The sequence below is a fragment of the Ancylobacter sp. Lp-2 genome (assembly GCF_020523795.1).
Lineage (GTDB): Bacteria > Pseudomonadota > Alphaproteobacteria > Rhizobiales > Xanthobacteraceae > Ancylobacter.
The window spans coordinates 1-111,567 of record NZ_JAJALI010000009.1 but is presented as its reverse complement, the minus strand read 5'-3'; the positions used below and the strand labels follow the sequence as shown (position 1 = coordinate 111,567).

Sequence of the window (111,567 nt, the reverse complement as noted above, 5' to 3'; positions counted from 1 at the left end):
CAGAGGCGGCAGCACGGGCGGGCGCATCCAACTCGGCGCGGCGGGCCAAGGCGGCGGCGCGGAGCGAGGGTTTGTCGAGGTGTGTCGAAGCAGCGGTCATGATGATCAGCGCGGAGCCGCGATGGCCGTTGGAAATCGATCCCGGGAACCTACAGCGTAGGTGGGCGCCGTGTGTCCAGACCCAGGGGTCTGGTCAGGGACAGCTCCCTTTGAGATCGATAAGGCCCCGGGGAATATGTTCTCCTGACGAACCTCGCAGCCCCGCATGACAAATCTAGGACGATGCCGCCCGGATTTAAAGAGGGGGGCGCCGGTTATCCGCCGATGACGGTGAGATGGCGGGCGGCGGGCAGGTTTTGAAGGGGACAGGCAAAGGGGTCCATCCCGGATCGGCGCTTCGGCTTCGCCTCGGCCGGTCCGGGAAACGGGGAAGGCACGTGGCGGGCGAGCGGCACGGAGGCAGGAGGTGCGGCGGAACGCGGCTGCTTTCTTCCCTCTTCCCACCCGCACCCCGCTGTCGCCGAGTTCGGGTCCGGCAAAGCCGAAGCCGGAAACATCCGGCTTCGACGGAAACGCGGCGCACGCAGCGGGTCGGTGCGGGTGCGCGGCTGTGGAGCCCTGAAGCGTCGTCCCCCTCACCCCACCTCTCCGTCGACATCGAATGGATCCGACGTCGACCGCTCCCTGCAGGTAACTCGGCAACAGCCGAGTTACCTGCAGGGAGACGGGCCCGAACGGCTCCGGTGATGCCGGTCATTCCAGCTCGGCAAGCCACCCTTCCGGAATACAGCACGCTCGCACCTTCTCCCGGGTCGCTCCTCCGCCGTCTCCCGCCCTCACACCTCCAGCATGATCTTGCCGATGTGCAGGCTGGTCTCCATGCGGGCATGGGCGGCGGCGGCGTTTTCCAACGGGAAGGTCTGGTCGAGCACCGGCTTCACCTTGCCGGCCTCGATCAGCGGCCACACCTTGGCGCGCAGCGAGGCGGCGATGGCGGCCTTCTCGGCATTGGGGCGCGAGCGCAGCGTCGAGCCCATATGCGACAGCCGCTTCAGCATCAGCCGCATATAGTCGATCTGCACCTTCGAGCCTTCCATGAAGGCGATCTGCACGATGCGCCCGAGCGGCGCCGCCACCTCGTAATTGCGGGCAATGTAGGAGCCGCCCACCATGTCGAGGATGACGTTGATGCCCTTGCCCCCGGTCTTCTCCTTGATGACGGCGACGAAGTCCTCGGTCTTGTAGTCGATGGCGACATCGGCGCCGAGATCGAGGCAGACCTTGCACTTCTCGGCGCTTCCGGCGGTGGCGAACACCGTGGCGCCATGGGCCTTGGCGAGCTGGATCGCCGTGGTGCCGATGCCCGAGGTGCCGCCATGCACCAGGAAGGTCTCGCCCGCCTTCAGCCCGGCGAGGTCGAACACATTGGTCCAGACGGTGAAGAAGGTCTCGGGCAGCGCCGCCGCCTCGACCATCGACAGGCCGGCCGGCACCGGGAGCGCCGCATCCGCCTGCGCGAGGCAGTACTGGGCGTAGCCGCCGCCGGAGACGAGGGCGCAGGCCTTGTCGCCGAGCTTCCAGCCGGTCACGCCCTCGCCGAGCGCCACCACTTCGCCGGCGATCTCGAGGCCCGGAATGTCCGGCGCGCCGGGCGGCGGCGGATAGAGCCCCTTGCGCTGCATGACGTCCGGCCGGTTGACGCCGGCGGCCGCCACCTTGACCAGGATCTCGCCGGCGCGCGGCACCGGAACCGGCCGCGTCTCCGGCACCAGGGCTTCGGGGCCGCCGGGCGTCGGCAGGCCGATGGCGGTCATGGTGGCGGGAAGCTCGGTCACGGGGATATCCTCGCAGTTTCAGGGCCGGAAGCGCGGCAGCGGGCAGGCAAACGGTTGAACCGTCAGGTCAAGGCGATTGGTTAAGTCATGGCGCCCACACTGGCAACCGACCCCGGCGCGCAATAGATAGCCCTGGGAGAGATGGCCGCCGAAGAGATGGTTCTGCCATCGCCAGCAAGGAGACCGAGATGATCGAGGACGATCCGTTCAGCATCCGCCCGGCTAAGCTGCCGGCGGCCCATGAGATCGGCGCCGACCTCTCCACCCTGTCGGAGGCCGAGCTGGAGGAACGCATCACGCTGCTGGAAGCCGAGATCGCGCGGCTGCGCGCCACGCTCAGCGGCAAGCGTTCCTCGCGGGCGGCGGCGGACGCTTTCTTCAAGCGATGAGACCGGCACCCGCCTCCCCCCGCCCGCCCGCCGCGCCGTCCAATGGGTTAACGGCGCGTTAAGCTTTCCGAAGCATTATCGGGGACAGTCCAGCATCTGGACGCGAGTGGCGCCTGTCACTCTGTTTGACGCCTCCCTGTCTTCACCTATCGAGCCGCCTGCGGGCGGCTCTTTTTTGGCCCTGCACCCGGATGGTGGGTTGCGGGGACATTGGCGCCGTCCGTCGCGTGCGACTGGACAGCCGGCCCGGCGCGCGCGACATCATGCTCGGGATTGCGGGCGGGGCGGGCGAATCGGGCGTGGCGAAGCCGCCGTGCCGGCGCGGAGTGACGGAGATGGCGAAGCGGACACCCGACAGGCGGGGTTTCGGCGGATCGAGCTCGGACGGGGCGGGTCTCGGCGGGCACGGGCCGACCGCGCCGGCGGACGCCGCTGACGGGCGACTGGTGAACCTTGCCGCGCGGCGGGTCGCCTCCCCGGCCTTCGCGGCGCTGTACGCCGAGGGCATCGCGCTGATCGACGCCAGCGCCGACTATCTCGACGGGCCCGGTCGGGCCGATTGCGCCGCGCTGGAGCGCCGCGCGCAGGCCGCCTATGCCGAGGAGAGCCGCCTTCTGTCGACGCGGCTGATGAACCTCACCTCCTGGCTGCTGCTGCAGAAGGCGGTGAGCGAGGGCGACATGAGCGCCGAGACCGCCCGCCGCGAGGCCGACAAGGTCGATCTCGGCGCCGAGGCGCCCACGCCCGAGCCGGATCCGCGGCTGCCGGCACCGCTGGCGGCGCTGATCCTGCGCAGCCTCGACCTCGAACGGCGGGTGCGGCAGCTCGACGCGGCGCTACGGGCGCGCCGGCCCGGCGAGCGCCCGGTCAATGCGGTGGCCGGCCAGATCGGTCGGCTGCGTTCCGCCTTCGAACGCCCGTGAGGCGACGCGCGGCCGGCACGGGAAAACCCCGCGCGGACGCGGCGGGGCGCCGGGCGCGAGGCCAATTGCCTGAAGCCCCATTGTCTAAAGCCATGACGACAAACGAAAACCCCCGCGCGCGGCACGGGGGTTTCGGGTAGTCGTCGTCGCGAAGCGCGACGGCTTCGAGGCCCGATCAGGCCTTGAGGAAGCCGGCGAACTTCTTCTGGAAGCGGGACACGCGGCCGCCGCGGTCGAGCAGCTGCGTCGAACCGCCGGTCCAGGCCGGGTGAACCTTGGGGTCGATGTCGAGCTGAAGGGTGTCGCCCTCCTTGCCGTAGGTCGACCGGGTCGTGTACTCGGTGCCGTCCGTCATCACCACTTTCACAAAGTGGTAGTCGGGATGGATGTTGCTCTTCATGGGTTGCATCCTCGCCGCCGCGGGGCCGGCCCCTTCCGAGGGAGCCACGCGGCGATCTTCAAAAACGATCCTGCCGGAAATCCGTGCGGGTCTATAACCGAGACCTGAGCGTGACACAAGTCGAGCCGACGATTGCCGAGACCGCCTCCCGCCGGCGCCGCGCCGACCTCACGCCGCTGAAGGCGCTGTGGCCGCATGTGAGGCGCTACAAGGGTCGCGCCCTCGCCGCCGTCGCCGCCCTGGTCGCCGCCGCGCTGGCGACGCTGGTGGTGCCGGTGGCGGTGCGCCGGATGATCGATCTCGGCTTCGACACCAGCCATGCCGGCTATGTCCAGCAGTATTTCCTGGTGATGATCGGCGTGGTCGCGGTGCTCGCCGGTGCCTCGGCGCTGCGCTACTACCTCGTCATGACGCTCGGCGAGCGCATCGTCGCCGATTTGCGCGCGCAGGTGTTCGCGCATCTGCTCAAGCTCGACGGCGCCTTCTACGACCAGGCGCGCGCCGGCGAGATCGTCTCGCGGCTGACCGCCGACACCACCCAGATCAAGTCGGCGGTCGGCGCCTCCGCCTCGATCGCCCTGCGCAACATCGTCTTGTTCATCGGCGCGGCGATCATGATGGCGATCACCAGCCCGTGGCTGTCGGTGATCCTCCTGGTGGCGATCCCGCTGATCGTGGTGGTGCTGCTCGGCTCCGGGCGCGGAGTGCGCAAGCGCTCGCGCGAGGCGCAGGACGTGCTCGCCGAGGCCTCCGCCTACGCCACCGAGGCGGTCGGCGCCATGCGCGCCTTGCAGGCCAACACCGCCGAGACGGCGGCGAAGGACCGCTTCGACGGCGCGGTCGAGCACGCCTTCGGCGCCGCCCGCGACGCCATCCGCGCCCGCTCCCTGCTGACCGGGGTGGCGATCTTCCTGATCTTCGCCTCGGTGGTCGGCATCCTCTGGGCCGGCGCCAATGCGGTGCTGGCCGGCACGATGAGCGCCGGCACGCTCGGCCAGTTCGTACTCTATGCGGTACTGGCGGCGAGCGGGCTCGGCCAGCTCGGCGAGGTGTGGGGCGAGGTCTCGCAGGCCGCCGGCGCCACCGGGCGCATCGCCGAGCTGCTCGACGAACAGCCCAGGGTCGCCCCGCCGGCCGCGCCGCGCGCGCTGCCGCAGCCCCCGGCGGGAGCGGTGCGCTTCGCCGAGGTCGGCTTCGCCTACCCGACCCGGCCCGAGCTGCCGGCGCTTGCCGGCGTCTCCTTCACGGTGCGGCCCGGCGAGCGGGTCGCCATCGTCGGCCCCTCGGGCGGCGGCAAGAGCACGCTGTTCCAGCTGCTGCTGCGCTTCTACGACCCGCAATCCGGCCATATCGAGATCGACGGCATCGACATCGCCACGGCGGACCCGCGCGCGGTGCGCGCTCGCCTCGCGCTGGTGCCGCAGGACGTCGCCATCTTCGCCGCCTCGATCCGCGAGAATATCCGCCTCGGCCGGCCCGAGGCCAGCGACGCCGAGGTGGAAGAGGCCGGCCGCCTCGCCAGCGCCGACGAATTCATCGAGCGGCTGCCCGAGCGCTGGAACACCCCGGTCGGCGAGCGCGGCGTGACGCTGTCCGGCGGCCAGCGCCAGCGCATCGCCATCGCCCGCGCCATCTTGCGCCAGGCGCCGGTGCTGCTGCTCGACGAGGCGACCTCGGCGCTCGACGCCGAGAGCGAGACGCTGGTGCAGGCGGCGCTCGACCGCTCCATGCAGGGGCGCACCACGCTGGTGATCGCCCACCGGCTCGCCACCGTGCTCTCCGCCGACCGCATCCTCGTCATGGAGCACGGTCGCATCGTCGAGGAAGGCCGCCATGCCGAGCTGGTGGCGAAGGGCGGGCTCTATGCCCGGCTGGCGGCGCTGCAATTCGGCGACAACGCGCCGGCGGCGCGGGCGGAGACGGCTTCGCCGATCTGAACGGTCGCCCCGGTTCCGCCAGCGCGGCGACGGCTCAGCCGGCGGACGGCGCCGGCGCGGCGCGCCGCTCCATCCTGAGCGTCGGGCGGCCGGAGGTCGGGTTGGTGCCGTGCGCCGTCACCACGAAGCCCAGCGTCGCGTAGAAGCGCACCGCACGGTCGTTCTCCTCGTTGACGTCCAGCGTCAGGCTGGTCGGCGAGGCCGTCGCGGCCGCCTCGATCAGCGCCCGCGCGATGCCGCGCCCCCAATGGTCGGGATGCACCACCAGCTGGTCGACATAGCCGGTCGACGGATCCACGGTGACGAAGCCCAGCGCCCGGCCGGCGTCGTCCACCGCCGTCTCCACCCGCGTGCCGGCGTCGATCAGCACGCCGATGCGCCGGCACAGCCAGCCGCGTCGCGCCTCGAAATCGATCTCCGGCATGGCTTCCTGCCAGCTCTCGACCCACAGATCGGCCAGAGCCGGCATCTGCTCCCAGCCGAAGCCGCGCAGCAGGGGCGAACCGGGAGGGATCATCTCAGCGTCCGCCTTTCGTCGCCGGCCGCTCCATCGCCCGCTCCTAGCGCTCGGTGAGCTTCAGCTCGATACGGCGGTTGCGGTTGCGCGCCTCGTCGCTGTCGCTGCCGTCGAGCGGCTGGTACTCGCCGAAGCCGGCGGCGACCAGATGCTGCGGCGACACGCCCTTGCCCGCCAGATACTGCACCACCGCGATGGCGCGCGCCGCCGACAGTTCCCAGTTGGAGGGGAATTGCGGCGTCTGGATCGGCCGGTCGTCGGTATGGCCGTCGACGCGCAGCACCCAGGCGAGGTCGGAGGGGATCTCCTTCTCCAGCTGGATCAGCGCCGCGGCGATCTGGTCCAGCGCCGGCATCGATTCCGGGCGCAGATTGGAAGAGGCGCGGTCGAAGAAGATCTCCGACTGGAACACGAAGCGGTCGCCGACCACGCGGATGCCCGGCCGGTTGCCGAGAATGGCGTTCAGCCGGCCGAAGAACTCCGAGCGGTAGCGGGTGAGCTCCTGCACACGCTGCGCCAGCGCGACATTGAGCCGGCGGCCGAGATCGGTGAGGCGGGCCTGACTCTCGCTGTCCTTCTTCTCGGCGATGTTCAGCGCCTCGTCCAGCGCCGCCACCTGCTTGCGCAGCGCGGCGATCTGCTGGTTGAGCAGCGCGATCTGCTGGGCGGCGTCGGTGGTGGCGTCCTTCTGCTGCGCCAGCTGGCGGCCGAGCTCGGCGTTCTGGCCCTGCGCGGCCGACAGGTCGGCCGGCACCGAGGCGGCGGCCTCGGCGGCGTCGAGCAGATCGGTGCGCTCCTTCTCCAGCGCCAGCAGGCTGGCGCGCAGATTGCCGATCTCGGAGGAGCTCTCGTCCTGGCCGGCGCGCTCCAGCGCCAGCTGGTCGGTGAGCGCGCGGATCTGCGCCTGCAGCCGCGACATTGCGTCGTCCTTGCCGGTCATCTCCTGGGTCAGGAAGAACTGCGCCAGCACGAACACCGACAACAGGAAGATGAAGACCATCAGCAGCGTCGACAGCGCGTCGACGAAGCCGGGCCAGTAATCGATCGTACGTTCGCGACCGCGGGAGCGTCCCAGCGCCATGGACCCGCCCTCCTCAGGCCCGCTCGCGGTCGCTCTCGCGGGCGAGCCGCTCGAGCAGCTTCTTGATGTCCTTCTGCTGCTCGGCCTGCGCCTCCACCCAGTCGCGCACCATCTGCTGCTCCGAGCGCATATGCTGCACCAGGCCCTGCAGGCTTTCGGCGAGATGCGCCATCGCGGTGGTGACACGCTGCGAGCCGGCCTCGGTCATGGTGCGGTCGAGCCGGGCGACGGCGTCGGTGAGGTGGTTGAGGTCGAGCTGGCTGAGGCCGGGCGGCGGCAGGAAGGCCGAGGGCGACGGCAGCGGCGCCGGGCCGGCCGGGGTGACCGGCGTCGCCGGCAGGGCGACCGGCAGCGGCGCCGGCACCGGCTTCGTCACCTTCTCGACGCCGAGATCCTCCACCGTGGTGGCGAGCCAGTCCTCAAGATCGGTGTAGAAGCGGTTCTGCGCCTGCCCGGCCTGCAAATCGAGGAAGCCGAGGATCAGCGAGCCGGCGAGGCCGAACAGCGAGGACGAGAACGAGATGCCCATGCCCGACAGCGGCGCGGCGAGGCCGGTCTTCATGGCGTCGAACACCGAGCCGGAATTCGGCCCGACATCGAGCGAGGCGATCACCCCGCCAATGGAGCCGACGGTCTCGATCAGGCCCCAGAACGTGCCGAGCAGGCCGAGGAACACCAGCAGGCCGGTGAGGTAGCGCAGCAGGTCCCGGCCCTCGTCGAGGCGGGTGCCGATCGACTCCATGATGCTGCGCATGGTCATCTGCGAGATGGTCATGCGACCGACGCGGTCGCCGAGCAGCGCCGCCATCGGCGCCAGCAGCACCGGGTTGCGCCGCACCTCGATGCCGGGATCGACCAGGCGGAACGCGTTCACCCACTCGACTTCCGGCAGCAGGCGGAACACCTGGCGGAAGGCGAACAGGATGCCGATGGCGAGCACGCCGAAGATGACGCCGTTCAGCCCGGGATTGTAGAGGAACGCCCGCCAGATCTGCTCGTGCAGCACGGAGCCGAGCGCCGCGCACAGCAGAAGGAACACGAACATCCGCACCAGGAAGATGCGGGGCGAAGACAGCTTGTGAAAGGGGTCGTTCGCGTCCATTGCCGGTGGCCGTCTCCTGCACGCGGCAACCGCGTTAGGACAGCGGCCACCGAAATCAAGGCCGGACTATGCCACAGCGCGTTCGAAATGAAACGCGCACCAGCGGAATTCCGCGGAATATGCGCGGAATTCTCAGGCCTTGCGCAGCAGGTTGAGAAGGTCGCGGCGGATGCCTTCATTGCCGGCGATGATCTCGCCCTTGGCCAGCATCTTGTCGCCATCGGCGAGATCGGAGACGTAGCCGCCGGCCTCGCGCACCAGGATGATGCCGGCCGCCATGTCCCAGGACGACAGGTTGCGCTCCCAGAAGCCGTCGAAACGCCCGGCCGCCACCCAGGCGAGGTCGAGCGCCGCGGTGCCGGTGCGGCGCAGGCCGGCGACGCGCGGGGCGAGCGCGGCATATTCGCGCCCGAAGCCGGCGAGGTCGCCGCGCCCCATATGCGGCAGGCCGCAGCAGATGACGCTGTCGGCCAGCGCCGAGCGGGCGGCGACGCGGATGCGCCGGTCGTTCATGAAGGCGCCGGCGCCCTTCTCGGCGATGAACATCTCGTCGGTCACGGGATTGAAGATCACCCCGGCGACCGGCACCCCGTCGCGCACCAGCGCCACCGAGATGCAGAACAGCGGGATGCCGTGCAGGAAATTGGTAGTGCCGTCGAGCGGATCGACGATCCAGCGATGCGATTCATCGCTGCCCTCGCGCTCGCCGCTCTCCTCCATGATGAAGCCGAAATTCGGCCGCGCCTTGGAGAGTTCCTCATGCAGGATGCGCTCGGCCTTGCGGTCGGCGTTGGAGACGAAATTGGCCGGCCCCTTGAGCGAGACCTGCAGGTTCTCGACCTCGCCGAAGTCGCGGACGAGGGAGCGGCCGGCCTTGCGCACGGCAGCGACCATGACGGTCATCAGGGGGGAGCGGATCATGGGGACGGTTCCGGCGAGCTGAACGGACAAGTGCGATGGAGACCCTGTGCCGCCCGCGGCGCTCACCGTCAAGGGCTCAGTCGGCCATTCCAGGCGCTCAGCGCGCGCCGAGGGGCGTGAACGGCACGTCGTCGAAGATCTTCACGGTGGCGCCCTGGCGGGCGATCGACAGCAGCCGCTGCTGGTCGCGCTGGTCGTCGACCCTCACCGTCACCACGGTCGGCTGCGAATAGGAGGCGCGCAGAAACCCCTCGAGCTTCGGCTCCAATTGCCGGACGCGCGTGAAAAAATTGCTTCTCTCATTCTGAGTTTCAAAACGAAGCAGCACCTGTATCCTCCGACGGCCGGGGCGACCCCGCGCCCACGCTCTCAAGGATAACGAGGCAGGCAGCACCTGCGGTTGTGCCAAACCCGCCCAGCTAAACCACGCCCCACTCGTGGCGGGCCCTCTCGACCGCGGCCTCGCAGTCGATCAGTCCCCTGCCCACGCAGTGTGGTCCCTCCTCCAGCAAAGAGCAAGTTTTGCGGATGATGTCGGCAACCTGCGCGGGTGTGGCCGCGGGCGCGAGCGACAGGATGAGGGCGGCGAGGCCGGCGACCTGCGGACAGGCCCCCGACGTGCCCCACCATCGTCCACGCCGATAGCTCGCCCCCCACGACACTTCGCCATAGGTGGGCGCCACGCAGTCCGGCTTGGGATGCAGGGCCGCCCATTCGCCCGGCCCGCGGCTGGAATTGCAGTGCGGGGTCGACCTGTCGCAATTGCTGAGCTCCCGGTTCACCGTGCCGACGCTCATGACCAGATCGTGCGAATTCGGCCCCAGATGGAATTGGGGCCACAGTCGTCCGGCTGGAACTGGCACAGGGCGCCCGCATGATAGTTGCCGGCGGCGAAGCAGACGAAGATACCGCGCGCTACCGCCGCCTCGATGGCCCTCATGAAAGGGTGGTCGCCCGGCATGTAGCCCGGCGACTGGCAGATCCGGACGCCATAGGAATTCGTCGCGACGACCGGCCCCTCGATGAGGCCGGCGTCCCGCGCCTCGATAAGATTGTCGTAGACGGCGAGAACGTCGTCGGAACACAGGTTGCAGCGCGCCGCGATCACCGTGGCCTCCGGCGCGACGCCGTCATAGCGGCCGGTGAGCGACGAGCCGGCGGCGATCGCCGCGCACATCGAGCCGTGCCCCATCGTGTCCTCCCACGGCGTCGCGCGATGCGCCAAGGCGAGATTGACCGGGGAGCGACGGCGCCGGCCGATCTCCAGCAACCCGTCCGAGATGCCGGTGTCGACGACCGCGATGGTGACGCCCCGGCCCCGGCTATGACGCCAGGCCTGCGGTGCGCGGATCTGCTGCATCACCTGGCCGAGATCGCCGTCGGCCGCGTCGCCGAGCAGGCCCTGCCAGGCCTGCAGGCGCGACTCCTGCGGGCGGTCGAAATCGCCATGGTCGTCGTCGGCATCCGGCAGCACCGTGAAGGTGACGTTCTCGAAAATGGTGGCGCCCAGCGACTCGAGGCGGCAGCGCTCCTCGTCCCCGACCTGCATCACCAGCGTATCGGGATTTGAAACCGAGGTGCGCGGCACATGCCCCTTCAGATCGAGCGCCACCCCCTGCAGCAGATCGAGCTTCAGCTGCTTCGTCGGCAGACGAACGAACACGCGATCCATGATTCCCCCCGGAATTCATCCCCGGTGCGGAAACTAGATCACACAACCATTGCGAGCAAGTTAAGAAGTGCGCAACCCTAGCCCATTCCCACGTCGGAAGACGGGCTGGTGCCGAGCTCGCGGGCGAGGCGCTCCATGCGTTCGGCGGCCTTGGTGAAGGCGTCGGAGACGGTGCGCTCGGCGAGCTCGGAGCGCTGGGTGGCGACGGCGAGGCGCACACGCTCGGATTGCAATTCCTGCTCCAGCACGCGGTGGCGACGGCGCAGCTCGCTGAGTTCGTCGGCCAGCGTGATCGCCGCCATCACGCTGAGCCGCTGGTCGCCGATCTCGCCGAACGCCTTGCGCAAATCGTCGATGCGGGCGTCGACCTCCTGGCCGAGGCGGGAGAGGTGCTCCTCCTGGCCGTCGTCGCAGGCCATGCGGTAGGCGCGCCCGGCAATGGTGACGGTGACATGGGCCATATCAGGATCTCACCGCTCGTGCGCGGCGAGGACCGCGCGGATGGTTTCCATGGCGCCGCCGAGCCGGCGGGCGACCTCGTCGCTCGCCCCCATCAGCCGCTCGGCCTGCGCCTGCGCGCCGTCGAGCTGGGCGGCGAGACGGGAGCGATCGGCGCCGAGCACATGGACCTGCTCGGCGAGCGCCGCCTCCTGCCGCTCGACGTCGAGCCGGCGCTCCACCGCCGCCTCCAGCGCCTCCATGGCGGCGTTGAAGCGCCGCGCGGCGGCGTCCACCGGGGCCGTATCGGTCATGCGGGCGCGCTCCATGGGTAACGTAAGGCGTGATTCGACTAGATTGGGCTCGCCCGGCGCCGGGCGTCAACCGGCGCAAACCGCCCCTCGCCGGCCGTCGCGCCCTTTGACAGGCCGACCCGTGATGCTATCACTCGCGCCCGTCGATGCCGCACTGCGGCAGGCCCCGATGACGTCGGGGCGGCCACATGCGGCGCGCCGACGGCCGCCCCGACGCGGCACGCCCGTAAGCCCGCCGATTCTACGCCCGCCTTTGCCCCCGAACGCACACGCGCCGAACACGCGCCCCTGGGAGTCACCAGACCTCATGTCGACCCGCGAAAAGCACGATCGCATGGCCAACGCCATCCGGTTCCTCTCGATGGACGCCGTCGAGGCCGCCAAATCCGGTCATCCCGGCATGCCGATGGGCATGGCCGACGCCGCGACCGTGCTGTTCGGCAAGGTGCTGAAATACGATCCCACCGACCCGCACTGGCCGGATCGCGACCGTTTCATCCTCTCGGCCGGCCACGGCTCGATGCTGATCTACTCGCTGCTCTACCTCACCGGCTATGAGGGCATGAGCATCGAGGACATCAAGAATTTCCGCCAGCTCGGCTCCAAGACCCCCGGCCACCCGGAATACGGCCACACCGTCGGGGTGGAGACCACCACCGGCCCGCTCGGCCAGGGCCTCGCCAACGCGGTGGGCTTCGCGCTCGCCGAGCGCATGCTGGCCGCCCAGTTCGGCTCCGACCTCGTCGACCACCACACCTATGTCATCGCCGGCGACGGCTGCCTGATGGAAGGCATCTCGGAGGAGGCGATCGAGATCGCCGGCCGCCAGAAGCTCGGCAAGCTGATCGTGCTGTGGGACGACAACCACATCACCATCGACGGCCCGACCTCGCTCTCGGTGGCGACCGACCAGCTCGCCCGCTTCGAAGCCTCCGGCTGGGAAGCCACCCGCGTCGACGGCCACGACCCCGAGGCCATCCTCGCCGCCCTCGAGCGCGCCAAGACCACCGAGAAGCCCTCGCTGATCGCCTGCCGCACCACCATCGGCTTCGGCGCGCCCACCAAGGCCGGCTCGAACGGCGTGCACGGCGCCCCGCTCGGCGCCGAGGAGATCGCGGGCACCCGCGCCGCGCTCGGCTGGGAAGCCCCGCCCTTCGTGGTGCCGACCGACGTGCTCGACGCCTGGCGCCTCGCCGGGCTGCGTTCGCGCCAGGCGCACAAGAGCTGGAACGAGCGGCTGAAGGGCACCGACCACGACAAGCGCGGCGAGTTCGAGCGCCGGGTGCGCGGCGAGCTGCCGTCCAAGTTCGCCGAGGTCACCGCCGGCATCGTCGCCAAGGCGCAGGCCGACAAGACCCCGGTCGCCACCCGCAAGTCCTCCGAGATCGTGCTGGAAGCGCTGACCGCGGCGCTGCCGGAGATGGTGGGCGGCTCGGCCGACCTCACCCACTCCAACAACACCAAGACCAAGGCCACCTCGGTCTATGTCGAGCCGCCGAAATATGACGGCCGCTACATCAACTGGGGCATCCGCGAGCACGGCATGGCCGCCGCGCTGAACGGCATCGCCCTGCATGGCGGCTTCATCCCCTATGCCGGCACCTTCCTGGTGTTCTCCGACTATTGCCGCCCCTCGATCCGCCTCGCGGCGCTGATGGGCGTGCGCGTCGTCTACGTGTTCACCCACGATTCGATCGGCGTCGGCGAGGACGGCCCGACCCACCAGCCGGTGGAGCAGATCGCCGCCCTGCGCGCCATCCCGAACCTCCTGGTGTTCCGCCCCTGCGACACGGTGGAGACCGCCGAGGCGTGGAAGATCGCCCTCGAGCGCAAGAACGGCCCGAGCGTGCTGGCGCTGACCCGGCAGAACCTGCCGCTAATGCGCACCGACGCCAATGAGCGCTGCCTCACCGCGCGCGGCGCCTATGAGATCGTCGCCGCCTCCGACGACGCCGAGGTGTCGCTGTTCGCCACCGGCTCGGAAGTGTCGCTCGCCGCCGCCGCCCGCGACCTGCTCGAGGCCGAGGGCATCCCGACCCGTGTGGTCTCGGTGCCGAGCTTCGAGCTGTTCCTCAACCAGCCGGAAGAGACCCGCAAGCAGGTCATCGGCACCGCGCCGGTGAAGGTCGCCATCGAGGCGGCGATCCGCCAGGGCTGGGACGCCATCGTCGGCTCCGACGCCGCCTTCGTGGGCATGCACGGCTTCGGCGCCTCCGGCCCGGCGCCCAAGGTGTTCGCGCAGTTCGGCATCACCGCCGAGAACGTCGCCGCCACCGCCAAGGCCCGCCTCAAGAAGGGCTGATGCGGGGGCCAAACGCCCCGTCTCGACGATTAGCCGCACGTCAAAGTCATGAGTGAAGTCATGACTTTGACGCATGCGGCGGTCGCGAGCCCTGCGCTCAAGCCATATCGACGGCGGAGGCGTCTGGTGTCGTAAGGTTGGGCGCGCTATGAGCCTTCCTGCTCGTATTGAATAGGAAGCAATTACCCGGGGGTAGACGCATGACGCTCAAGGTAGCCATCAACGGCTTCGGACGTATCGGCCGCAACGTTCTGCGCGCCATCATCGAATCGGGCCGCACCGATATCGAGGTGGTCGCCATCAACGATCTCGGCCCGGTCGAGACCAACGCCCACCTGATGCGCTTCGACAGCGTGCATGGCCGCTTCCCCGGCACGGTGACGGTCGACGGCGACACCATCGATGTCGGCCGCGGCCCGATCAAGGTCACCGCCGTGCGCAACCCGGCCGAGCTGCCGCACGCCGCGCTCGGCGTCGACGTGGCACTGGAATGCACCGGCATCTTCACCGCCCGCGACAAGGCCGCCGCCCACCTGACCGCCGGCGCCAAGCGCGTGGTGGTCTCGGCTCCCGCCGACGGCGCCGACCTCACCGTGGTCTACGGCGTGAACCACGACAAGCTGACCAAGGACCACCTGGTCGTCTCCAACGCCTCGTGCACCACCAACTGCCTGGCGCCGGTCGCCAAGGTGCTCAACGACGCCGTCGGCATCGACCACGGCTTCATGACCACCATCCACTCCTATACCGGCGACCAGCCGACGCTGGACACCATGCACAAGGATCTCTACCGCGCCCGCGCCGCGGCGCTGTCGATGATCCCGACCACCACCGGCGCCGCCAAGGCGGTGGGCCTGGTGCTGCCCGACCTCGCCGGCAAGCTCGACGGCACCTCGATCCGCGTGCCGACCCCGAACGTCTCCGTGGTCGACTTCAAGTTCGTCGCCAAGAAGAAGGTGACCAAGGACGAGATCAACGCGGCGATCAAGGCGGCCGCCGATGGCCCACTGAAGGGGATCCTCGGCTACACCGACCAGCCGAACGTCTCCTCCGACTTCAACCACGACCCGCACTCCTCGATCTTCCACCTCGACCAGACCAAGGTGCTGGAAGGCAATTTCGTCCGGGTGCTGTCCTGGTACGACAATGAGTGGGGCTTCTCGAACCGCATGTCCGACACGGCGGTTGCCCTCGGCAAGCTGATCTGACGCCAAACCGGCCGGGCCGTCGCAAGACGCCCGGCCGTTTCGTTTCCGGGCGCGCGCGGGCGCCTCTCGATTGCCCTTGCGGCACCACAACCCGGCGCCCCGCCGGGAGCCAGCAACCAGGCCGAAGCGCCAGAGCCGGACAGAACGCCAATGACCGCTCCCTCCGCCTTCCGTACCCTCGACGATGCCGATGTCGCCAATAAGCGCGTGCTGGTGCGTGTCGACCTCAACGTGCCGACCGATGCCGGCCGCATCACCGACGACACCCGTATCCAGGCCGTGCTGCCCACCATCCGCGAAATCAGCGAGAAGGGCGGCAAGGTGATCCTGCTCGCCCATTTCGGCCGGCCGAAGGGCGTCGATCCCAAGCTCTCGCTGGCGCCGATCGCCGGCGAGGTGGCCTCGCGTCTCGGCAAGCCGGTCGCCTTCGCCCCCGCCACCATCGGCGAGGTCGCCGAGGCGGCGGTCGCCAAGCTCCAGCCCGGCGAGGTGCTGCTGCTGGAGAACACCCGCTTCGACCCGCGCGAGGAAAAGAACGACCCGGATTTCGTCGCGGCGCTGGCCAAGCTCGGCGACCTCTATGTCAACGACGCCTTCGCCACCGCGCACCGCGCCCATGCCTCGACCGAAGGGCTGGCGCATCACCTGCCGGCCTATGCGGGCCGTTGCATGCAGGTGGAGATCGAGGCGCTGGCCAAGGCGCTGGAAGCTCCCGAGCGCCCGGTGATGGCGGTGGTCGGCGGCGCCAAGGTGTCCTCCAAGCTGGAACTGCTCGGCAATCTCGTCGCCAAGGTCGACCTGCTGGTGATCGGCGGCGGCATGGCCAACACTTTCCTGGCCGCTGAGGGCAAGGATGTCGGCAAGTCGCTGTGCGAACACGACCTCGCCGACACCGCGCGCGAGATCGTCGGCAAGGCGGCCGCCGCCGGCTGCGAGATCGTGCTGCCGGTCGACGCGGTGGTGGCCAGGGAATTCAAGGCGCATGCCGACAACCGCACCGTCGGCGTGGACGGCGTGGCGGCCGACGAGATGATCCTCGATGCCGGCCCGGCCTCGGTGGCGAACGTCGTCGCCAAGCTGAAGACCGCCAAGACCGTGGTGTGGAACGGCCCGTTCGGCGCCTTCGAGCTCGCCCCCTTCGATGCCGCCACCGTGGCGGTGGCCAAGGCGGCGGCGGCGCTGACCGGCGAAGGCAAGCTGCTCTCGGTCGCCGGCGGCGGCGACACGGTGGCGGCGCTCAACCATGCCGGCGCGGCCGAGGGCTTCACCTATGTCTCGACCGCCGGCGGCGCCTTCCTCGAATGGCTGGAAGGCAAGCCGCTTCCCGGCGTCGAGGCGCTGCGCCGCTAGGGCGGCGGACCATCATTAACCACGCCGGCGCATTGTTTTGGCGTATGATTCAGGTCGGGTGGCGACACCCGGCCTGAAATTCTACTAGAGCCCCTGCGATCAAGACCGTTGATCGACAAGAAAGCGGCCTAGTTTCAAGATGCTGGGGCAGGTTCGCGTCGCAAGGTTCGTTCGACCCTGCGGAACTTGCCCCAACTGCCGCATCGGCAGTCGGTCGCGTGCGACAAGGCACGGACAGGCCGGAGGCCGATGCTATAAGGGTCGCCGATCGGCCGCGCGGGTTTCGGTCGGCGATATTTTCATCGGTTCGTTTTGCGGGAGACAGACGAATGACGACCAGCCTCGACGAGGTAGCGTATAAAATGTGTGCGGGCGGCAAGGGTATCCTCGCCGCGGACGAAAGCTCCAGCACCATCAAGAAGCGTTTCGACGCCATCGGTGTCGAATCCACCTTCGACAACCGTCGCGACTATCGCGAGATGCTGTTCCGCTCCGACGAAGCGATGACCAAGTACATCTCCGGCGTCATCCTGTTCGACGAGACCATCCGGCAGAAGGCCAAAGATGGCACGCCGCTGGTCGAGCTGATCCAGAAGGCCGGCTCCATCCCCGGCATCAAGGTCGATGCCGGCGCCAAGCCGCAGCCGGGCGCTCCCGGCGAGACTATCACCGAGGGCCTCGACGGCCTCGGCGGCCGGCTGAAGGAATATTACGACCTCGGCGCCCGCTTCGCGAAGTGGCGCGCGGTGATCGACATCGGCGCCGGCATTCCCAGCTATACCTCGCTGATCGCCAACGCCCAGGCGCTCGCCCGCTACGCGGCGCTGTGCCAGGAAGCCAACATCGTGCCGATCGTCGAGCCGGAAGTGCTGATGGACGGCGACCACGACATCGACCGCTGCTACGACGTCACCGAATGGGTGCTGAAGGAAGTCTTCCAGCAGCTGTTCTATGCCCGCATCCGCCTCGAAGGCATGGTGCTGAAGCCGAACATGGCCGTGCCGGGCATGAAGTCGCCCAAGCAGGTCTCCTATGAGGAAGTGGCGGAGAAGACCATCCGCTGCCTGAAGAACTGCGTGCCGCCGGCGGTGCCGGGCATCGCCTTCCTCTCCGGCGGCCAGTCGGACGAGGCGGCCACCGGCCATCTCGACGCGATGATCAAGATCGGCAACCTGCCGTGGAACCTCACCTTCTCCTATGGCCGCGCCCTGCAGGCGGCGCCGCAGAAGGCGTGGTCGGGCAAGGACGAGAACTGGGGCGCCGGCCAGGCCGCCTTCACCCACCGCGCCAAGATGAACTACCTCGCCGCGCTGGGTAAGTGGGCCGCCGACGAGGAAAAGAAGGCGGCCTGATCGCCGCCGGGCGCGAGAGGCAAGCCTCGGCGCCACGCCTCTCGTCGACACCATCGGACGCCGCCCCTCGGGGCGGCGTTTTCGTTTTGCCGGCTCATATCTTCCGCCAGCCCACCGCGCATGCCGCTTGATCTTGCGCGAGGTTCGCGCGACCATCGCGGCCTAGCTTCCCTTAGGATAACGGGGAGAGCGGGACCGTGCGGCAGGACCCCAAGGGCGTCGCCAGCAGCAGCCAGTCTTCCGACGCGCCGACCGGCCCGCCGCCGAGGCTGGATGTGAAGCTCGATGTGCTCCACGTCAGCTTCCGCTATGGCGCACATCTCGCCCTGAGCGACGTCTCGCTGCCGATCCACGCCAATCGGGTGACGGCGCTGATCGGGCCGTCCGGCTGCGGCAAGTCCACCTTGCTGCGCATCTTCAACCGCATGCCGGATCTTTATGCCGACCAGCGCGTCGAGGGAGAGGTATGCCTCGACGGCGTGAACATTCTCGCCCCCGGCATCGACGTACTGACGCTGCGCCAGCGCGTCGGCATGGTGACGCAGAAGCCCTCGCCCTTCCCGATGTCGATCTACGACAATGTCGCCTTTGGCCTGCGGCTCAACGAGACGCTCACCGCCGCTGAACTGCGCGAGCGCGTCGAGGAGGCGCTTATGCGCGCCGCGCTGTGGGGCGAGGTGCGCGACAATCTCGGCCGCAGCGCGCTCGGGCTCTCCGGCGGCCAGCAGCAACGGCTGTGCCTCGCCCGCACCATGGCGGTCCGGCCGGAGGTGATCCTGCTCGACGAGCCGTGCTCGGCGCTGGACCCGATCTCCACCGCCAAGATCGAGGCTACCCTCGAGGCGCTGAAACCCGACTGCACCATCATCATCGTCACCCATAATCTGCAGCAGGCCATGCGGATCGCCGACGACACCGCCTTCCTCTATCTCGGCGAGCTCGTCGAATTCGGCTCGACCGCCCGCCTGTTCGACAGCCCGCGCGACACCCGCACCACGCGCTACGTCACCGGCCAGATGGGATAGCAACGGGACGGCGGGTGTGCCGCCGCTCCCCTCATCACGAAAAAGGGCGCCGTCCCGGCGGACGGCGCCCCTCGATCATAGAGCGGGAAGCAGGCTCAGCGGCGGAAGCCGCCGCCGCCATGGAAGCCACCGAAGCCGCCGCCACCACCGAAGCCGCCCCGGTCGAAACCGCCCCCCCCGAAACCGCCGCGATCGAAGCCGCCACCGCCGCCGCTCCAGCCGCCGGAGCGGGCGAAGTCGTCGGCGCGCTGGTCGCCCCAGCCCTGGAACTGGCGCTGGGTGTTCAGGCGGTCGACCTGGCCGGCATCGGCGTCGCGCTGCCAGCTGCCGTCGTTTACCTGATGCTGCCAGCTGCCATCCGCATTGTACTGATGGATGGAGCCGTCATGGTCGGTGTAGACATTGCCGTTGTTCCACGCCACCGCATTGCCGGAATGGACATTGCCGGCGACGCCGCGGCTGTCGACGTTCACCTGGCCGTTGTCGCGGGTGACGCCGGTCTCCGAGGCATGGCCGAAGCCGGTCGACGGGTTGTAGTTCGCCGACTGGCGGCCGGCGGCGAAATTGCCGGTGTAGCTGTTGCCCACCGCGCCGGCGCGGGCGCCGCCCCAGGCGCCGGTCGAGGGATTGTAGTAGCCGCCCTCGCGGCCGCCGGCGAAATTGCCGTTCCACGGATTGAACCCGCCGGCGGAGCGGCCGGCGAATTCGGTACCGCGACCGGTGACGCCGTTGACCGAGTTCGCCGCCCACTCATTGCCGGTCCACGGGTTGTAGCCGAAGGCATGGTTGACGGTGGCGTTGCCGCCCCAGCGGCCATAGATGTTGGTCTGGTTGACGTTCACGCCCGCCCACGGCCCGCCCCACGGACCAACGCCCCAATAAGGTCCCCACCAGGGCGACATCGCGCCCCATGCATAGCCGGCGGCGAAGCCGAAGGCGAAGCCCTCGGTCCAGGCGAAGGCGGCGTTGTAGCCATAGGTGTCCGGGCAGCCATACCAGTAGGTGCCGACATAGCCGACGCAGGAATAGCCGGTGCCGTAGACCACCGTGCCGCCCGGCGCCACCACCACGCCGAGATAGCCCGGCGTGTAGCCGACCGTCACCGCGTCGGCGCTGGAGGCGTAGACATAAACATAGGTGACGTAGTGCAGCGGCGAGGACGGCGGGATGGTGTAGATCGCCGCCGGCACGGTGTCGGCGATCACCCACGGGCCGGTCGGGGTCGCCGACACGAACCAGGCGCCCTGGAACAGCGCGTAGTAGCGGCTGGCGTCGAGCTGGATCACCGGGGTGCGGGTGTTCTCGGCATAGTTCAGCAGCGTGCTCTTGATCGGCACGAATTTCGGCGAGCCGCCATCATACTGGATGGTGAGCTGGGTCGAGCGGGCGACGCTGGCGGTCTGCGGCACCAAAGTGGAGATCACCGCCTCCTTGGCCTGCGGCGTGCCGGGAACCGCGACGAGGGCATTGGCCACCGGATCGGTCGCCGAGATGCTCTTGAACTGCGCCGGCAGCTGGTCGCCGGCCACGTAGCTCCACGGTCCCGCGAGGGCGGCGGCGCGGAACCAGCGGCCGGACACCAGCACGTAATAGGCGTTGTTGGACGGGTCCATGATCACCGCATGGTCGGCATTCGACATGCGCAGCAGCGAGGTGCCACCCACCGGCTCCATCGTCGCGGCGCCGGCGGTGACGACGAGCTCGGCCGGCACGGTGGAGACGATGACGGCCGGGGCCTGCGCCGGCTTCTTGCCATCGGCCGGCAGCAGGGTTTCCGCCTGCTGGGCGTAGTTCGCCATCGAGCCGGCGGCTTCCACCGTGGGGTTGGACTGCGTCAGCAGGTTCCACGGCCCGTCGATCGCCTTGGCCTCGTACCAGTAGTCCGCCGCCTGGAGGTAGAAGGTGCCGGCGGAGGCGAGCACCAGCGGATGGGTGTTGACGACGCGCTGGAAGCCCTGGGCGCCGTCCACCGGCCGCAGCACCGGCGTGCCGGCGATCTGCACCAGCAGCGTCGGCTTGTCGACGAACAGCAGCTTGGGCGGCGTGTTCTCGACCGGCTGCTCCATGTCCTTGGTCAGCTGCTTGTTGGCGGCGTAGCTGGTGAGCAGGTGGTCGAGCGCCACCGTGAAGCCCTCGGCCGGAATGCGCGCCTGCAGCGTCGAGAGGATCTTGGTGTCGAGATCCGGCTTGGTGGGCACGTCGACGCTGGTGATCGCGATGTTGGACAGCTGCGCCAGCCGCGCCGGCTTGTCGACCGCGACGCGGGCGGTGAAATGCGCGATGCCGTAGGTCGGCTGCCCCTTCGCGGGGCCATAGGCGACGGCGGCGCGGCCGGCGATGCGGTCGCCGTCCCAGCTCTCGACGAGCGGCTGGTAGATCGACAGCGCGTCGTCGCCGATCGTCACGCTGCGCGGCCAGGACAGGCCGGCGGCGGCGGTGGGCGACGAGGTCGGGGCGGCCGGGGTGGACGCGGCCTGCGCCCACACGGCGGGCGGCAGGGCGACGAGGCTGCCGGCGAGCGCCAGGAGCGCGGCCGGACGGACGCCAAAGGCACGGATCGAACGGGCGGACATGTTTCCTCCACCGGCATTTTGGCCGAGACCACGGACCTCCCCGGAAGCGGGCACCCGTGCGGCGAGCTGCGGCTCTATCCTGCTTAGCACCGCGCGCGCGGACCGGCGATTGAAAAGCACCACATGACAAGTCTGTGTACGCATTGGGGAATCCCCCATTGTCCCGACCCGCCGGCGCCTCCCGGCAGCGGGGGGCCGGCGAAATCGTTTCAAATTGCCGGAAACTTGTTCTAGGAGTTGGATCCGGTCGGCGCATGCGCTTCGGCCGTGCTTTCGCCGCCATCCTGCGACATGGCTCGAACATGGCCAAATCCGACACGATTCCCGCCCCGCCCGCCCCGCGCCTCTATCTGCTGCTGCCGCCGCCCGATGGCGATGCCGGCCGGCTGGTGACACTCCTGCGCGACATCGTCGCCGCGAGCGACCTCGCCGCCGTGCTGGTACGCCCCGGCGAAGCCAGCGCCGCCGCGCTGCGCGAGCTCGTCGCCGCCTGCCAGCAGGCCGGCGCCGCCTGCCTGATCGACGGCAACGCCGCCTTCGCCGCCGCCACCCAGGCCGACGGCGTGCATGCCGCCGGCCTCGCGGCACTGAAGGCCGCGCTCACCGCCGTGCGGCCGGACGGCATCGCCGGCGTCGGCGACCTGCGCACCAAGCACGACGCGATGACCGCCGGCGAGAGCGGCACCGACTATGTGATGTTCGGCGAGCCGGACGCGCAGGGACGCCGCCCGCCCTTCGAGGCCACGCGCGAACGCGTGCAGTGGTGGTCGGACATCTTCGAGATCCCCTGCGTCGCCTATGCCCGCACGCTGGAAGAGGTAGATATCCTCGTCGCCGCCGGCGCGGATTTCATCGCCGTCGACAACCTGCTCATCGAGGCGCCGGCGGAAGGCGGGCGGGCCCTTGCCAGCCGGCTGGTGCCGGCGGGAGCGGCCTGATGCGGGCGCGGCCTGCCGCCCTCGCCGTCGCGGCGACCGTGCTGTTCGCCGCCGCCACCGGCTCGTCGCGGGCGCAGAACGCGCCCGACGCCACCGCGCCTGCTGCTACCACGCCTGCCACCGCGACGCCTGCCGCCCCGGACAAGGACCACGCGGCGCTCGACGCCGCCTATGGCGCCTTTCAGCGCGGCGACTATGCCACCGCGCTGAAGCTGGCGGTCGAGCGGGCGAACAGTGCCCATGATCCCGTCGCCATGGTGCTGGCGGGGGAAATCCTCTCGCAGGGCTACGGCGTGTTCGAGGACAAGGCCGCCGCCCGCCAGTGGTACGAGGCCGCCGCCGCCAAGGGCAATGCCGACGCGCTGTTCGCCCTCGCCTCGCTGAAGCTCAAGGAAGCCGGCAACAACGCCCAGATCAAGGGCGAGGCGGTGCCGCTGCTGCGCGATGCCGCCGCCAAGGGCAACACGCTCGCGGCCTATAATCTCGGCCTGCTCTATCTCGAGGGCGAGGCGGCGCCGAAGGACCCGGCGACCGCCGCCGACTGGTTCCGCAAGGCGGCCGACCAGGACGAGCCGGATGCGCTCTACGCGCTCGCCATCCTCTACAAGGAAGGACGCGGCGTGCCGCGCGACCCGATCGAGGCGGCGCGGCTGCTGCAACGTGCCGCCGAGGTCGGCCATGTCGTCGCCACCACCGAATATGCCATTGCGGTGTTCAACGGCGTCGGCATGCCCAGGGACGAGGAGCGCGCCGCCGGGCTGTTCCGCAAGGCGGCGCTGGCCGGCAACGCCATCGCCCAGAACCGCTATGCCAAGATCCTCTCGTCCGGGCGCGGCGTGCCGCAGGACAAGCCGCTGGCCGCCGCCTGGTACAAGGTGGCGCAGTCGCAGGGCGGCGCGAAGGATGCCGAACTCGACAAGATGGTTACCACCCTCACGCCCCCCGAGCGGGCGAAGGCGGAGGCGATCCTGCGCAAATGGGCGGGCGGTACCGCAGGCTGACCCGGCGCTCCGCGGAACGCCAGCCAGCGCGGTTTCCCCAGCACGCCCGGCCGGGCGTGCCTTGCTCCCGCCGCCGCACGCCGCTACTCATCGTGGCGCATCGCGCTTCTGGGCGCGGCGCGCAGCCTCAGGAGACCCTGTTTTTGGCCATAGCCCGTCGACTGGTGCCCCGCGCCCTCCTCCACACGCTCGTCGCGTTCGCCCTGGCGCTGGCCTCGGCGATGACGCTGGCGCCGGCACCGGCGCGGGCGCTCGATGCGGTGGCGATCCGGCTCGACGCGCCGGTGATCGACCTCGCTCCGGCGATCGAGCGGCACGATACCGAGGGCGACAGCATCCCGGTCTCCACCGTGCCGGGCGCCGACGGCATCGTGCGCCGCTTCGAGGTGCGCGCCGTCGCCCCGACGCCGAAGGGCAGCAAATGGGCGGTGTTCGCGCTGGCCAACAACACCGACGAACAGGTCGACCGGCTGATCGTCGCGCCACATTACCGCATGGTGGGCTCCGGCGTGTTCTGGCCGGACCTCGGCAACCGACGCATCCTCAACCTGACGCCCAGCCAGGGTTTTCGCCCGGAACTGCAGAGCGCCTCGGACGCCGATGTCTATCTCGTCACGCTCGACCCCGGCACCACGGTGACGCTGGTGGCCGAGCTCGCCGACGGCAACCTGCCGCAGTTGCAGCTGTGGGAGCCGGAGACCTTCAAGGACAAGGTCAACTCCTTCACCCTCTATAACGGCATCGTGATCGGCATTGCCGGCCTGCTGGCGCTGTTCCTCACCATCCTGTTCGTGGTGAAGGGCAGCGCGATGTTCCCGGCTGCGGCGCTGCTGGCCTGGGCGGTGCTCGGCTATATCGGCCTCGATTTCGGCTTCTGGTCGAAGGTGTTCGGCATCTCGCCACTCGCCCAGCAATTCTGGCGCGCCGCCGGCGAGGCCATCCTCGCCGCCACGCTGGTGGTGTTCCTGTTCGCCTATCTCAACCTGAACCGCTGGCATGTGCGCTACATGCACATCACCGCCGGCTGGCTGGTGTTCCTGGTCGCGCTGGTCGGCCTCGCCTTGCTCGACCCCTCGGCGGCGGCCGGCATCGCCCGTCCCTCGCTGCTGGTGGTCTCGGTGATGGGCTTCGCCGTGGTGATGTGGCTGTCGCTGCACCGCTACGACCGCGCGGTGCTGATCATCCCGACGCTGTTCCTGCTGCTGGTGTGGGTGATCACCGCCGGCCTGGCGGTCTCCGGCCGCATCGGCAACGACCTCGTCGCCCCGGCGTTGCTCGGCGGGCTGGTGCTGATCGTCATGCTGATCGGCTTTACCGTGATGCAGCACGCCTTCGCCGGCATCGGCTCGGTCGCCGGCAGCGCGCAGGAGCTGGAGCGCCGCGCGCTGGCGGTCGCCGGCTCGGGCGACATCGTGTGGGACTGGGACGTCGACGCCGACCGCATCCATGTCAGCCCGGAGGCCGAGCAGCTGCTGGGGCTCAAGGCCGGCGCGCTCGACACCGAGGCGACCGGCTGGCTGGAGATCATCCACCCCGCCGACCGCGACCGCTTCCGCGCCACCCTCGACGGGCTGCTCGACCAGCGGCGCGGCCGCATCGACCAGGATTTCCGCCTGCGCACCAAGGACGGCCATTATCTGTGGTTCAACCTGCGCGCCCGGCCGGTGGTGGGCACCGACGGCGAGGTGGTGCGCTGCATCGGCACGCTCTCCGACGTCACCGACAGCCGCACCGCCGAGGAGCGCATGCTGCACGACGCGGTGCACGACAACCTCACCGGCCTTCCCAACCGCGAACTGTTCCTCGATCGGCTGGCCTCGGCGAACGGCTTCGCCCACAGCGACGACACGCTGAAGCCGACCATCATGCTGGTCGACCTCGACCGCTTCAAACAGGTGAACGCCAGCCTCGGCATGCCCGCGGGCGATTCCATCCTGCTCACCGTGGCGCGCCGGCTGATGCGCCTCGCCAAGCAGCAGGACACGCTCGCCCGGCTCGGCGGCGACCATTTCGCGCTGATCCTGATGTCCGAGCGCGACCCCGAGCGCATCACCGCCTTCGCCGACACCCTACGCCGCACCCTGCGCGCGCCGATCACCTTCGGCGACCGCGAGATCTTCATCACCGCCTCGATCGGCCTGCTGCTCGCCGACGGCCAGAAGCGCACGCCGCAGGAGATGCTGAAGGACGCCGAGCTGGCCATGTACTTCGCCAAACGGGTCGGCGGCGACCGCATCGAGGTGTTCCGCCCCTCGATGCGCACCCAGAAGCTCGACCGGCTGACGCTGGAGCAGGACCTGCGCACCGCGCTGGAAAAGGGCGAGATCGGCGTCGTCTACCGGCCGATCATGGACCTCTCCACCCGAGCGATCGCCGGCTTCGAGGCCTCGACGCGCTGGCAGCACCCCACCTTGGGCACGCTGGCGCCGGACGACTTCATGACGCTGGCGGAGGATTCCGGCCTCGTCGTCGATATCGGCCTGTTCGTGCTCGATGCGAGCGCCCGCCAGCTCGGCGCCTGGCAGCGGGCGATGCGCGGCGAGCCGATCTTCGTCACCGTCGACATCTCCTCGCGACAGATGCTGCGGCACGACTTGTTGCAGGACCTCAAGGCCATCCTCGCCCGCAACGTGGTGGCGCCCGGCACGCTGAAGCTGGAGCTCTCCGAGACGCTGGCGATGGAGAACCCGGAATACGCCGCGCAGATCCTGCTGCGCATGCGCGAACTCGGCGCCGGGCTGACGCTGGACGATTTCGGCACCGGCTATTCCTCGCTGGCCTATCTCCAGCGTTTCCCCTTCGACACCATCAAGGTCGACCGCACCTTCGTCAAAGCGCTGGGCCGCAACGGCAACAAGGCGCAACGGCCGGTCATCCTGCGCACCATCGTCACCATGGCGCACGATCTCGGCATGGAGATCGTCGCCGAGGGCGTCGAATCCGAGCCGTCCGCCGCCGCGCTCGCCAAGCTCGGCTGCCGCTACGGCCAGGGGCCGCTGTTCGGCGAGACCATGACGGCGGAAGAGGCGCGCCGGCTGCTGCAGCCCGACGCCTCGCCGACCTCGCTGCTGGAACGCGGCCGGCTGCTGCGCCGCGGCGGCAGGTCCGAGCCGAAGCCGGAGGCCAAGTCCGAGGCGAAACCCGCCGGCACTGGCGACGCCGCCAACCGTCCCGCTCCCCTGCCCCGCCCGGCGCCCACTCGCCCGGCGGCGGCCCCCGCCGCCCCGGCGCGCCCGGCCGATCCCTCCGGCGAGGCTCCTGCCAAGGCGTCCTGAACCGGGACGCGGCCACCGCGACGCCCGGCGGCCGCGCGGTCTCGCGACCGCAGGCGATCAACCATCAATGACGCGGATGCAGCAGCGGCCGACGCTTCAGGCGTGGCCGGCCTCGGTGGAGAGCATGCCGGGATCGATGCCGAGCTTGCGCAGCGCCCGGTCATATTTGCCGGCGGCGTCGGCGCCGAACACCAGCGAGGCGTCGGCCGGGCAATTGAGCCAGCCATTCTGCTGGATCTCGTTTTCCAGCTGCCCCGGCGCCCAGCCGGCATAGCCGAGCGCCAGCACCGCGCTGTGCGGCCCGCCACCGGCGGCGATCGCCTTCAGTATATCGAGCGTCGCGGTGAGGCAGATGCCGCTGTCGATGGGCAGCGTCGAATCCTGGATGAAGAAATCCGACGAATGCAGCACGAAGCCTCGCCCGGTCTCCACCGGCCCGCCCTTCAGCACCGCCACCTCGCCGGCGACGCGCGGCAGGTGAATGCGCTCCTCCTCCGGCACCACGTCGAGCTGCACCAGCAGGTCGCGGAAGCTGACATGGCTGGCGGGCTGGTTGACGATGATGCCCATCGCGCCCTCCGGCGAATGGGCGCACATATAGATCACCGCGCGGGCGAAACGCTCGTCGCGCATGCCGGGCATGGCCACCAGCAGCTGCCCGTCGAGGAAGCTGGAGCCCGGAAGGCGGTCGTCGCCGCCTGTGTCCTTCTGTCCGATCCACATGGGGGAAAGCGTAAACCCCACTCGCACTTTTTCAAGTCCGCTGCGCCAGCCGCCGGCCTGCGTCCCCGGCCCCCTCACACGAAATTGCGGCCCCGCCGGCTTTCCGCCGGCCGCACAACCGGCTATCGGCTGGACATGATCGCCAATGTCCGTTTCGTCGCCCCGCTTCTTGCCGCCCCCTTCGTGGTGGCGCTGTCGCTGTCGCCCGCCGAAGCGGGGATCGAATCGCCCTGGTCGGCCCCCGACGGCACAGCGGTGCGGCTGATCGCCGGCGCCCGCGAGGGCGATGCCCACCGCGCCGGCGTCGAGATCCGGCTGTCGCCGGGCTGGAAGACCTATTGGCGCTATCCCGGCGATGCCGGCATCCCGCCGCATTTCGACTGGAGCGGCTCCGACAATGTCGAGCGGGTGGAGATCGCCTGGCCGGCGCCGATCCGCTTCGACGAAGGCGGCTCGACCTCCATCGGCTACAAGCACGACGTCACGCTGCCGTTGAAGGTGGTGCCCAAGGACCCGGCCCAGCCGGTGCGGCTCGACCTCACGCTCGATTTCGCGGTGTGCTCGACCATCTGCCAGCCGGCGAGCGCCAGCGTCGGGCTCGCCATCCCCGCCGAGGGCGCCGGCCCCACCCCGCCGATGCTGGAGACAGCAGCGACGCGGGTGCCGCAACCCGCCGCGCTGGGAGCGCCCGGCACGCCGGGCATCGAGGAGGTGCGGCTCGAAGGGACCGGCGACAAGGCCCGCATCCGGGTGGTCGCCCGCCTCGCCACCCCCGATGCCGGCGACCTGTTCGTCGAGGGCCCCAACGAGGACTGGGCGCTGCCCCTGCCCGCGCGCCAGCCGGCTGCCGACGGGCGCACCGTCTTCGTGCTGCCGGTCGACGGCGTGCCGAAGGGCGCCAGCCTCGCCGACAACCCGCTGCGCTTCACCCTGGTCGACGGCAAGGGGAATGGCACCGGCACGAATGGCGACGCGGCGCGGGCGGTCGAAGTGACGGCGCGGCTTTCCACGCCCTGAAAACCCTTTCCGTCGGACGGGAACCGATTATGCTACCGGCGTCGCGCCGGGGCCGCGCCAGAATGGCTCCGCGCGGCGCAGCCAATGTCATTTGATGCCCGTTGAAAGGAATTTCCCATGACGATCAAGGTCGGCGACACCCTGCCGAGCGCCACCTTCCGCGTCGCGACCGCGGACGGCCCCGTGCCGAAGTCCACCGAGGAAATCTTCAAGAACAAGAAGGTCGTGCTGTTCGCCGTGCCGGGCGCCTTCACCCCGACCTGCCACAAGAACCACCTGCCGAGCTTCATCGCCCGCGCCGACGAGATCTTCGCCAAGGGCGTGAGCACCATCGCCGTGACGGCGGTGAACGATCCCTTCGTGCTGGAAGCCTGGGAAAAGGCCTCCAACGCCGGCGGCAAGATCCTGTTCCTCTCCGACGGCAATGGCGATTTCGCCAAGGCGCTCGGCCTCGACTTCGACGCCTCCGCCGCCGGCCTCGGCCTGCGCTCCAAGCGCTATTCGATGCTGGTCGACGACGGCGAGGTGCTGATCCTCAATGTCGAGCCGGTGCCGAGCAAGGCCGACACCACCAATGCCGACGTGCTGCTCACGCAGTTCTGATCCGGCCGCTCACGGCCCCGGCGGCGACGCTGCCGGGGACCCGCCTCGGGTAATGAAGCGATTCAAGCGCTGGCGGTTCAGGCGATGATGTCGGGGAGGATTTGGTCCTCGACGAAGCCGATGCGGTCCTTGAGCGACAGCTTGCGTTTCTTCAATCGGGCGAGCTGAAGCTGGTCGCAGCCGGGAATCGCCTGCAACGCCTCGATCGCACTGTCCAGATCGCGATGTTCCTGCCGCAGACGCTCGAGGAGCGCCTTCAGCTCGCGTTCCTCATCCGCCGTCATCTCTGCCAAAACGCCGACCCGCAACTCGATTCGCCGCACACCGCACTATGGCGTGCGATGCGATTATCACTGCCCGCGAGGCTCGCCGCAATATGCCAGCGGTCTTCCTCCCCGGCGCCGGCGGCACTTTTGCAGCGCACGAGGATGCTGCGGCGCAGCGTATCGTTTCGTCGACAGCCGCGTTCTTCGGTGACAGACTGATGACGTTCCTATCCAGACAGGGAGATCACAGTCCATGTCCATGCAGGCGCATGTCGCGGAACTCGAAAGGCGCCACCAGGCGCTCGACAAGGAACTGAAGGCCGAAATGGCCCATCCGGCATCCAGCGAAATGAGAATAGCGGAACTGAAGCGGCGAAAGCTGCACCTGAAGGACGAAATCAACCGGTTGAAGACGGTGCATTAGCGGGATTCGAGCACTCCAGGCCAGGCAGCGCGGGATCCGCGCAAGGACCCAGCTACCGCAGGCCTAAGCGCTGTGGATCGATACGTGGAAGGTACAGCGTCTTTCGCCGCCGGCCCTCGGGCCGGCGGTTCGCGTTTCCCGGCCTCGTCGCAGGCCGGCGGGCACGACCAAGGTCGTAAGCATTTCAGCGTTCTTGCAGGCGAAACCCGCCATTGGTTTCCTTGAAGAAAAATATCATCGGGTTCAGGGAGACGCCAAAACATGACCACCTCCGGCTACAGCGCCGTCCAGGCTGCCGCGACCGACGACCCCGAGCGGTTCTGGAGCAACGCGGCCAAGGCGATCGACTGGATCGCCCCGCCGCGGCAGGTGTTCGATCCCGCCCTCGGCGCCTATGGGCGCTGGTTCGTCGGCGGCCTCACCAATGTCTGCCACAATGCGGTGGACCGGCATGTCGACGCCGGGCGCGGGCTGCAGCCGGCCATCCTCTATGACAGCCCGGTCAGCGGCTCCCAGCGCGCCATGACCTATGCCGAGCTGAAGGCGGAAACCCGCACGCTCGGCGCCATGCTGCGCGACCTCGGCGTCGAGAAGGGCGACCGCGTCGTCATCTACATGCCGATGGTGCCGGAAGCGGTGGTCGCGATGCTCGCCTGCGCCCGCATCGGCGCGGTGCATTCCGTGGTGTTCGGCGGCTTCGCGGCGGCGGAACTGGCCGGCCGCATCGACGATGCCCGGCCGAAAGTGGTGCTGTCCGCCTCCTGCGGCATCGAGCCGACCCGCTTCGTGGCCTACAAGCCGCTGCTCGACCTCGCCCTCACCATGGCGACCCACAAGCCGGACGCCTGCATCATCCTGCAGCGCCCACAGCTGGAAGCCCAGATGCTCGCCGGCCGCGACCATGACTGGGCGCGCCTGCGCGAGAAGGCCGCGGCCGGCGGGCGCGGCGTCGACTGCGTGCCGATGGGCGCCACCGATCCGCTCTATATCCTCTACACCTCCGGCACCACGGGAAAGCCCAAGGGCGTGGTGCGCGACACCGGCGGCTACATGGTGGCGCTGCGCTGGTCGATGGAGGGCCTCTACGGGGTGAAGCCCGGCGAGGTGTTCTGGTCGGCCTCCGACATCGGCTGGGTAGTCGGCCATTCCTACATCGTCTACGCGCCGCTGCTCACCGGCTGCACCACCGTTCTCTATGAAGGCAAGCCGGTCGGCACCCCCGATGCCGGCGCCTTCTGGCGGGTGGTCGAGGACTACAAGGTCTCGGTGCTGTTCACCGCGCCGACCGCGCTGCGCGCCATCAAGAAGGAAGACCCGAACGGCCGGCTGATGGGCGACTACGACCTCCGCAGCCTCAGGGCGCTGTTCCTCGCCGGCGAGCGCGCCGATCCCGACACCGTGCTGTGGGCAGCGAACAAGCTCCGCGTACCGGTCATCGACCATTGGTGGCAGACCGAGACCGGTTGGGCCATCGCCGGCAACCCGCTCGGCCTCGGCCTGATGCCGGTGAAGCCGGGCTCGACCGGCGTGCCGATGCCAGGCTATCGGATCGACATACTCGACGAGGGCGGCCACCCGGTCGCCGACGGCAAGATGGGTTCGATCGCCATCAAGCTGCCGCTGCCGCCTGGCTGCCTGCCGACGCTATGGCGGCAGGACCAGCGCTTCATCGAGAGCTACCTCTCGGAATTCCCCGGCTACTACAAGACGGCGGATGCCGGCTTCCGCGACAGCGACGGCTATCTGTTCATCATGGGGCGCACCGACGACATCATCAATGTCGCCGGCCATCGCCTGTCGACCGGCGGCATGGAGGAGGTGCTGGCCTCGCATCCCGATGTCGCCGAATGCGCGGTGATCGGCATGCATGACGAGTTGAAGGGCGAGGTGCCCTGCGGCTTCGTGGTGCTGAAATCCGGAGTCGACCGCGCGCCCAACGTCATCGAAGGCGAAATCGTCACGCTGGTGCGCGAGCGCATCGGCCCGGTGGCGGCGTTCCGCATCGCCATCACCGTGGCGCGACTGCCCAAGACCCGCTCCGGCAAGATCCTGCGCGGCACCATGAAGAAGATCGCCGATGCCGAAGCGTGGAACATGCCGGCCACCATCGACGATCCGGCGGTGCTGGACGAGATCGCCACCGTGCTGAAGCAGCGCGGCTACGCCAAGCCGAGCGCCGCCTGAGGCGACACGGCCAGAATGGCCCACCAAAAAGCAAAGGGGCGCCAAGGCGCCCCTTTTTCGTATCGGCCCGCTGGGACCGGCCGGATGCGGAGGATCACTCCTCCTCGCCGGCCTCGCTCTTGCGCGAGCCGCCGAGCTTGGCGAACACCGTCTCGAGGTCGAGCGTCTCTTCCTTCGGCTTGCGCGACGCGACGAAGGGCTCGTCGAGCGACGCGTGCGAGGTGGTGACCTCGGCCGGCAGCAGCGTCGCGCCGCCGCCCTCGGCCAGCGCGGCCGGGCGGTCCTTGGACGAGCGCTGCACCTCGATGTCGAGGTCGATCTGCGAGCACAGGCCGAGCGTCACCGGGTCCATCGGCGTCAGGTTCTGCGCATTCCAGTGGGTGCGCTCCTTGATCGACTCGATGGTGGTCTTGGTGGTGCCGACCAGGCGCATCACCTGGCTGTCCTTCAGCTCCGGGTGGTTGCGCAGCAGCCAGAGGATGGCGTTCGGCCGGTCCTGGCGCTTCGACACCGGGGTGTAGCGCGGGCCGCGGCGGCGCTTGGGCTCCGGCAGGCGCACCTTGGATTCGAGCAGCCGCAGGCGGTAGTTCGGGTTCTTCTCGGCGCGCTCGATCTCCTCGCGCGACAGCTGGCCCGAGGAGACCGGGTCGAGGCCCTTGATGCCCTGCGCGACTTCGCCGTCGGCGATGCCCTTCACCTCAAGCACGTGCAGCTTGCAGAAGTCGGCGATCTGATCGAACGTCAGCGCGGTGTTCTCCACCAGCCACACGGCGGTGGCCTTCGGCATAAGAGGGGCGTTCGCCATGGGGCGCGTCTCCTGTGAATGGCTTTCGGCCAGTAAACCTTGCGGTCCGTAAACGTCGCATACGCGGGTTCGTTCGCTCCGCCACCCCCTCGGGGGCGGAGCCTCGGACCGTCTCGCGATGACCGGGATGGCGCGAATATAGGCCCGCCGGCCCGCGCGTGCAAACCCAAAGACGTCGCAGCGTCGCCGGCGCTCAGGCACGACCGACGCATGCCCGCCCGTCACTGCTGCCCGATTGCCGGCCCAATGCGCGGATAGCCTCGCGGCGCCGCGCTTGACACTGCGGATCGCTCCACCCATGAGGTGGGAAGGTCGGGATTTTCCGACGATCGTTTCAGACATTCGCGGCCGCCCCGCTCCGGCGCCGGGCGCCGCGACGGGACCCGCGATGAGCGCCACCGACACCCAGAAGCCTGCCCTCCGCGTCCTGCTCTGCGCGCCGCGCGGCTTCTGCGCCGGCGTGGTACGGGCGATCGACGCGGTGGAGCGGGCGCTGGCGCTGTACGGGCCGCCGGTCTATGTGCGCCACGAGATCGTGCACAACAAATATGTCGTCGAGGGGCTGAAGGCGAAGGGCGCCATCTTCGTCGAGGAACTCGCCGAGATCCCCGCCGGCACCACCGCTCCGGTGATCTTCTCCGCCCATGGCGTGGCCAAATCGGTGCCGGAGGACGCCGCGGCGCGCAATTTCTACGCCATCGACGCCACCTGCCCGCTGGTGACCAAGGTGCATCGCGAGGCGACAGTTCATTTCAAGAGGGGCCGCGAGGTGGTGCTGATCGGCCATGCCGGCCACCCCGAGGTGATCGGCACCATGGGCCAGCTGCCCGAGGGCGCGGTGACGCTGGTCGAGACCGCCGAGCAGGCGCGTGTCTTTGTGCCGCGCGATCCGGACAATCTCGCCTATACGACGCAGACCACCCTCTCCATCGACGACACCGCCGCGATCGTCGACATATTGCGCGCCCGCTTCCCCTCGATGACGGCGCCGCACAAGGAAGACATCTGCTACGCCACCACCAACCGCCAGGAGGCGGTGAAGAAGGTGGCGCCGCATGTCGACGCCATGATCGTGGTCGGCGCGCCGAACTCGTCGAACTCGCAGCGCCTGCGCGAGGCCGCCGAGCGCGCCGGCTGTCGCACCGCCGCGCTGGTGCAGCGGGCGAGCGAGATCGACTGGACGGTGTTCGGCGCCATCGCATCGCTGGCGGTGACCGCCGGCGCCTCGGCGCCGGAAATCCTCGTCGAGGAGATCATCGACGCCTTCGCCGAGCGCTTCGACGTCAAGGTCGAGACGGTGCACACGGTGGAGGAGGACGTGTTCTTCCCGCTGCCCCGCCAGCTCCGGCCGGACGCCCCCAACGCCGCCGCCGAATAGTCCCGGCCCTCCGTTCCCTTCCGTTCCGCCAGTTCCGCCCGCACGCTCCGCCCGCCGAGGTCCACCTTCTCATGGCCGTCTATACCGATGTCTCGCCGGAAGAGCTCGAAGCCTTCCTCTCCACCTATGAGCTCGGCCGGCTGCGCGCCTTCAAGGGCATCGCCGAGGGGGTGGAGAACTCCAACTTCCTGCTGCAGACCGAGGCCGGCAGCTTCATCCTCACCCTGTATGAGAAGCGGGTGAACCCGGCCGACCTGCCGTTCTTCATCGGGCTCATGCAGCACCTCGCCGCGCGTGGCATCGACTGCCCGCAGCCGGTGAAGAATCGCGACGGCGTGGCGCTCGGCACGCTGGCCGGCCGGCCGGCGCTGATCGCCACCTTCCTCTATGGCACCTCGGTGCGCCGCCCCAGCGTCGCCAACTGCGCCGCGCTCGGCACCGCGCTCGCCGGGCTGCACCGGGCGGGCGCCGACTTCACCGCCTTCTCCCGCGTCAACGCCCTCTCCGTCCCCGGCTGGCGGCCGCTCTACGAGCAGGCCGAGGCGCGGGCGGATAGCGTGGCCCCGAACCTCGCAGCACTGATCGCCGACGAATTGTCGGTGCTGGAGCCGAACTGGCCGCAGGACCTGCCGGCCGGGGTGATCCATGCCGATCTCTTCCCCGACAACGTGTTCTTCACCGACGACACGCTGACCGGGCTGATCGACTTCTATTTCGCCTGCAACGACCTGCTCGCCTATGACGTCGCCATCTGCCTCAACGCCTGGTGCTTCGAGACGGACGGCGCCTACAACCAGACCAAGGGCCGGGCGCTCATCGCCGCCTATCAGGCGGTGCGCCCGCTGTCGGAGGCGGAGATCGCCAGCCTGCCGATACTGTGCCGCGGCGCGGCGCTGCGCTTCCTGCTCACCCGCCTCGTCGACTGGCTGAACGTGCCCCCGGGCGCGCTGGTGCGCCCGCACGACCCGAAGGAATATCTGCGCAAGCTGCGCTTCCACCGCTCGGCGCAGAGCGTGCGCGACTATGGGGTGGACGCGTGAAGACCGCGCCGGGGACCGCCCGCATCTTCGCCGATGACGAGACCAGCGAAGCGACGAAGCCGGCCGGCGGCGTCGCCGTGTGGACCGATGGCGCCTGCTCGGGCAATCCCGGTCCCGGCGGCTGGGGCGCGATCCTGCGCTATGGCGAGCACGAGCGCGAATTGTCCGGCGGCGATTCGCCGACCACCAATAACCGCATGGAGCTGATGGCGGCGATCTCCGCGCTGGAGGCGCTGAAGCGCCCCTGCACCGTCGACCTGCACACCGACAGCGAATATCTGCGCAACGGCATCACCAAATGGATCGCCGGCTGGAAGAAGAACGGCTGGCGTACCGCCGACAAGAAGCCGGTGAAGAATGTCGACCTGTGGGAGCGGCTGGAAGCGGCGCTCGGCCGCCACCAGATTCGCTGGCACTGGGTGAAGGGCCATGCCGGCGACCCGATGAACGAGCGCGCCGACGAACTCGCCCGCGCCGGCATGGCGCCCTACAAGGGTGGACGCGGCGCCACGCCCTGATATCCGTGACGGCGCAGCAGGGGCAACGCCAAGAGGCCACGGCAAGGGGCAGCGTCATGAGCTATGAAGAGGGCCGCGCCATGGCGCGGGAGCTGGAAGCCGGAACGTCCGGAATGGCGACCGGCGTGCCGCTGCTTCTACTGCGGCTGGAAGGAGCCGGCGTGTTCCTCGCCGCGCTGGCGCTCTATGCCGCGCTGGATGCCAGCTGGTGGCTGTTCGCCCTGCTCATCCTGGCGCCCGATCTCGGCATGCTCTTCTACCTCGCCGGTCGGCGGGCGGGAGCGAGCGGCTACAATGCCACCCACACCTATCTCGCGCCGCTGGCGCTCGGCGCGGCGGCCTTCCATTTCGCCGCACCGCTCGGCGAGGCGGTGGCGGTGATCTGGGCGGCCCATATCGGCGTCGACCGTGCGCTCGGCTACGGGCTGAAATATCCGGAGAGTTTCGGGCGCACCCATCTCGGCTTTTCCGCCCGCGCCCGCCGCCTCATCCGGATGGAGCACGCCGAACCGGGGATGGACCGCGCGGCGGATTGACAAAGCCCCCATGGCTCCGCTATCAGCCGGGCCTCGAATTCAAGCTGGCGGACGGGGCGCGGCCAAGGAGGCGCCGTCTCATGCGCAGGCGCACTCGATCCGAAGGTGAAGTATTATGAAGATCCGCAACTCGCTCAAGTCGCTGCTCGGCCGTCACCGCGACAACCGTCTGGTGCGCCGCAAGGGCCGCGTCTACATCATCAACAAGACCCAGAAGCGCTTCAAGGCCCGCCAGGGCTGAGGCCTTCCCGCCGGACGGATGCCCGGCGACGATGCCGCCGCGATCACGTTTTCGCGGCGCCGCATCCCCAGCGATTGACGAAGGCGCCTTGTTTCCCGACACTCGGGGCATGCGCGCCTTTTTTGCTGTCCTGACCCTGTCTCTCCTGCCGCTCGCCGCCCTGGCGCAGACCGCGCCGCCGGGCGCGACGCCGCCGGCCGCCAAGGGCGACGCGGTGCCGGGAGAACCCAAGCTCGTCGAGCCCAAGATCAACGATCCCAAGGCGGGCGAGACGAAGCCGGCGGATTCGCAGGCCGCTGCCGAGCATGCCGAACCCGACCGCGCCAAGCGGCTCGACGCGCTGTTCGCGGCACTGAAAGCTGCGCCGACGCAGGAATCGGCCAAGAGCATCGCCGACCGCATCGACATCGCCCTGACCCCTTCCGGCAGCGACACCGTCGATCTGCTGATGAGCCGGGCGGCGACCGCCACCCAGGCCAAGGACTACGATCTCGCCATTACGCTGCTCGACGGCATCCTGACCGTCGACCCCGACCATCTCGACGCCTGGAATCGCCGGGCGACGGTGTTCTACCTGCAAGAAGACTATGCCGACGCCTTCGCCGACCTCCGGCAGGTGGTCACCCGCGAGCCGCGGCACTATGCGGCGTGGATGGGCATCGCGCTGATCGCCAAGGATATCGGCGACGAGAAGCGCGCACTGGAGGCGGTGCGCAAGGCGCGCGAGATCTACCCGCAATTCGAGCAGGCCGAGGAGATGGAGAAGACGCTGTCGCTCTCGGTCGAGGGCCGGCCGATCTGATCCGTCGCCGCTCCGCTCCCGCCGATGCGGGCCGTGCTCAGGCCCGCTCGTAATCCACGAAGCTGAAGGCGAATTCGTCCTTCTCGGTCTGGAAGGGGCCTTCCCGGCCGATCTCGCGCCACGCCACGCGGTCGAAATCCGGGAAGAACACGTCGCCCGCCGGTTCGCCATGCACCTCGGTGAGCCGCAGCCGCACCGCCAGCGGCAGCGCCTGCGCATAGATCTGCGCGCCGCCGATCACCGCCATCTCGCCGACGCCCATCCGCTCCGCCTCGCGCGCACCCATGTCGAGGGCCGCTTCCAGCGAGGGCACCACCCGCACCATCTCCGAGGCCGGCAGGAACGCGGTGTCGCGGCTGATGACGATGCTGGTGCGGCCGGGCAGCGGCTTGCCGATGGAATCGAAGGTGCGCCGGCCCATCAGGATCGGCTTGCCCCAGGTGATGGCGCGAAAACGCTTCAGGTCGCCGGACAGCCGCCATGGCAGGTCCGGGCCGCGCCCGATCACCCCATTGGCGGCCAGCGCCGCGATCAGCACCAGATCGACGCTCACGCGCTCACTCCCTGCAGCTGGGCGAGCGCCGCGTCGGCGGCGGCGAGCCCGGTCAGATGCGCGCCATGCGCGGTCGAATAGGCGTGGGTGGACACCGCCTCGCCGGCGATCAGCACGCGCCCGCCGAGCAGCGGGCCGGCATGCTCCGGCGCCAGCCGGGCGCGCATATGGGCGAGGCCCGGCAGCGCGCAGCTATAGGCGCCGCCGATCAGCGGGTCGGCAAGCCAAGCGGTGGTGGCGGCGGTTTTCACCCGCGCGCGGATGTCGGCCCCGAAGGCGTCGACAAGGGCAGCGAGGCCGAAATCCGCCATCGCCTGCGGCCCGGCGGCGACCAGATCGGCGGCATTGCTCCCACCGAGCAGCCCCACCGCCATCGGCTCCCCGAACGGGTTGATGACGAAATTGACTGGCCGGCGCGCGGGATTGCCGAGATCGAGCGTGTCGACATGGCTGCTCGACGGCAGGCCGAACACCTCCCGGTCGAACCGGAACGCCACCTTTTCCGCCGCCCCGAGCGGCAGGGCGGCGAACGCCTCCTCCAGCTCGACCGGCAGGCCGGGGGTGAAGCGGATGGCGCCGCGGGCGATCACGCTGGTCGGCACGGCGAGGATGAGCTGCCGGGCGGTCAGCGTGCCACGCGGCGTCGTCACAGTGACACCGGCGCCCGACCAGTCGACCGTCTCGACCGGGCAGGCGGTGACGATGTCGAGATCCGGCGCCGCGCGCGCCGCGACCGCCTGCACCAGCGCGCCGTAGCCGCGCTCGACCGGGCAGTTCTCCGCCGTGTCGGAATAGGCGGCGAGGTCGCGCGTCGACACGTGCTCGGGATCGGCGGCCGACATCACGCCGAACCAGTGACGCGACAGCCGCAGCCAGGGCGAAGCGGTATCGAGGCAGAGCGAGGCCGCGACATCGCGGCCAGCATCGCCCGCCGCCTTCACCGCCGAAAAACCGGCGTCGATGGCGCGCCAGATATCGCGGCGCTCGGCCTCATCAGCCCAGCGACTACCGAGATGGGTGGGGCGGGCCTGCCGCGAGCCGGGGCCGAGATAGGCGAAGCCAAGCTCGTCGGCGGCGGCGTGCAGCGGATTGACCGAGGCCGAATGCAGCCAGTGGCAACCGCGATCCCAGGCGACGCCGAAGGTCGCGGTGTCGGTGAAGGCGCGTCCGCCGGTGCGGGCCGCCGCCTCCAGCACCCGCACCCGGGCGCCGGCCTGATGCAGTCGCGCGCCGGCCGCGAGTCCGGCAGCACCGGCACCGACCACCAGCACGTCGTAATCGTCACTCATGGAATCGCCGCTCCCCGGCCGGGTGGCGCCCGGCGGGATGACCGCCGGTGGCGCGCATGCTCACTTCTTGCGGAAAGCGTCGAGCCGGACGACCTGCGCCCCGCCTTCCTTGGCCTCGTCGGACTTGGTCTCGCCCGACTTGCTCTCTTCCGGCTTGGCCTTGTCCGCCTTGGCGCCCGCGGCCGACTTGGCGGCCTCGGGTTTGGCGGCCTCAGACTTGGCGGCCTCGGATTTGGCGTCGCTCTTCGAGACCATCGCGGCCGGCTCGTCCTTGGCGGGCTTCGTCGTGGCGGGCTTGGGCGCGGCGGATTTCGGCGCCGGCTCGCCAGCAGCGGCAGCCGGCTGGGGCCGCGCCGCCGGAGCGGTGGGAACGGAGGTCGGGGCTTTCGACGGCTCACGCGCCGCCGGGCGCGCATCGGCGAGGCTCGCCACCTCGGCGCCACCGGTACCGTTGCCGGCAACGCCGGGCGCGTCCGTCTCGGGCTCCGCTTCCTCGGCCGAGGGCGGCTCGAACTGTAGGCCGAATTTCACCGACGGGTCGAAGAAGCCCTTCAGCGCGTCGAACGGCACATGCAGCCGCTCGGGAATGCCGTTGAACGACAGCCCGACCTCGAAGAACAGCTCGGTGACCACCAAATCCCAGAACTGGTGCTGGAGGACGATGGTCATCTCCTCCGGGTACCGCTCCTTGAGCCGGTTGGACAGCCGCACACCCGGCGCCCGCGTATCGAAGGAGACATAGAGATGGTGATCGCCCGGCAACCCGTCGCGGGCGACATCGGTCAGCACGCGGCGGACCACGGCGCGCAGGGCATCCTGCACCAGGAGATCGTAGCGGATAAGGTCGACGCTCATGAAGGCAATGAACCCGATTCCGGCCGTCGTTGCCAGCCTGCGCCGGACACGGAGGCGAGAAAATACATCGGCGAGAGTTTAAGTGGAGGCTTCTGTTGCCAGGTGCCTCCGAACCCCGCCTTACAGTGCTACCCGCAAGGACTTATTTCCCAGAGATCAAACCGCTCACGCGGCCTGAGCAACCGGAGCATAGTTGTCGTTGGCAACTATATGTTTGGTCCGATGACGGCGGTACCATGCCGAGCGAAAGTCCACCCTTTACGCCCTCGTCGATCCTGTTTCGCCCCCGCCGCAACCCAGCATTCATCTGGGCTCTGGTGGAGGCGCCGGGTACTGCCCCCGGGTCCGAAGGGTTTATTCCGATAGCCGTTTATCGCCATAGCCGGCTTGCGCCGGCAAAACGAATATAGGCGCCCCCGCGCCCCGTTGGAAGGGGGCCCGCCCGCTTTACCGAGCGCCATGCACCGGCAGCGCTGCACCGGCAGCGCTGCACCGGCGTCGCTGCACCGGCAGTGCGGCGCCGGCAGCGTGACCTCACGCCTCGGTCTGGTCGCCATATTGCAGCTTGTCGAGCGGCACGTCGCCCGCGCCGAGGCCGAGCCGTTCCGTGAGTTCGTCGATGCGTGCCTGCAACGCCGCCATCATCAGGTCGCGCATCAGCTCGTAGCTGAGCGTCGCGTCGGAATGGGCGCTGCGCAATTCCTCGTGGCTGCGCAGGATCAGCATCGGCGTCGAGCGCGCGCCCACTACCGACAGATCGAGGGGATGCGTCGCATCGGTCTCCAGCAGGCTCAGATGCACGCGTGCCCGATAGAGGGCGGTCTTCATGTCTTCCGGGCTCTGGATGGTCATCGCTCGTCTCCCCTTCTGTCGCGACACCGGCCCTCCCAGCCGGGCCGGGGGCGCTTTGCACAACAACGACTGGTCCGCCGCGAGGTTCCCCCGAATACCGCTGCACGACCGAAATCCGCCGGAGTGTCGGTACCGGGGGGCGGAAAGGCTCGACCGAGGGGAACGACCGGCGTCCTCGTCCGTTTGCTTGGCAGTCTTGGGGCCCCCTGGGGGACAGATCAGGAGTGACCATGATGAAGCTCACCCATCTCGCGGCCGGCGCGCTCGCCGCGGCTCTCGGCGTCGCCGCCCTCGCCGCCCCGGCGGCGGCGCAGACCTATATGCGCAATTACGGCTCGGCTTATCCGCAGCTTCCCGGCCCGAGCTACGACACCGGCTATTATGTCGAACCCGGTTATGTCGAACCCCGCTATGTCCAGCCAGGCTATGTCGACCCCCGCGAGCGCGTGATCGTGCGCACCCCGCAGCGCTACGTCACCACCACCCAGCGCTACATGGTGGTCGAGCCGGCCGACCCGTATGGGGCGGAGATCGTCCACGGCTATGGCAACAAGCCGCTGCGGGTGATGCCGAGCCTGACGCGCAGCGGCTACAACGGCCAGCCCTGCTACACGGTCGAGAAGACCAGCACCGGCGGCCTGCTGCGCAGCTACACCTATTGCCGCTGAGGCCCGGCTGTGACGCCGGCCGCCGGCACGGCGCACAGCTTTCCACATCCCGAGCCACGGGCGGCGCATGCGCCGCCCGTTTTAATGCGCTATATCTAGTAGGCACTCGACATCGACAGCCTATGGTGGCGCGACATGCGGCAATATCACGAGCTTCTGGAACGCCTCCTCGCGGAAGGCACGCGCAAGGACGACCGCACCGGCACCGGCACGCTCTCGGTGTTCGGTCACCAGATGCGCTTCGACCTGGCGGAGGGCTTTCCGCTCGTCACCACCAAGAAGCTGCACCTGAAGTCGATCGTCCACGAATTGCTGTGGTTCCTCGCCGGCGACACCAACATCGCCTATCTGAAGGCGAACGGCGTCTCGATCTGGGACGAGTGGGCGGACGAGAACGGCGATCTCGGCCCGGTCTATGGCCATCAGTGGCGCTCCTGGCCGGACGGCAAGGGCGGGGTGATCGACCAGATCGCCCAGGTGGTCGCCGATATCCGCCGCAATCCGGATTCGCGCCGCCTCATCGTCTCGGCCTGGAACCCCGCCGACGTGCCGCAAATGGCGCTGCCGCCCTGCCATTGCCTGTTCCAGTTCTACGTGCTGGACGGCAAACTGTCCTGCCAGCTCTACCAGCGCTCGGCCGACGCCTTTCTCGGCGTGCCGTTCAACATCGCCAGCTACGCGCTGCTCACCCACATGGTGGCGCAGGTGACCGGCCTGAAGCCGGGCGACTTCGTGCACTCCTTCGGTGACCTGCATCTCTATTCCAACCATGTCGAGCAGGCGCATCAGCAGCTGTCGCGCGCGCCGCGCCCGCTGCCGGTGCTAAAGCTCAACCCGGCGGTCACCGATCTGTTCGGCTTCCGCTTCGAGGACATCGCCATCGAGGGCTACGACCCCCATCCCGCCATCAAGGCGCCGGTGGCGGTCTGACGCGGCGAGGGTCGACGAAATGAGCCTCGTCCTGCGCCCGGCGCGGCCGGAAGATGCCGCGCTGGTGTTTTCCTTCGTGCGCGAGCTGGCCGAATATGAGCGGCTGCTGCACGAGGTGGCCGCGACCCAGGCCGACATCGCCGCCGCGCTGTTCGGCGACCATCCGCGCGCCTTCTGCGATATCGCGGAATGGGACGGCGAGCCGGCCGGCTTCGCGCTGTGGTTCTACAATTTCTCCAGCTTCGCCGGCCGGCACGGCATCTATCTGGAAGACCTGTTCGTGCGGCCGGCCTTTCGCGGGCGCGGCATCGCCACGGCGCTGATGCGGCACCTCGCCCGGCGTTGCCTCGACGAGGATCTCGGCCGCTTCGAATGGTCGGTGCTGAACTGGAACGAGCCGGCCATCCGCGTCTACCGCGCGCTCGGCGCCGAGCCGAAATCCGAATGGACACTGCAAAGCGTTAGCGGCGAGGCGTTGCGCAAGCTCGCCGGCTCCTAAGCCCGCACAAAAAAGCCGCCGGCGCGAAGCCGGCGGCAAAGTCGGTGGGGCATCGCCCCGGGTCCAATCGAGGAAGAACGCGCCGCGCCTACAGGCGCTGCGGGCCGGCATCCGGTCCGCCGGGAGGCGGCATGCCGGGCCCACCGGCGGGACCACCATGCGGCGGGCGACCGAAGTCCGGGCGACCGCCCCGCTCCGGGCCGTGGTGACGGTCGCGCCGCCCGTCGGCCATGCGCTCGCCCTGCGCCTCGCGGAACAGCAGGTTGAAGCGGTGCTTCTGGTTGGCATCGAGGCTCTGATAGAGCGGCGCCGCGGCCGCGGCGATCTGCTTGAGCGCGGTGCCACGCTCCACCATGCGGTCCGCCCGCTGCTCCAGCCGGGCGATCAGGTCACGGTCCGGCCCGCCGGGGCCAGCACCGGGACCGGCCGCATCGGGAGCCTGCGGAGGCGCACCGGCATCCGCCTGCGGCGCGGAAGCACCGGCGGGCGGCGGAGGCGGCGCGCCGGCGCCGGCCTGCGGGCCGGGGGCGCCAGGACGCGGGCCACGCTGGTCGCGCAGCGCCTCACGCTTCTCGCGCCATTCCTTGCGCTCTTCGATGCGGGCGGTGGCGGCGTCGTGCAGCGCCGTCTCCAGCGCCGGCCACAGCTTCTCCTGGTCGGCGGTGAGCTTCAGCCCGGCCTTCAGCCCGGCGATGCGGGCATCCGACAGGGCGGCGGCGTTCTCGGCCATCTGTTCGGGGGAAGGACGGCCGGGTCCTTCGGCGCGCCAGTTCGGCGCGGCGATGCCGAAAGTGGCGCTGGCAAGCAGCGCGGCGGCGGTAGCGGCGAGAATGGTGCGTTTCATCGGCCTCATCTCCATTTCGATGAGGCCGATGCTCGCGCCGAAACCCGAAAATCTCAAATGAAACTTCGGTAATGTGCCCTCAGAAACATTTGTTTACTTAGCTGAACGCTCGGTTCACCAAGATGAACGACAGATGAACGGATCAGCCCGGCGAAATCATCTTCTCCGGACGAACCACCGCGTCGAATTCCTCATTGGTGACGTAGCCGCCGCCCACCGCTTCCTCGCGCAGCGTCGTGCCGTTCTTGTGCGCGGTCTTGGCGATCTTGGCGGCGTTGTCGTAGCCGATCTTCGGGGCGAGCGCGGTGACCAGCATCAGCGAGCGTTCCAGCGCCGCCTTGATGTTGTCCTCGCGCGCCTCGATGCCGACGACGCAGTTCTCGGTGAAGCTCACCGCCGCATCCGCCATCAGCCGCACCGACTGCAGGAAATTGTAGGCCATCACCGGGTTGTAGACGTTGAGCTCGAAATGACCCTGGCTGCCGGCAAAGGTGAGCGCGGCATTGTTGCCGAAGATCTGCACGCAGACCTGGGTCATCGCCTCGCACTGGGTGGGGTTCACCTTGCCCGGCATGATCGAGGAGCCCGGCTCGTTCTCCGGCAGCGAGAGCTCGCCGAGGCCCGAGCGCGGGCCGGAACCGAGCAGGCGGATGTCGTTGGCGATCTTGAACAGCGAGGCCGCCACCGTGTTGATCGCCCCGTGCGAGAACACCATGGCGTCATGGGCGGCGAGCGCCTCGAACTTGTTCGGCGCCGAGGTGAAGGGCAGGCCGGTGATGGCGGCGATGTGCTCGGCCACCTTCTCGGCAAAGCCGATCGGCGCGTTGAGCCCGGTGCCGACCGCCGTGCCGCCCTGGGCGAGCTGCATCAGCGCCGGCAGGGTGGATTCGATGCGACCGATGCCGTTCTCAACCTGCGCGGTGTAGCCGGAGAATTCCTGGCCGAGGGTGAGCGGGGTGGCGTCCTGCGTGTGGGTACGGCCGATCTTGATGATGTTCGCCCACTGCTGCGCCTTGTCGTTCAGCGCGTTGCGCAGCTGCTGCAGTGCCGGGAGCAGCCGGTGCACGATCTCCTCCGCGCAGGCGATGTGCATCGCCGTCGGGTAGGTGTCGTTGGACGACTGGCTCATATTGACGTGGTCGTTGGGATGCACCGGCTTCTTCGAGCCCATCTCGCCGCCCAACATCTCGATAGCGCGGTTCGAGATCACCTCGTTGGCGTTCATGTTCGACTGGGTGCCGGAGCCGGTCTGCCAGACCGCGAGCGGGAAATGCGCGTCGAGCTTGCCCTCGATCACCTCCTGCGCCGCGGCGACGACCACCTTTGCCAGCGCCGGGTCGAGCCGGCCGAGCTCGAGATTGGTCTGCGCCGCCGCCCGCTTGACGATGCCGAGCGCGCGGACGACCGGCAGCGGCTGCTTCTCCCAGCCGATCTTGAAATTGCCCAGCGAGCGCTGCGCCTGCGCGCCCCAATACTTGTCGCTCTCGACCTCGATGGGGCCGAAGGTATCGGTTTCGATGCGGGTCGTGGTCATAGGGAAGCCTTTCGGATCGGGCGCGGACGGCGCGGGCCGGAGATTGCGGCGGTTTGGCGGCGCGGCGCCGGTTTAGCACGCGGGCGCCGGCCGGCAAATGCGACCCTCGGACGGGCGAGACCACGGCATCCGGGGCCGTCAGCGCATCATGCAAGCCATTCACGAAGACGTGATGACAAGAAAAGCCCTTGGCCGCCCCGGCCTGTTTCCGCGCCGGGCACGCAAGGGAAAATGGGCAGAGTTCCGCCACAGAACGGCGCTATCGACATCTCACCGTTTGTCCTTCGATATCTTTCCGGCACCTGATCGACCAAAAGTGATGGACGCCCGATTTTTGCATGCCAGCGTGGGCTACCGCGCTGGCAGGTCGGGGCGCCCGACCTGCCCTTCCCTTCCGCTTTCACGACCTTTGCCGAGCGACAGGAGGACCATTTGGCCGACCTCATCAACCTGAGGCGTTACCGGAAGAAAAAAGCACGCGAGACAGCGGAACAAACCGCTGCGGAGCGACGTTTGGCGTTTGGGGTGTCGAAGGCACAGAAAAACGTCGACGACGCCGCCAAGCGCAAGAGCGACGCGGCCTTGGATGGGCATAGGCGAATTCGAGAGGACGAAACATGAAGAGCCCCGTGGTCAAGCGGTCGATCGTCATTGCCGGACACAAGACGAGCGTCAGCCTCGAGGACCAATTTTGGGACGCGCTGAAGGAAATTGCCGCCGAGAAGCGTAGCACGCTGTCCGACATCGTCGCGTCGATCGATTCCGGCCGGAACCAAGGCAATTTGTCCTCGGCGATCCGTTTGTTCGTCCTCGCCCATTACCGCGCGACCCCCGCGCGGCGCGAGACGCCGGACGCCGCCGAGCGCAGCGCCATCTCCCGGCCTAACGTTGCGTAACAATCCCGCCATCCCATATCTGCGATCGCGACGGCGCGTTGTATCCGGGTGCAGCGTCACCTATAACCGCCGTCGTCGCGTCTTCTCCTGTCAGGGGCGCGGGTCTTTTTCAGCACGATAGCGTCTGACGGTTCTGCGTTTGCGAGCCTGGACCCATCGGGCACGCAAACGGGAGTTGGCACGTATGCCGTGGAAGAACCAGAGCGGCGGACCATGGGGTGGTGGTCCGCGTGGTCCCTGGGGCAATGGCCCGCAATCGCCGGGCCCTAACTCTCCCGATCTCGAAGACCTGATCCGGCGCGGCCAGGAAAAGCTGCGCACCGTGGTGCCCGGCGGCTTCGGCAGCGGCAAGGGCATCCTCGCCATCGTGGCGATCGCCGTCATCGTCTGGCTGCTCTCCGGTTTCTACCGGGTCGAGCCCGACGAGCAGGGCGTGGTGCTGCGCTTCGGCAAGTTCGTCTCCACCTCCAATCCCGGCCTGAACTACCATCTCCCCTACCCCATCGAGACGGTGCTGACCCCGCAGGTCACCCGCGTCAACCGCATCGACATCGGCATCCGCTCGGGTGACGACCCGCGCCGCGGCGTCGCCATGCGCGACGTGCCGGAAGAGAGCCTGATGCTCACCGGCGACGAGAACATCGTCGACGTCGATTTCGCGGTGTTCTGGATGGTGAAGCCCGCGGCTCCCGGTTCCACCGAGGACATCGGCGCCGCCAACTTCCTGTTCAACGTCCAGAACCCGGAAGGCACCATCAAGGCGGTGGCGGAAAGCGCCATGCGCGAGGTGGTCGGCCGCACCAACATCCAGCCGATCCTCACCGGCGCCCGCCAGACCATCGAGACGGCGGTGCACGAGCTGATGCAGCGGACGCTGGACGAGTACCAGTCCGGCATCCTGGTCACCCAGGTGCAGCTGCAGAAGGTCGACCCGCCGCAGCAGGTCATCGATGCCTTCCGCGACGTGCAGGCCGCCCGCGCCGACGCCGAGCGCCTGCAGAACGAGGCGCAGGCCTATGCCAACCGCGTCGTTCCCGAGGCGCGCGGCGATGCCTCCCGCATCACCCAGGGCGCGCAGGGCTACAAGGAGCGCGCCATCATCGAGGCACGCGGCCAGGCCTCGCGCTTCCTCAGCGTGCTCGCCGAATACCAGAAGGCGCCGGAGGTCACCCGCCAGCGTCTCTATCTCGAAACCATGGAACGCATCTTCGCCGGTATGGACAAGGTGATCCTCGATACGCAGGCCGGCGCCGCCGGCGGCCAGGGCGTGGTGCCCTATCTGCCGCTCAGCGCGCTCGAGCCGCGCCAGACGCCGCCCCGCCCGTCGACCCAGGCCACGCAGGGACAGACCGTGCAGGGAGCCGTGAAATGAGAAACAGCCTCGGTCTCGTCCTCGCCGTCGTCGTCGCCCTTGCAGCCATCGTGCTGTTCTCGGCGCTGTTCACCGTCTACCAGACCCAGCAGGCGCTGGTGCTGCGCTTCGGCGAACCCATCCGCGTCATCGAAACGCCCGGCCTCAACGCCAAGATCCCGCTGGTCGACAGCGTGATCCTCATCGACAAGCGCATCCTCGACCTCGAGAACCCCTCGCAGGAAGTGATCGCCGCCGACCAGAAGCGCCTCGTCGTCGACGCCTTCGCCCGCTACCGCATCACCAACCCGCTGCGCTTCTACCAGGCGGTGGGCACGGTGGAAGGCGCCAACTCCCGCCTCGCCACCTTCCTCAACTCGTCGCTGCGCCGCGTGCTCGGCGAGAGCACCTTCACCCAGGTGGTGCGCGACGAGCGCGAGACGCTGATGACCCGCATCCGCGACCAGGTGAACCGCGAGGCGGCGAATTTCGGCATCAACGTCATCGACGTGCGCATCCGCCGCGCCGACCTGCCGGAGGCCAACAGCCAGGCGGTGTTCCAGCGTATGCAGACCGAGCGCCAGCGCGAGGCCTCGGAGATCCGCGCCCAGGGCGGCGAGCAGGCGCAGACCATCCGCGCCCGCGCCGACCGCGACTCGACGATCATCACCGCCGAGGCCAACGCCGCCGGCGACAAGCTGCGCGGCGAGGGCGAGGCCCAGCGCAACGAGATCTTCGCGCAGGCCTATGGGCAGGATAAGGGCTTCTTCGACTTCTACCGCTCGATGCAGGCCTATGAGGAAGCCATGAAGAACAGCGACACCCGCATGGTCGTCTCCCCGACCTCGGACTTCTTCCGCTTCTTCAATGCGCCGAACCCGGCGGCGGCCCCCGCCCCGGCGCCCGCGCAGCCGGCGAACTGAGTTCGGGCGACGATGTCCGACCTCATCGTCGCGCTCGGCCTCGTGCTGGTCATCGAGGGCCTGATGCTGGCAGCGGCTCCCGGCGCTATGCGCCGGGCCATGGAGGCGATGGAAAAGCTGCCGGACATGCCCTTGCGCATCGCCGGCCTCATCGGCGCCCTCATCGGCCTGCTGGTGGTCTGGCTCATCCGCCACTGACCCTGTCCGCCGGGTGCCCCGCGCATCCGGCGGAACGTGTCTTCCGCCAGCGCTCCGCGCTGCGCGGTATCTCGCGACGGTGCCGCACCCCGGCTCGCGCGCTTTTGGCTTGCATCGCGCCCGCCCCCGGTTAAGCGTTCGCCGGTGGAGCCCCGTTCCGCACCGCTGCGGAAAGGGGCGACCCCGTCGGGACGCGAAGGAGGCACCATGTCCGCACCCCATCGAGGCGCCGCTCTCTCCAGCCTGTCGCTCGCCGCGATGCTCGGCCTCTCCCTGCTGTTCGGCGCGCCTGCCATGGCCGCCGCCACCAAGGGTCCGGACACCGTCGCCGACACCGCCGCACGGGTGATGGACGCGGTGGTCAACATCTCCACTTCGCAGACGGTCGCGCCCTCGCGCAGCGTGCCGACCCCGGAACTGCCGCCGGGCTCGCCTTTCGAGGAATTCTTCGAGGAGTTCTTCAAGCGGCGCCAGCAGCAGGGCGACGATAATAGTGGCGGACGCCCGCGCCGTGTGTCCTCGCTCGGTTCGGGCTTCGTCATCGACCCGACCGGCTTCATCGTCACCAACAACCACGTCATCGCCGACGCCGACGAGATCTATGCCAACTTCGCCGACGGCTCGAAGCTGAAGGCCGAGTTGGTCGGGCGCGACACCAAGGTCGACCTCGCGCTGCTCAAGGTCACCCCGCCGGAAGGCAAGACGCTGACCTCGGTGAAGTTCGGCGATTCCGACGTGCTGCGGGTCGGTGACTGGGTGATGGCGATCGGCAACCCGTTCGGCCTCGGCGGCACGCTGACCGTCGGCGTCATCTCGGCGCGCAACCGCGACATCAATTCCGGCCCCTACGACAATTTCCTGCAGACCGACGCCGCCATCAACCGCGGCAATTCCGGCGGCCCGCTGTTCGACATGGACGGCAACGTCATCGGCATCAACACCGCCATCATCTCGCCCTCGGGCGGCTCGATCGGCATCGGCTTCGCCGTGCCGGCCAACACCGCGGTGCCGGTGATCGCGCAGCTGAAGGAGTTCGGCGAGACGCGGCGCGGCTGGGTCGGCGTGCGCATCCAGCAGGTGACAGACGAGATCGCCGAGAGCCTGTCGCTCGGCAAGACGCGCGGCGCCCTCGTCGGCTCGGTGACCGATGACGGCCCCGCCGCCAAGGGCGGCATCAAGGCCGGCGACGTCATCGTCAAGTTCGACGGCAAGGACGTGAAGGACATGCGTGCCCTGCCGATCATCGTCGCCGATACCCCGGTCGACAAGCAGGTCGACGTCGTGGTGATCCGCAAGGGCAAGGAAGAGACGCTGAAGCTCACCGTCGGCCGCCTCGAAGAGGACGACAAGACCGCCGACAGCGAGGCTCCGGCGACTCCCGACAAGCCGGCGCCCGCGCCGACGGCCACCACCAAGCTGATGGGGCTGGAGATCGCCGCGCTCACCCCCGAGCTACGCACCAAGTACAAGCTGAAGGACGACGCCAAGGGCGTGGTGATCGTGGCTGTGGAACCCAACACCCCCGCCGCCGATCGCGGCCTCGTCGCCGGCAACCTCATCGTCGAGGTGAACCAGGAGGCGACAGGCACGCCGAAGGACGTGGAGAACCGCATCGCGACGCTGAAGAAGGACGGCCGCCGCTCGGCGCTGCTGATGATCTCCGACGCCGACGGCCAGGTGCGCTTCACCGCGCTGCCGGTGGACTGAGACGCCCACGGCCCGGCCCTTTCCACCGGAAGGGGTCGGGGGCCGCCCCGCTGGCGGCACGCTCGCCGGCCCAGCCCAGGGCGGATACCGCCAGTTCCCCTGTGACCGGATTTGCAGCGCGGCCACGGGAGATCACGCGGGCATCGGGAACGACCGGATCGGCAGACGAATTTTATGACGGCGGCCAAGCCACATGCTTCGCTACCCGATAGCCGGGGGAAGCGGTCATGTGGGTGGTGCAACCGGTTTTTGCCGAGCCAAGCAGGCCGGGAACTTCCCTTGCCTGTCGCGGCGGACGGCTTGCGGCCTCCAGCTCCCGGTCCCTTGCCGGCATCAAGGGCTTGGGGCGGCGTGACGCTCAAGCCCTTGATGCCGGCCGCCGGACATCTTCTCGGGCAGCGACGGGCCAGCGGCCGGATCCGACCGGCGAGCAGCAGATAAGCGGGAAACTCAGGGCGCCTTGGACGGCGGCAGCGGCGGCACGCCACCGGCCTGCGCGGTGGGCTTCTGGTCGCCGTCGGTCAGCTGCACCGTCCAGCTCTTCTGTTCCTGGGTGTCGACCTCGAAGAAGCCGGTGCGGTCGAAGCCGCGCGCCAGGCAGTTCTCGATACCGCGAATGGTGAATTCCTTGTCGCGGGTGCACATGAAGGCCTTGCCCGACCATTCCCCGCCCTGGTCGTAATCCACCGCGTAGACGTAGTAGAACCGCGCCACCAGATCGCCGCGCAGCAGCGTCTCGCAGCTCTTCGGGGCGAGATTCCACCACCCCTCGGTCGCCCAGGCCTCGCCATCCTTGTAGCCGAGCGCGATGCCGACCCGGCTGCCGGAGCGGTTGCACAGGCGGAAATCCGCCGCCGCCGGGGTCGGGGCCAGCGCGGCGACGACCGGCAGGGCGGCAAGCACGGCAAGGCCCAGCCGCGCCAGCCGGCGCGACTTCCACAGCTCAGGGATCGACGAGAACGGCACGGAAATCATTGACGTTGGTGCAGGTGGGGCCCGGCGCCAGCAGATCGCCGATCGCCTCGAAGAAGCTCGTCGAATCGTTATTGGCGAGAAAGGCGGCAGGATCGAGACCGGCGGCGGCCGCACGCTTCAGCGTGTCGGGCAGCACATAGGCGCCGGCCGGGTCGGTGGCGTCACCGCCGCCGCCATCGGTGCCGTCGGTATCGCCAGCCACCGCGTAGATATTGCTGGCGCCTTCCAGCGCCACCGCTAGCGCCAGCGCGAATTCCTGGTTCGGCCCGCCGCGACCATTGCCGCGCATGGTGACGGTGAGCTCGCCGCCGGACATCAGCACCGCCTTGCGGCCGGCCGCCTTCAATTCCCTGGCTTTCGCCGCCTGCGCCGCCGCCACCTCGCGGGCCTCGCCCTCGAGATTGTCGCCGAGCAGAACCGGCTCGTAGCCGGCCTCGCGCACCAGCTTCTCGGTGGCGACGAAGCTGTCGGCCGGCCGGGAGATCAGGTGATATTCGGCATTGGTAAAGGCCGCGTCGCCCGGCTTGGGCGATTCATTGGCGGTGTCGCGCAGCGCGACCGCGACCGACGGCGGCGGATCGATGCGGTAGCGCGCCAGCACGTCGCGCGCCTCGGCCAGCGTCGAGGGATCCGGCACGGTGGGGCCGGAGCCGATCACCGCCGGATCGTCGCCCGGAACATCGGAGATCGACAGCGTCACCACATGCGCCGGCTGGGCCAGCGCGGCGAGCCGGCCGCCCTTGATGCGCGAGAGGTGCTTACGCACGGTGTTGATCTCGGTGATGTTGGCGCCCGAGCGCAGCAGCGCCTTGGTCAGCGCCCGCTTGTCGTCGAGCTCGACGCCATAGGCCGGGGCGATCCAGTTCGCCGAGGCGCCGCCGGAAAGCAGCACCAGCACCAGGTCGTCGGCGGTCGCCGAGGCGGCGAGGTCGATTGCCTTCTGCGCACCGGCGAGACCCGCCGCGTCCGGCACCGGATGGCCGGCCTCCACCATTTCCAGCAGCCGCGTCGGCCGGCCATAGCCATGGCGGGCGACGCCGATGCCGGCGAGACGGGCAGGATCGAAGCCCAGCTGGTCGAGATAGTAGGATTCGGCGACTTCCAGCATCGAGCCGGCCGCCTTGCCGGCGGCGAGCAGGATCAGCCTTCCATTGGCGGGCGGCGGCGGCAGCGCCGGGGGCAGGCAAGTGGAGGGATGGGCGGCAGCCACCGCCGCCGAGAACAGCTTGTCGAGAAACGCGCGCGCCGAACCGTCCGTCATTGCAACCCCTGACCCCTGCCCTGCCGGGCTTTCATTCTTGCGCGCGGATCGGTCGAATCCGGTTCCCGCGCGACGCGAAACGGGCGTATTCCTATGGCACCTGAGCCCGCTCGTCACTATCTCTGCCGCCACTTTCGTAGCATAGGGGAATTATGCGCCGGCCCGATCCTTCCGATGCACAAGCCGTCGTGGACGCCGATGCGGCGGATGGCGACTTCCGTCCCTTCGAGCGCATCGAGGGCGATGCCGCGGCCAGTCTGCTGCTGATCTGCGACCATGCCTCGAACGCGCTTCCGGCGCGCTACGGCACGCTCGGCCTGCCGCCGGCGGAGCTGGAGCGCCATATCGGCTACGACATCGGCGGGGCGGGGGTGACACGGGCGCTGGCCAGCGCGCTCGGCTGCCCAGCGGTGCTGTCGCACTTCTCGCGGCTGCTGATCGACCCCAATCGCGGCGAGGACGACCCGACGCTGGTGATGCGGCTGTCGGACGGCGCCATCATCCCCGGCAACCGCCATGCCGACGCGGCCGAAATCGACTACCGGCTCGACCATTTCCACCGTCCCTATCACCACGCCATCGCCGCCGAGATCGCCCGCATGAACGCCACCGGCATGGCGCCTGCGATCTTCTCGGTGCATTCGTTCACACCGGTCTGGCGCGGCTCGCCGCGTCCCTGGCATGTCGCGCTGCTGTGGGACGCCGACCCGCGCTTCGCCCGCCCGCTGATCGCAGGGCTTGAGGCGGAGGGCGACCTCATCGTCGGCGACAACGAACCCTATGACGGCGCGCTGAAGAACGACTGCCTCTATCGCCACGGCACGGCTACAGGGCTCGCCCATGTGCTGATCGAGATCCGCCAGGACCTGATCGCCGACCTCGACGGCCAGATCGCCTGGGCCGACCGGCTGGCCCGGCTGCTGCCCGGCATCCTCGCGAACGAGGATCTGCATGAGCGGCAGTTCTTCGGCTCGCGCACCGGGCCGGTGACCCCGCTCGACCTTCCCGAACTGACCGCCGCCTGACGCGGCAGGAGGATCCGATGTCCACTCCCACCTCGTCCACTCCCACCTCTGATTCCACCCCCGTCGCCCTCGACGAGGCGACCCGCACCGAGCTGGAGGCCGCCGCCTTCCGCCGCCTCGTCGCGCATCTGCGCACGCGGACCGACGTGCAGAACATCGACCTGATGAATCTCGCCGGCTTCTGCCGCAACTGCCTGTCGAACTGGTATCTCGACGCGGCGCAGGAGCGCGGCCTGCCGCTGACCAGGGACGCGAGCCGCGAGATCGTCTACGGCATGCCCTATGAGGAATGGAAGGCAAAGCACCAGGCCGAGGCGAGCCCGCAGCAGAAGGCCGCCTTCAAGGGACCCGGTCACTAAGACCTTCCTTCCCTCGCCCAGCTGTGCATGGCGGTGGATAGCGGGCGCAGCCGCCCGTTCCTTCCACCGTCGAACTTGACGCCGGCGGACGCATCCGCTCCTGATCGCCCCCCCGATTTTCATCACCCGACGAGCCGGATCGCTCCGGCGGGAGAAACCATGTCCGATATTCCGAACGACCAGCCGCTTTCCGATGCCGCCGCCGGCTTTGCCAAGGAGCAGCTGAAATCCTTCATCGAGCGCATCGAGCGTCTCGAGGAGGAGAAGAAGACCATCTCCGAGGACATCAAGGACGTGTTCGCCGAGGCCAAGGGCACCGGCTTCGACGTCAAGGCGCTGCGCGAGATCCTCAAGATTCGCAAGCAGGACGCCGACCAGCGCGCCGAGCACGAGGCGATCGTCGACCTCTATCTCCAGGCGCTGGGCATGGTCGGCAACTGAGCGCGCCACCCGGCCGGCACCGCCGGCCGGTCCTCGCCGCCTCGACATGAAAACGGCCCCGGCTTGTTCGAGCCGGGGCCGTTTTTCATGAGCAAGGGCGTCGTCAGCCAGACGGCCCGGACAGCCGGCTAGAGCCGGCTCCTCCGTCAGAGCTTGCGGGCGAGCGGCGCCGGCCCGTCGATCACCGCGATCACCGGCACCGCCACCACGGCGGCGCCGCTGAAGCGGCTGGTCGTCAGGCCGTTGGAGCCATCGGCACCGAAGCCGGCCGCCACCACCTGGCGCGGCGGCGCGACGAAGGCGGCGAAGCGGCGCAGTTCCGGCGTACGCATCACCACATGCGTCGCGACCGTCGGGCTGAGGAACAGTCCGCGAATCTCCGCCTGCATTTCCGAGGTGTAGGAAGCGGCGGCCTTGGGCGCGGCGGCGGTGCGGGTCGCGGCATGCGGCGCGGGGGCGGCGGCCGGGGAATTGGCGACCGCCGGGGCGTTCACCCCCGGCACCTGCGCCGGCTGCGCCGCGCGTCCCGGCTGCAGCCGGTCGGAGGGGAACACGCCGGCGGTAGCCGAGGCATAGGCGAGCGCCGGCACCTGGCCGTTCGCGCCGTTGCCGACGAAGATCTCGGGCAGCGGACCCACCTCGCGCGGCCGGGCGGCCGGCAGCGGCACGGAGACCGGCGCGAGCGAGGCGACCACGGTGCCCGCCTTCGGCGCATCGCCGGGCCGGGAAACCGGCAGCGGCACGGCAAGTGCCGGGCTAGCCGGCGCCGAAGCGGCAGTCGCCACAGCGAAGGGAATGGTCGCCGGCGTCTCGGGCTGCTGGGCAGCAGCGTTGCGCGCCTGCGGTGCCGGCTGCGGCAGCGGAATGTCGGCTGGCTCGGCGGCGGCGACCGCCACCGGAGCGGGAGCCGGAGCGGCTTGCGCCGGCGCCACAGGAGCGGGGCGCGTCGGGGCGGCGGCGACCTTGGCCGGCGCCGCGCTCTCCTCGTCATCCTCGCTGTCGCCCTTGCCGAACAGCGACGCGAACAGGTTCTTCGGCTTGGGATTGTTGCCGCCGCCGAGGCCGGCAAAGGCGCCGCCGGCGCCGCCCGGCTCCTTGCCGCGCGATTCCACCTCGGCCAGCGCCAGCGCATAGCCCGCCATCGGCTTGCCGTCGGTGGGGATATGCACGGTCTTGCCATTGGGGAAGACGCGGGCGAGTTCCGGCCGGCTCATGCGCGGCCAGTGGCGGATGCCGCCGGTGTCGAGATGCACGAAGGGCGAGCCGGAGGTCGGGTAGAAGCCGACGCCGCCGCGCTGCAGCCGCAGGCCGGCCTCGCGAATCTTCGCCAGCGGCACGCCGGGAATGTAGAAGTCCATCGCCTTGCCCTGCATGTGCAGGCTGGTCTGGGCAACGCCGCGCGAGCGGGCGCGCAGCATGGCGTTGGTCTCGGGGGATCGGAAGCCGCCGATCACCTGGATCGGCTCGGTGGCGCCGGTCTCGCGATAGACCTCCCACACGATGTCGAACAGCTGCGGGTCCATGTTGGTCGGCTGCTTGCGGCGCCAATCCTGCAACAGGACGTTGAGCTGGCGGAGCGCGGCCGGATCGTAGCGGCCGTTCCGCTTGAAGGTGACGGTGGCGCTCTCGCCGGAATGGACGTGATGCAGCGTCAGCGTACGGGTGTCGCCATTCGCCACGGCGTCCTGCAGCATGTCGGTGCCGCATACCGTCACCATGGCGGCCAGCGCCGCCGCCTTGAGAAGGCGGGATGACGGAAGGCGCGGCAGTCGGATGCGATGGAAGCGTTGATGGATGCTCACGAACCCCAAACCCGATAAGCGAACGTTTCCTTGAGACGAGCCGGCGTCGTCGCCGGTTCGGACATGGTGAACATAGTCTTGTCAGGTTTGGTTAAGGGCGCGTTTACGGCCCAACCCCCGCACTCATTGGCTCTCTGGCTAGAAAGCGACTGTGGCGAAAGAGTGCCGCATCAACAAAAATGCGTCAAACCGGACCACGGGAGGCCATTTTTCTGCCCACCGTGTCCGCATGATCACAGTATTACCGTCACATCTGCCGGCAATCAGCGCTTCTTCGTGGGCGTACCGCCATCGGCCATCTGCGAGGCGCCGCCGATTCCCAGCATCGCCTTGGTGGCGGCATTGGTGCCGTAGAGATCCGGGCGGGTCACCAGCCGGCCGTCGCCGTCGACATAGGTGGTGAAATAGGCGAGGTGCACCGGGAAGCGCTGCTTCAGGTTGAGATACTTCTCCTTGCCGCCGATCAGCTTGCCGATCCGCTGCTCGTTCCACCCCTCGCCCGGCAAGCCGAGCGAGAACAGCACCTCGGCGAACTTCATCGGCTCGTGCACGCGCACGCAGCCATGGCTGAGGGCCCGCTGGTCGCGCGCGAACAGGGTGCGATTCGGCGTGTCGTGCAGATAGACCGAGTGCTTGTTCGGGAACATGAACTTCATGTTGCCGAGCGCGTTGCGCTCACCCGGCGGCTGGCGGAAGGAATAGCCCTGCGTCCCCCGGCTCCAGTCCACCGAACCGGGGTCGACGACCCGGCCATTGCGCACCACGTCGATGCCCTGGCGCGACAGCGCATAGGGATCGGAACGCAGCTTGGGCAGCATCTCGTTGCGCATGATGCCCGGCGGCACGTTCCAGGACGGGTTGAACACGGTGTACTGCATGTTCTCCGTCATCAGCGGCGTCTGGTTCTCCGGCTTGCCGACGATGACCCGCGTCTCATGGATCGCCTGCTCGTTGACGACGATGCGCACCATGTATTCGGGAATGTTGACGATCACATAGGTCGGCGCCACCTCGTGCGGCAGCCAGCGCCATCGCTCCATATTGGCGACGATGTCGGCGGTGCGGTCCTCGCTGGCGCCGTTCAGCGCCCCCAGCGTCATCGGGCCGATCGCGCCGTCGGGACGCTCGCCGACCGACTTCTGGAACGCACGCACCGCCTCGACCAGATCGGGCGAATACACCGTGTCGTCCGGTGCGCCGGGCACGCCGAGCCGCGCGCGCAGCGCCGGCACGCGCGGATCCTCGTCGCCGGGGCGCAGCGTCGGGCCGGCCGGCACATGCGCCGGCGGCGCCACGCCGTGGCGCTGGCCGTCCATGCTGGCGAGCTGTGCCTTGAGCAGACGGTATTCGTCATATTGCGGGGCGAAGGAGGCGAGCACCGCGCGCGGATCGCTCGCACCACTTACCCCGGCGAGCACGGCATTGGGATCGGGCACCGTCGGCGAGGGATCGACATTCGCCGAAAGCCGCTTGGGATCGAATCGCCCGCTCTGCACGTGACGGGCATAGAGCATCAGCGTCGCGGCGAGCCGAAGCTCGGCGGTGGCGAGCTCGGTGTCGCCCGGATGGGCGGCGAGCGCCGGCACCTCGTAATCGGCCGGCTGCAGGCCATCCTTCCAGGAGGCGGCGATCTGCTGCTGCACGGCGGTGCCGAGCGGCGACCACGTCGTCCCGGCCGTGAAGACCGGCTGGAACTGGCGCGCGGCATAGAAGGCGGCCAGCGCCTCCTGCTCATTGGTGCGCGCGGTGAAGCGCGGCAGCTGGTCGGCGATCAGTTCGCCGATTCGCGCGGCCACCGGCGTGGAAGCGCCCGGATCAGTCGCGGTGGCATTGGCCGCCGCCGCCGGCGTCGCCTCGGCGGGCTGGGCGGCACCGGGAGTGGCGGCGCCCGGGGCGGGCGCACCGGCGCCGATCGCCGGCGCAGGAGTGGTGGCGGGCGAGGTCGCCGCCGGCGTGGTCGGCGCAGCGGGAGCCGCCTCGCTCGGCGCCGGCTCGACCATCGGCGGCTGGCTGCGCACGCCGTTCATGTCGAAGGGGGCCGGCGTGCCGCCGAGCGCGGCGAGCAGCGATGCGCCCTGCCCGGCCTTGCGCATGCCGGCCGCGGCGGGATCGAAGGCATGCACCATGTCGCCGGTGCCGTTGCCGGCGCGAACGCCGGACGTGCGGGTGCCCGGCAGGGAATGCAGCCCCTGCTCGACGCCGGCGCCGGCGGGATTGGCCAGCCGCACGCTTTGCGCCAGCGCGCCGCCGCCGCCCGCGAGCAAGGCGCCGGGCACGCCCAGCGCCAGCCAGATCGCCGTGCCGGCCAGCCAGGAACGCGCCATCGCCGCCAGACGGGGTTCCACACCGCCACCCACATGCCCGGACATCATGCTCTCCGCTCCTCGCCGTCACCCGTTCAGGGGCGGGACCCTGTCCCTGTTGTCCCCCAATACCTCGGCCGTTCAACTCACAAAACCGACAAAAGATCGATGCCCCGAAGCCGTCGCTTCGGCGCAACATCGGGAAGGTGAGCGGAAGGGCCTTGTCGGCGACACTTTGGCGGCTACGGGTAAAGGCGGCGTTAAGCATAAAATTACCACCGCCCACCCCCACCCTTCGTGAGGACACCCTCGGTTTTCCCTTGCCGCAAGGAGGGGGATTCCTATAATCCGCGCCTTCTTTTCCGGGGGAAGGCCGTACATGTCTGCCGTCACGACCGCCGATACGCGGCCGATCGCCATCATCATGGGTAGCCAGTCCGACTGGGAGACCATGCGTCACGCCGCCCAGACGCTCGACGAGCTCGGCATCGCCCATGATTGCCGCATCGTCTCCGCCCACCGCACCCCGGAGCGGATGTTCGATTTCGCCAAGGGCGCCAAGACGGCCGGCTACAAAGCGATCATCGCCGGCGCCGGCGGCGCGGCCCACCTGCCCGGCATGGTCGCCTCGCTGACCACGCTGCCCGTGCTCGGCGTGCCGGTGGAATCCAAGGCGCTGTCGGGCCTCGACAGCCTGTATTCCATCGTGCAGATGCCGGCCGGTATTCCCGTCGGCACCCTCGCCATCGGCAAGGCCGGCGCGGTGAACGCCGCCCTGTTCGCCGCCGCCATACTGGCGCTGTCCGACGAGGCACTGTCGGTGCGCCTCGCCGCCTGGCGCGCCGCCCGCAGCGCCTCGGTCGCCTTCGAGCCCACCTCGAGCGAGCCGGTCTGATGCTGAAGCCCGGCTCGACCATCGGCATTCTCGGCGGCGGCCAGCTCGCCCGCATGATCGCCCTCGCCGCCGCCCCGCTGGGGCTGAAGGCGCATATCTACGCACCCGAAGAGGGCAGCCCCGCTTTCCAGGTGGCGGACGCCCACACGCAGGCCGCCTATGACGACCTCGCGGCACTGGAGCGTTTCGCCCGCGCTGTCGACGTCGTGACCTACGAGTTCGAGAACGTGCCGGTCGACACCGCCGGGCATCTGGCGACCTTCGTGCCGGTGCATCCCGGCGCCAAGGCGCTCGGCATCACCCAGGACCGGCTCGCCGAGAAGAGCTTCGTCGCCGGCCTCGGCATCGAGGTCGCGCCCTTTGCGGCGGTGGACGACGAGGCCGGACTTGAGGCAGCGCTCGCCCGCATCGGCCGGCCGGCGGTGCTGAAGACCCGCCGCTTCGGCTATGACGGCAAGGGCCAGGTGATGATCCGCCCCGGCGACGACGCGGCCGCCGCGTTCAAGGCCATCGGCCGGCATCCGGCGATCCTCGAAGGCTTCGTGCCGTTCGAGCGCGAGGTCTCGGTGGTCGCCGCCCGCGCACAGGACGGCACCGTGGCCGCCTATGAGGTGACCGAGAACGAGCACCGCCACCACATCCTGCACAAATCGACCGTCCCCGCCGCGCTCGGCACCTCCGCCGTCGCCGCGGCGGATGACATCGCCCGGCGGATCGGCACGGCACTCGACTATGTCGGCGTGTTCGCGGTCGAGCTGTTCGTGGTCGGCACGGGCGCCGACGAGCGCATCGTCGTCAACGAGATCGCCCCGCGCGTGCACAATTCCGGCCACTGGACGCTGGGCGGCGCCCGCACCAGCCAGTTCGAGCAGCATGTGCGCGCCATCGCCGGCTGGCCGCTCGGCGCGGTCGGGCGGCTCGGCGCCCGGGTCGAGATGACCAATCTCATCGGCGACGAGGCCGACACATGGCCCGCCGTGCTCGCCGAGCCCGGCGCCATGCTCAGCCTCTACGGCAAGGCGGAAGCCCGGCCGGGCCGCAAGATGGGCCACGTCACCCGCGTCTTCGCCGACTAGCGAAGACGACGCGGGCAGTCGCCTCACGAAGACGTGCGGCGCCGTGCCGAAATGAAGACGGATCGCTTGGCATATCTGTAGTGTGTTCCCGTTCACACGCAGCGAGCCGTCATGCCCTTTCTTCGCGAACGCTCCGGCGCCAAAGGCTCTCCCTACCGGTGGAGCCCGGAAAAGATCGCCGCCCTGCTCTTCGTGCTGCTGCCCTTCGCGCTGCTGGCGGCGCGCATCCTGCGCGGCGACCTCGCGGCGACCGATCCGCTCGGCCTCGGCGCGCCGGGATTGGGCGGGCCGGGCCTGAATGCCGGTCTGGGCCCCGGCGCGGCGGGAGGCCTCGGCGGTGGCGCCGCCGGCGGGCTGGGTGGCGGCCCGGCGCTCGGCGCCCGTCCACTGGTCGAAACGCTGCGCTTCCTCGGCGACTGGGCGGTGCGGCTGTTGCTGATCACCCTCGCCGTCACCCCGGCGCGTCGGCTGTTCAACTGGCCGAAGCTCCTGAACGCCCGCCGCACGCTCGGCCTTGGCGCCGCCGCGCTGGTGGCGGTGCATTTCGGCCTCTACTGCATCGACATGGGCTCGTTCTCGGTGGTGGTGCGGGAGATCGTGCTGCGCATCTACCTCACCATCGGCTTCGTGGCGCTGCTCGGCCTCCTCGCTCTGTCCTCGACCTCCTGGGACGGCGCCGTGGCCCGGCTCGGCGCCGAGCGCTGGCGGCGGCTGCATCTCCTCGCCTATCCCATCACCGCGCTCGCCATCCTGCACTTCTTCATGCAGCAGAAGCTCGACGTCACCGAGCCGACGCTGATGGCCGGCTTCTTCCTCTGGCTGATGGGCTGGCGGGTGCTGCAGCGCTACGGCCACGGCACCGGCCTGCTGGCGCTGGTGCTGCTCGCCGTCAGTGCCGGCCTCGCCACCGCGCTATTGGAAGCCGGCTGGTATCTTGCCGCCACCGGCATCGACCCCAAGCGGGTGCTCGCGGCTAACCTCGCCTTCTCCTATTCGATCCGCCCGGCCTGGTGGGTCGCCGGCCTCGGCATCGCGGTGGCGCTGGCGAGCGAGGCGGCGCTGCGGATCCGGCCGCTGCCGGCCCGGCGCGCGCGAGCCTCCAGCGCGGTTACATGATCGAGCGCACTGCGGCGCCGGGCGAACCCGGTACACGCGGGGACCACAGAGACGCATTGAAACGACGCGGCGGCCCGCAGGCGCCGCGCGACCGGAGGAAGACGCCATGACCGAGACGATCGAGCAGCGCCCGCCGCTACCGCCCTTCACCCGCGACAGCGCCATCAAGAAGGTGCGCGGCGCCGAGGATGGCTGGAATTCCTGCGACCCGCAGCGGGTCTCGCTGGTCTATTCGCCGGACAGCAAATGGCGCAACCGCGCCGAGTTCATCAGCGGCCGGGCGGAGATCGTCGCCTTCCTCACCCGCAAATGGGCGAAGGAGCTCGACTACCGGCTGATCAAGGAGCTCTGGGCCTTCACCGACAACCACATCGCCGTGCGCTTCGCCTATGAATGGCACGACGATTCCGGCAACTGGTTCCGCTCCTACGGCAACGAGAACTGGGAGTTCAACGAGAACGGCCTGATGGTGCGGCGCTATGCCTGCATCAACGACCTGCCGATCAAGGACGCCGACCGCAAGTTCCATTGGGACCGTTCCGGCCCGCGCCCGGCCGATCATCCCGGCCTGTCGGACCTCGACCTCTAGAACATGTTCCAGCTTATCGAATCGAGAGCACTTTCTTATCGATCAGGTGATTCCACCTGATCGGAAAGGGCTCTAGCCCGTGTCCTCAGCCAACCACCCGCTCGGCGAACGCCCGCGCCGCCTCGGGCGGGGTCAGCCAGGCGAAGCCCTCGATCTGGTGGCGGAACCAGGTCTCCTGCCGCTTGGCGTAGCGCCTGGTGTCGGCGATGCCGCCCTCGATCGCCGCCTCGCGCGTCACCTCCCCGGCGAGATGCCGCGCCAGCCAGGGCACGCCATGCGCCTTGAGGATGGTGCGATCCGCCGGCAGGCCGCGCGCCACCAGACGACGCACCTCCTCCAGCGCTCCGGCCTCCATCATCTGGCGAAAGCGGGCGGCGATGCGGGCGCGCAGTTCCGTGCGGTCGGTGGCGAGGAAGACGCCGAACACCTCCCCCGGCCGCAGCAGCGGCGGGCTCGTCGCCTCGTCCTGCCAGAGCGCCAGCGGCCGGCCTGTCGCCTCGAACACCTCGACGGCGCGGGTGAGGCGCTGGGTGTCGCTCGGCCGTAGCCGCGCGGCGGTGAGCGGGTCGATCCGGGAGAGCCGCGCATGGAGCGCCTCGGCGTCCTCGCCGCGCCCCCGCACGACGGCCTTCACCGCGTCCGGCACCGGCGGCATCGGCGACAGGCCCTGCACCAACGCCTTGAAATACAGCCCGGTGCCACCGATCAGGATCGGCAGCCGCCGCTCGCGCTCGGCTTGGGCCAGCACGGCGCGGGCATCCTCCACCCAATGGGCGACGGAATAATCCGCCGCGCCGTCGACATGGCCGTAGAGCCGGTGCGGTGCCCGCGCCTCCTCTTGCCGCGTCGGCCGGGCGGAGAGCACGGCGAGGTCGGCATAGACCTGCATGGAATCGGCGTTGATCACCAGCCCGCCGGTCCGCTCGGCAAGCTCGAGCGCCAGCGCCGACTTGCCGCTCGCCGTCGGCCCTGCGATAAGCACCGCGCGCGGCCGGATGGGGCTTTGCCCGCCGGTCTCCGTCACTCCGCGTCCTCCCGCGCATCATGTCCCTGCGCAGCCTTGTTGCCCGGCGCCGGCCCGCCGGCAACCCCATAGTCGAGCCGAACATGTCCAGCCATTCGCCGAGCCACTACGCCGTCCTGGTCGCCAACCCCGCCGCTCCCGCCGTCGAGGCGGCGCTGATGGGCCGGATCGCCGCCCTGCTGCCCGGCGCGCAGGCGCCGCGCGTGCTGGCCGAGGGCATCGCCACCGAGATCGGCTTCGCCGGCGGCACAGACTTGGATGCACTGCGCTCCGCCCTCGGCGCGGCGCCGGTCGACATCGCGGTGGTGGCGGCTGAAGGACGGCGCAAGAAGCTGTTCCTCGCCGACATGGACTCCACCATGATCGGCCAGGAATGCATCGACGAGCTCGCCGACTATGCCGGCATGAAGGCGCATGTCTCCGCCATCACCGAGCGGGCGATGCGCGGCGAGATCGCCTTCGAGCCGGCGCTGCGCGAGCGCGTGGCGCTGCTGAAGGGCCTGCCGGTCGCCGTCGTCGACGAGGTGATCGCCGAGCGCATCCGCCTCACCCCCGGCGGCACCGAGCTCGTGCGCACCATGAAGGCCAACGGCGCCCGCACCCTGCTGGTCTCCGGCGGCTTCACCTTGTTCACCCGCTCCATCGCCGCGACCATCGGCTTCGATGCCGACCGCGCCAATGAGCTGATCATCGAGGCGGAGGCGTTCGCCGGCACGGTCGCCGAACCGATCCTCGGCCGCGAGGCCAAGCTCGCCGCGCTGATCGAGAATCGCGAGGAACTCGGTCTCGCCGCGCATGAGACGCTAGCGGTCGGCGACGGCGCCAACGACCTCGCCATGCTGGGCGAGGCCGGGCTGGGCGTCGCCTATCACGCAAAGCCCGCAGTGGCGGCGGCGGCGCAGGTGCGCATCGACCATGCCGACCTCACCGCCCTGCTCTATCTACAGGGCTATGCCCGCGACGAGTTCGTCACCGGCTGAGTAGCCCCGAACGATCAGGGCGCCAGCGGCGGCTGCATGATCGGGTTGAGCAGCACGTCCGGCGCGATGTCGATCGGCGGCGCCAGCGGCGGGGCCGCCGAGCCGGGCGCCATCTCGAAGGGCGGCGCGGGTGAGGCCGCGCGCGGGACTTCGCGCTGTACCTGACGCTGCGGCGCCGGCAATACCGGCCGGGGTGCCGGCAGCGGGTTCGACTGCGGCAGTGGCGCCGGCGCGGCCGCCGGCGGCAGGCTGATCGGTGGCGGGGGCAGCGGCGACAACGGCACCGGCGGCAACAACGGCGCAGACACCGGCGCTTGCGGCGTATCGGTGGCATGGCCGGCATTGGTCAGCGGCGTGCGGCCATATTCCGCCTCCAGCCGCTTGGTCTCGCGCTCCAGCGCCCGCATGTTGATGGCGGCGGTGAGCGCGGTGACGTCGACACGCCGTTCCGGGGCGGCGAGCGGCCCGCCCCAGCGCAGGGCGGCGGCCGGCAGCGCCGCCGTGCCAGTGGCGCCAGCGCTCGCCTTGCCCGCATCCTCGATCTCCACCAGCGCGTCGATGCCGAAGCTCGCCAGATCGAAGCTGCCGGAGAGCGCGAAGCGCTGGTCGCCGACCGTCAGCCGCGCCACCCCGCTACGCGCCACCCCGGCCACGAGGCCGAGCGTCGTCTCGGCACGGGGAAGCCGCAGCGGCCCACGCGCCAGCCCCTCTTCCAGCAGTTCGCCCACCCGGCGCGGCTCCGGCGGCAGGCCACGCTCGGTGGCGAGCATCGCATATTGCAGGGCGGCGGGAGAGGTGGCCGCCACCGAGAGACCATCAATGGCCAGGCTGCCCTGCCCGGCCAGATTGGCGACCAGCCCGCGCGGCGAGGTGCCGGCGCCGGTGAAGTCGAGGGCCAGGTCGACCACGCCCTCCGCCATCGGCCGCGCCACACCGGCGGCGATCAGCAGCGGCGCCGACGGCACGCCCTTCACGGTCAGATTGCCATCGGCCCGTACCAGTGCGCCCACCCGCGTGAGGTCGAGCCGGCCGCCGAGTTCGCCTCCGGCCAGTCCGCCGGCGAACTCCTCCACCGTCACCCGCCCGCCGGCGAGCCGCGCGCGCAGCTTCGCCCGGTCGAGGGCGAGCCCGCCGGGCAGTTCCAGCCGGCCGATATCGAGCCGCACCCGTCCGGCCGCCTTGGCGAGCGGTGCCGGCGCGAAGCCGGCGCTGGACCAGCGGCCCTCGCCGGTGGAGCGGCCGACGACCAGCGCCAGCGCGGTGGTCAGCCGCCAGTCTGGCAGCGAGAGATCGGCGTCGATCGGCTCGGCCGCGCCCGGACGATAGACCAGGCTGCCGGAAAGCGGCGTGCCGGCGAGGCTGCCGGTCAGGCCGGCGAAGCGGTAGCCGTCCCCCTCGCGGGTCAGCCGCGCGCCGAACCGGGCCGGCAGGCTCGGCAGGCCGCCAGCGGCGAGGTCCGGCAGCAGCCGCGCGAGGTCGGCCTCGTCAAGCTGCAGCGCGAGGTCGGGCGCCAGCCCGCCATCCTCGGCCCGCGCCAGCGTTCCCTCGGCGGCGAGCCGGGCACCCGCCAGCGCGAATGTGGCCTTGAGCGCCGGCGTAGCGGTCAGCTCCAGCCGCGCCGGCCCCAGCTTCGGCCGGATGGCGGGCACGCCGAGCCGGGTCAGGAAAGTGCTGCCATCGGCGATGTCGAGCGCCAGCGATCCGGTGGCCGCCCGCGTGCCGCCGAAGCCGAGCGCGCCCTTGCCGGAATAGGCGCCGAGCCGGCCGGCGACGCTCAGGTCCATCCGCCCGGCGGCGGAGGCCAGCGTCACCTCGGCGTTCACCGGCGCGAGGTCCGGCCCGAGCTTGGCCAGCGCCTCCTGCACCGGCTCGAAGCCCGAGAGCCGCGCCAGCGCCATCAGCCCGTCCGCCCGCGCGCCGGTCAGCGTCGCGTGCAGCCCACCATCCGGATCGCCGGCCGCCGCCACCCGTCCCGCGCCCTTGAGGTCGATGCCGCCGAAATTGGCCAGCGCCAACCGCTCGATGTCGATACCCTGCGTCCCGGCGGTCAGCGCGAGGTCGATGCCGGATACGTCCACCCCGGCGAGCCGCACCGCGCGGCCGGAGAAGGTGAGGCCGATGTCCAGCGCCTCGCCGCCCGCCGCCATCAGCCGCCGCGCCGGGGCGATCAGCGGGTCGAGATCGACGCTCCGGCCGACCAGCGCCGTATCGACCCGCCCACGACGGTCGCCGGTAGCGAAGGCATAGGAGCCGGAGCCGGTCAGAGTCAGCCCACCGGCACCGAGGGTCATCGCCGACAATTCGATCTTGTCGGTACCGAGCGCGATGCCGGCATCGAGCTTCGCCGCCCCCGGAGGCAGACCGGTGGCGATGCCGCCGGCCTGCGGCATCGCCCAGGCAAGAAAGGCCGGCAGATCATCGGCGGTCGCCGCCACCGTACCGGCGAACAGCGCCGGCGCGTCACCGGCACCGGCCGACGGAGCCGCGCTGCTGCCGGTCACCTTGCCGGCCAGCCGGGCGCGCGCGCCGCCGGGCAGCCGCGCCTCCAGCCCCCGCACCGTCCAGTTGCCGCCCGACCAGTCGAGCCCGGCCTTCATCTCGCGCATCGTCGCCCCGGCGACCAGCACGGTGTCGGCGGCAAGGTCGAGCGTGCCGGCGCTGGTGACACCGGCCAGCGGCGCGATGGCGCGAGCCACGTCGTTGAGTGCCGCCAGCGGCGGCGCCCCGCCGGTAGCGGCATTGAGGTCGATCTGCCGCGCCGCGAGGCTCAGTTCCAGCCGCGAGGTACCGGGGCTGCTCTGGCTGGCCGGCGTCGTGGTCAGCCGGCCATTACCCGCGAGTTCCACCGGCCGCTCGGCCGAGCCCAGCGCCAGGGTGAGATCCTTCGCCTCCAGCGAAGCCGGCGTGGCGTTGACCGTGCCGCTGAGGCTCCAGCCGCCAGCGCCATTGGTGGCCGGACCGGCGGCGCCGGAGCGCGCGGCGGGCACCGTGGACAGGCTCGCCTTGCCGGCGAAGACCGGCCGGCCGCTGGCGAGGCTGAGCGCGCCGTCGGCATCGATCAGGAACGGTGAATCCACCTGCTGCAGCGACAGCCGCAGCCGCGACGTGCCGTCGGGCGCGAAGCCGCCAAGACCGATCTTCAGCTTGTGCCGCGCGCCGGCCGCCGTCACCTCGCCATCGAGCTTCAGCGGCCCCGCGAGGCTGGTGAGCGCCCCGGTGGCGGCGATGTCGTCGAGGCGCAGCATGCGCCCGCTGGCGCGATCGATCAGTTCCAGCCGGCCCTGGCGGATGGTGAAAGCGGCGATGCCGAGATCGGACGGGGTACCGGCGCCGGTCGGCCGCGCCACCCGGCCGGTGGCGTCCAGCACCAGCCGGCCGCTCGGCCCGTCGAGGGTGAGGTGCTGCACCTCCACCGCACCGCGGATCAGGTCGCCGAGCTTCAGGCTGGCGGAGAGCTCGCGCACCGCGAGACCGGTGCCGCCGGCATCGACGCCAACCGACACGTCGCGCAGCACCACGGAAGGCGTCGGCAGCAGCCGGGCGTCGATCGGGCCACGGATGACCACCGGCGCGCCGATCACCCGCGCCGCCTGCGCCTCGAAGCTCGCCCGCCACTGCGTCCAGTCGACCAGATAGGGAGCGGCGAAGGCGGCGGCGATCACAAGGATCACCGCACCCGCGAGCGTGAGCAGGAAATTCTGCACCCGGTTCCTCCGCGATCGGCCGCGCCGGCCTCCCGCCGCTTGCGCGGGAGCCGGCCGCCGACAGTCTTACATGCTTGACGTTATTTGCAGTCTCCACACCGATGCAACAGCACGATGGTGAGGCATTCCGGCGAAAACGGCCTTCAGGGCAGGATCTTGCCGGGATTCATAATGCCCTTGGGATCGAGCGCCTGCTTGATCGCCCGCATGGCGTCGAGCGTCGCCGCCCCGTGCTCGGCTTCCATGTATTTGCGCTTGCCCTGGCCGACGCCATGCTCGCCGGTGGCGGTGCCGCCCATGGCCAGCGCCCGCTTCACCATGCGCGAGATGAAGTCCTTCGCCTTGGCGACGTCCTGCGGGTCGTCCATGTCGACCAGCGTCACCGTGTGGAAATTGCCGTCGCCGACATGGCCGACGATGGGGGCGATCATGCCCATTTCCTCGATGTCGCGCTTGGTCTCGTCGACGCATTCGGCGAGGCGCGAAATCGGCACGCACACATCGGTGGCCAGCGCCTTGGCGCCCGGCTTCAGCGGCAGACAGGCCCAGTAGGCGTCATGCCGCGCCTGCCACAGCTTGGAACGGTCCTCCGGGCGCGTCGCCCAGGAGAAGGCGCCGCCGCCGAAATCGGTGGCGATCTCGCCGAAACGCTCGGCCTGCTCATGCACGCCGGCCTCGGTGCCGTGGAACTCGACGAACAGCGTCGGCTGCTCGGCGAGGTCGAGCTTGGAATAGGCGTTGCACGCCTTCACCTGCACCTCGTCGAGCAGTTCGATGCGCGCCACCGGCAGGCCGGACTGGATGGTGGCGATCACCGCGTCGCAGGCCGAGCGGATGGTGGGGAACGGGCAGACACCGGCGGAGATCGCCTCCGGCTGGCCGGACAGCTTCAGCGTCAGCTGGGTGATCACCCCGAGCGTGCCCTCGGCGCCGACCAGCAGACGGGTAAGGTCGTAGCCGGCCGAGGACTTGCGGGCGCGCCGCGCGGTGGTGATCAGCTCGCCATTGGCCAGCACCGCGTTCAGCGAGATAACATTGTCCTTCATCGTGCCGTAGCGCACCGCATTGGTGCCGGAGGCGCGGGTGGAGGCCATGCCGCCCAGCGAGGCGTCGGCGCCGGGATCGATGGGGAAGAACAGGCCGACGTCGCGCAGATGCTCGTTGAGCTGCTTGCGGGTGACGCCCGGCTCCACCACGCAGTCGAGGTCTTCCATATTTACGGCGAGGACGCGGTTCATCCGCGACAGGTCGATGGAGATGCCGCCCTGCGGCGCGTTGATCTGGCCTTCCAGCGACGAGCCGGTGCCGAACGGGATCACCGGCACGCCATTGGCGGCGCAGGTACGCACGATAATTTGAACGTCGTCCTCGCTCTCGGCGAACACCACGGCGTCGGGCGCCTGGTTGCCGAGCCAGGTGAGCGTGTTGGCGTGCTGCTCGCGGATCGCCCGGCCGGTGGCGAGGCGGTCGCCGAAGTGCTTGGCAAGGCTGGCAATCGCCACCGCGACTCCCGCCTCGGCCGCCCGTTCTTCCGTCGTCCCGTCCATCAGCTCGGCCATCTCCGCCTCCTCTTCGTCCTGCCCTACGGCGCCTCACGCGCGCGAGCCATATACCCTCCGCGCGCCCGGGGCGAGGTGTCCGTGACAGGTGATTCGCGAACCGCGCCGACAGATTCCGCGGAAACACACGAATTCCGCCCTTCTAACGCCATTTCGGCAGGTGACGGTTGCACCGAAAGTCGGCACAATGCTTGTCAATAAGGCAGCGCGCGGACGTGACGTTCCTCGTGAACGGCGGCGCTCCACAAAGTCGGGAATGGTGTCATGCTGGACGGGATCGATTTCGAACCCGTATTCTTCGCCCCATTCGTCTCGTCCGCGATGGCGGTCGAGCCCGGTTGGGTCGATTACGACGGGCAGCTGAATACAGCCTATTACAGCCTTCTGTTCGACCGCGCGGTCGACGAGGCGGTGTTCCTGGTCGGGCTCGGGCCGCATCTGACGGAAACCCGCAGCTCCTCCTTCTTCACCGTGGAGTCGCACCAGCGCTTCCTGCGCGAATTGCGCGCGGGCCATGAGGTGCGGGTGACTCTGCGTCTCGTCAATTACGACGAGAAGCGCATGCACCTGTTCCAGGAGATGCACCATGCCCGCGAGGGCTGGACCGCAGCCACCTGCGAGCTGGTGGCGCTGCATGTGGAAACCGGCACCCGCCGGCCCTCGCCCTTCCCGGACGAGGTGCTGGAGCGCCTCGCGCTGATGCGGGCGGCGCATGGCGCCCTGCCGCCGCCCGACGGGCTCGGCCGGCCGGTCAACATGCCGATCCGCCTCTCCTGAGGCAGCTTCGGGCGGTCGCCGGCCTGTCCGGCGCCCGCCATGCTCCGCATCGGTCCGCTTTGCGATAGTTGCAGGCCTGCCATGAGTTTGCGTCGCTTTTTGTGCGCCGCAAAAGGTTTATGCTGCGTGGCATAAACTCTTGCTCCGACGGAGACACCTCATGGCCACGTCTTTTGCCATTGCCGCGATCCACACCGATCCTGCCGCCCGCCAGCCGGAAGCCGACGCCCCCTCGCGCGGCGTCTTCGGCCGTCTGCTCGACCGGCTCATCGAGGCCCGTACCGCACAAGCCCGCCTCGAGCTCGCACGCCATGCCCATGTCGGCAAGTATGACGCCCACCAGGCCTCGGTGCTCGAACTCTTCGTGCGCGCCGATCGCGTCGGCTGACCCCGACATAATCGTCCGGCCTCCGGTGCCGGCGCAGGAACCTTCCGCGAGCGCCTAGCGCCGCGGCCGGCCTGCATCGGCCGCCAGCTCCAGCGTCGTCCATCCCTCGATGGTGCGGCGACGCTTGAGATACAGCCCCTGCGCGCGATAGGCGGCCAGTGCCGCATTGGCGTGCGAGGGCAGTAGCCCCGACAGCACCACCGTCCCGCCTTTGGCGAGCAGCGGCCGTAGCGGCCGGGCGATGCCCTTGAGCGGCGCCAGCAGAATATTGGCGAGGATCAGGTCGTAGGGCCCTTGGCCGCGAAATTCCTGCGCACCCAGCCCCGGCGCGTGCAGGAAGCGCACGAACGGCGCCGCATGATTGGCGCGGGCGTTCTCCTTCGCCGTCGCCACCGCCACCCGGTCGATGTCGCTCGCCAGCACCGGCGTGTGGAACAGCAGCGCCGCCCCCATGCCCAGCACACCCGTCCCGGTGCCGACATCGAGCGTCCGCGCCGGCCGCCGGCGCTTGCCATAGGCGTGGATCGCCGCGAGGCAGCCCTTGGTGGTGCCGTGATGGCCAGTGCCGAAGGCGAGCGCCGCCTCGATCTCGATGCCGATGCGGCTGCCGCCGCCGGCCCGGTCGCGATCATGCGAGCCGTGCACCACGAAGCGGCCGATCGCCACCGGCGCCAGCCCCTCCAGCGAGGCGGCCACCCAGTCCTTCTTGTCGAGGATGGAGAACACCGCCGCCTCTGCCGCCGCCGGCGAGACGAGGGCGATCAGCTCGCGCACGCTCTCCTCGTCCGGCTCCTCGGCGAAATAGACCTCCACCGCCCAGCCCGAGCCCTCGGCGCGGTCCTCGACCTCGAAGGCGGAGGTCGCCACCTCGGCAGGATCGAAACTCTCGCCGAGATATTCGGCGATCGCCCGCGCCTCGTGCTCGGGCGCGTCGACGCGCATCACATGCGACGCACCGTTGGGCGGAAGTCCTTCGAGCATGGCCGGCCTCGCGGGTGGAAAGGAATGCGCGCTGTTTACGAAAGCGCGCGCCGGAAGGCCAGAGGCGCCGACTATTCCGCCGCCTCGCGCGAGCCAGCGGGGAAAGAGACCAGCGCTACGAGATGCTGGCGCAGATCATCAGCTATAGCGGGATCGCGCCGTAGTTCCGAAAGCGAACGCGCGGCGGGCAACGCTTTGCCTTGAGCCTCCAGAGCCTCGGCAAACAGCCCAATCGCCTCCGGCGCGTGGCGAAGAGCCTCATCGACATCATCGCCCGCGGCAAAGCAACCTGGAAGGTCGGGAAACCAGATGCCGGCTGCGGTAGTCGGCCCAGCATCCTCAACGATGGCAACGTAGTGCGTCATGACTCTCCCGATCAGTCGAGTACCCATCCCGCCGCCTTGTAGATGGCGCGAACCAGACCCGAGCCGAGATCCTTCTTCGGATGCGGCAGCACGAGTATCGCCCCGCTTTCCCGATTACGGAAGATGTGATGCGATCCCTTCACGCGATCCACTACCCAGCCCTCGCGTTCGAGGCGCTTCTTGATGTCGCGGCTGCTCGTCAGCATGGTTCACCGGCGTGTTTGAAGTCACCGGCTCAGACTTAGACGGGAAATTCATACCAATAAAAACATGCCAGATTTGAACACCTGACCCGTAATCAGTCGTTCTTAACGTTAACCATCGGCCATCCCAGGCAGACGTTCCCGGCCAGCCGCGTCGACATTCCTAAGCCATCCACAGAAACCTCACACCCCCTCGACATAGGTATCGAGCACCCGCTTCTCGCCGGCCTTGTCGAACTGCACGGTGAGCTTGTTGCCCTCGGCCGCCGTCACCTCGCCATAGCCGAACTTCTGGTGGAACACCCGCGTCCCCACCGGAAAGCGCGACGGCGCCCCGGTCGAGCTCGCCACCAGCTGCCCCTCGATGATGCGCCCGCCGCCCCGCGACGCGCCCGGGCTGTAGCGCGAGGCGCCCTCCGAGAAGCCGCCAAACTGCCCTTCGCGCCGGGAGTTCTGCGTGCCCGCATTCGCGCTCGCATTGGCCTGCGCGTGGCTCTGCGCCCGCTGCCAGCCCGGCGTCGAATAGGTCGAGCCGAAGGTCTGCGCCTCGTCGAAGCGGCTCGGGCCGTATCCATAGCGCCCGGCGCTGGTCGCTCCGCCCCAGCCATGGCCGCCACGCGATTCCGTCACCTCGACATGCGCTTCCGGCAATTCGTCGAGGAAGCGGCTCGGCACGCTCGATTGCCACATGCCGTGGATGCGCCGGTTGGAGGCGAAGAACACCTTGGCGAACCGGCGGGCTCGGGTGATGCCCACATAGGCCAGGCGCCGCTCCTCCTCCAGCCCGGCGCGCCCCTGCTCGTCGAGCGCGCGCTGGTGCGGGAACAACCCCTCCTCCCAGCCGGGCAGGAACACTACGTCGAATTCCAGCCCCTTGGCGGAATGCAGCGTCATGATGCTGACCGCATCGCCGGCGCCGGAGCCCTCAGCGTCCATCACCAGCGAGATGTGCTCGAGGAAACCGACGAGGTTCTCGAACGGCTCCATCGAGCGCACGAGTTCCTTCAGGTTCTCCAGCCGCCCGGCGGCATCGGCCGAGCGGTCCTTCTGCCACATCTCGGTATAGCCGCTCTCGTCGAGCACGATCTCGGCGAGTTGGCTCTGCGGCAGATTGCCCATCTGCTCGCGCCAGCGGTCGAAGGAGCCGACGAGGTCACGTAAAGTGAGCCGCACCTTCGGCTTCAGCTCCTCCGAGCCGACCAGCTGCCGCGCCGCCTCGACCAGCGGCACGCCGACGGCGCGCGCATGGTCGTGGATCTGCCGGAGCGCCGCATCGCCGAGCCCGCGCTTGGGCACGTTGACGATGCGTTCGAAGGCGAGGTCGTCGGCCGGCGAGGCGATGACGCGCAGATAGGCCAGAGCGTCGCGGATTTCCGCCCGCTCGTAGAAGCGCGGGCCGCCGATGACGCGGTAGTTCAGCCCCAGCGTGACGAAGCGGTCTTCGAATTCGCGCATCTGGAACGAGGCGCGCACCAGGATCGCCATCTGCGACAGCGAGCGGCCCTGATGCTGCAGCGCCTCGATCTCCTCGCCGATGGCGCGCGCCTCCTCCTGGCTGTCCCAGGCGCCGGTCACCGTCACCTTCTCGCCGCTGTCACCCTCGGAGAACAGCGTCTTGCCGAGCCGCCCCTCATTATGGGCGATCAGATGTGCGGCGGCGCCGAGGATATGGCCCGTGGAGCGGTAATTGCGTTCCAGCCGCACCACCGTGGCGCCGGGAAAGTCGCTCTCGAAGCGCAGGATGTTGTCCACCTCGGCACCGCGCCAGCCATAGATCGACTGGTCGTCGTCGCCGACGCAGCACACATTGTGCGAGCCCTGCGCCAGTAGCCGCAGCCAGAGATACTGCGCGACGTTGGTGTCCTGATATTCGTCGACGAGCAGGTAGCGGAAGCGCTTGTGGTATTCCGCCAGCACATCGGGATTTTCGCGCAGGAGGCGGATGCTCTCCAGCAGCAGGTCGCCGAAATCCACCGCGTTCAGCGCCTTCAGCCGCGCCTGATAGTCGGCATAGAGCTTCTGCCCGCGGCCGTTCGCAAACGCTGCGCCTTCGCCGGCCGACACCATGTCCGGCGTCAGGCCGCGATTCTTCCAGCCGTCGATGGTGTTGGCGAGCAGCCGCGCCGGCCAGCGCTTCTCGTCGATCTGCTCGGCCTGCAGCAGCTGCTTGAGCAGCCTTATCTGGTCGTCGGTGTCGAGAATGGTGAAGCCCGACTTCAGCCCGACCAGCTCGGCGTGCCGGCGCAGCATCCGCACACCGATGGAGTGGAAGGTGCCCAGCCACGGCATGCCCTCCACCTGCTCGCCGACCATGGCGCCGATGCGGTCCTTCATCTCGCGCGCCGCCTTGTTGGTGAAGGTCACGGCGAGGATCTGCGAGGGCCAGGCGAGGCCGAGCGAGAGGATATGCGCGATGCGGGTGGTCAGCACCCGCGTCTTGCCGGTACCGGCGCCGGCGAGCACCAGCACCGGGCCTTCGGTCGCCTCCACCGCGGCGCGTTGCTCGGGATTCAGCCCGTCGAGATAGGCCGGCGCGCGGCCGACCGGGCCGGGCGGCTGGGCGCCCGCGCGGGCACGCGCGGCGATGCCGCCCGGGCGCGGCGTGTGCGCCGGCAGGTCGAAGGGAATGTCGTCGTCCGGTGTATTCCAGGGGTCGGCCAAGGGCCCGCTCGTTCTCGTCATCAGCGCGGCTTCCGGCCGGACGACATCGCCCGGACAACTTCAGGAAAGCGCGCGCGCCTCAATAAGCCGGCGCTGTTGCCGGGAAAGCCTCACTCGGCCTTCCCGGCAACAGCGCCGGCGATTCTTGCAGGAACAAAATGGCATCGGCAGGTCCGTTTGGCGAGGCCGGCCCGATGCGCACCGCTTTTTCAAGGGCGCGGCAGCACCGTCGTCACCGGTGAATCCGCCGGCGGGCGGGAGCCGAACCACTTGCGGTGGATCTCCGCCAGCGTGCCCTTGGCCTTGATCTGCGACAGGGCCGCGTCGACCCGCCCGGTCCAGGCGGAGCCGCGCCGCAGCATGAGGGCGTAGCGGTCCTCGGTCGGCAGCCGGGCGATGACGGCGAGGTCGCGGCTGTCCAGCAGCGCGTAGAGCAGCGCCGGCTCGTCGCCGAAATAGGCGGCCACCTCACCGCTCCGCAGCAGCGCCAGCGCCTGGTCGAGGCCGTCGACATAGCGGATGGCGCGGACGGCGTAGCGGCCCTTGCTCGCCTCCAGCCATTGCGCATTGGTCGAGGCGGGCGTCGTCGCCGCCGTCTTGCCGGCCAGCCCCGCCAGATCGCGGATGCCGGAGGTCTTCAGCACCGCCACCGCCTGCGAGGTGCGGTAATAGGGCTGGGTGAAATCGAAGAGGCCGAGCCGCTCCGGCGTCACGGTGATGCTGCTCGCCACCACGTCGACCCGCCCGGCGTCCAGCGCCTCGAACAGTTCGGCAAAGCCCATCGGCCGCAGGGCCACCTCGACGCCGAGCTCCTTGCCCAGCGCCTGCACCATGTCGATGTCGAAGCCGACATAGGCGCCTTTTTCGTCGCGAAACTCCCAGGGCCGGTTGTCGAGATGCACGCCGACGGTCAGTTGCGCCACCGCCGGCGACAGCGCCGGGAACAACGCCAGCATCAGGCCGATGGCGACGAACGCCAGTCGGCGGCAAGCCGTCCGGACCATGAGGGAAGCTCCATTTGCCGGGCGGTCAGATTGACGTTCCAAGGGATCGGGTCGATGCTGGCGCAATCGTCTCTCCTCGTCCAGCCGGTTCCCCCAACATGTCGTACGGACTCTTTACGATGACCGCGCTGGCCGGCGCGCTATACGTGCTGATGCCCGGTCCGGCCTTCCTGGCGTTGTTCTCGCTCGCCGCCGCGCAGGGGCGCGGCGCCGGGGTGCGGTTCGTCAGCGGCCATCTCGTCGGCGACCTGTTCTGGGGCACGCTGGCCTTCGCCGCCATCATCGGCGTCAACCAGCTCGGGCCGACTTTGTTCGATCTGCTCGGCATCGCCTGCGGACTTTACCTGTGCTGGCTCGGCGTCAAGGCGCTGACCTCGAAGGGCAGCACCGGCGCGCCGATCGGCGCCGGCCGGCCGCTGATCACCGGCATATTGTTCGGCCTCACCAACCCGAAGGCCTATCCGGTGTCGGTGGCGATGTACACGGCGCTCACCGCCAGCTACGCCACCTCGCTCGCCTGGAGCGACGCGCCCATCCTGATGGCGGCGGCCTTTATCGGCTTCATCGCCGCCGATATCATCCTGGTCTGGGCCGCCGGCCTCGCCCCGGTGCGGCGGGTGTTCATGCGCCACGGCACCCTCATCACCCGCCTCGTCGGGGTGATGTTCATCGCCTTCGGCGCCAAGTCGCTGTGGGATGCCGGCCGGGCCATGCATAGCCGTGCCTAGCCCGCAGCGACGCCCGGCCACAGCCGAGTGTCGCTCCATGCCGAGCGAGACGCGCCGCCGTCTCCGTTCCCTCCTTCGTGCCTGAGAGAGTGCCTGTCATGCCCGCTTCGACGCTGCAATCCTTCGCCGATTCCGCCGCCCCCGAGCACGGCGCCGCCCATCTCGCGCGGCTGCGCGCCGAGCTCGACCGCCGCGGGCTGGACGGCTTCGTCGTTCCCCGCGCCGACGCGCACCAGAACGAATATGTGCCGCCCTGCGACGAGCGCCTCGCCTGGCTCACCGGCTTCACCGGCTCGGCCGGCATCGCCCTGGTGCTACGCCAGGAAGCCGCCCTCGTGGTCGACGGGCGCTACACCATCCAGGCCGCCGCCCAGACCGATCCCGGCTCCTACACCGTGGTGCAGCTGGCGCAGCAGAGCCCGGAAGCCTGGCTCGCCGCCAAGGCGCCCGCCGGCGCCCGCATCGGCTACGACCCGTGGCTGACCACGCTCGACGCGCTCGACCGGCTGCGCAAGGCGGCGGCCAGCGCCGACGCCGTGCTGGTGGCGGTCGACGGCAATCCCATCGACGCCGCGTGGAACGACCGCCCGGCCGCCCCGGCGGCGCCGGTCACGCTGCGCGATCCGGCGCTGGCGGGCGAGACCACCGAATCGAAGCTCGCCCGCATCCGCGAGAAGCTCGCGGCGGAAAAGCTCGACGCCGTCGTGCTCTCCGATCCGCATGGCGTCGCCTGGACCTTCAACATCCGTGGCGGCGACGTCTCCTTCACCCCGCTGCCGCTCTCCTGGGCTATCGTGCCGCGCGAGGGACGCCCGACGCTGTTCGTCGACGCCCGCAAGCTCTCCAACGCCGTGCGCGACGCGCTGGCCACGCAGGCGGAGATCGCCGAACCGGTGATGCTGGAGCGCGCCCTCGATCTGGTGGCGGCCGGCGGCGCCACCATCCGCCTCGACCAGGCGACCGCCCCCGCCCAGCTCGCCTCCCGCATCGAGGCGGCGGGCGGCAAGGTCTCGCGCGGCGCCAGCCCGGTGGCGCTGATGCAGGCGGCCAAGAACGCCGCCGAGCTCGCCGGCATGCGCGCCGCGCATCGGCGCGACGGTGCCGCGCTCATCCGCTTCCTCGCCTGGTTCGACCGCGAGGCGCCCAAGGGCGCGCTCACCGAGATCGACTGCGTGGTGGCGCTGGAGACTTTCCGCCGTGACACCGGGCTGCTGAAGGACCTGTCCTTCCCCTCCATCGCCGGCGCCGGTCCAAACGGCGCGCTGCCGCATTACCGGGTCAGCGAGGCCAGCAACCGGCCTCTCAACCTCGGCGAGCTGTTCGTCATCGATTCCGGCGCGCAATATGAGGACGGCACCACCGACGTCACCCGCACCTTGCCGGTCGGCGAACCCAGCGACGAGATGCGCGACCGCTACACCCGCGTGCTCAAGGGCCACATCGCGGTAGCCCGCGCCATCTTCCCGAAAGGCACCTCCGGCGCGCAGCTCGATCCCTTCGCCCGCCAGTTCCTGTGGGCGGCCGGGCTCGATTTCGATCATGGCACCGGCCACGGCGTGGGGGCCTATCTCTCGGTCCACGAGGGGCCGGCGCGCATCTCCAAGCTCGGCACCGTGCCGCTGGAGGAAGGCATGGTTCTCTCCGACGAGCCCGGCTTCTACAAGGAAGGCGGCTTCGGCATCCGGCTGGAGAACCTGATCGTGGTGCAGGCCGAGCCCATCCCGCCCGGCGGCGAGCGCGAGCTGTTCAGCTTCGAGACCATCACCTTCGCCCCCTTCGACCGGCGGGTCATCGACCCGGTGATGCTCACCGACGAAGAGATCGCCTGGCTGGACGACTACCATGCCCGGGTGCGCGAGCTGATCGGCCCGCAGGTTGCCGGCGAAGCCGAGGTGGCCGGGTGGCTGATCGAGGCCACCGCCCCGCTGCAGGGCTGAGCGAGCGGGTAGCCGACGGGCTGCCCTCCACGCCCTTCTCGCTGGATCAACGAAGAAGAGCACGATGGTTCAATGGAACCATCGTGCAGGACAGGCGTTCTCCTCGCAACCCAAGTCTATGGGACCCGAAGGAGACGCCGTCATGGTCACTATTCTTCTGATCGTCCTGATCCTTATCCTGGTCGGCGCCCTGCCCAGCTGGGGATACAGCCGCAGCTGGGGTTATGGCCCGAGCGGAATCGTCACGATTCTTGTGGTTATTCTGATCGTGATGATGCTCACCGGACGGGTATAGTCACACCGCGCCATCAGCGACCGCGCCCACGCCCGCGGCACGGCCCCACCGGCACGGCACCGCAGCCCGCGCACGCAATCAGGGAAGCTGGAGGCCTCGCGTAGCGTCCAAGCCATATCCTGGCCGAACCCCTACGCACCTCCAAAGAAGGGCCGCCGCGTCTCCCCCCGCGGCGGCCCTTATCGTTTTGGTCGGCAGATAAGCCGGCGGGACGCCCCGTCAGCCCGTGATCGGATAGCGTCAGGCGCCCCATTCCTCGGCGATATCGGCGCCGGTCTTCATGCCCGCCCCGGCGAATTCCAGCGCCGCCATCAGCGCCGCCTGCACGCTCGCCGCCGGCACATCGGTGCCGCCGAAGCCGAGGTCGCGCGTCGCGGTGGCGTCATGCGCCACCGTCACCTGATAGCCGAGGTCGAGCGCGGCCCGCGTCGCCGCGTCGACGCACATATGGCTCATCGCCCCGACGATCACGAGCCGATTGGTCCCCTGCCCCTTCAGCGTCGCGTCGAGCGCGGTGTCGAGAAAGGCGTTGACGTTCTGCTTCACCACCACCGGCTCGCCCGCCTGCGGGCTCACGGCGGGGTTGATCTCAGCCCCGGTCGTGCCGTTGCCGAAGAAGCCGGCCTCCGGCGAGGGATCCTCGTGGCGGACATGCACGATGCCGTGCCCCTGCCGGCGCGCCGCCTCGAGCAGGCGGGCCGCCTCGACGGCCGCCTCCTCCATGCCGACTAGCGGGTATTTTCCACCGGGGAAATAGTCGTTCTGGATGTCGATCAGCAGCAGCGTGGTGTCGGCCATGGGAGGCTCCTCGACGGGATGATGAACGCAATAAACAGAGAAAACGCCGGCTCAGCCGTCGCCGGCCAGCGCCAGCCACTCGTCCTCGGTGAGCACGGCGACGCCGAGCTCGCGCGCCTTGGCGAGCTTGGAGCCGGCATCGGCGCCGGCGACGACGTAGTCGGTCTTCTTCGACACCGAGCCGGCGACCTTGGCGCCGAGCCGCTCGGCCATCGCCTTGGCGCCGTCACGGGTCATCTTTTCCAGCGCGCCGGTGAACACCACGGTCTTGCCGGCCACCGCGCCGGACGCCGCTGGCGCCGCCTCGGCGGGGATCACCCGGATCTCGGCCAGCAATTCGTCGAGCAGGCGGCGGTTGTGCTCCTCGGCGTGGAACTCGCACAGCGAGGTCGCCGCCACCTCGCCGACATCCGGCACGCCGGCGAGGTCGAGAAAACCCTTGCCCGGCCTCTGCCGGCGGGCGTCGGCGAGCGCGGCGAGGATGTCGCCGTCGGCGCCGTAGGCTTGCCGGATCGCCACCCGTTGCGGGGCGTTCGGCCGCGCACGGGCGAACACGTCGCGCAGCACCGCCTCGGCGCTCGCGCCCGGCTCGATCCCGCCCGGCTCGATCCCCGCCATCGCCTCGGCCAGCGCCTCGGCCTTGGTCTTGCCGACCGAACGCAAATCGAGCAGCCGCACCCACGCCTCGCCCGGACGGCCCGGCGCGGCGGCTTCCAGCGCGGCGCGCAGCGCCTCGATGCTGCGGTAGGTCCGCGCCAGCGCCTTTGCCGTCACCTCGCCGACATGGCGGATGCCGAGCCCATAGACGAAACGAGCCAGCGGCACCTCGCGGCGCTCGTCGATGGAGGCGAACAGCTTGTCGACGCCGAGGAACTGGCGTTCCTCCTCGGTCAGCACCTTCTTGCGTGCCTGTCCGGTCTCGATCTCGCGCTGGCGGGCGCGTTCCTCGCGCTGGGCATAGAACGCGGCCCGCACCTCCTCGCCGCGCGTGTGCAGCCGGAAGATGTCGGCCGGGGTGCGCAGCAGCCCGGCCTCGAACAGCGTCTGCACGTTCTCGTCGCCGAGCCCTTCGATGTCGAGGGCGTCGCGGGCGACGAAATGACGGATGCGCTCCACCGCCTGCGCCGGGCAGATCAAGCCGCCGGTGCAGCGGCGCACCGATTCGCCCTCCTCCCGCGCCGCGTGCGAGCCGCAGGCCGGACAGACATGCGGGAACACGTAGCGGGTCGCCTCCGCCGGGCGGCGCTCCAGCACCACGTCCACCACTTGCGGGATGACGTCGCCGGCCCGCTGGATGGTGACGAAATCGCCGATGCGAATGTCGACCGGCCGGCCGTCGACGATGCCGCGGATCGGCTCGCCGTCGCCGCCTATGCCGGCGATGTAGTCCTCATTGTGCAGCGAGGCGTTCGAGACGACCACGCCGCCCACCGTGATCGGCGCCAGCTTGGCGACCGGGGTCAGCGCACCGGTGCGCCCGACCTGAATGTCGATGCCGAGCAGCTGCGTCACCGCCTTCTGCGCCGGGAATTTGTGCGCGATCGCCCAGCGCGGTGAGCGCGCGATGAAGCCGAGCTCGTCCTGGTAGTCGAGCCGGTCCACCTTGTAGACGACACCGTCAATGTCGTAGCCGAGCTCGGCCCGCCGCTCGCCGATCATCCGGTAATGCGCCAGCAGCTCGGCGGACGAGTGACAGCGCACGGTGAGCGGATTGGTCGGCAATCCCCAGCGCTTGAACGCCGCGATGACGCCGGACTGGGTGTCTGCCGGCAGCCCGCCCGGGCTCACCTCGCCCCAGGCATAGGCGAAGAAGCGCAGCGGCCGGGCGGCGGTGATCTTCGGATCGAGCTGGCGCAGGCTGCCGGCCGCCGCGTTGCGCGGATTGGCGAACACCGGCTTGCCCGCCTCCTGCTGGCGCTCGTTGAGCGCCGCGAAGTCGGCATGGCCCATATAGACCTCGCCGCGCACCTCGAACACGTCGGGGATCTCGAACATGTCGCGGCCGGCGAGCTGCGCGGGGATCTCGGAGATCGTCCGCACATTATTGGTGACGTCCTCGCCCTCGAAGCCGTCGCCGCGGGTAGCGGCGCTGACCAGCGTGCCTTTCTGATAGCGCAGCGAGCAGCTCAGCCCGTCGATCTTCGGCTCGGCGGTGAGGACGAGGTCCGCGTCTGGCGCGAGGTCGAGGAAGCGGCGGATGCGTGCCACGAACTCCTCCACCTCCTCGTCGGAGAAGGCGTTGCCGAGCGACAGCATCGGCACCGCATGGCGGATCTTGGCGAATCTGGCTGACGGTGCCGCGCCAACCTTCTCGGAGAGGCTGTCGAGGCCCTTCAGCTCCGGGAACGCCGCCTCGATCGCCTCGTAGCGGCGGCGCAGCGCGTCATAGTCCGCGTCAGAGACGCTGGGCGCGTCGTCCTGGTAGTAGCGCCGGTCGTGCCCGGCGATCTCCTCGCCGAGCCGCGCATGTTCCTGGGCCGCCTCGTCGGCGGTGAGCTTCTCGACGGCGATATCGGCGGGGGATGCGGTCATGCGGTCGACTTCACGGTCTCGGCGCTCTTCAGCAGCCGCTCGGCGGCGGCACGGGCTTCGGTGGTGATCTCGGCGCCCGACAGCATGCGGGCGATCTCCTCGCGGCGATGGTCGGGGGCGAGCGGGGCGACATGGGTGGCGACGCGGTCGCGCTCGGCGGTCATCTCCTTGGCGATGCGGTAGTGCTGCACGGCCCGCGCCGCCACCTGCGGCGCATGAGTCACCGCGATCACCTGCGCCTTGGCGCCCAGCCGGGCGAGCCGCGCGCCGATGGCGTCCGCCACCGCGCCGCCCACCCCGGTGTCGATCTCGTCGAACACAAGCGTCGGCGCCGAGCCCTTGTCGGCCAGCACCACCTTCAGCGCCAGCAGGAAGCGGGCGAGCTCGCCGCCGGAGGCGACCTTCATCATCGGCCCCGGCCTTGTGCCGGGATTGGTGCGCACCCAGAACTCGACGCGGTCATAGCCGTCGGCGCCGCCGCCGGCCGCATCGGTCTGGATATCGGTGGTGAACTGCGCCCGCTCCAGCTTCAGCGGCGGCAATTCGGCGTTCACCGCCGCGTCGAGCGCGACGCCGGCGCGATGGCGGCGCTCGGAGAGAGTGCCGGCGGCGGCGCGATAGGCGCCCTCCGCCTCAGCGGCCCGCGCCTCCAGACCGGCCAGCGCCTGCGCGCCATTGTCCAGCGCCTCCAGCTTGCCGACGAAGCGCGCGATGGTCTGCGGCAGGTCGTCGACGCGGCAGCTATATTTGCGGCCGGCGGCGCGCAGCGCGAACAGCCGCTCCTCGAGCCGCTCCAGCTCGCGCGGGTCGAAATCCGCCGCGCGCAGCGCCGCCTCCAGCAGCGTGCGCGCCAGTTCGAGCGCGTTCAGCGCATGGTCGATCGCCTCCACCGCCGGGCGCACCAGCGCCTCGGCCTCGCCGGCGCGGCGCTCCAGCCGGCGCACGGCGGCGGCAAGCGCCGGCACCGGCGAGCCGTGCCCGCCGACCGCCTCATGCGCCTCGCCGAGATCGGTGGCGATCTTCTCGTAGCGCATCATCTCCGAGCGCCTTGTCGCCAGCCGCTCCTCCTCGCCAGCCTCGGCGCCCAGCGCCGCGAGTTCCTCGGCCGCGTGGCGCAGGAAATCCGCCTCGCGGGCGGCCTCGTCGAGCCGGGCCCGCTCGGCGTCGCGTTCCTCGGTCAACGCGCGCCAGCGCCGCCACAGGCCGGCCACCTCGGCGGCCGCGACGGTCAGGCCGCCGAAGGCATCGAGCAGAACGCGATGCGAGGAGGTATCCACCAGCGCCCGGTCGGCATGCTGGCCGTGGATCTCCACCAGCGCCGCCCCGAGCGCGCGCAGCATCTGCGCGCTCACCGACTGGTCGTTGACGAAGGCGCGGGTTCGCCCGTCGGCGTGCTGGATGCGGCGCAGCACCAGCGCGCCGTCATCGGCGATGCCGGCCTCCGCCAGCAGCGCCCGCACCGGATGGTCGAGGGCAAGGTCGAACTCCGCCGTCACCTGCCCCTGGCCGGCGCCGTGGCGCACCAGCGAGCCGTCGCCGCGCCCGCCCAGCGCCAGGGTGAAGGCGTCGAGCAGGATCGACTTGCCGGCACCGGTCTCGCCGGTCAGCACGGTCAGGCCGGGCTCGAAGGCGAGGTCGAGCCGTTCGATGAGGACGATGTCCCTGATCGCCAGGGCAGCGAGCATGCGTCAGCTCCGAAGCGAATCCCGCCGGCGAAGCAGGCGCCGGCGCAAGGCAGGTTCTAGAGCATTTTCGCGTTGTGTTCACGTCGGGCGGCGAGAAATCGCCGCGAGCCCGACCAGCGCGGTGCGCCCGTCAGGAGCCGAGCTTGAAGCCCTGGAAAGCCTTGGCGATCCACGACTGGTTGTTCATCTGCGGGTTGACGCCGCGCGACTGCACCAGCTTGTAGGCGTCCTTGTACCAGGTGCTTTCCGGGAAATTATAGCCGAGCACCGCCGCCGAGGTCTGCGCCTCGTTGACGACGCCGAGCGCCATATAGGCCTCGGTCAGGCGATACAGCGCCTCCTCGGCGTGGCGCGTGGTCTGGTAGCGGGTCACGACCACCTTGAAGCGGTTGATCGCCCCGGCATAGTTGCGCTGCTCGAGATAGTAGCGCCCGATCATCATCTCCTTGCCGGCGAGCTGGTCGCGGGCCATCTCCAGCTTCTTCTTGGCGCTGACCGCATATTCCGTGTCGGGATATTTGCGGACCACCTCGTCGAGCGAGTCCATCGCCCGCTGGGTGCGGGTCTGGTCGCGGGAGATGTCGGGGATGAGGTCGAAATTCGCCGCCGCGACCAGATACTGCGCATAGGCGGCATCGGCCGAGCCGGGGTGCAGGGCAAGGTAGCGCTTGGCGGCGCCGATGCACTCGTCATACTTGCCCTGGGAATAGTTCACATAGGCGATCATCAGCATCGCCTTGCGCGCCCATTCCGAATAGGGGTGCTGGCGGTCCACGTCCTCGAAGCGGGTCAGCGCGCCGGAATAGTCTTCCTTCTGCATGAGGGTCAGGCCCTCATTGTAGCGCTGCTCCGCCGGCACGTCGGGAACGACGAGCTCTTCTTCCTTGGTATCGAAGAGATTGGCGCAGCCGGCCATCGGGAGGGCGGCGAGGGCCAGCGCGAACAGGCCGGCGACACGAGTGGTTCGCGGCGCCGGCTGGTTGCGGCCGGCGAGATGGAGAAGACGCATCACAGCTTTCGATCCCGATCCGGGAGCCACCGCCCCCCGCCGCGGCCCCTGCCCGGCACACAAGTCCCTGTCTAGCCGCTAGCGCCGCTTTCCGACCGGATTATGGCGACTGGGATGCCACGAACAGGCAATGTACGCGGCAACGCGGCGGAGCCGGCAAATGCCGGCCCATGGCGTGGCGTTTTTCAGAGCTCCGGCGCGTGCGCCGGCATCGCCACCGCGACGCCAAGACCGGCGGTCCCGCGCAGGGCGCGACGGCTCGGCAGGCGCGCCTCGACGATCTCATAGGCCGAACGATCGGCGAGCAGGGCGTCGACCACGGCGAAGTTCAGCTTGTGGCCGCCGCGATAGGAACGGTAGCGCCCCAGCAGCGGCATGCCGCCAAGGGCGAGATCGCCGACAGCATCGAGCGCCTTGTGACGGACGAACTCGTCGGACCAGCGCAGCCCGCCCTCGTTCACCACACCGTCCTCGCTGACGCAGATGGTGTTCTCCAGCGAGGCGCCGAGCGCATAGCCGGCCTCCCAGAGGCGATTGACGTCGCTGAGGAAGCCGAAGGTGCGGGCCGGCGCCAGCTCGCGACGGAACACGTCCGGCGACAGAGTGGCGGCATAGCGCTGGCGGCCGATGGCGGCGTGGGCGAAGTCGATCTCGACCTCGAGCCGGAAGCCCATATCGTAGGGCGACAGCTCGCCATAGCCGCTCTCGGTCTCGACCCGAACGGTCTTCAGCACCTTGAGATAGCGGCGGGCGTGATCGGTCTCGACGATGCCGGCTTCGTCGATGGCGGTAACGAAGAGATCGGCGCTGCCGTCGAGGATCGGCACTTCCGGCCCGTCGATCTCGACATGGGCGTTGTCGATGCCGAGGCCGGCGAGGCAGGCGAGAAGATGCTCGACGGTGGAGACCGCCGGGCCTTCCGCGTCGCGCAGCACGGTGGCGAGGTCGCTGCCGCGCACGGCGTCGCGGCAGGCGCGCACCGAGCGGGAGGCGTCGGAACGATGGAAGACGATGCCGGTATCGGCCGCGGCGGGAGAGACGGTCATGCGCGCCGCCTTGCCGGAATGAACGCCAACGCCGCTGAAGGCGACGCTGTCGGCAAGGGTGGTTTGGCTTACTGCGTTCATTCCGTCATCCCAGGAACGCGCCGGAGCCGGCGACATTCCCCCTTAAGACCTCGATACAGTCACAATCGGCCACCAGGATTCCACGGAGATCCGAATCTCCCGACGGCACTTTCTGACTTCACGATAGTCAGCGCCCCCTCGCGTGCCAAATCACGCTTGCTTACCGTCTGTTACCGTCCTGCAATACACCTTGGACGGGAAATAAACCCTTAAGATCAAATGCAAACGCCCGGACCTCACGGTCCGGGCGCTGCACTGCGTTAAACATTTGGTAACGGTCCGTTACCAGGAGCGCGCTACCGTTTCCCTCAGCCCTGACGGCGCAGGAAGGCGGGGATGTCGAGATGGTCGTCCTCGGCCGGGCGGGCGGCCTGCTGCGGACGGCCATGCTGGTCCATCGGGCGCTGCTGCACCGGGCGCTTGGCGAACTCCGACGCTTCGGGGCGACGCTCGGCGAGCGGGCGCTCCTCGGCATAGGCCTGCTGCTGCGGCGCGCGGCGCACCACCGGACGCGCCTCCGCCGGCGGATCGACCTCTTCCTCTTCCTCACGGCGGCCGAGGCCGACATGGGCGAGGCGCTGCAGCAGCGTCATGCGCTTCTTCTCGGCATATTGCTGCTCGGTCGGCTCGCCGCGGGCGGCGCGGATCTGGTTCTGCGCCGGCACCGGCAGTTCCTCGACCCGCGGCATGCGGGGCGCGCGCTGCTCGGGGCGCTCGGCCTGCGGCGGGATGAACGGCTCGAGCGACTCGTCCTGGTAGTCGTAGGCGGCGGCCTGCGGCTGCTCCTGCTCGACATAGAGCTGCGGCTTGGGCGGCAGCGAGCGGATGGTGACGTCGTCGATGGCACCGGCCTGCGGCGCGTAGCCGGTGTCCGAGGCGTAGACGTGCTCATTGGCGCTCGGGGCGGCGAAGGCGGGCTCGTAGGCCTGGTGCTGCGCGACCGGCTCCTCGCTCAGCGCCGAGGCGACCGAGCGCAGCGCGGCGTCGCGGCGGGCCTCGACGGCGAAGCGGCCGGCATTGGAGACGCGGCGGCCGCCGATGTCGGCGAGGTTGGACAGGCTGTGCGGGATCTGCTCGGGGATCACCGCCGGGTCGATGCCCGTGGCGACGACCGACACGCGGATGATGCCTTCCAGCGTCTCGTCGAAGGTGGCGCCGAGGATGATGTTGGCGTCCGGGTCGACTTCCTCGCGGATGCGGGTCGCCGCCTCGTCCACCTCGAACAGGGTGAGGTCACGGCCGCCGGTGATCGAGATCAGGAGGCCGCGGGCGCCGCGCATCGACACCTCGTCGAGCAGCGGGTTGGCGATCGCCGCCTCGGCGGCGTGCAGAGCGCGCTTCTCGCCGGAGGCCTCGCCGGTGCCCATCATCGCCTTGCCCATCTCGCGCATCACGGCGCGGACGTCGGCGAAGTCGAGGTTGATCAGGCCTTCCTTCACCATCAGGTCGGTGATGCAGGCGACGCCGGAATACAGCACCTGGTCGGCCATCGCGAAGGCGTCGGCGAAGGTGGTCTTCTCGTTGGCCACCCGGAACAGGTTCTGGTTCGGGATGATGATGAGGGTGTCGACGCTCTTCTGCAGCTCGGCGATGCCCATCTCGCCGATGCGCATGCGGCGCTGGCCTTCGAAGTGGAACGGCTTGGTCACCACGCCGACGGTGAGGATGCCGAGCTCGCGGGCGGCGCGGGCGATGACGGGGGCCGCGCCGGTGCCGGTGCCGCCGCCCATGCCGGCGGTGATGAACGCCATGTGCGCGCCGGCGAGGTGATCGCGGATCTCGTCGAGCGCCTCTTCCGCCGCCGCGCGGCCGACTTCCGGCTGCGAGCCGGCGCCGAGGCCCTCGGTGACGGCGACGCCCATCTGCACGATGCGCTCGGCCTTGGAGAGCGCCAGCGCCTGCGCGTCGGTATTGGCCACCACGAAGTCCACGCCCGACAGGCCGGCCGTGATCATGTTGTTGACGGCGTTGCCGCCGGCGCCGCCGACGCCGAACACGGTGATCCGGGGGCGCAGCTCGCGAATATCAGGCACCTGGAGGTTGATGGTCATTGAATCTGTCCCCTAACGCCGGCGGGCACGCGTCCCGACTCGATTTCTGTGGTGCCGGTTCCGCCGGCGCGGATGTGATGAACCATGGTCAGAACGCCTCCCTCAGCCAGTGGCCGACGCGGGAGAAGTACCCGTCGGAGCCCGCCTGGGAGACGCGGCGGCGACCCGCCTCGAAATGTTCGAGGCCCGCCACCTGCGGATAGACGAGCAGGCCGGCGGCCACCGCGAAGGAGGCGCCGCGCACCGCCTCGGGCAGCCGGGAGATGCCGAGCGGGCGGCCGACCCGCACCAGCGAACCGACCTGCGGCCCGAGGATCTGGCCGACCAGTTCGGCATGGCCGGTGAGCTGGCTGGCGCCGCCGGTCAGCACGATGCGCCGGCCGGCATCGGCGGCGTGGCCGGAAGCGACCAGCCGGTCGCGAATCAGCTCGACGATCTCCTCCACCCGCGGGCGGATGATGTGCAGCAGCCGCGACTTCGGCACCGCGCGCGGCAGGTCGCGCTGGTCCTCGGAGATCGCCGGCACGGTGAGCATCTCGCGCTCGTCGGCACCGACCGCGATCACCCCGCCATGCAGGCTCTTCAGCCGCTCGGCGTCGGCGAGGCGGGTGGAGAGGCCGCGCGCGACGTCGTTGGTGATGTGCTGGCCGCCGACCGCGATGCCGTCGACATGCACGCAATGGCCGTTGACCACCACGGCGACGGTGGTGGTGCCGGCGCCGAAATCGATCAGCACGGTGCCGAGCTCGGACTCGTCGTCGGCGAGCGCGGAGAGCGCCGCCGCATAGGGCGCCGCCACCATGGCCTCGACGCCGAGATGGCAGCGCTCGACGCACAGCAGCAGGTTGCGTACCGCCGAGGCGTCGGCGGTGATCACGTGCAGGTCGACACCGAGGCGCCGGCCCAGCATGCCGCGCGGCTCGGCGACGCCGGGCACGCCGTCGATGGTGTAGCTCACCGGCAGCGCGTGCAGCACGACGCGGCCGTCGCCGACCGCGAAGGTCGAGGCGGCGTCGAGCACGCGGCGGATGTCGCCCTCGGCGACCGCCGGCTCGGGCAGGTCGATCTCGGCGTTGAAATGCTCGGAGCCCAGCCGCCCGCCCGCCATGGAGACGATGACCGAGGCGATCTGCGCCCCCGCCATGCGTTCGGCGGCGTCCACCGCCCGGCGGATGGCGTGCTCGGCGCGCTCCATGTCGGCGACGGTGCCGCCCTTGATGCCGTGGGCGCTGGTATGGCCGACGCCGAGCACCTCGATGGCGTGGGTGCGGCGGCGCAGGCTCATCGAGGCGTCGCGCGGCTTCAGCCGGGCGATCAGGCAAACGATCTTGGAGGTGCCGATCTCCAGCACGCCGACCACGCCGGAACGGCGCGGCGACAGCGGACGCATCTTGGGAACGATGTCATAGGGCGCGCGCACGCTCATGTGTTGGGCGCCTTCTTCTTGGCCTTGGGATCGGGCTGGCGCGCCTCATAGGCGGCGTCGGACAGGCGCACCGACACGCGGTCGGGCAGGCGCAGGTCGATGATGGTCACGTCGCGGGTCAGCAATTGCTTGTCGCGGTCGAGCACCGCGAGTTCCTGCAGGGCCTCGGGCATGCCGGTCTCGGGCAGGCGCACATCGACGCCGTTGCGCATCTTCAGCGTCCAGCGCCGGTCGGCGACGCGGATCGCCGCGCGCACCTTGTCGCGCACGCCCGGCACCAGGCCGAGCGCCTCGACGATCTCGGTGACGTGGTTCTGCGCCCCTTCGCCCACCACGATCGGCAGGCGGATGTAGCGCGGATCGTCGGAATAGGGGGCGATCACGGTGCCGTCGCGGGCGATGACGTTGATCTTGCCGTCCTTCTGCCAGAGCGCGAAGCCCTCCCGCTCCACCACCTGGACGTCGAGGCGGTCGGGATAGAGCTTCTGCACCGTGGCGCGCTTGATCCAGGGAAGCTGTTCGAGCCGCATGCGCGCCTCTTCGGCGTCCAGCGTCAGCAGCGAGGAGGTCGGCTTCACGCCGGCGGTGGCGAGGATGTCGCCGGGGCTGACATGGTTCTGCCCGGCAAGGTTCACGGTCTTGATCTTGAAGCCGGCGATGTTGGCGACGCTGTCGGCCATGTCGCGCACGGTCTCCACCGCCTGCGGCATGTGCCCGCCGACCTGCAGGCCGTAGGCGCCGGTCGCCGCGAACAGCGCCGCCACCAGCCAGGTGCCGGCACCGTGGGTCGCCGCCCGCGAGGCCGCGAAGCCGACCAGCAGACGCTTGCCGCCGATGATCATCCGATTCGCGAATCGCGTGCGACCGCCCCCCGCCGCCGCCGGGGGCGTCGTCGTGCGGGCCGGCCTGCTGCCGCGTCCCTGATCCGCTATGGCCGCATTCGCGCCGTATCCGGGCTTCCGACCCGGATTCAACGATCGAGCGACGCGTCCTCCACCATCCATCTCACAAGCTCGCCGAACGAATAACCCGCATGGGCTGCCAGTTCGGGCATCACCGACGTCTCGGTCGTTCCGGGCTGGGTGCGGATTTCCAGACAGACCAGGCCGGAGTGATCTCCGGTCCGGTCGGCCTATCGGAAGTCCGACCTGCTGATGCCCCGACAGCCGAGCGCGTGGTGCGCCTTGGGGGACAGCATCCGTACCTTTTGGTAAATATTCGGTAAAATTCTCGCCGCCCGAATGCGCGGCGCGCCGCCCGAAGCGGGTTTTGCCCCGCAATCGCAGAACCTTAGGGCGGGAGGAATTTCTCTAGCGTCCAGAAGCGCTTCCCCCGGCACCGCCGGGACGGATTTCCGGCGTTTAAGCGCGCATTAAGCCCGCCGGCTTTCCACGGCCGCCCACTGGAAATGCGTTAACTTTTGCCGCGCCGACCGGCATCGGGCGACGCGCCCGGGCGAAGGCGCCGCCGCCTTCCGCTACCGACCCACCCGGGACGACCGATCCGGCACACATCCGCCTCGCCGCGATTCGCGACGCGGCGGCCGGAGCGCTCCGTCCCCCACGAGCACGCCCCTCCCGGCCGCCGGGAGCACGCGTGGCAGGTTCTCCGCGCCTCCGGGCAGCGGACGCCAGTCTGGCAACACTCGGGCCGCAGGAGCAGTTGCGAGGGCCACCTACGCGGCAGCGACGCCGATCCGCTTGATCTCCCATTCCAGCTCGACGCCCGAGGCCGCCTTGACCCGCCGGCGCACCTCCTCGCCCAGCCCCTCGATATCGGCGGCGGTGGCGCCGCCGGTGTTGATGAGGAAGTTGCAGTGCATTTCGGACACCTGCGCCCCACCGAGGGTGAGGCCACGGCAACCGGCGGCATCGACCAGCTGCCAGGCCTTGCCTCCGGGCGGGTTCTTGAAGGTGGAGCCCCCGGTCTTCTCGCGGATCGGCTGCGAGGCCTCGCGGGCCTGGGTGATTCGATCCATCTCGGCGAGGATATCGGCGGTCTCCCCCGGCTCGCCCTGGAACAGCGCGTGGGTGAAGACGAGATCCGCCGCCGCGCCGGAATGCCGGTAGCTGAAGCCGAAATCGGCATTGGCCAGCACATGCACCCGCCCCTGCCGGTCGACGGCGCGGGCTTCGACAAGCCGGTCCTTCGTCTCGCCGTGATGGGCGCCGGCATTCATGCGCAAGGCGCCGCCTATGCCGCCGGGAATGCCGCGATAGAAGGCCAGCCCGGCGATGCCGGCATCCGCCGCCGCGCGGGCGAGCTTCACATCCGGCACGCCGGCACCGACCCGCAGGCGGTGTCCCTCCTCGACGACGACGTCGGAGAACCCCCGGGCGAGGCGGATGACGACGCCTGCGACGCCGCCGTCGCGCACGATGAGGTTGGAGCCGAGGCCGATCACCGTCACCGGGATCTCCGCCGGCAGGCGGGCGAGGAAATAGGCGAGGTCGTCCTCGTCGGCCGGGGTGAACAGCATCTGCGCCGGCCCGCCGACGCGAAACCAGGTGAGCGGCGCCAGCGGCTGGTTGGCAAGGAGCCGGCCGCGCAGCTCCGGCATGCGGGCGACGAAGTCGGCGGTCAGGTCGGGGAAGCTCAAGCGTCGATTTCCTTCGCTTCCAGCTGACCCGGCAGCGCATAGGCCCATTGGGTGATGTTGCCGGCGCCGAGGCAGATCACATAGTCGCCCGGCTTCGCCAGCCCCTTCACAATGCCCGCCAGCGCATCGGGCGTCGGCAGCGGCTGCACCGAGCGGTGCCCGCGCGCCCGCAGCGCCTCGACGAGGTGGTCGCGGTCCACCCCGGCGATCGGCGCCTCGCCGGCGGCATAGACATCGGCGACGATCACATGGTCGGCGTCGTTGAAGCAGGTGGCGAACTGGTCGAACAGTGAATGGAGGCGGCTGTAGCGGTGCGGCTGCACCACCGCGATCACCTGTCCGTCAGTCGACGCGCGGGCGGCGCGCAGCACGGCAGCAATCTCCACCGGATGATGGCCGTAATCGTCGAAAATGGTCACACCGTCCACCTCACCGGTCTTGGTGAAGCGGCGCTTGACGCCGCCGAAGCCGGCCAGCGCGGCGCGGATCTGCTCGTCGGAGGCCTTCAATTCCCGCGCCACCGCAATCGCGGCGGTGGCGTTCAGCGCGTTGTGCCGACCCGGCATCGGCAGGATGAGGTCGCGCAGCTCATGTACCACCCCGCCCTCGCGGTCGCGGAACAGCACCGTGAAGCGTGACTGGCCGCCCTTCAGGTCGATTTCGGTAATGCGAACATCGGCTTGCGGGTTCTCGCCATAGGTGATGACGCGCCGGTCTTCGACGCGCCCGACCATCGCCTGCACCACCGGATGGTCGATGCACATCACCGCGAAGCCATAGAACGGCACGTTCTCGACGAAGCTGCGGAACGCCTGCTGCACCGCCTCGAAGGTACCGAAATGGTCGAGATGCTCGGGATCGATATTGGTGACGATCGCCACCTCGGCCGGCAGCTTCAGGAAGGTGCCGTCGCTCTCGTCCGCCTCCACCACCATCCATTCGCCGTCGCCGAGGCGGGCATTGGTGCCGTAAGCATTTATGATTCCACCGTTAATTACGGTCGGATCGAGATTCGCCGCATCGAGCAGCGTCGCCACCAGCGAGGTGGTGGTGGTCTTGCCATGGGTGCCGGCGATGGCGACGCAGCTCTTCAGCCGCATCAGCTCGGCCAGCATCTCGGCCCGCCGCACCACCGGCAGGCGCTTGGCGCGGGCGGCGACCAGTTCGGGATTGTCGCGCTTGATGGCGGAGGACACCACCAGCACCTCGGCGCCGTCGAGGTTCTCGGCGGCATGGCCGACATGAACCTTGATGCCCTTCTCGGTCAGGCGCTTCACATTGGCGCTCTCGGAGACGTCGGAGCCCTGCACCGTGTAGCCGAGATTGTGCAGCACCTCGGCGATGCCGCTCATGCCGATGCCGCCGATACCGACAAAATGGATGGGACCGAGGGAGAGCGGAAGCTTCATGCGGCTATGTCCTTTTCAGCCGGACGGCGTGTGACCTTCCGGCAGGCGGGCAGGATTAGACGAGGCAATTAGACGAGACACACGGCCGCGTCATCCCCGCCGCCCCTAAACATCGATCTTGGCAATTCGCAGGACGAGTTCGGCGAGGCGCTCGTCGGCATCCGCCCGTCCCATGCCGTGCGCCGCCTGTGCCACCGCCTCCAGCGCGGCGGGATCGTCCATCAGCCGGGCGAGTTCGGCGGCGAAGGCCTCGGGGGTGAACCCGGCCTGCGGCATCAGCAGCGCCCCACCGGCCCGCGCCAGCGCGGTGGCGTTGACCAATTGGTCCTGGTCCAGCGCGCCGGGCAGCGGCACCAGCACCGAGGGCCGGCCGATCACGCTCAACTCCGCCACCGTCGAGGCGCCGGAACGCGCCACCACCAGATGCGCCAGCGCCAGGCGCGCCGGCAGATCGTCGAAGAACGGCGCAAGCTCGGCGCTGACGCCGAGCCGGTCATAGGTCGCGCGGGTCGCCGCCATGTCCTCGGTGCGGCATTGCTGGGTGATCCGCAGCCTCGCCCGCAGCGCCGGGGGCAGCTTCTCCACCGCCGGCGGCACGATCTCGCTCATGATGCGCGCGCCCTGGCTACCGCCGAACACCAGCAGCCGGAACTCGCCGCCCGGTGCCGGCGGCTCGAAGGGCACGCGGGCGGCGGCCTGCACGGCGGGACGCACCGGATTGCCGGTGTGATGCGCCTTGGCCTTCAGCGCGGCATCGCCCGCCACCGCATCGGGATAACCGAGGGCGATGGCAGTCACGCGGGGAGCCAACAGCCGATTCGCCCGCCCCATCACGCCATTGGCCTCGTGGATCAGCGTCGGCCGCCCGGCGAGCGTGCCGGCCAGCAGCGGCGGCACCGTCGGGTAGCCGCCGAAGCCGACGATCGCCGCCGGCTTCAGCCGGCGCACCAGCGCCAGCCCCTTCACCAGCCCGGTGCCGAGCGCCAGCGCGGTCTTCGCCAACGCCACCGGCGAGCGGCCGCGCATGGTGTCGGCCGGCAGCACGTGCAGCTGGCGGGCGGGGAAATGGCCGGCATAGCGCGCCGCGCGCTCGTCGGTCGCGAGATCGACAATGACGCCGCGCCGGGCGAGCGCATTCGCCAGCGCCTCGGCGGGGAACAAATGGCCGCCAGTACCACCGGCGGCGATGAGAACGAGGGGCGCGTCGCCCGATCCGCCGGCCATAGCCCGGACCTCACGCGGCCGCAGGGGCCGGCGGCGACGCCGGCGATCCCAAACGGGTGCCGAGCCGCTCCAGCTCGGCCAGCGTGGCGCTGCGCGGGCGGCGGCGGGTCAGCGCCAGCAGCATGCCCATGCCGAAGGCCAGCGACAGCAGCGAGGAGCCGCCATAGGAGACGAAGGGCAGCGTCATGCCCTTGGCGGGCATCATGTGCAGGTTGACCATCATGTTGATGCAGGACTGCAGGCCGAACAGCATGGCGAGCCCGGCGACCGCGAAGCGCACGAACGGGTCTTCGTCATGCATCGCCCGGCTCAGCGCCCGCAGCACGATGAAGGCGAACAGGCTGGCGATCATGATGCACAGCACCGCACCGAACTCCTCCGCCGCCACCGCGAAGATGAAGTCGGTGTGCCCGTCCGGCAGCATCTTCTTGAAGGTGCCCTCGCCCGGCCCCTGCCCCAGCCAGCCGCCATTGAGGAAGCTGTCGATGGCGAGGTCGATCTGGTAGGTGTCGCCGGATTCCGGGTCGAGGAAGCGGTCGATACGCTTGGTGACGTGCGGCACCAGGTGATAGGCGAGGAACAGGCCGGCGGCGCCGATGCCGCCGAGACCGACCACCCAGATCATCCGGAGGCCGGCGAGGAAGAACAGCCCGCCCCACACCAGCGAGACCAGCATGGTCTGGCCGAAGTCCGGCTGCAGCACCAGCGGGGTGATGACGCTGCCGAGCAGCGCCACCGCCATCATCTGGCCCGGCATTTCCGGCCGGCGCACGCTCTCGGAGAACAGCCAGGCGGCGATGATGACGAAGCTGGGCTTGATGAATTCCGACGGCTGGACGGCGATGGGACCGATATTGAGCCAGCGCCGCGCGCCCTTCACCTCCGGGCCGAACACCAGCGTCGCGAACAGCAACCCGAGACACACGAGGAACAGCACCAGCGACACCCGGCGGATATTCTTCGGCGACAGGAAGGAGGTGCCGATCAGCACGACCAGGGCCGGCAACAGGAACATCACCTGGCGGTTCACGAAATGGAACGGATCAGCGATGCCGAGGCGAGAGGCGACCGGCGGACTCGCCGCCAGCGACAGCACGATGCCGATGATCATCAGCGCCGCCAGCGCCCCGAGAAGCAGACGGTCCACCGTCCACCACCATTCGCCGACCACGGTCCTCTCGGCACGCGAAATCATGGAACGCCACTCTCCTGAAGCGGGCAGCCCCCGCCGCGTGGCAGTATCGTCCGGTTAAGGTTGACGGACGCTTAAAGGAGATCAGCCGCTGGGCAGCGATTGCACCAGCGTACGGAAGCGGTCGCCGCGCACCTCGAAATTCGGGAACTGGTCGAAGCTCGCGCAGGCCGGCGAAAGCAGCACCACCGGATGGCCGGCTTCCAAGCCCGACGCGTCGCGGGCGGCGGCGGGAATGGCGTTCTCCAGCGTGCCGGACATCTCGAACGGCACCTCGTCGCCGAGCGTCGCGGCGAACGCCTCCGCCGCCTCGCCGATGAGATAGGCCTTGCGCACGCGGCCGAAGAACGGGCGCAGCGGCTCAATGCCGCCCGCCTTCGGCTTGCCGCCGAGGATCCAGTAGATGTCCTCGAAGCTGGTCAGTGCCCGCTCCGCCGCATCGGCGTTGGTCGCCTTGGAATCGTTGACGAACAGCACCTTGCCGATGGTCCGCACCTGCTCCATGCGATGAGCGAGGCCGGGGAAGCTCTTCAGCCCCTCGACGATCACCTCCGGCGCGAGCCCGAGCGCCCGGGCGGCGGCGAAGGCGGCGGCGGCGTTCTGGGCGTTATGGGCGCCGCGCAGCGAGCCGGTGCCGGCGAGCGGCACGGTGAACACGGTACGCCCACCCTCGCGTACCTCGAGCGCATCGCCCGCGAGGCAGATGCCATCGGCGAGATCATGCAGCACCGAGATGCGCACCAGCCGGCGCCCGGCTTCTTGCAGCCGGTTGGCGATGGTGCGCGACCAGTCGTCATCGACGCCGACCACTGCCGTGCCGCCCGGCTCGACGCCGGCGACGAGCCGCTCCTTGATCGCGGCGTAATGCGTCATGTCGCCGTGGCGGTCGAGATGATCGGGCGACAGGTTGAGCAGGATGCCGACGCTGGCATCGAGGCTCGGCGCGAGGTCGATCTGGTAGGACGAGCACTCGATCACATGCACCCGCTCCGGCGCCGGCGGCGCGAGCGACAGGATGGCCGGCCCGAAATTGCCACCGATCGGCGCCTCGCGGCCGGCGAAGCTGAATAGATGCGCGATCAGCGCCGTGGTGGTCGATTTGCCGTTGGTGCCGGTGATCGCCACCATCGGCGCGCCCGGCGCATCCGCGCGACGTTCGCGCACGAAAAGTTCGATGTCGCCGATCACTTCGACGTCGGCAGCCTTCGCCAGCTCGACGCTCCAATGCGGCTTGGGATGGGTAAGCGGCACGCCCGGCGCCAGCACCAGCGCTGCGACACCGGTCCAGTCGAGCCCGCGCAGGTCGGCGGTCGGGATGCCCGCCGCCTCCGCCTTCGCCACCGAGGCCGCCGAATCGTCGAACGCCGTCACCTCCGCCCCACCGGCGATGAGCGCCTGCGCGGTGGCGAGGCCGGAGCCGCCGAGGCCGAACAGGGCGACGCGGCGGCCGCGGAAGCTGGTGACGGGAATCATGATGGGGAACCTCGGCAGGACGGCGCCCGGATCGGGCATATCTGGCTAGCGCATTTCGGCGCCGGATGGAAAGATCGCCGCACCGGCCAGCATTGCGAGACCAACATGACCCACCCGACCCTGCTTCCGCTCGGCTCCACCCTGCGGGTGCTGCGCCCGCATCCCAATATCCTCGCCTTCTACGACGGTCGCATCGAGGGTGCGCGGGCGCATTCGGCGGCACCCAACTGGCTCGACGACGGCGCCTATGCGCTCGGCGTCTGCGTCTATGCGATCGTCGACGGGTCGGAGGCTATTCTCTACGACACTCACATCTCGCTCACCCATGCGCGGATGATGCGTCGGGCGCTAGAAGAGGCCGGCGTCACCTCGATCCGCGTGGTGCTCAGCCACTGGCACGACGACCATGTCGCCGGCAACGAGGTGTTCGCCGATTGCGAGATCATCGCGCTGGACAAGACCGAGGCGGCCCTCGCCGCCCATCGCGAGGCGCTGGAGACCGGCGAGCCGCCGATCCACCCGCTCGTCATGCCGAACACCATCATCCGGGAGCCGACGAAACTGTTTGTCGGCGGCATCGCCGTCGAACTCCGGCCCGCCGAGATCCATAGCCATGACGGGCTGATTCTGTTGCTGCCCCAGTTCGGCATCATGCTCGCCGGCGACACGCTGGAGGAGCCGATCACCTATGTCGCCGAGCCGGACCGCCTCGCGGTGCATGTGGCGGAGCTCGAACGCATCAGGTCGTGGGGCTATGAGCGCATCCTGCCGAACCATGGCGCGCCGGAGATCATCGCCACCGGCGGCTATGGGCCGTCGCTGATCGACGCCACCATCCGCTATGTGAAGAAGCTGCTGCGGCTCGACATCGACATGGCGCTGGCCGACCAGGACCTGTCCACCTTCATCGCCGGCGATCTCGCCGACGGCGTGCTCACCTATTTCGCGCCCTATGAACAGGTGCACGCCGACAATGTGAAGAAGGTGCTGGCCGCCCGCTAGGGCGGGCCGTCGCTCACCGCAGCTTCAACGTCGACAGCCCGATCAACGCCAGTACCACCGCGATGATCCAGAAGCGGATCACGATCTGCGGCTCGGTCCAGCCCAGTTGCTCGAAGTGGTGATGGATCGGCGCCATCTTGAACACCCGCTTGCCGGTGAGCTTGAAGGAGATCACCTGCACGATCACCGACACCGCCTCCAGCACGAACAGCCCGCCGATCACCGCCAGCACGATCTCATGCTTGGTGGCGACCGCAATGGTGCCGAGCAGGCCGCCCAGCGCCAGCGAACCGGTGTCGCCCATGAAGATCTGCGCCGGTGGGGCGTTGAACCACAGGAAGCCGATGCCAGCGCCGATGAGGGCCCCGCAGATCACTGCCAGTTCGCCGACGCCGGCGACATAGTGGATCTGCAGGTAATCGGCGAACAGCACGTTGCCGGAGAGGTAGGAGATCAGCCCGAAGCTGCCGGCGGCGACCATCACCGGCACGATGGCGAGGCCGTCGAGCCCGTCGGTGAGGTTCACCGCATTGCCGGCGGCGACGACGACGAAGGCACCGAAAATGACGAAGAACCAGGAAAGGTCGATCAGCAGGTCCTTGAAGAAGGGAAAGGCCAGCGAGGAGGACAGCGGCTCGCGACCGACATGCATGATCACCACCGCCGCGATACCGCCGATCAGGAACTCGAGGGCAAGGCGCGTACGGCCGGAGAGGCCGGCATGGGTCTGCTTGGTCACCTTGAGATAGTCGTCATAGAAGCCGATCAGCCCGAAGCTGATGGTGACGAACAGCACCACCCACACATAGGGATTGGCGAGATTGGCCCAGAGCAGCGTCGCCACCATCAGCCCGGAGAAGATCATCAGCCCGCCCATGGTGGGCGTGCCCTTCTTGGTGAGCAGGTGCGACTGCGGGCCGTCGGTGCGGATCGGCTGGCCCTTGCCCTGCTTCAGCCGCAGGAGCGCGATGATCGCCGGGCCGAACATGAAGACGAACAGCAAGGCGGTGATGATCGCCCCGCCGGTACGGAAGGTGATGTAGCGGAATACGTTGAGCGCCGGGACGCTCTCCTGGAACTGGGCCAGCCATTGCAGCATCGGATCAACCTTCCGCCGAAGCGTCGTCTTTAACGGGAAATCGCTCGGCGAGCGCGCGGACCAACGGCCCCATGCGGCTGCCATTCGATCCCTTTACCACCAGCACGTCACCGCCGCGCAGCCGATCGGCGAGCAGCGGCAGCAGCGTCGCGGCATCGGGTGCCCAGGCGCCGCGGCGGTGCTCGGGCAGTGCCTCGTGCAGCGCCCGCATCAGCGGCCCGGCGGAGAAGACGAGGTCCGCCCGTCCCGCCTCGGGAGCGAGGCCGCGATGGAGCTCCTCGCCCATCGCGCCGAGTTCCAGCATGTCGCCGAGCACCGCGATGCGCCGGCCGCGTCCCTCGACCGGCGTGCCGGCGAGCACGGCGAGCGCCGCGCGCATCGAGGCCGGGTTGGCGTTGTAGCTCTCGTCGATCATCAGCGCCCTGCCGCCCTTGACGTCGAGCGGCGTGCGTACCCCGCGGCCGGGCGGGGGGCCGAGCGAGGCGAGCGCCAGCGCGGCGAGGCAGAGATCGGCACCGGCCAGCTTGGCCGCCGCCAGCACCGCGAGCGCGTTCTGCACGATGTGGCGGCCGGGCAGCCCGACCTTGAAGCTCACCGTCTCGCCGAGGATCTCGGCGAGCGCGGTCGAACCGTCCGGCTGCAGCGCGACGCTGAGCAGCCGCGCTTGCGCGGCCACCGACTGGCCGAAGCCGGCGACGTTGTCGATGCCGGCGGAGCGGGCAGCGGCAGCCAGCCGGTCGAAATGCGGGTTGTCGCGGTTGAGCACCGCCGCCCCGCCCGGCTCGACGCCGGTGAAGATCTCGGCCTTGGCGTCGGCGATGGCTTCGACATTGGGGAACTGGGCGATGTGCACCGGCTCGACGGTGGTGATGACAGCCACATGCGGGCGCACCATGGCGGAGAGCGGCGCGATCTCGCCGGCATGGTTCATGCCGAGCTCGAAGACACCATAGGCCGCATCGGCCGGCAGGCGTGCGAGCGACAGCGGCACGCCCCAATGATTGTTGTAGGAGGCGGCCGAGGCATGGGTAAGCCCGTCGGCGCCGAGCGCCAGCAGCAGCGCCTCCTTGGTGGTGGTCTTGCCCACCGAGCCGGTCACCGCGACGATGCGGCCACCGCAGCGGGTCCGCGCCGCCCGGCCGGCATCCTCCAGCGCCTTCAGCACATCCTCGACGATGAGCGCCGGCATGTCCGCCGGTAGCGTATCGAGCTTGGCCCGCGCCACCGCGCACAAGCCCGCGCCGCGCGCGGCGGCGCTCGCGGCGAAGTCGTGGCCGTCGCGATCACCGGTGATGGCGAAGAAGGCGTCGCCGGTCTTCAGCGTGCGCGAATCGATGGACACGCCGCCAATGGGAGCATCCGCGGCCACGCCGCGCAGCGTGCCCCCGGTCGCCTGTGCCAGTTCCGCCGGCGTCCACAACGGCGCGCGACGTGCGGCGTCAACGCCTTGCGACACACCGACCGGCTGCGAAACGCCTTTGCCCTGTCCATCCATGGCTATCCCCCAAAGCTGCCGAGCGCCGCCCGCGCGACGTCGCGATCGGAGAACGGCAGGGTCCGGTCGCCCACGATTTGGCCGGTTTCGTGACCCTTGCCGGCGATCAGCACCACATCCCCGGCTTCCGCCATGCCGATCGCCGCCGCGATCGCCTCGGCGCGGTCGCCGATCTCGCGTGCCCCCGGCGCCGCGTCGAGAACCGCCGCGCGGATGGTCGCCGGATCCTCGCTGCGCGGATTGTCATCGGTGACGATGACGACATCCGCCTTGTCGGCGGCGATGGCGCCCATCAGCGGACGCTTGCCCTTGTCGCGGTCGCCGCCGCAGCCGAAGACGACGATGAGACGACCGCTCGCATAGGGCCGCAGGGCGTCGAGCGCGTTGGCGAGCGCGTCCGGCTTGTGCGCGTAGTCGACGAAGACGCCGACGCTGCCCTTGGTGCCGACCAGTTCCAGCCGTCCCGGGACGCCCTCCAACCGCTCCAGCGGCGTCAGCGCATCCTTCATGGCCGTGCCGGTGGCAACGGCGAGGCCGGCGGCGACCAGGGCGTTCGCCACCTGGAAGGCCCCGACCAGCGGCAGACGGAGCGTGCGGCGCCGGCCGTCCGCCTCCACCTCGATGAGTTGCCCGAGCCCGTCGTCGCGGCGGGACAGCAGCGCGATGCCGGCGCCGGAGACGCCGATGCCGATCACCTCCAGCCCGCTATCGGCAGCCAGATCGGCGACATGACCGCCCTCGGAGCTGTCCACCCACACCGCCGCGCCGCCCCCGCGCGGAACGAGGTGGCGGAACAGCCGCAGCTTGGCCTCCAGATAGGCCTCCATGCTCGGGTGGTAGTCGAGATGGTCGCGCGAAAGATTGGTGAAGCCGCCAGCCGACAGCCGCACGCCGTCGAGCCGATGCTGGTCCAGCCCGTGCGAGGAGGCCTCCAGGCACAGATGCGTCACGCCCTCGCCGGCGAGGTGATCCAGAGTGCGGTGAAGCGCGATCGGATCGGGGGTGGTGAGCGCACCGTACACCGCACCGGACGGCGCCACGACGCCGAGCGTGCCGAGGCTGGCGCTGGCATGGCCGAGATGCTGCCAGATCTGCCGGGTAAAGGCCGCGACCGACGTCTTGCCGGAGGTACCGGTCACCGCGGCGATGGTTTCCGGCTGGCGCGGGAAGGCGTTGGCGGCGGCGAGCGCCACCGCCCGGCGGGCATTGCCGACCCGCACATAGGAGACATCGAGCGGCAGGTCGGCCGGGCGTTCCGCCTCGCCGACCACCGCCGCCGCCCCGCGCGAGACCGCTTCCCGGGCGAAGGCCATGCCGTCCGCCTTGACGCCGGCAAGGGCGAAGAACACGTCGCCGCAGCGCGCCTTGCGGCTGTCCAGCACCGGCTCGGCGACATCAAGGGCCGGATCGGCCGCGTCATAATCGGCGTCGTCGCCGATCAGCGCGCCGAGGGTGCGGATCGTGGAGGTCGGCTGAGAGGAATGCGGAATGTCAGTCATGCTCGCCGTTCCGAACGACCGCGCTGAACCCGCGGGAAGACGACCGCGCCCGCTGCGCAGCCGGCCGATTGCCCCCTGTTGCGGGCAATAGCCGATTCCGATGACCTTGCGCAGGGGAAATCGGCGCGCGCCGCATCATTGCACCTGCGCCACCTTGTTGGAGGACAGGATGCTCTCGACCGGCGGCACTTCCTTGCGCGGCATGAGGCCGAGCAGCGGCGCCACACGCTGGATGATGCGCGCCGAGGTCGGCGCGGCGTTCCAGCCGGCGGTGGCATAGCCATAGGTGCCTTCCACCGCCTGCGGCTCGTCGAGCATGATCAGCATCAGATATTGCGGGTCGTCCATCGGGAAGGCGGAGATGAAGGAGGTGAGCAGCCGGGTCTTGGAATAGCGCCCGTTGATGACCTTCTCCGCAGTACCGGTCTTGCCGCCGACATAGTAGCCGGGCGTGTCCGCCTTCTTCGCCGACCCCTTCTCGGCATTGAGGCGCATCAGATAGCGCATCTTGGTGCTGGTCTCGGGCTTGATCACCCGGGTGCCGATCTGCGCGGCCTCTTCCGGCGTGCGCTTGAGGAAGGTCGGCGGGATCAGCCAGCCGCCGTTCACCAACGCGTTCTCGGCCATCAGCACCTGGATCGGCGCGACGGCCAGGCCATGGCCGAAGGCGATGGTCGCGGTGTTGAGATCGCCCCAGCGCTTGGGCACCAGCGGCATGGCGCTCTCGGGCAGTTCGGTCCGCAGGCGGTCGAGCTGGCCCATCTTCTTCAGGAACGCCTTGTGCGCGTCGACGCCGAGCGTCAGCGCCATGCGCGCCGTGCCTATATTGGAGGAGACGAGGAACACCTCCGGCAAGGTCAGCACACGGTTTTCCGCATGGTAGTCGTGGATCTTGAACCGGCCGAACGACAGGGCGCCGCGCGCATCCAGCGTCGAGTTGAGGTTGAACCTGCCGCTATCGAGCGCCATGGCGAAGGTGAGCGCCTTGAAGGTCGAGCCCATCTCGAACACGCCGGTGGTGAGGCGGTTCAGCGCCTTGGGGTCGAGCGCCTTGGCCGGGTCGTTGGCGTCGAAGTCCGGCAGCGAGGCCATGGCGAGGATCTCGCCCGTGCGCACATCGGTGATCACCCCGGCTGCCGCCTTGGCCTTGAACTTCAGGAAGGCAGCGTTGAGCTCGTCGCGCAGCACATGCTGCACCCTGAGATCGAGGGACAGCTCCACCGGCTCCTGCTGGCGGTCGGTGGCGAAGCCGGCGAGATGCAGCTCGGAAAGCCCGCGGCTGTCGATCCACTTCTCCAGGCCGGCGATGCCCTGGTTGTCGATATTGACCGATCCGAGGGTGTGCGACGCGAGGTTGCCGCCGGGATAGATGCGGCGGTTCTCGGTCATGAAGCCGATGCCCGGCAGGCCGAGATTATAGATCTCGCGCTGCTGCATCGGCGAGATGTCGCGCTTCAGCCAGACGAAGCCGCGCTTGCTGTCGAGGCGCAGGCGCATCTCGTCGGTATCGGCGCCGGGCAGCACCGCCGACAGCGCCTCCACCGCCTCGTCGACGTCGATCAGGCGCTTGGGCTCGCCGAACAGCGAGGCCGAGCGCACATCGGTGGCGAGGATGCGGCCATTGCGATCGAGAATGTCCGGACGGGCGGAGGCCACCGCATCCGAGGACATGCCACGCCGGCTGAGCGCCCCCTCCGGCGAGGAGGCGAACATGGCGAGCCGCCCGCCAATGGCGAGATACACCGTGCCGAACACCAGCATGCACAGGATGAGGCGCGCCCGCGCCACCGCATGCGCCTCCGGCCGCCCGCGCCGTGCCGCGCTGCGGATCACCCCGATCAGGGCCCGCAGCGCGCGGCCGGGCAGGCGCAGAAACCACATCGGCACCGCGGCAAGGCGCAGTTTCGGAATCCTCAATCCCGGCAGGCGCAGCTTGGGCAGGCGCGAGCGGAGCTTGGAAAGGCCGGACGCAATCACCAGGCGACCTCCAATACTTACTGGCCAACCGCTGCCGGCGGCAGCAGCGGCATGGGCGACATCATCGGCGCCGTCGCCATCGGGCGGGCGGACGGCGGGGGAAGCGGCGAGCCGAGCATCGGCGCATGCGTCGACGCAAGGGCACCGGCGGCCGGCACGGCGGAAAGCGGCAAGGCGCCGTTCGGGCGCGGCGCGGCCGAGGCGGGGGCGATCGGCGCGCGGGCCACCGGCTTGGGCGCCGCCGGCTTGGCCTGGCTGGTCGGGATCGCCGCGCCGGTCGGGCTGTCGACCAGTGCCTCGATCATGCCGCCGAGCGCGTCGCCGGCCGCGTCCGGCTTGGCCGGCAGGCTGGCCAGCATGTCCATGCGGGTGACGTCCAGCGGCTGCATATCGAGATGGTGCTCGGCCAGCGCCTGGATACGGTCAGGCGCCGTGCGCCGCGCCCATTCGGCATTCAGCGTGGCGATGCGGTCGCGCTCCCAGCGGATCTCGTCGCGCAGCTTGGCGATCTTCTGCGCCTCGAAGGCCGAGGCATATTTCACGTGATAGACCGCGCCCGCCGCCGCCAGCAGCGCGATCACCGAGATGAAATTGAGGATGCGGAACATGTTTCTCGGTCCTCAGTGATGGCGGCTGCGCGCGTCGAAATCGGGAAGCGGCGGCAGCAGGGTCTCAAGGTCGCTCGCCTCGCGCGCCGGCGCCGCGGTGCGCTCGCCGGCCCTGAGCTTGGCCGAGCGGGCGCGCGGATTGGCGCGGGTCTCGGCATCGCCGGGCTCCACCGCGCCCTTGGCGACGAGACGGAAGCTCGGCGGCGCGCTCGCCACCGCCGGCAGGTGGCGCGATCCGGCCGCCGGCTTGGCACGGGCGTTCAGGAAATTCTTCACGATGCGGTCTTCCAGGGAATGGAAGGTGACGACCACCAGCCGCCCGCCGGGCTTCAAGACGCGCTCGGCCGCCGCCAGCGCGCGGGCGAGCTCGCCGAGTTCGTCATTCACCGCGATGCGCAAGGCCTGGAAGCTGCGGGTCGCGGGATGCGGCTCGTGCGGCTTCGCCCACACCACCTTGGCGATGATGTCGGCGAGCTGGAGCGTACGGGTGATCGGAGCCTCCTCGCGCGCCTTGACGATGGCGCGGGCGATGCCGCGCGACTGCCGCTCCTCGCCGAAGCGGTAGATGAGATTGGCGAGCTCGGCCTCCGGCAGCCGGGCGATATAGTCCGCCGCCGACAGCCCCTCCCCCGACATGCGCATGTCGAGCGGGCCATCGCGGCGGAAGGAGAAGCCGCGCTCGCCCTCGTCGAGCTGCATGGAGGAGACGCCGATATCCAGCACCACGCCGTCGACCTCAGGTGCACCGAGCATCGCCGCGACCTGGTCGAGATTGCCGAAACGATCCTCACTCACCGCCAGTCGGCCGGGATGGGCGAGCACCAGCGGGGCGCTCGCCGCCACCGCGGTCGGGTCGCGGTCGATGGCGATCACCCGGCAATCCGCCGCGCCGAGAATGGCCCGCGTATAGCCACCGGCGCCGAACGTGCCGTCGACATAGACGCCGCCGTCCTTCGGCGCGAGATGCGCCAGCACCTCGGCGAGCAGCACCGGGACGTGGCGCTCGCCATTGTCAGCCGGCGATTCGGGAGGCAGGGGCGGCACCATCAGGCGTCTCCGGCCGGCATCCGGCCGCCTGCATCGGCACACCCGCGTGCACCGGCGCGGCGCAAAGGCGCGCGCCGGTCCGTCAAAGGCAAGCGGGTGGCAGGCAGTTTCAAGCATGCAGGACTATGGGACATCGGCGGGACGCTGGTCGGGGCTGCGACGCGACGCGCCGAATCCCCCGGTTTCGATCCGCGATTAACGCTCTCTGAACCTTAAGAATCGGTTGAACCGTGCGCAGGAGCCGGTTAGCTCGCTGCCATGGACGACGTTCCGACCTTCACCGCCGACTCGCCACTGGCCGCCGACGTGCTAGCCTCGCCCAACCATGGCGAGCGCCTCGGCGTCGCCGTGGCGGACATGCTGCTCCTCCACTACACTGGCATGCAGAGCGCGGAAGAAGCCGTGGCCTGGCTGCGGTCGCCGGAAAAGGCGGTCTCCTGCCACTATGTGGTGCACGAGGACGGGCAGATCGCGCAGTTGGTGCCGGAATCCCGCCGGGCCTGGCACGCTGGCCTTTCCTCATGGGCCGGCGCGAACGACATCAACTCGCTGTCGATCGGCATCGAGATCGTCAATCCCGGCCATGATTTCGACTATCCGCCCTTCCCCGCCCGCCAGATCGAGGCGGTGACAGCACTCGCCAAGGACATCGTCACCCGCCTCGCCATCCGGCCCGAGCGCGTGCTCGCGCATTCCGACGTCGCGCCGTTGCGCAAACAGGATCCCGGCGAAAAATTCCCGTGGGATATCCTGCATCGGGCCGGTATCGGCCATCTGGTCGAGGAAGAACCGATCAGCGACGGCCGCTATTTCATGCGCGGCGAGTCCGGCCAGCCGATCGAGGCGCTGCAGGCCATGCTCGGCTTCTACGGCTACGCGGTCCCGGTTACCGGCACCTATTGCGAGACCACCGAGGCGGTGGTGCGCGCCTTCCAGCGCCATTTCAGGCGCTCACGTGTCGACGGCGTGGCGGACGTCTCCACCCTCGCCACATTGTATGCCCTCTGCACCTCCCGGTAGGCAGGTTCCGCAAGGGCCGCCCGTCAATTCGTCTACCGTGCCAGAACACCACTCGCGACATGATCCTGCGCCGAGACAGGCGCCAACGAAATAATCGTGCCGTTTCGTTGCCCATCGGCCACAGGAACACGTGCGTCAAGTCCGCACGCCTACGTATTTCCTAATTCGTGGACAATTGAAGCCTCATTGGAAACAGATTTTCCATCGCATTTCCCGGTCTCTCTCATCGACCCGGAAAGGCCGTTATCGCTAATGCCTCGTTATAGTCTCACGTTGCGTACTGCTTTTTTCACTCTCTTGACTGTCACATTCGGCGCAAACATCGCCAGCGCCCGCCCTATCACTGAGAACAAAAGCTTCGAAGAGGCTTCTGGTTCCAAATCATCCATTGTTGCTCTCGTCGACCGTGAAGCCCGCGCGAACGGGGTTCCAATCGCTCTTGCCCGCGCCGTGGTGCGCATCGAGAGCAACTGGAACCCCGGTGTCACCGGCAGCGCCGGCGAAGTCGGCCTCATGCAGATCAAGCCCCTCACCGCGCGCGGCCTCGGCTATCAGGGCACCCGCAAGGCGCTCTACGATCCCGCGACCAACATCAAGTGGGGCATGCGCTACCTCGCCGGTGCCTACCAGCTCGCCGCCGGCGACACCTGCGGAACCGTGATGCGCTACCAGGGCGGCCATGGCACCACCCGCATGTCGAACATCGCCCGCAGCTATTGCAGCAAGGCCCGCACCCTCATGGCCTCGAACTGAGGACTGCGCGCGCGCCGCGCAAGCGGTTAAAGGTTCCGCGTCACGGCTTGACGGGCGCGCGCGTCTCCCTCATTGCTCCCCCGCCAGCCGGCCGGGCGGCCGCGTCGCCCGCAAGGGTGCCGAGGAAAGTCCGGGCTCCACGAAGACACGGTGCCGGATAACGTCCGGCGGGGGCGACCCCAGGGAAAGTGCCACAGAAATCAAACCGCCACGGGTGCGCCCGCGGCAAGGGTGAAACGGTGGGGTAAGAGCCCACCGCGCGGCCGGCAACGGAAGCGGCACGGCAAACCCCACCGGGAGCAAAGTCGTATAGGGGTGACACGAGACCGGTTCGCCGGCCTCACGTCCGTCTTCGGACCGTCGCCCGGGTTGACTGCTAGAGGCGTCGAGCAATCGGCGTCCCAGAGGAATGGCCGCCACGCGGGAGCGATCCCGCCTTACAGAACCCGGCTTACAGGCCGGCTGGCGCTTTCCCCGCCGCGGCACGGGGTGTATTCGGCATGGAACTGATCCTTCTGGAGTTCTGTGCATGCCCATCCGCATTCTGCTCGCCGGCGCCACCGGCTGGGTCGGCCGCGCCCTCGCCCCGGCCATCGCCGCCACCGCCGATCTCGAACTCGTCGCCGGCATCTCGCGCTCTGCCGCCGGCACCTCGATCGACGGCGCCCCGGTCTTCGCCTCTATCGAAGAGGCGCTCGCCATCCCTTCCGACGTACTCATCGACTACACCAAGCCGAATGTGGTGAAGGCGAATGCCGCCGCCGCCATCGCCGCCGGCCGACATGTGGTGATCGGCACCTCCGGCCTCGGCGCGCAGGACTATGCCGAACTCGACGCGCTGGCGCGCGAGAAGGGCGTCGGCGTGCTGGCGGCCGGCAATTTCTCCATCACCGCCACCCTGCTGAAGCGCTTCACTCTGGAAGCGGCGAAATATGTCGCCGATGTCGAGATCATCGACTACGCCTCGGCCGGCAAGCCCGACGCGCCCTCCGGCACCGCGCGCGAGCTGGCCGAGACGTTGGCCGGCGTCCGTCGCCCGGCCACCAGCCGGCCGGTCGAGGAGGTGAGCGGCGTGCCCGCCACCCGTGGCGGCAGCTTCGGCGAGGGGGCTACCCGCGTGCAGGTGCATGCGCTGCGGCTGCCCTCCTTCGTGCTGGGCGTGGAAAGCGTGTTCGGCGCCCCGGACGAGCGGCTGACCATCCGCCATGACGCCGGCTCGTCGGCGGCTCCCTATGTCGGAGGCACGCTGCTGGCCGCCCGCAAGGTCAGTGGCTGGACCGGCGTGCGGCGCGGCCTCGATACGCTGCTGGACTGAACGCCGGCCGATCGGGCCGCGCGTGCGGGAGCACGCGCCGGGTCCGGGTCGGCCTCTTCCTGACCGCCAACGATCGGACGGCCGATGACCGCTCCCCCGCCGCCGCAAAAGCTCGACATGTTCGGCGTCATCCAGCACATCCAGGGCGATGCGCCCTGGGGCTCCGTGCTGGATGCCGGGACCGGCGTGCGGTCGGCGCGCTGGATCAGCGGCTTGCCGTCCTCCCGCTGGACCGCCGTCAGCGCCGATCCCGATCATCTGAAGCTCACCGAGGCGGCGGTCGCCACGGCACGGCGACCGCAGGATCGGCTGGTGCTCGGCAATTGGCAGGATCCGGCGCTGCTCGCCGGCGAAAGCCACGACACAGTCCTGGCCGAGTATCTTCTCGGCGCGGTCGAGAGCTACGCGCCCTATTTCCAGAGCGATCTGTTCGCGCGCCTCCGTCCACTGGTCGGCGGCCGGCTCTATGTCGTCGGTGTCGATCCTTATGTGAATGGGGTTGTCACTGACGAGACCGGCGCACTGGTGCAGGCCATCGGCCGGCTCCGCGACGCCTGCGCCCTGCTCGCCGGCGTGATGCCTTACCGCGAATATCCGGCGGAATGGGTCATTCAGCGGCTGGAGCAGGTCGGGTTGCGCATCGTCTTCGCCCGTCGTTTCCCGAACATCTATGACCGACCATGGGTGAAGCGGCAGTTGGACGACAGCCGGCGATTGGTCGACCTGATCAACGACCCCGCCGTCGCTCAGGCGCTGACCGGCCAGATCGAGGCGCTCTTCCAACGGGCGGAGGACCTGCTGGGGAGGCTCGGTGGCCTCGCCCACGGGCATGACTACGTGATCGCTGCCGTGACCGGCTGAGCCGCGCTTCCCGCGAGGCTTCGCCCGGTTTCAGTCTTCGCCGGAGACGGCGTTAGGCGGAGGGATCGGCGTCGCGAACTGCCGCTCCGGCGCATAGGCCTGCTTGGACGTCGAGCCGGTCGGGTTCGGATCGATGCCGAACCACCGCATCACCATGGGAATGCCCGCCGGGGGCAGAGGGACGCCATTGCGCGGCTGGGTGGAGCTAGGCGGCGCCGCAGCGGGATAGTTTTGCGCCGGATAGACCGGTGCAGGTGCGCCATAAGGCTGTGTCGGTGCCGGATAGCTTGGCGGCGCAAGCGGCTGCGGTGCGGCGGCAGCCGGATATGACGGCGGCGCCAAGGGTTGCGGCGACAGCACCATCGGCTCGCCCGGCTCGCCGTCCATTTCCTGCGGCTCGGGATCGGGGACCGGAGCAGCCGAGGACGGCGGATAATAGGCCGGCGTCGCGGACGGCGGCGCAGCCACCATGGGTGGGGCCTTGTAGACGGGCAGGTTCGGCGGAATCGGCATCACCGGAGCCGGCTTGCAGGTCGTGCGGCCGGAGGCGGTGCGCATCAAGTCCACATGGATGTGGTCGTAATGATAGATGTTGGAACCCGGCGCGAGCACGACGGTGAAGCGCTGGCAGGCGGTGGCTTGGACCGTACGGAGGAAGCCGCGCTCGTCGGGGCGCCCCTTCCAGCCGGTCTTCACCAGAATTTCCCGGCCATCGGCAAGTACAAAGCCGCCGACATCAAAGCCGTTGCCGAAGGCGTGCTCGGAAACCTTGCCGGTCGTCGCGCCGTTCATGTTGCGGCAGGAATAGGACGACATCTGCTTGATCTTGGCGACCGGCTGGCCGAACCAGGCATAGGCGGCCGGCTGGATGTCCTCGGCGACCCAGCGGTCGAGCGAGGCGGTCATCGGGCAGGCCAGCGTCGCCTTCGGCGCCACCTCGACCGAACCCTGGTTCAAGCCACTGATTCTAAAAGGATGCTCCATCCCACACGTGCCGGCGCCGTTGATGGCGGCCATGGGCACGATGGTGGCGGAAGGCTTCACTGAGCCCTCCGCCAGACATCGCTCTTCAGCTTCCGCACGCCAGGGTTCCCGCCGTTCGAACGGCGAGAACTTGCAAGCGGAGAGCCCCAGAAGGACGAGCGGGGCTACGATAAACCAGGATACGCCGCGCGTCATGGCGACAAGCTAGGCGTGATTTGGTTGACACCGCGTTAAGCATGGCCGACCGCCTCCAAGAAATGTCGGCGCAGGCCAAAGCTTTTCGATTGGTTAATATTTACGGTTTTGAAAGTATTAACCGACGCGCCTTCCTCGCCCTGCAGTGCAGTGAGGTGACCGATGGGGCCGATTGCGCGGGTGTTTTGTCGGGTGAGGCCAGCTTGGCTCGGGCGGGGCGACGCTGAACGCGGCCGGTCCTGAACGCGAAGGGCGCCCTCCCGGGTGGGAGAGCGCCCTCGGCTGTATGTCGGTGTCGCGCGACGGCGACGAACGGGCCGGGAGGCCGGGGACGGGGTCCACACGATCATCCGGACGGGATCCGCCCGATCACTCGGGCAGGGTCGGCGCGGGCGCCTGGCGAGGAGCCGTGCCGCCCTTGCGAGATCCCCGCGAAGGCTCTTCGGGGGCTCTTGCGAGGTCCCCTTTCGAGTTCCTCCCGCGAGCCCCCTCCCCGCGTCTGCTTAGTGGGAGAGGTTCTTCACCACGTCCTCGACCATCTTCTTGGCGT

At 69.5% G+C, this 111,567-nt stretch carries 103 protein-coding genes and 3 other RNA genes (1 of these 106 only partly in view); 49 read left to right on the top strand and 57 right to left on the bottom strand.

Annotated elements, in window-relative coordinates:
* The 3 genes from LGR54_RS20200 to LGR54_RS20190 form a co-directional block, all read right to left on the bottom strand.
* Positions 1–100, bottom strand: the 5' end (the start) of a protein-coding gene (locus tag LGR54_RS20200; protein ID WP_230363759.1) for a 5-formyltetrahydrofolate cyclo-ligase. 506 nt of this gene lie to the left of the window's left edge; only the first 100 of its 606 coding nucleotides appear in the window; it begins with the start codon at positions 98–100; the stop codon falls past the left edge of the window.
* A 9-nt stretch (positions 101–109) separates the two neighbouring features.
* A non-coding RNA gene (gene ssrS, locus LGR54_RS20195) (6S RNA) lies at positions 110–265 on the bottom strand.
* 571 nt (positions 266–836) lie between these two features.
* Positions 837–1,835, bottom strand: a complete 999-nt coding sequence (locus tag LGR54_RS20190; protein WP_230363758.1) for an NAD(P)H-quinone oxidoreductase — start codon at positions 1,833–1,835, stop codon at positions 837–839.
* Between the two features lie 188 nt (positions 1,836–2,023).
* Between LGR54_RS20190 and LGR54_RS20185 the strand changes: the two genes are divergently transcribed.
* Together LGR54_RS20185 and LGR54_RS20180 are read left to right on the top strand one after the other, a co-directional pair.
* Positions 2,024–2,224: a DUF1192 domain-containing protein gene (locus LGR54_RS20185; protein ID WP_230363757.1), complete on the top strand. Its 201-nt coding sequence runs from the start codon at positions 2,024–2,026 to the stop codon at positions 2,222–2,224.
* Between the two features lie 335 nt (positions 2,225–2,559).
* On the top strand, positions 2,560–3,147 hold the full coding sequence (locus tag LGR54_RS20180; protein WP_230363756.1) for a DUF1465 family protein: 588 nt from the start codon (positions 2,560–2,562) through the stop codon (positions 3,145–3,147).
* A gap of 175 nt (positions 3,148–3,322) precedes the next feature.
* Here LGR54_RS20180 and rpmE read toward each other — a convergent pair whose 3' ends face one another.
* Entirely contained in the window at positions 3,323–3,547 is a 225-nt protein-coding gene (rpmE, locus tag LGR54_RS20175) for a 50S ribosomal protein L31 (protein WP_230363755.1), read from the bottom strand.
* A 110-nt stretch (positions 3,548–3,657) separates the two neighbouring features.
* On the opposite strand from rpmE, the gene LGR54_RS20170 reads away from it, so the two are divergent.
* Positions 3,658–5,484 carry an ABC transporter transmembrane domain-containing protein gene (locus LGR54_RS20170; RefSeq protein ID WP_370638246.1) on the top strand — a complete coding sequence of 609 codons (1,827 nt, stop codon included), beginning with the start codon at positions 3,658–3,660 and terminating at the stop codon, positions 5,482–5,484.
* A gap of 34 nt (positions 5,485–5,518) precedes the next feature.
* Here the strand turns inward: LGR54_RS20170 and LGR54_RS20165 are convergent, their stop codons facing one another.
* From LGR54_RS20165 to LGR54_RS20130, 9 genes are all read right to left on the bottom strand, one after another.
* Positions 5,519–6,001, bottom strand: coding sequence for a GNAT family N-acetyltransferase (locus tag LGR54_RS20165; RefSeq protein WP_230363754.1), 483 nt, complete (start codon positions 5,999–6,001; stop codon positions 5,519–5,521).
* 43 nt (positions 6,002–6,044) lie between these two features.
* Entirely contained in the window at positions 6,045–7,082 is a 1,038-nt protein-coding gene (locus LGR54_RS20160; RefSeq protein WP_230363753.1) for a peptidoglycan -binding protein, read from the bottom strand.
* 13 nt (positions 7,083–7,095) lie between these two features.
* Positions 7,096–8,184 (bottom strand): MotA/TolQ/ExbB proton channel family protein, encoded by a 1,089-nt coding sequence (locus tag LGR54_RS20155; protein ID WP_230363752.1) that lies wholly within the window; start codon positions 8,182–8,184, stop codon positions 7,096–7,098.
* A gap of 132 nt (positions 8,185–8,316) precedes the next feature.
* Positions 8,317–9,105 (bottom strand): inositol monophosphatase family protein, encoded by a 789-nt coding sequence (locus tag LGR54_RS20150; protein WP_230363751.1) that lies wholly within the window; start codon positions 9,103–9,105, stop codon positions 8,317–8,319.
* A gap of 97 nt (positions 9,106–9,202) precedes the next feature.
* Positions 9,203–9,433: a hypothetical protein gene (locus LGR54_RS20145; protein ID WP_230363750.1), complete on the bottom strand. Its 231-nt coding sequence runs from the start codon at positions 9,431–9,433 to the stop codon at positions 9,203–9,205.
* Positions 9,434–9,524: 91 nt separating this feature from the next.
* Positions 9,525–9,902 (bottom strand): S8 family serine peptidase, encoded by a 378-nt coding sequence (locus LGR54_RS25815; protein WP_255607759.1) that lies wholly within the window; start codon positions 9,900–9,902, stop codon positions 9,525–9,527.
* A complete protein-coding gene (locus tag LGR54_RS25810) occupies positions 9,899–10,777 on the bottom strand; it encodes a S8 family serine peptidase (RefSeq protein WP_255607758.1) in 879 nt (292 codons plus the stop codon). The genes LGR54_RS25815 and LGR54_RS25810 overlap by 4 nt, the downstream gene beginning before the upstream one ends.
* A 77-nt stretch (positions 10,778–10,854) precedes the next feature.
* The gene (locus LGR54_RS20135) at positions 10,855–11,238 is read right to left on the bottom strand and encodes a cell division protein ZapA (protein WP_230363749.1); all 384 of its coding nucleotides are present in this window, start codon (positions 11,236–11,238) and stop codon (positions 10,855–10,857) included.
* A gap of 9 nt (positions 11,239–11,247) precedes the next feature.
* Positions 11,248–11,529, bottom strand: a complete 282-nt coding sequence (locus LGR54_RS20130) for a DUF4164 domain-containing protein (protein WP_230363748.1) — start codon at positions 11,527–11,529, stop codon at positions 11,248–11,250.
* A 307-nt stretch (positions 11,530–11,836) separates the two neighbouring features.
* Here LGR54_RS20130 and tkt point away from each other — a divergent pair, with 307 nt between their 5' ends.
* From tkt to pstB, 5 genes are all read left to right on the top strand, one after another.
* Positions 11,837–13,831: a transketolase gene (gene tkt / locus LGR54_RS20125; protein ID WP_230363747.1), complete on the top strand. Its 1,995-nt coding sequence runs from the start codon at positions 11,837–11,839 to the stop codon at positions 13,829–13,831.
* Positions 13,832–14,031: 200 nt separating this feature from the next.
* The gene (gene gap / locus LGR54_RS20120) at positions 14,032–15,039 is read left to right on the top strand and encodes a type I glyceraldehyde-3-phosphate dehydrogenase (protein ID WP_230363746.1); all 1,008 of its coding nucleotides are present in this window, start codon (positions 14,032–14,034) and stop codon (positions 15,037–15,039) included.
* 150 nt (positions 15,040–15,189) lie between these two features.
* The gene (gene pgk / locus LGR54_RS20115) at positions 15,190–16,389 is read left to right on the top strand and encodes a phosphoglycerate kinase (RefSeq protein WP_230363745.1); all 1,200 of its coding nucleotides are present in this window, start codon (positions 15,190–15,192) and stop codon (positions 16,387–16,389) included.
* Positions 16,390–16,718: 329 nt separating this feature from the next.
* Positions 16,719–17,741 carry a class I fructose-bisphosphate aldolase gene (locus tag LGR54_RS20110; protein ID WP_230363744.1) on the top strand — a complete coding sequence of 341 codons (1,023 nt, stop codon included), beginning with the start codon at positions 16,719–16,721 and terminating at the stop codon, positions 17,739–17,741.
* Positions 17,742–17,938: 197 nt separating this feature from the next.
* Entirely contained in the window at positions 17,939–18,766 is an 828-nt protein-coding gene (pstB, locus tag LGR54_RS20105) for a phosphate ABC transporter ATP-binding protein PstB (RefSeq protein WP_370638245.1), read from the top strand.
* 95 nt (positions 18,767–18,861) lie between these two features.
* Here the strand turns inward: pstB and LGR54_RS20100 are convergent, their stop codons facing one another.
* The gene (locus LGR54_RS20100; protein ID WP_230363743.1) at positions 18,862–21,339 is read right to left on the bottom strand and encodes a carbohydrate-binding family V/XII; all 2,478 of its coding nucleotides are present in this window, start codon (positions 21,337–21,339) and stop codon (positions 18,862–18,864) included.
* Between the two features lie 254 nt (positions 21,340–21,593).
* Between LGR54_RS20100 and LGR54_RS20095 the strand changes: the two genes are divergently transcribed.
* The 3 genes from LGR54_RS20095 to LGR54_RS20085 all read left to right on the top strand — a co-directional run bounded on the left by LGR54_RS20095 (position 21,594) and on the right by LGR54_RS20085 (position 26,553).
* Complete coding sequence (locus LGR54_RS20095) at positions 21,594–22,277, top strand: thiamine phosphate synthase (RefSeq protein ID WP_230363742.1); 684 nt, start codon at positions 21,594–21,596, stop codon at positions 22,275–22,277.
* Entirely contained in the window at positions 22,277–23,278 is a 1,002-nt protein-coding gene (locus LGR54_RS20090; RefSeq protein ID WP_230363741.1) for a tetratricopeptide repeat protein, read from the top strand. The genes LGR54_RS20095 and LGR54_RS20090 overlap by 1 nt, the downstream gene beginning before the upstream one ends.
* Before the next feature lie 221 nt (positions 23,279–23,499).
* A complete protein-coding gene (locus LGR54_RS20085) occupies positions 23,500–26,553 on the top strand; it encodes an EAL domain-containing protein (protein WP_230363831.1) in 3,054 nt (1,017 codons plus the stop codon).
* 96 nt (positions 26,554–26,649) lie between these two features.
* On the opposite strand, the gene LGR54_RS20080 is transcribed toward LGR54_RS20085, so the two are convergent.
* Positions 26,650–27,276 (bottom strand): YqgE/AlgH family protein, encoded by a 627-nt coding sequence (locus tag LGR54_RS20080; protein ID WP_230363740.1) that lies wholly within the window; start codon positions 27,274–27,276, stop codon positions 26,650–26,652.
* A gap of 135 nt (positions 27,277–27,411) precedes the next feature.
* On the opposite strand from LGR54_RS20080, the gene LGR54_RS20075 reads away from it, so the two are divergent.
* Positions 27,412–28,293, top strand: a complete 882-nt coding sequence (locus tag LGR54_RS20075; protein WP_230363739.1) for a protein-disulfide reductase DsbD domain-containing protein — start codon at positions 27,412–27,414, stop codon at positions 28,291–28,293.
* 117 nt (positions 28,294–28,410) lie between these two features.
* Positions 28,411–28,896: a peroxiredoxin gene (locus tag LGR54_RS20070; RefSeq protein WP_230363738.1), complete on the top strand. Its 486-nt coding sequence runs from the start codon at positions 28,411–28,413 to the stop codon at positions 28,894–28,896.
* Positions 28,897–28,973: 77 nt separating this feature from the next.
* On the opposite strand, the gene LGR54_RS20065 is transcribed toward LGR54_RS20070, so the two are convergent.
* Entirely contained in the window at positions 28,974–29,180 is a 207-nt protein-coding gene (locus LGR54_RS20065; protein WP_214007202.1) for a YdcH family protein, read from the bottom strand.
* A 235-nt stretch (positions 29,181–29,415) separates the two neighbouring features.
* Here LGR54_RS20065 and LGR54_RS20060 point away from each other — a divergent pair, with 235 nt between their 5' ends.
* Together LGR54_RS20060 and LGR54_RS20055 are read left to right on the top strand one after the other, a co-directional pair.
* Positions 29,416–29,586 carry a YdcH family protein gene (locus tag LGR54_RS20060; protein WP_230363737.1) on the top strand — a complete coding sequence of 57 codons (171 nt, stop codon included), beginning with the start codon at positions 29,416–29,418 and terminating at the stop codon, positions 29,584–29,586.
* 261 nt (positions 29,587–29,847) lie between these two features.
* Positions 29,848–31,770, top strand: coding sequence for a propionyl-CoA synthetase (locus tag LGR54_RS20055; protein ID WP_230363736.1), 1,923 nt, complete (start codon positions 29,848–29,850; stop codon positions 31,768–31,770).
* Between the two features lie 94 nt (positions 31,771–31,864).
* On the opposite strand, the gene LGR54_RS20050 is transcribed toward LGR54_RS20055, so the two are convergent.
* The gene (locus LGR54_RS20050) at positions 31,865–32,575 is read right to left on the bottom strand and encodes a DUF1013 domain-containing protein (protein ID WP_230363735.1); all 711 of its coding nucleotides are present in this window, start codon (positions 32,573–32,575) and stop codon (positions 31,865–31,867) included.
* A gap of 388 nt (positions 32,576–32,963) precedes the next feature.
* Between LGR54_RS20050 and ispH the strand changes: the two genes are divergently transcribed.
* The 6 genes from ispH to LGR54_RS20020 all read left to right on the top strand — a co-directional run bounded on the left by ispH (position 32,964) and on the right by LGR54_RS20020 (position 37,090).
* Positions 32,964–33,953, top strand: coding sequence for a 4-hydroxy-3-methylbut-2-enyl diphosphate reductase (gene ispH, locus LGR54_RS20045; RefSeq protein ID WP_230363734.1), 990 nt, complete (start codon positions 32,964–32,966; stop codon positions 33,951–33,953).
* Positions 33,954–34,024: 71 nt separating this feature from the next.
* Positions 34,025–34,993: a homoserine kinase gene (locus tag LGR54_RS20040; protein ID WP_230363733.1), complete on the top strand. Its 969-nt coding sequence runs from the start codon at positions 34,025–34,027 to the stop codon at positions 34,991–34,993.
* Positions 34,990–35,511 carry a ribonuclease HI gene (gene rnhA / locus LGR54_RS20035; protein WP_370638244.1) on the top strand — a complete coding sequence of 174 codons (522 nt, stop codon included), beginning with the start codon at positions 34,990–34,992 and terminating at the stop codon, positions 35,509–35,511. The genes LGR54_RS20040 and rnhA overlap by 4 nt, the downstream gene beginning before the upstream one ends.
* Positions 35,512–35,567: 56 nt before the next feature.
* Positions 35,568–36,047 (top strand): DUF4260 domain-containing protein, encoded by a 480-nt coding sequence (locus LGR54_RS20030; RefSeq protein ID WP_370638243.1) that lies wholly within the window; start codon positions 35,568–35,570, stop codon positions 36,045–36,047.
* Positions 36,048–36,162: 115 nt separating this feature from the next.
* On the top strand, positions 36,163–36,288 hold the full coding sequence (gene ykgO, locus LGR54_RS20025; protein WP_013167868.1) for a type B 50S ribosomal protein L36: 126 nt from the start codon (positions 36,163–36,165) through the stop codon (positions 36,286–36,288).
* 109 nt (positions 36,289–36,397) lie between these two features.
* The gene (locus tag LGR54_RS20020; protein ID WP_230363732.1) at positions 36,398–37,090 is read left to right on the top strand and encodes a tetratricopeptide repeat protein; all 693 of its coding nucleotides are present in this window, start codon (positions 36,398–36,400) and stop codon (positions 37,088–37,090) included.
* Between the two features lie 37 nt (positions 37,091–37,127).
* On the opposite strand, the gene LGR54_RS20015 is transcribed toward LGR54_RS20020, so the two are convergent.
* The 5 genes from LGR54_RS20015 to LGR54_RS19995 all read right to left on the bottom strand — a co-directional run bounded on the left by LGR54_RS20015 (position 37,128) and on the right by LGR54_RS19995 (position 40,639).
* The gene (locus LGR54_RS20015; RefSeq protein WP_230363731.1) at positions 37,128–37,643 is read right to left on the bottom strand and encodes a dihydrofolate reductase; all 516 of its coding nucleotides are present in this window, start codon (positions 37,641–37,643) and stop codon (positions 37,128–37,130) included.
* Entirely contained in the window at positions 37,640–38,932 is a 1,293-nt protein-coding gene (locus LGR54_RS20010) for an NAD(P)/FAD-dependent oxidoreductase (RefSeq protein ID WP_230363730.1), read from the bottom strand. Before LGR54_RS20010 ends, LGR54_RS20015 begins: the two co-directional genes overlap by 4 nt.
* 60 nt (positions 38,933–38,992) lie before the next feature.
* A complete protein-coding gene (locus tag LGR54_RS20005) occupies positions 38,993–39,787 on the bottom strand; it encodes a ClpXP protease specificity-enhancing factor SspB (RefSeq protein WP_230363729.1) in 795 nt (264 codons plus the stop codon).
* 81 nt (positions 39,788–39,868) lie between these two features.
* Positions 39,869–40,223, bottom strand: a transfer-messenger RNA (tmRNA) gene (gene ssrA, locus LGR54_RS20000).
* A gap of 98 nt (positions 40,224–40,321) precedes the next feature.
* On the bottom strand, positions 40,322–40,639 hold the full coding sequence (locus tag LGR54_RS19995) for a hypothetical protein (RefSeq protein WP_214007212.1): 318 nt from the start codon (positions 40,637–40,639) through the stop codon (positions 40,322–40,324).
* A gap of 230 nt (positions 40,640–40,869) precedes the next feature.
* On the opposite strand from LGR54_RS19995, the gene LGR54_RS19990 reads away from it, so the two are divergent.
* The 3 genes from LGR54_RS19990 to LGR54_RS19980 all read left to right on the top strand — a co-directional run bounded on the left by LGR54_RS19990 (position 40,870) and on the right by LGR54_RS19980 (position 42,736).
* Positions 40,870–41,307, top strand: coding sequence for a hypothetical protein (locus LGR54_RS19990; protein ID WP_230363728.1), 438 nt, complete (start codon positions 40,870–40,872; stop codon positions 41,305–41,307).
* A gap of 135 nt (positions 41,308–41,442) precedes the next feature.
* On the top strand, positions 41,443–42,237 hold the full coding sequence (locus LGR54_RS19985) for a thymidylate synthase (protein WP_230363727.1): 795 nt from the start codon (positions 41,443–41,445) through the stop codon (positions 42,235–42,237).
* 19 nt (positions 42,238–42,256) lie between these two features.
* Positions 42,257–42,736, top strand: coding sequence for a GNAT family N-acetyltransferase (locus tag LGR54_RS19980; protein ID WP_230363726.1), 480 nt, complete (start codon positions 42,257–42,259; stop codon positions 42,734–42,736).
* 88 nt (positions 42,737–42,824) lie between these two features.
* Here LGR54_RS19980 and LGR54_RS19975 read toward each other — a convergent pair whose 3' ends face one another.
* Together LGR54_RS19975 and fumC are read right to left on the bottom strand one after the other, a co-directional pair.
* Positions 42,825–43,580: a Spy/CpxP family protein refolding chaperone gene (locus LGR54_RS19975; RefSeq protein ID WP_230363725.1), complete on the bottom strand. Its 756-nt coding sequence runs from the start codon at positions 43,578–43,580 to the stop codon at positions 42,825–42,827.
* A gap of 142 nt (positions 43,581–43,722) precedes the next feature.
* On the bottom strand, positions 43,723–45,114 hold the full coding sequence (fumC, locus tag LGR54_RS19970; RefSeq protein ID WP_230363724.1) for a class II fumarate hydratase: 1,392 nt from the start codon (positions 45,112–45,114) through the stop codon (positions 43,723–43,725).
* A gap of 432 nt (positions 45,115–45,546) precedes the next feature.
* Here fumC and LGR54_RS19965 point away from each other — a divergent pair, with 432 nt between their 5' ends.
* From LGR54_RS19965 to LGR54_RS19940, 6 genes are all read left to right on the top strand, one after another.
* Positions 45,547–45,735 (top strand): DUF4169 family protein, encoded by a 189-nt coding sequence (locus LGR54_RS19965; RefSeq protein WP_230363723.1) that lies wholly within the window; start codon positions 45,547–45,549, stop codon positions 45,733–45,735.
* Positions 45,732–46,010 (top strand): ribbon-helix-helix domain-containing protein, encoded by a 279-nt coding sequence (locus tag LGR54_RS19960; protein ID WP_230363722.1) that lies wholly within the window; start codon positions 45,732–45,734, stop codon positions 46,008–46,010. Before LGR54_RS19965 ends, LGR54_RS19960 begins: the two co-directional genes overlap by 4 nt.
* 184 nt (positions 46,011–46,194) lie before the next feature.
* Positions 46,195–47,382, top strand: a complete 1,188-nt coding sequence (gene hflK / locus LGR54_RS19955) for an FtsH protease activity modulator HflK (RefSeq protein ID WP_230363721.1) — start codon at positions 46,195–46,197, stop codon at positions 47,380–47,382.
* Positions 47,379–48,284, top strand: coding sequence for a protease modulator HflC (gene hflC, locus LGR54_RS19950; RefSeq protein WP_230363720.1), 906 nt, complete (start codon positions 47,379–47,381; stop codon positions 48,282–48,284). Before hflK ends, hflC begins: the two co-directional genes overlap by 4 nt.
* Before the next feature lie 12 nt (positions 48,285–48,296).
* Positions 48,297–48,482, top strand: coding sequence for a DUF2065 domain-containing protein (locus tag LGR54_RS19945; RefSeq protein ID WP_230363719.1), 186 nt, complete (start codon positions 48,297–48,299; stop codon positions 48,480–48,482).
* A 207-nt stretch (positions 48,483–48,689) separates the two neighbouring features.
* Positions 48,690–50,189 (top strand): Do family serine endopeptidase, encoded by a 1,500-nt coding sequence (locus tag LGR54_RS19940; protein ID WP_370638242.1) that lies wholly within the window; start codon positions 48,690–48,692, stop codon positions 50,187–50,189.
* A gap of 450 nt (positions 50,190–50,639) precedes the next feature.
* On the opposite strand, the gene LGR54_RS19935 is transcribed toward LGR54_RS19940, so the two are convergent.
* Entirely contained in the window at positions 50,640–51,164 is a 525-nt protein-coding gene (locus LGR54_RS19935; protein ID WP_370638241.1) for a DUF1036 domain-containing protein, read from the bottom strand.
* Positions 51,133–52,425 carry a glycerate kinase gene (locus tag LGR54_RS19930; protein ID WP_230363718.1) on the bottom strand — a complete coding sequence of 431 codons (1,293 nt, stop codon included), beginning with the start codon at positions 52,423–52,425 and terminating at the stop codon, positions 51,133–51,135. Before LGR54_RS19930 ends, LGR54_RS19935 begins: the two co-directional genes overlap by 32 nt.
* A 152-nt stretch (positions 52,426–52,577) precedes the next feature.
* Between LGR54_RS19930 and LGR54_RS19925 the strand changes: the two genes are divergently transcribed.
* From LGR54_RS19925 to LGR54_RS19915, 3 genes are all read left to right on the top strand, one after another.
* Entirely contained in the window at positions 52,578–53,450 is an 873-nt protein-coding gene (locus LGR54_RS19925) for an N-formylglutamate amidohydrolase (protein ID WP_255607755.1), read from the top strand.
* A 17-nt stretch (positions 53,451–53,467) separates the two neighbouring features.
* Positions 53,468–53,809: a DUF1244 domain-containing protein gene (locus tag LGR54_RS19920; RefSeq protein WP_230363716.1), complete on the top strand. Its 342-nt coding sequence runs from the start codon at positions 53,468–53,470 to the stop codon at positions 53,807–53,809.
* Between the two features lie 159 nt (positions 53,810–53,968).
* Complete coding sequence (locus tag LGR54_RS19915) at positions 53,969–54,250, top strand: DUF2312 domain-containing protein (protein WP_214007227.1); 282 nt, start codon at positions 53,969–53,971, stop codon at positions 54,248–54,250.
* Positions 54,251–54,396: 146 nt separating this feature from the next.
* Here LGR54_RS19915 and LGR54_RS19910 read toward each other — a convergent pair whose 3' ends face one another.
* Together LGR54_RS19910 and LGR54_RS19905 are read right to left on the bottom strand one after the other, a co-directional pair.
* Positions 54,397–56,052 carry a DUF882 domain-containing protein gene (locus LGR54_RS19910; RefSeq protein WP_230363715.1) on the bottom strand — a complete coding sequence of 552 codons (1,656 nt, stop codon included), beginning with the start codon at positions 56,050–56,052 and terminating at the stop codon, positions 54,397–54,399.
* 263 nt (positions 56,053–56,315) lie between these two features.
* Positions 56,316–58,424, bottom strand: coding sequence for a murein L,D-transpeptidase (locus tag LGR54_RS19905; protein WP_230363714.1), 2,109 nt, complete (start codon positions 58,422–58,424; stop codon positions 56,316–56,318).
* A gap of 310 nt (positions 58,425–58,734) precedes the next feature.
* On the opposite strand from LGR54_RS19905, the gene purE reads away from it, so the two are divergent.
* From purE to LGR54_RS19885, 4 genes are all read left to right on the top strand, one after another.
* Positions 58,735–59,250 (top strand): 5-(carboxyamino)imidazole ribonucleotide mutase, encoded by a 516-nt coding sequence (gene purE / locus LGR54_RS19900; protein ID WP_230363713.1) that lies wholly within the window; start codon positions 58,735–58,737, stop codon positions 59,248–59,250.
* A complete protein-coding gene (locus tag LGR54_RS19895) occupies positions 59,250–60,326 on the top strand; it encodes a 5-(carboxyamino)imidazole ribonucleotide synthase (protein WP_230363712.1) in 1,077 nt (358 codons plus the stop codon). Before purE ends, LGR54_RS19895 begins: the two co-directional genes overlap by 1 nt.
* Before the next feature lie 111 nt (positions 60,327–60,437).
* Positions 60,438–61,442 (top strand): sulfite oxidase heme-binding subunit YedZ, encoded by a 1,005-nt coding sequence (locus LGR54_RS19890; RefSeq protein WP_230363711.1) that lies wholly within the window; start codon positions 60,438–60,440, stop codon positions 61,440–61,442.
* Between the two features lie 106 nt (positions 61,443–61,548).
* Positions 61,549–62,031 (top strand): nuclear transport factor 2 family protein, encoded by a 483-nt coding sequence (locus LGR54_RS19885; RefSeq protein WP_230363710.1) that lies wholly within the window; start codon positions 61,549–61,551, stop codon positions 62,029–62,031.
* Between the two features lie 85 nt (positions 62,032–62,116).
* On the opposite strand, the gene miaA is transcribed toward LGR54_RS19885, so the two are convergent.
* Positions 62,117–63,055: a tRNA (adenosine(37)-N6)-dimethylallyltransferase MiaA gene (gene miaA / locus LGR54_RS19880; protein WP_230363709.1), complete on the bottom strand. Its 939-nt coding sequence runs from the start codon at positions 63,053–63,055 to the stop codon at positions 62,117–62,119.
* A gap of 83 nt (positions 63,056–63,138) precedes the next feature.
* Here miaA and serB point away from each other — a divergent pair, with 83 nt between their 5' ends.
* A complete protein-coding gene (serB, locus tag LGR54_RS19875; RefSeq protein WP_230363708.1) occupies positions 63,139–64,035 on the top strand; it encodes a phosphoserine phosphatase SerB in 897 nt (298 codons plus the stop codon).
* Positions 64,036–64,049: 14 nt separating this feature from the next.
* Here the strand turns inward: serB and LGR54_RS19870 are convergent, their stop codons facing one another.
* Both LGR54_RS19870 and LGR54_RS19865 read right to left on the bottom strand, forming a co-directional pair.
* The gene (locus LGR54_RS19870; protein ID WP_230363707.1) at positions 64,050–67,739 is read right to left on the bottom strand and encodes an AsmA family protein; all 3,690 of its coding nucleotides are present in this window, start codon (positions 67,737–67,739) and stop codon (positions 64,050–64,052) included.
* Between the two features lie 143 nt (positions 67,740–67,882).
* A complete protein-coding gene (locus LGR54_RS19865; RefSeq protein ID WP_370638240.1) occupies positions 67,883–69,298 on the bottom strand; it encodes an FAD-binding oxidoreductase in 1,416 nt (471 codons plus the stop codon).
* A 264-nt stretch (positions 69,299–69,562) separates the two neighbouring features.
* On the opposite strand from LGR54_RS19865, the gene LGR54_RS19860 reads away from it, so the two are divergent.
* Together LGR54_RS19860 and LGR54_RS19855 are read left to right on the top strand one after the other, a co-directional pair.
* Positions 69,563–70,075, top strand: coding sequence for a thioesterase family protein (locus LGR54_RS19860; protein ID WP_230363706.1), 513 nt, complete (start codon positions 69,563–69,565; stop codon positions 70,073–70,075).
* Between the two features lie 160 nt (positions 70,076–70,235).
* Positions 70,236–70,463 carry a hypothetical protein gene (locus LGR54_RS19855; RefSeq protein WP_230363705.1) on the top strand — a complete coding sequence of 76 codons (228 nt, stop codon included), beginning with the start codon at positions 70,236–70,238 and terminating at the stop codon, positions 70,461–70,463.
* Positions 70,464–70,517: 54 nt separating this feature from the next.
* Here LGR54_RS19855 and LGR54_RS19850 read toward each other — a convergent pair whose 3' ends face one another.
* From LGR54_RS19850 to LGR54_RS19830, 5 genes are all read right to left on the bottom strand, one after another.
* On the bottom strand, positions 70,518–71,444 hold the full coding sequence (locus LGR54_RS19850) for a 50S ribosomal protein L11 methyltransferase (RefSeq protein ID WP_230363704.1): 927 nt from the start codon (positions 71,442–71,444) through the stop codon (positions 70,518–70,520).
* A gap of 71 nt (positions 71,445–71,515) precedes the next feature.
* A complete protein-coding gene (locus LGR54_RS19845) occupies positions 71,516–71,809 on the bottom strand; it encodes a type II toxin-antitoxin system HicB family antitoxin (protein ID WP_230363703.1) in 294 nt (97 codons plus the stop codon).
* An 11-nt stretch (positions 71,810–71,820) separates the two neighbouring features.
* Entirely contained in the window at positions 71,821–72,015 is a 195-nt protein-coding gene (locus LGR54_RS19840; RefSeq protein WP_230363702.1) for a type II toxin-antitoxin system HicA family toxin, read from the bottom strand.
* A 180-nt stretch (positions 72,016–72,195) separates the two neighbouring features.
* The gene (locus tag LGR54_RS19835) at positions 72,196–74,694 is read right to left on the bottom strand and encodes an ATP-dependent helicase (RefSeq protein ID WP_230363701.1); all 2,499 of its coding nucleotides are present in this window, start codon (positions 74,692–74,694) and stop codon (positions 72,196–72,198) included.
* A gap of 188 nt (positions 74,695–74,882) precedes the next feature.
* Complete coding sequence (locus LGR54_RS19830) at positions 74,883–75,677, bottom strand: transporter substrate-binding domain-containing protein (RefSeq protein WP_230363700.1); 795 nt, start codon at positions 75,675–75,677, stop codon at positions 74,883–74,885.
* A 119-nt stretch (positions 75,678–75,796) separates the two neighbouring features.
* Here LGR54_RS19830 and LGR54_RS19825 point away from each other — a divergent pair, with 119 nt between their 5' ends.
* The 3 genes from LGR54_RS19825 (at position 75,797) to LGR54_RS19815 (ending at position 78,637) form a co-directional block, all read left to right on the top strand.
* Positions 75,797–76,405 carry a LysE family translocator gene (locus LGR54_RS19825; protein WP_230363699.1) on the top strand — a complete coding sequence of 203 codons (609 nt, stop codon included), beginning with the start codon at positions 75,797–75,799 and terminating at the stop codon, positions 76,403–76,405.
* Between the two features lie 98 nt (positions 76,406–76,503).
* Positions 76,504–78,342 (top strand): aminopeptidase P family protein, encoded by a 1,839-nt coding sequence (locus LGR54_RS19820; protein ID WP_230363698.1) that lies wholly within the window; start codon positions 76,504–76,506, stop codon positions 78,340–78,342.
* Positions 78,343–78,484: 142 nt separating this feature from the next.
* Complete coding sequence (locus LGR54_RS19815; protein WP_230363697.1) at positions 78,485–78,637, top strand: DUF3309 domain-containing protein; 153 nt, start codon at positions 78,485–78,487, stop codon at positions 78,635–78,637.
* A 240-nt stretch (positions 78,638–78,877) separates the two neighbouring features.
* On the opposite strand, the gene LGR54_RS19810 is transcribed toward LGR54_RS19815, so the two are convergent.
* The 14 genes from LGR54_RS19810 to murD all read right to left on the bottom strand — a co-directional run bounded on the left by LGR54_RS19810 (position 78,878) and on the right by murD (position 97,162).
* Positions 78,878–79,435 carry a cysteine hydrolase family protein gene (locus tag LGR54_RS19810; protein WP_230363696.1) on the bottom strand — a complete coding sequence of 186 codons (558 nt, stop codon included), beginning with the start codon at positions 79,433–79,435 and terminating at the stop codon, positions 78,878–78,880.
* A gap of 51 nt (positions 79,436–79,486) precedes the next feature.
* Positions 79,487–81,967: an NAD-dependent DNA ligase LigA gene (ligA, locus tag LGR54_RS19805; protein WP_230363695.1), complete on the bottom strand. Its 2,481-nt coding sequence runs from the start codon at positions 81,965–81,967 to the stop codon at positions 79,487–79,489.
* Positions 81,964–83,652 carry a DNA repair protein RecN gene (recN, locus tag LGR54_RS19800; RefSeq protein WP_230363694.1) on the bottom strand — a complete coding sequence of 563 codons (1,689 nt, stop codon included), beginning with the start codon at positions 83,650–83,652 and terminating at the stop codon, positions 81,964–81,966. The genes ligA and recN overlap by 4 nt, the downstream gene beginning before the upstream one ends.
* 130 nt (positions 83,653–83,782) lie before the next feature.
* Positions 83,783–84,661 (bottom strand): outer membrane protein assembly factor BamD, encoded by an 879-nt coding sequence (locus LGR54_RS19795; RefSeq protein WP_255607752.1) that lies wholly within the window; start codon positions 84,659–84,661, stop codon positions 83,783–83,785.
* 185 nt (positions 84,662–84,846) lie between these two features.
* On the bottom strand, positions 84,847–85,788 hold the full coding sequence (lpxC, locus tag LGR54_RS19790) for a UDP-3-O-acyl-N-acetylglucosamine deacetylase (protein ID WP_230363693.1): 942 nt from the start codon (positions 85,786–85,788) through the stop codon (positions 84,847–84,849).
* A 308-nt stretch (positions 85,789–86,096) separates the two neighbouring features.
* Entirely contained in the window at positions 86,097–87,839 is a 1,743-nt protein-coding gene (ftsZ, locus tag LGR54_RS19785; protein WP_230363692.1) for a cell division protein FtsZ, read from the bottom strand.
* 88 nt (positions 87,840–87,927) lie between these two features.
* Positions 87,928–89,265, bottom strand: a complete 1,338-nt coding sequence (gene ftsA, locus LGR54_RS19780) for a cell division protein FtsA (protein ID WP_230363691.1) — start codon at positions 89,263–89,265, stop codon at positions 87,928–87,930.
* Entirely contained in the window at positions 89,262–90,107 is an 846-nt protein-coding gene (locus tag LGR54_RS19775; protein WP_230363690.1) for a cell division protein FtsQ/DivIB, read from the bottom strand. Before LGR54_RS19775 ends, ftsA begins: the two co-directional genes overlap by 4 nt.
* 128 nt (positions 90,108–90,235) lie before the next feature.
* Entirely contained in the window at positions 90,236–90,361 is a 126-nt protein-coding gene (locus LGR54_RS26100; RefSeq protein ID WP_370638249.1) for a hypothetical protein, read from the bottom strand.
* A gap of 579 nt (positions 90,362–90,940) precedes the next feature.
* Positions 90,941–91,864, bottom strand: a complete 924-nt coding sequence (murB, locus tag LGR54_RS19765; protein WP_230363689.1) for a UDP-N-acetylmuramate dehydrogenase — start codon at positions 91,862–91,864, stop codon at positions 90,941–90,943.
* Entirely contained in the window at positions 91,861–93,273 is a 1,413-nt protein-coding gene (gene murC, locus LGR54_RS19760; protein ID WP_230363688.1) for a UDP-N-acetylmuramate--L-alanine ligase, read from the bottom strand. The genes murB and murC overlap by 4 nt, the downstream gene beginning before the upstream one ends.
* Before the next feature lie 105 nt (positions 93,274–93,378).
* Positions 93,379–94,497 carry an undecaprenyldiphospho-muramoylpentapeptide beta-N-acetylglucosaminyltransferase gene (murG, locus tag LGR54_RS19755; protein ID WP_230363687.1) on the bottom strand — a complete coding sequence of 373 codons (1,119 nt, stop codon included), beginning with the start codon at positions 94,495–94,497 and terminating at the stop codon, positions 93,379–93,381.
* Between the two features lie 10 nt (positions 94,498–94,507).
* Complete coding sequence (gene ftsW / locus LGR54_RS19750) at positions 94,508–95,692, bottom strand: putative lipid II flippase FtsW (protein ID WP_230363686.1); 1,185 nt, start codon at positions 95,690–95,692, stop codon at positions 94,508–94,510.
* Between the two features lie 81 nt (positions 95,693–95,773).
* Positions 95,774–97,162 carry a UDP-N-acetylmuramoyl-L-alanine--D-glutamate ligase gene (gene murD, locus LGR54_RS19745; protein ID WP_230363685.1) on the bottom strand — a complete coding sequence of 463 codons (1,389 nt, stop codon included), beginning with the start codon at positions 97,160–97,162 and terminating at the stop codon, positions 95,774–95,776.
* A gap of 105 nt (positions 97,163–97,267) precedes the next feature.
* Between murD and LGR54_RS19740 the strand changes: the two genes are divergently transcribed.
* Positions 97,268–98,164, top strand: coding sequence for an MBL fold metallo-hydrolase (locus tag LGR54_RS19740; protein WP_230363684.1), 897 nt, complete (start codon positions 97,268–97,270; stop codon positions 98,162–98,164).
* 13 nt (positions 98,165–98,177) lie between these two features.
* Here the strand turns inward: LGR54_RS19740 and mraY are convergent, their stop codons facing one another.
* The 6 genes from mraY to rsmH form a co-directional block, all read right to left on the bottom strand.
* Entirely contained in the window at positions 98,178–99,263 is a 1,086-nt protein-coding gene (gene mraY, locus LGR54_RS19735; protein WP_230363683.1) for a phospho-N-acetylmuramoyl-pentapeptide-transferase, read from the bottom strand.
* Between the two features lie 4 nt (positions 99,264–99,267).
* The gene (locus LGR54_RS19730) at positions 99,268–100,758 is read right to left on the bottom strand and encodes a UDP-N-acetylmuramoylalanyl-D-glutamyl-2,6-diaminopimelate--D-alanyl-D-alanine ligase (protein WP_230363682.1); all 1,491 of its coding nucleotides are present in this window, start codon (positions 100,756–100,758) and stop codon (positions 99,268–99,270) included.
* Positions 100,759–100,760: 2 nt separating this feature from the next.
* Positions 100,761–102,257 carry a UDP-N-acetylmuramoyl-L-alanyl-D-glutamate--2,6-diaminopimelate ligase gene (locus LGR54_RS19725; protein WP_230363681.1) on the bottom strand — a complete coding sequence of 499 codons (1,497 nt, stop codon included), beginning with the start codon at positions 102,255–102,257 and terminating at the stop codon, positions 100,761–100,763.
* A gap of 135 nt (positions 102,258–102,392) precedes the next feature.
* Positions 102,393–104,138, bottom strand: coding sequence for a penicillin-binding protein 2 (locus LGR54_RS19720; RefSeq protein WP_230363824.1), 1,746 nt, complete (start codon positions 104,136–104,138; stop codon positions 102,393–102,395).
* A gap of 113 nt (positions 104,139–104,251) precedes the next feature.
* A complete protein-coding gene (locus LGR54_RS19715) occupies positions 104,252–104,842 on the bottom strand; it encodes a hypothetical protein (protein ID WP_230363680.1) in 591 nt (196 codons plus the stop codon).
* A 12-nt stretch (positions 104,843–104,854) separates the two neighbouring features.
* The gene (gene rsmH / locus LGR54_RS19710) at positions 104,855–105,889 is read right to left on the bottom strand and encodes a 16S rRNA (cytosine(1402)-N(4))-methyltransferase RsmH (protein ID WP_230363679.1); all 1,035 of its coding nucleotides are present in this window, start codon (positions 105,887–105,889) and stop codon (positions 104,855–104,857) included.
* A 258-nt stretch (positions 105,890–106,147) separates the two neighbouring features.
* On the opposite strand from rsmH, the gene LGR54_RS19705 reads away from it, so the two are divergent.
* The 5 genes from LGR54_RS19705 to LGR54_RS19685 all read left to right on the top strand — a co-directional run bounded on the left by LGR54_RS19705 (position 106,148) and on the right by LGR54_RS19685 (position 109,838).
* Positions 106,148–106,909 (top strand): N-acetylmuramoyl-L-alanine amidase, encoded by a 762-nt coding sequence (locus LGR54_RS19705; RefSeq protein ID WP_230363678.1) that lies wholly within the window; start codon positions 106,148–106,150, stop codon positions 106,907–106,909.
* Positions 106,910–107,161: 252 nt separating this feature from the next.
* Positions 107,162–107,662, top strand: a complete 501-nt coding sequence (locus LGR54_RS19700) for a lytic transglycosylase domain-containing protein (RefSeq protein WP_230363823.1) — start codon at positions 107,162–107,164, stop codon at positions 107,660–107,662.
* Between the two features lie 83 nt (positions 107,663–107,745).
* Positions 107,746–108,132, top strand: an RNA gene (rnpB, locus tag LGR54_RS19695) — RNase P RNA component class A.
* A 59-nt stretch (positions 108,133–108,191) separates the two neighbouring features.
* Positions 108,192–108,977, top strand: a complete 786-nt coding sequence (dapB, locus tag LGR54_RS19690; RefSeq protein WP_230363677.1) for a 4-hydroxy-tetrahydrodipicolinate reductase — start codon at positions 108,192–108,194, stop codon at positions 108,975–108,977.
* Positions 108,978–109,061: 84 nt separating this feature from the next.
* Positions 109,062–109,838, top strand: a complete 777-nt coding sequence (locus LGR54_RS19685) for a class I SAM-dependent methyltransferase (RefSeq protein WP_230363676.1) — start codon at positions 109,062–109,064, stop codon at positions 109,836–109,838.
* A gap of 30 nt (positions 109,839–109,868) precedes the next feature.
* Here the strand turns inward: LGR54_RS19685 and LGR54_RS19680 are convergent, their stop codons facing one another.
* Positions 109,869–111,017, bottom strand: a complete 1,149-nt coding sequence (locus tag LGR54_RS19680; RefSeq protein ID WP_255607750.1) for an extensin family protein — start codon at positions 111,015–111,017, stop codon at positions 109,869–109,871.
* Positions 111,018–111,567: the final 550 nt, after the last annotated feature.

Excerpts from the sequence above, each read along its gene's own strand:
- LGR54_RS19820 (WP_230363698.1), top strand. The coding sequence starts at position 76,504 with ATGCCCGCTTCGACGCTGCAATCCTTCGCCGATTCCGCCGCCCCCGAG.
- LGR54_RS19840 (WP_230363702.1), bottom strand. The coding sequence starts at position 72,015 with ATGCTGACGAGCAGCCGCGACATCAAGAAGCGCCTCGAACGCGAGGGC.
- LGR54_RS19830 (WP_230363700.1), bottom strand. The coding sequence starts at position 75,677 with ATGGTCCGGACGGCTTGCCGCCGACTGGCGTTCGTCGCCATCGGCCTG.
- LGR54_RS19685 (WP_230363676.1), top strand. The coding sequence starts at position 109,062 with ATGACCGCTCCCCCGCCGCCGCAAAAGCTCGACATGTTCGGCGTCATC.
- LGR54_RS20030 (WP_370638243.1), top strand. The coding sequence starts at position 35,568 with ATGAGCTATGAAGAGGGCCGCGCCATGGCGCGGGAGCTGGAAGCCGGA.
- LGR54_RS19925 (WP_255607755.1), top strand. The coding sequence starts at position 52,578 with ATGCGCCGGCCCGATCCTTCCGATGCACAAGCCGTCGTGGACGCCGAT.
- dapB (WP_230363677.1), top strand. The coding sequence starts at position 108,192 with ATGCCCATCCGCATTCTGCTCGCCGGCGCCACCGGCTGGGTCGGCCGC.
- LGR54_RS19680 (WP_255607750.1), bottom strand. The coding sequence starts at position 111,017 with ATGACGCGCGGCGTATCCTGGTTTATCGTAGCCCCGCTCGTCCTTCTG.
- LGR54_RS19990 (WP_230363728.1), top strand. The coding sequence starts at position 40,870 with ATGATGAAGCTCACCCATCTCGCGGCCGGCGCGCTCGCCGCGGCTCTC.
- LGR54_RS20155 (WP_230363752.1), bottom strand. The coding sequence starts at position 8,184 with ATGGACGCGAACGACCCCTTTCACAAGCTGTCTTCGCCCCGCATCTTC.
- LGR54_RS19775 (WP_230363690.1), bottom strand. The coding sequence starts at position 90,107 with ATGATCATCGGCGGCAAGCGTCTGCTGGTCGGCTTCGCGGCCTCGCGG.
- LGR54_RS20080 (WP_230363740.1), bottom strand. The coding sequence starts at position 27,276 with ATGTGGATCGGACAGAAGGACACAGGCGGCGACGACCGCCTTCCGGGC.
- LGR54_RS20110 (WP_230363744.1), top strand. The coding sequence starts at position 16,719 with ATGACGACCAGCCTCGACGAGGTAGCGTATAAAATGTGTGCGGGCGGC.
- purE (WP_230363713.1), top strand. The coding sequence starts at position 58,735 with ATGTCTGCCGTCACGACCGCCGATACGCGGCCGATCGCCATCATCATG.
- LGR54_RS20050 (WP_230363735.1), bottom strand. The coding sequence starts at position 32,575 with ATGGCGAACGCCCCTCTTATGCCGAAGGCCACCGCCGTGTGGCTGGTG.
- recN (WP_230363694.1), bottom strand. The coding sequence starts at position 83,652 with ATGCTCGCTGCCCTGGCGATCAGGGACATCGTCCTCATCGAACGGCTC.
- LGR54_RS19890 (WP_230363711.1), top strand. The coding sequence starts at position 60,438 with ATGCCCTTTCTTCGCGAACGCTCCGGCGCCAAAGGCTCTCCCTACCGG.
- LGR54_RS19845 (WP_230363703.1), bottom strand. The coding sequence starts at position 71,809 with ATGACGCACTACGTTGCCATCGTTGAGGATGCTGGGCCGACTACCGCA.
- LGR54_RS19850 (WP_230363704.1), bottom strand. The coding sequence starts at position 71,444 with ATGCTCGAAGGACTTCCGCCCAACGGTGCGTCGCATGTGATGCGCGTC.
- serB (WP_230363708.1), top strand. The coding sequence starts at position 63,139 with ATGTCCAGCCATTCGCCGAGCCACTACGCCGTCCTGGTCGCCAACCCC.
- LGR54_RS19715 (WP_230363680.1), bottom strand. The coding sequence starts at position 104,842 with ATGTTCCGCATCCTCAATTTCATCTCGGTGATCGCGCTGCTGGCGGCG.
- ispH (WP_230363734.1), top strand. The coding sequence starts at position 32,964 with ATGAGCGCCACCGACACCCAGAAGCCTGCCCTCCGCGTCCTGCTCTGC.
- LGR54_RS19740 (WP_230363684.1), top strand. The coding sequence starts at position 97,268 with ATGACCCACCCGACCCTGCTTCCGCTCGGCTCCACCCTGCGGGTGCTG.
- LGR54_RS19980 (WP_230363726.1), top strand. The coding sequence starts at position 42,257 with ATGAGCCTCGTCCTGCGCCCGGCGCGGCCGGAAGATGCCGCGCTGGTG.
- LGR54_RS19720 (WP_230363824.1), bottom strand. The coding sequence starts at position 104,138 with ATGTGGTTTCTGCGCCTGCCCGGCCGCGCGCTGCGGGCCCTGATCGGG.
- LGR54_RS20060 (WP_230363737.1), top strand. The coding sequence starts at position 29,416 with ATGTCCATGCAGGCGCATGTCGCGGAACTCGAAAGGCGCCACCAGGCG.
- LGR54_RS20085 (WP_230363831.1), top strand. The coding sequence starts at position 23,500 with ATGACGCTGGCGCCGGCACCGGCGCGGGCGCTCGATGCGGTGGCGATC.
- LGR54_RS19825 (WP_230363699.1), top strand. The coding sequence starts at position 75,797 with ATGACCGCGCTGGCCGGCGCGCTATACGTGCTGATGCCCGGTCCGGCC.
- LGR54_RS19905 (WP_230363714.1), bottom strand. The coding sequence starts at position 58,424 with ATGATGTCCGGGCATGTGGGTGGCGGTGTGGAACCCCGTCTGGCGGCG.
- LGR54_RS19935 (WP_370638241.1), bottom strand. The coding sequence starts at position 51,164 with ATGATTTCCGTGCCGTTCTCGTCGATCCCTGAGCTGTGGAAGTCGCGC.
- ftsA (WP_230363691.1), bottom strand. The coding sequence starts at position 89,265 with ATGAGCGTGCGCGCGCCCTATGACATCGTTCCCAAGATGCGTCCGCTG.
- LGR54_RS20020 (WP_230363732.1), top strand. The coding sequence starts at position 36,398 with ATGCGCGCCTTTTTTGCTGTCCTGACCCTGTCTCTCCTGCCGCTCGCC.
- LGR54_RS20100 (WP_230363743.1), bottom strand. The coding sequence starts at position 21,339 with ATGTCCGCCCGTTCGATCCGTGCCTTTGGCGTCCGTCCGGCCGCGCTC.
- fumC (WP_230363724.1), bottom strand. The coding sequence starts at position 45,114 with ATGACCACGACCCGCATCGAAACCGATACCTTCGGCCCCATCGAGGTC.
- ligA (WP_230363695.1), bottom strand. The coding sequence starts at position 81,967 with ATGACCGCATCCCCCGCCGATATCGCCGTCGAGAAGCTCACCGCCGAC.
- LGR54_RS20070 (WP_230363738.1), top strand. The coding sequence starts at position 28,411 with ATGACGATCAAGGTCGGCGACACCCTGCCGAGCGCCACCTTCCGCGTC.
- LGR54_RS19995 (WP_214007212.1), bottom strand. The coding sequence starts at position 40,639 with ATGACCATCCAGAGCCCGGAAGACATGAAGACCGCCCTCTATCGGGCA.
- hflK (WP_230363721.1), top strand. The coding sequence starts at position 46,195 with ATGCCGTGGAAGAACCAGAGCGGCGGACCATGGGGTGGTGGTCCGCGT.
- ftsZ (WP_230363692.1), bottom strand. The coding sequence starts at position 87,839 with ATGACCATCAACCTCCAGGTGCCTGATATTCGCGAGCTGCGCCCCCGG.
- ftsW (WP_230363686.1), bottom strand. The coding sequence starts at position 95,692 with ATGATTTCGCGTGCCGAGAGGACCGTGGTCGGCGAATGGTGGTGGACG.
- LGR54_RS19835 (WP_230363701.1), bottom strand. The coding sequence starts at position 74,694 with ATGACGAGAACGAGCGGGCCCTTGGCCGACCCCTGGAATACACCGGAC.
- LGR54_RS20005 (WP_230363729.1), bottom strand. The coding sequence starts at position 39,787 with ATGAGCGTCGACCTTATCCGCTACGATCTCCTGGTGCAGGATGCCCTG.
- LGR54_RS19730 (WP_230363682.1), bottom strand. The coding sequence starts at position 100,758 with ATGGATGGACAGGGCAAAGGCGTTTCGCAGCCGGTCGGTGTGTCGCAA.
- LGR54_RS20185 (WP_230363757.1), top strand. The coding sequence starts at position 2,024 with ATGATCGAGGACGATCCGTTCAGCATCCGCCCGGCTAAGCTGCCGGCG.
- LGR54_RS19810 (WP_230363696.1), bottom strand. The coding sequence starts at position 79,435 with ATGGCCGACACCACGCTGCTGCTGATCGACATCCAGAACGACTATTTC.
- LGR54_RS19860 (WP_230363706.1), top strand. The coding sequence starts at position 69,563 with ATGCTGGACGGGATCGATTTCGAACCCGTATTCTTCGCCCCATTCGTC.
- tkt (WP_230363747.1), top strand. The coding sequence starts at position 11,837 with ATGTCGACCCGCGAAAAGCACGATCGCATGGCCAACGCCATCCGGTTC.
- mraY (WP_230363683.1), bottom strand. The coding sequence starts at position 99,263 with ATGCTGCAATGGCTGGCCCAGTTCCAGGAGAGCGTCCCGGCGCTCAAC.
- pgk (WP_230363745.1), top strand. The coding sequence starts at position 15,190 with ATGACCGCTCCCTCCGCCTTCCGTACCCTCGACGATGCCGATGTCGCC.
- LGR54_RS19705 (WP_230363678.1), top strand. The coding sequence starts at position 106,148 with ATGGACGACGTTCCGACCTTCACCGCCGACTCGCCACTGGCCGCCGAC.
- LGR54_RS19865 (WP_370638240.1), bottom strand. The coding sequence starts at position 69,298 with ATGGCCGAGCTGATGGACGGGACGACGGAAGAACGGGCGGCCGAGGCG.
- LGR54_RS25815 (WP_255607759.1), bottom strand. The coding sequence starts at position 9,902 with ATGAGCGTCGGCACGGTGAACCGGGAGCTCAGCAATTGCGACAGGTCG.
- LGR54_RS20065 (WP_214007202.1), bottom strand. The coding sequence starts at position 29,180 with ATGACGGCGGATGAGGAACGCGAGCTGAAGGCGCTCCTCGAGCGTCTG.
- murD (WP_230363685.1), bottom strand. The coding sequence starts at position 97,162 with ATGATTCCCGTCACCAGCTTCCGCGGCCGCCGCGTCGCCCTGTTCGGC.
- LGR54_RS19975 (WP_230363725.1), bottom strand. The coding sequence starts at position 43,580 with ATGAAACGCACCATTCTCGCCGCTACCGCCGCCGCGCTGCTTGCCAGC.
- LGR54_RS19985 (WP_230363727.1), top strand. The coding sequence starts at position 41,443 with ATGCGGCAATATCACGAGCTTCTGGAACGCCTCCTCGCGGAAGGCACG.
- LGR54_RS19895 (WP_230363712.1), top strand. The coding sequence starts at position 59,250 with ATGCTGAAGCCCGGCTCGACCATCGGCATTCTCGGCGGCGGCCAGCTC.
- murC (WP_230363688.1), bottom strand. The coding sequence starts at position 93,273 with ATGAAGCTTCCGCTCTCCCTCGGTCCCATCCATTTTGTCGGTATCGGC.
- LGR54_RS25810 (WP_255607758.1), bottom strand. The coding sequence starts at position 10,777 with ATGGATCGCGTGTTCGTTCGTCTGCCGACGAAGCAGCTGAAGCTCGAT.
- LGR54_RS20150 (WP_230363751.1), bottom strand. The coding sequence starts at position 9,105 with ATGATCCGCTCCCCCCTGATGACCGTCATGGTCGCTGCCGTGCGCAAG.
- LGR54_RS19795 (WP_255607752.1), bottom strand. The coding sequence starts at position 84,661 with ATGCGTCTTCTCCATCTCGCCGGCCGCAACCAGCCGGCGCCGCGAACC.
- LGR54_RS19855 (WP_230363705.1), top strand. The coding sequence starts at position 70,236 with ATGGCCACGTCTTTTGCCATTGCCGCGATCCACACCGATCCTGCCGCC.
- rsmH (WP_230363679.1), bottom strand. The coding sequence starts at position 105,889 with ATGGTGCCGCCCCTGCCTCCCGAATCGCCGGCTGACAATGGCGAGCGC.
- rpmE (WP_230363755.1), bottom strand. The coding sequence starts at position 3,547 with ATGAAGAGCAACATCCATCCCGACTACCACTTTGTGAAAGTGGTGATG.
- LGR54_RS19885 (WP_230363710.1), top strand. The coding sequence starts at position 61,549 with ATGACCGAGACGATCGAGCAGCGCCCGCCGCTACCGCCCTTCACCCGC.
- murG (WP_230363687.1), bottom strand. The coding sequence starts at position 94,497 with ATGGCCGGCGGATCGGGCGACGCGCCCCTCGTTCTCATCGCCGCCGGT.
- LGR54_RS20180 (WP_230363756.1), top strand. The coding sequence starts at position 2,560 with ATGGCGAAGCGGACACCCGACAGGCGGGGTTTCGGCGGATCGAGCTCG.
- lpxC (WP_230363693.1), bottom strand. The coding sequence starts at position 85,788 with ATGAACGCAGTAAGCCAAACCACCCTTGCCGACAGCGTCGCCTTCAGC.
- ykgO (WP_013167868.1), top strand. The coding sequence starts at position 36,163 with ATGAAGATCCGCAACTCGCTCAAGTCGCTGCTCGGCCGTCACCGCGAC.
- LGR54_RS19940 (WP_370638242.1), top strand. The coding sequence starts at position 48,690 with ATGTCCGCACCCCATCGAGGCGCCGCTCTCTCCAGCCTGTCGCTCGCC.
- LGR54_RS20165 (WP_230363754.1), bottom strand. The coding sequence starts at position 6,001 with ATGATCCCTCCCGGTTCGCCCCTGCTGCGCGGCTTCGGCTGGGAGCAG.
- LGR54_RS20010 (WP_230363730.1), bottom strand. The coding sequence starts at position 38,932 with ATGAGTGACGATTACGACGTGCTGGTGGTCGGTGCCGGTGCTGCCGGA.
- hflC (WP_230363720.1), top strand. The coding sequence starts at position 47,379 with ATGAGAAACAGCCTCGGTCTCGTCCTCGCCGTCGTCGTCGCCCTTGCA.
- LGR54_RS19815 (WP_230363697.1), top strand. The coding sequence starts at position 78,485 with ATGGTCACTATTCTTCTGATCGTCCTGATCCTTATCCTGGTCGGCGCC.
- LGR54_RS19725 (WP_230363681.1), bottom strand. The coding sequence starts at position 102,257 with ATGACTGACATTCCGCATTCCTCTCAGCCGACCTCCACGATCCGCACC.
- LGR54_RS20130 (WP_230363748.1), bottom strand. The coding sequence starts at position 11,529 with ATGACCGATACGGCCCCGGTGGACGCCGCCGCGCGGCGCTTCAACGCC.
- LGR54_RS20055 (WP_230363736.1), top strand. The coding sequence starts at position 29,848 with ATGACCACCTCCGGCTACAGCGCCGTCCAGGCTGCCGCGACCGACGAC.
- LGR54_RS19915 (WP_214007227.1), top strand. The coding sequence starts at position 53,969 with ATGTCCGATATTCCGAACGACCAGCCGCTTTCCGATGCCGCCGCCGGC.
- LGR54_RS20095 (WP_230363742.1), top strand. The coding sequence starts at position 21,594 with ATGCGCTTCGGCCGTGCTTTCGCCGCCATCCTGCGACATGGCTCGAAC.
- LGR54_RS19930 (WP_230363718.1), bottom strand. The coding sequence starts at position 52,425 with ATGACGGACGGTTCGGCGCGCGCGTTTCTCGACAAGCTGTTCTCGGCG.
- LGR54_RS20160 (WP_230363753.1), bottom strand. The coding sequence starts at position 7,082 with ATGGCGCTGGGACGCTCCCGCGGTCGCGAACGTACGATCGATTACTGG.
- LGR54_RS19700 (WP_230363823.1), top strand. The coding sequence starts at position 107,162 with ATGCCTCGTTATAGTCTCACGTTGCGTACTGCTTTTTTCACTCTCTTG.
- gap (WP_230363746.1), top strand. The coding sequence starts at position 14,032 with ATGACGCTCAAGGTAGCCATCAACGGCTTCGGACGTATCGGCCGCAAC.
- LGR54_RS19960 (WP_230363722.1), top strand. The coding sequence starts at position 45,732 with ATGAAGAGCCCCGTGGTCAAGCGGTCGATCGTCATTGCCGGACACAAG.
- LGR54_RS19920 (WP_230363716.1), top strand. The coding sequence starts at position 53,468 with ATGTCCACTCCCACCTCGTCCACTCCCACCTCTGATTCCACCCCCGTC.
- LGR54_RS20040 (WP_230363733.1), top strand. The coding sequence starts at position 34,025 with ATGGCCGTCTATACCGATGTCTCGCCGGAAGAGCTCGAAGCCTTCCTC.
- LGR54_RS20075 (WP_230363739.1), top strand. The coding sequence starts at position 27,412 with ATGATCGCCAATGTCCGTTTCGTCGCCCCGCTTCTTGCCGCCCCCTTC.
- LGR54_RS19945 (WP_230363719.1), top strand. The coding sequence starts at position 48,297 with ATGTCCGACCTCATCGTCGCGCTCGGCCTCGTGCTGGTCATCGAGGGC.
- LGR54_RS20135 (WP_230363749.1), bottom strand. The coding sequence starts at position 11,238 with ATGGCCCATGTCACCGTCACCATTGCCGGGCGCGCCTACCGCATGGCC.
- LGR54_RS20090 (WP_230363741.1), top strand. The coding sequence starts at position 22,277 with ATGCGGGCGCGGCCTGCCGCCCTCGCCGTCGCGGCGACCGTGCTGTTC.